This is a genomic window from Martinezella paranaensis (genome assembly GCF_014200235.1).
GTDB classification, from domain to species: Bacteria; Pseudomonadota; Alphaproteobacteria; order Rhizobiales; family Rhizobiaceae; genus Rhizobium; species Rhizobium paranaense.
On sequence record NZ_JACHBI010000019.1, the window covers coordinates 1 to 90,343 of the forward strand.

82 protein-coding genes and 4 pseudogenes are annotated in these 90,343 nt (G+C 58.6%); 31 read left to right on the plus strand and 55 right to left on the minus strand.

What is annotated here, in order from left to right; all coding sequences use genetic code 11:
• Window positions 1–114: 114 nt before the first annotated feature.
• The 6 genes from GGD50_RS28920 to mdeB all read right to left on the minus strand — a co-directional run bounded on the left by GGD50_RS28920 (window position 115) and on the right by mdeB (window position 8,566).
• Complete coding sequence (locus GGD50_RS28920) at window positions 115–1,209, minus strand: cupin domain-containing protein (protein ID WP_183940636.1); 1,095 nt, start codon at window positions 1,207–1,209, stop codon at window positions 115–117.
• A 110-nt stretch (window positions 1,210–1,319) separates the two neighbouring features.
• On the minus strand, window positions 1,320–1,970 hold the full coding sequence (maiA, locus tag GGD50_RS28925) for a maleylacetoacetate isomerase (protein ID WP_183940637.1): 651 nt from the start codon (window positions 1,968–1,970) through the stop codon (window positions 1,320–1,322).
• Window positions 1,967–2,665, minus strand: a complete 699-nt coding sequence (locus GGD50_RS28930) for a fumarylacetoacetate hydrolase family protein (RefSeq protein ID WP_183940770.1) — start codon at window positions 2,663–2,665, stop codon at window positions 1,967–1,969. The genes maiA and GGD50_RS28930 overlap by 4 nt, the downstream gene beginning before the upstream one ends.
• A 136-nt stretch (window positions 2,666–2,801) precedes the next feature.
• The gene (gene lpdA / locus GGD50_RS28935; protein ID WP_183940639.1) at window positions 2,802–4,559 is read right to left on the minus strand and encodes a dihydrolipoyl dehydrogenase; all 1,758 of its coding nucleotides are present in this window, start codon (window positions 4,557–4,559) and stop codon (window positions 2,802–2,804) included.
• A 9-nt stretch (window positions 4,560–4,568) separates the two neighbouring features.
• Window positions 4,569–5,855 carry a 2-oxo acid dehydrogenase subunit E2 gene (locus GGD50_RS28940; protein ID WP_183940641.1) on the minus strand — a complete coding sequence of 429 codons (1,287 nt, stop codon included), beginning with the start codon at window positions 5,853–5,855 and terminating at the stop codon, window positions 4,569–4,571.
• A 23-nt stretch (window positions 5,856–5,878) separates the two neighbouring features.
• Entirely contained in the window at window positions 5,879–8,566 is a 2,688-nt protein-coding gene (gene mdeB, locus GGD50_RS28945) for an alpha-ketoglutarate dehydrogenase (protein ID WP_183940772.1), read from the minus strand.
• Between the two features lie 146 nt (window positions 8,567–8,712).
• Here mdeB and GGD50_RS28950 point away from each other — a divergent pair, with 146 nt between their 5' ends.
• Complete coding sequence (locus GGD50_RS28950; protein ID WP_246451599.1) at window positions 8,713–9,234, plus strand: Lrp/AsnC family transcriptional regulator; 522 nt, start codon at window positions 8,713–8,715, stop codon at window positions 9,232–9,234.
• A 306-nt stretch (window positions 9,235–9,540) separates the two neighbouring features.
• Here the strand turns inward: GGD50_RS28950 and GGD50_RS28955 are convergent, their stop codons facing one another.
• From GGD50_RS28955 to GGD50_RS28970, 4 genes and pseudogenes are all read right to left on the minus strand, one after another.
• On the minus strand, window positions 9,541–10,071 hold the full coding sequence (locus GGD50_RS28955) for an OsmC family protein (protein WP_246451600.1): 531 nt from the start codon (window positions 10,069–10,071) through the stop codon (window positions 9,541–9,543).
• Between the two features lie 46 nt (window positions 10,072–10,117).
• Window positions 10,118–10,448, minus strand: a pseudogene (locus GGD50_RS28960) (PLP-dependent transferase); the annotation flags it as partial.
• Between the two features lie 118 nt (window positions 10,449–10,566).
• Window positions 10,567–11,439, minus strand: coding sequence for an SDR family oxidoreductase (locus GGD50_RS28965; protein WP_183940645.1), 873 nt, complete (start codon window positions 11,437–11,439; stop codon window positions 10,567–10,569).
• A 155-nt stretch (window positions 11,440–11,594) separates the two neighbouring features.
• Complete coding sequence (locus GGD50_RS28970) at window positions 11,595–12,320, minus strand: dienelactone hydrolase family protein (protein ID WP_331371108.1); 726 nt, start codon at window positions 12,318–12,320, stop codon at window positions 11,595–11,597.
• Window positions 12,321–12,523: 203 nt separating this feature from the next.
• Between GGD50_RS28970 and GGD50_RS28975 the strand changes: the two genes are divergently transcribed.
• From GGD50_RS28975 to GGD50_RS33290, 5 genes are all read left to right on the plus strand, one after another.
• Window positions 12,524–13,255, plus strand: coding sequence for a TetR/AcrR family transcriptional regulator (locus tag GGD50_RS28975; RefSeq protein ID WP_183940649.1), 732 nt, complete (start codon window positions 12,524–12,526; stop codon window positions 13,253–13,255).
• Window positions 13,256–13,496: 241 nt separating this feature from the next.
• Window positions 13,497–14,507: a flavin reductase gene (locus tag GGD50_RS28980; protein ID WP_246451609.1), complete on the plus strand. Its 1,011-nt coding sequence runs from the start codon at window positions 13,497–13,499 to the stop codon at window positions 14,505–14,507.
• A gap of 248 nt (window positions 14,508–14,755) precedes the next feature.
• Entirely contained in the window at window positions 14,756–15,688 is a 933-nt protein-coding gene (locus tag GGD50_RS28985; protein WP_183940653.1) for an XdhC family protein, read from the plus strand.
• Window positions 15,689–15,777: 89 nt separating this feature from the next.
• Complete coding sequence (locus tag GGD50_RS33285) at window positions 15,778–16,011, plus strand: glycosyltransferase family protein (RefSeq protein WP_281397276.1); 234 nt, start codon at window positions 15,778–15,780, stop codon at window positions 16,009–16,011.
• A gap of 7 nt (window positions 16,012–16,018) precedes the next feature.
• Window positions 16,019–16,324, plus strand: a complete 306-nt coding sequence (locus GGD50_RS33290) for an NTP transferase domain-containing protein (protein ID WP_281397268.1) — start codon at window positions 16,019–16,021, stop codon at window positions 16,322–16,324.
• Window positions 16,325–16,327: 3 nt separating this feature from the next.
• Here the strand turns inward: GGD50_RS33290 and GGD50_RS28995 are convergent, their stop codons facing one another.
• From GGD50_RS28995 to GGD50_RS29030, 8 genes are all read right to left on the minus strand, one after another.
• The gene (locus tag GGD50_RS28995; protein WP_183940655.1) at window positions 16,328–16,879 is read right to left on the minus strand and encodes a carboxymuconolactone decarboxylase family protein; all 552 of its coding nucleotides are present in this window, start codon (window positions 16,877–16,879) and stop codon (window positions 16,328–16,330) included.
• A 40-nt stretch (window positions 16,880–16,919) separates the two neighbouring features.
• Complete coding sequence (locus GGD50_RS29000; RefSeq protein WP_183940657.1) at window positions 16,920–18,239, minus strand: M24 family metallopeptidase; 1,320 nt, start codon at window positions 18,237–18,239, stop codon at window positions 16,920–16,922.
• A 65-nt stretch (window positions 18,240–18,304) separates the two neighbouring features.
• On the minus strand, window positions 18,305–20,578 hold the full coding sequence (locus GGD50_RS29005) for a xanthine dehydrogenase family protein molybdopterin-binding subunit (protein WP_183940659.1): 2,274 nt from the start codon (window positions 20,576–20,578) through the stop codon (window positions 18,305–18,307).
• Window positions 20,575–21,615 (minus strand): FAD binding domain-containing protein, encoded by a 1,041-nt coding sequence (locus tag GGD50_RS29010; RefSeq protein ID WP_183940661.1) that lies wholly within the window; start codon window positions 21,613–21,615, stop codon window positions 20,575–20,577. The genes GGD50_RS29005 and GGD50_RS29010 overlap by 4 nt, the downstream gene beginning before the upstream one ends.
• Window positions 21,612–22,109: a (2Fe-2S)-binding protein gene (locus GGD50_RS29015; RefSeq protein WP_183940663.1), complete on the minus strand. Its 498-nt coding sequence runs from the start codon at window positions 22,107–22,109 to the stop codon at window positions 21,612–21,614. Before GGD50_RS29015 ends, GGD50_RS29010 begins: the two co-directional genes overlap by 4 nt.
• Window positions 22,110–22,177: 68 nt before the next feature.
• The gene (locus tag GGD50_RS29020; protein ID WP_183940665.1) at window positions 22,178–23,929 is read right to left on the minus strand and encodes a GMC family oxidoreductase; all 1,752 of its coding nucleotides are present in this window, start codon (window positions 23,927–23,929) and stop codon (window positions 22,178–22,180) included.
• A gap of 116 nt (window positions 23,930–24,045) precedes the next feature.
• Window positions 24,046–24,360 (minus strand): YciI family protein, encoded by a 315-nt coding sequence (locus GGD50_RS29025; protein WP_210318997.1) that lies wholly within the window; start codon window positions 24,358–24,360, stop codon window positions 24,046–24,048.
• 99 nt (window positions 24,361–24,459) lie between these two features.
• A complete protein-coding gene (locus GGD50_RS29030; protein ID WP_183940667.1) occupies window positions 24,460–25,050 on the minus strand; it encodes a VOC family protein in 591 nt (196 codons plus the stop codon).
• A gap of 1,018 nt (window positions 25,051–26,068) precedes the next feature.
• Between GGD50_RS29030 and GGD50_RS29035 the strand changes: the two genes are divergently transcribed.
• From GGD50_RS29035 to rraA, 6 genes are all read left to right on the plus strand, one after another.
• Complete coding sequence (locus GGD50_RS29035; RefSeq protein ID WP_183940668.1) at window positions 26,069–27,256, plus strand: acyl-CoA dehydrogenase family protein; 1,188 nt, start codon at window positions 26,069–26,071, stop codon at window positions 27,254–27,256.
• 290 nt (window positions 27,257–27,546) lie between these two features.
• Complete coding sequence (locus GGD50_RS29040; RefSeq protein WP_246451601.1) at window positions 27,547–28,401, plus strand: ABC transporter ATP-binding protein; 855 nt, start codon at window positions 27,547–27,549, stop codon at window positions 28,399–28,401.
• Entirely contained in the window at window positions 28,398–29,141 is a 744-nt protein-coding gene (locus GGD50_RS29045) for an ABC transporter permease (RefSeq protein ID WP_183940670.1), read from the plus strand. The genes GGD50_RS29040 and GGD50_RS29045 overlap by 4 nt, the downstream gene beginning before the upstream one ends.
• The gene (locus GGD50_RS29050; protein ID WP_183940672.1) at window positions 29,129–29,968 is read left to right on the plus strand and encodes an ABC transporter permease; all 840 of its coding nucleotides are present in this window, start codon (window positions 29,129–29,131) and stop codon (window positions 29,966–29,968) included. The genes GGD50_RS29045 and GGD50_RS29050 overlap by 13 nt, the downstream gene beginning before the upstream one ends.
• 110 nt (window positions 29,969–30,078) lie before the next feature.
• Window positions 30,079–31,080: an ABC transporter substrate-binding protein gene (locus tag GGD50_RS29055; protein ID WP_183940674.1), complete on the plus strand. Its 1,002-nt coding sequence runs from the start codon at window positions 30,079–30,081 to the stop codon at window positions 31,078–31,080.
• Window positions 31,081–31,867: 787 nt separating this feature from the next.
• Window positions 31,868–32,371: a ribonuclease E activity regulator RraA gene (gene rraA, locus GGD50_RS29060; RefSeq protein ID WP_183940675.1), complete on the plus strand. Its 504-nt coding sequence runs from the start codon at window positions 31,868–31,870 to the stop codon at window positions 32,369–32,371.
• A gap of 325 nt (window positions 32,372–32,696) precedes the next feature.
• Here rraA and GGD50_RS29065 read toward each other — a convergent pair whose 3' ends face one another.
• Complete coding sequence (locus GGD50_RS29065; protein WP_246451602.1) at window positions 32,697–34,163, minus strand: methyl-accepting chemotaxis protein; 1,467 nt, start codon at window positions 34,161–34,163, stop codon at window positions 32,697–32,699.
• A 262-nt stretch (window positions 34,164–34,425) separates the two neighbouring features.
• On the opposite strand from GGD50_RS29065, the gene GGD50_RS29070 reads away from it, so the two are divergent.
• Both GGD50_RS29070 and GGD50_RS29075 read left to right on the plus strand, forming a co-directional pair.
• Complete coding sequence (locus GGD50_RS29070) at window positions 34,426–34,851, plus strand: DoxX family protein (protein WP_183940677.1); 426 nt, start codon at window positions 34,426–34,428, stop codon at window positions 34,849–34,851.
• A 31-nt stretch (window positions 34,852–34,882) separates the two neighbouring features.
• Window positions 34,883–35,455: an NADPH-dependent FMN reductase gene (locus GGD50_RS29075; RefSeq protein ID WP_246451603.1), complete on the plus strand. Its 573-nt coding sequence runs from the start codon at window positions 34,883–34,885 to the stop codon at window positions 35,453–35,455.
• Between the two features lie 1,045 nt (window positions 35,456–36,500).
• On the opposite strand, the gene mce is transcribed toward GGD50_RS29075, so the two are convergent.
• The 4 genes from mce to GGD50_RS29095 are packed head-to-tail and all read right to left on the minus strand — an operon-like array spanning window position 36,501 to window position 42,610.
• Window positions 36,501–36,911, minus strand: coding sequence for a methylmalonyl-CoA epimerase (mce, locus tag GGD50_RS29080; RefSeq protein WP_183940679.1), 411 nt, complete (start codon window positions 36,909–36,911; stop codon window positions 36,501–36,503).
• A 13-nt stretch (window positions 36,912–36,924) separates the two neighbouring features.
• Window positions 36,925–39,063, minus strand: a complete 2,139-nt coding sequence (gene scpA / locus GGD50_RS29085) for a methylmalonyl-CoA mutase (RefSeq protein ID WP_183940681.1) — start codon at window positions 39,061–39,063, stop codon at window positions 36,925–36,927.
• Window positions 39,063–41,066 carry an acetyl-CoA carboxylase biotin carboxylase subunit gene (locus tag GGD50_RS29090; RefSeq protein WP_183940683.1) on the minus strand — a complete coding sequence of 668 codons (2,004 nt, stop codon included), beginning with the start codon at window positions 41,064–41,066 and terminating at the stop codon, window positions 39,063–39,065. Before GGD50_RS29090 ends, scpA begins: the two co-directional genes overlap by 1 nt.
• Before the next feature lie 11 nt (window positions 41,067–41,077).
• Entirely contained in the window at window positions 41,078–42,610 is a 1,533-nt protein-coding gene (locus GGD50_RS29095; protein WP_183940685.1) for an acyl-CoA carboxylase subunit beta, read from the minus strand.
• A 118-nt stretch (window positions 42,611–42,728) separates the two neighbouring features.
• On the opposite strand from GGD50_RS29095, the gene GGD50_RS29100 reads away from it, so the two are divergent.
• The gene (locus tag GGD50_RS29100) at window positions 42,729–44,141 is read left to right on the plus strand and encodes a helix-turn-helix domain-containing protein (protein WP_183940687.1); all 1,413 of its coding nucleotides are present in this window, start codon (window positions 42,729–42,731) and stop codon (window positions 44,139–44,141) included.
• A 512-nt stretch (window positions 44,142–44,653) separates the two neighbouring features.
• Here the strand turns inward: GGD50_RS29100 and GGD50_RS29105 are convergent.
• A complete protein-coding gene (locus GGD50_RS29105; protein ID WP_183940689.1) occupies window positions 44,654–45,298 on the minus strand; it encodes a TetR/AcrR family transcriptional regulator in 645 nt (214 codons plus the stop codon).
• A 66-nt stretch (window positions 45,299–45,364) separates the two neighbouring features.
• On the opposite strand from GGD50_RS29105, the gene GGD50_RS29110 reads away from it, so the two are divergent.
• Window positions 45,365–46,528, plus strand: a complete 1,164-nt coding sequence (locus GGD50_RS29110; RefSeq protein WP_183940691.1) for a serine hydrolase domain-containing protein — start codon at window positions 45,365–45,367, stop codon at window positions 46,526–46,528.
• Window positions 46,529–46,570: 42 nt separating this feature from the next.
• Here GGD50_RS29110 and GGD50_RS29115 read toward each other — a convergent pair whose 3' ends face one another.
• The 6 genes and pseudogenes from GGD50_RS29115 to GGD50_RS29135 all read right to left on the minus strand — a co-directional run bounded on the left by GGD50_RS29115 (window position 46,571) and on the right by GGD50_RS29135 (window position 51,203).
• A complete protein-coding gene (locus tag GGD50_RS29115) occupies window positions 46,571–47,041 on the minus strand; it encodes an Lrp/AsnC family transcriptional regulator (protein ID WP_183940693.1) in 471 nt (156 codons plus the stop codon).
• Between the two features lie 661 nt (window positions 47,042–47,702).
• The gene (locus GGD50_RS29120; RefSeq protein WP_343070034.1) at window positions 47,703–48,185 is read right to left on the minus strand and encodes a MarR family winged helix-turn-helix transcriptional regulator; all 483 of its coding nucleotides are present in this window, start codon (window positions 48,183–48,185) and stop codon (window positions 47,703–47,705) included.
• Between the two features lie 59 nt (window positions 48,186–48,244).
• A complete protein-coding gene (locus GGD50_RS29125) occupies window positions 48,245–48,478 on the minus strand; it encodes a maleylacetoacetate isomerase family protein (protein ID WP_183940695.1) in 234 nt (77 codons plus the stop codon).
• 555 nt (window positions 48,479–49,033) lie between these two features.
• Window positions 49,034–49,495: a glutathione binding-like protein gene (locus GGD50_RS33000; RefSeq protein WP_246451605.1), complete on the minus strand. Its 462-nt coding sequence runs from the start codon at window positions 49,493–49,495 to the stop codon at window positions 49,034–49,036.
• A 76-nt stretch (window positions 49,496–49,571) separates the two neighbouring features.
• Window positions 49,572–49,760, minus strand: a pseudogene (locus GGD50_RS33005) (glutathione S-transferase N-terminal domain-containing protein); the annotation flags it as partial.
• Between the two features lie 441 nt (window positions 49,761–50,201).
• On the minus strand, window positions 50,202–51,203 hold the full coding sequence (locus GGD50_RS29135; protein ID WP_183940697.1) for a TAXI family TRAP transporter solute-binding subunit: 1,002 nt from the start codon (window positions 51,201–51,203) through the stop codon (window positions 50,202–50,204).
• 535 nt (window positions 51,204–51,738) lie between these two features.
• Here GGD50_RS29135 and GGD50_RS29140 point away from each other — a divergent pair.
• Window positions 51,739–52,053: a carboxymuconolactone decarboxylase family protein gene (locus GGD50_RS29140; protein ID WP_183940698.1), complete on the plus strand. Its 315-nt coding sequence runs from the start codon at window positions 51,739–51,741 to the stop codon at window positions 52,051–52,053.
• Window positions 52,054–52,308: 255 nt separating this feature from the next.
• On the opposite strand, the gene GGD50_RS29145 is transcribed toward GGD50_RS29140, so the two are convergent.
• Window positions 52,309–52,581 carry a hypothetical protein gene (locus tag GGD50_RS29145; protein WP_183940700.1) on the minus strand — a complete coding sequence of 91 codons (273 nt, stop codon included), beginning with the start codon at window positions 52,579–52,581 and terminating at the stop codon, window positions 52,309–52,311.
• A 480-nt stretch (window positions 52,582–53,061) separates the two neighbouring features.
• On the opposite strand from GGD50_RS29145, the gene GGD50_RS29150 reads away from it, so the two are divergent.
• The 4 genes and pseudogenes from GGD50_RS29150 to GGD50_RS33295 all read left to right on the plus strand — a co-directional run bounded on the left by GGD50_RS29150 (window position 53,062) and on the right by GGD50_RS33295 (window position 56,043).
• Window positions 53,062–54,285 (plus strand): CaiB/BaiF CoA transferase family protein, encoded by a 1,224-nt coding sequence (locus GGD50_RS29150; RefSeq protein ID WP_183940702.1) that lies wholly within the window; start codon window positions 53,062–53,064, stop codon window positions 54,283–54,285.
• A gap of 14 nt (window positions 54,286–54,299) precedes the next feature.
• Window positions 54,300–55,205, plus strand: a complete 906-nt coding sequence (locus GGD50_RS29155; protein ID WP_246451607.1) for a hydroxymethylglutaryl-CoA lyase — start codon at window positions 54,300–54,302, stop codon at window positions 55,203–55,205.
• Between the two features lie 72 nt (window positions 55,206–55,277).
• A pseudogene (locus tag GGD50_RS29160) lies at window positions 55,278–55,668 on the plus strand (aconitase family protein); the annotation flags it as partial.
• 108 nt (window positions 55,669–55,776) lie between these two features.
• Complete coding sequence (locus GGD50_RS33295) at window positions 55,777–56,043, plus strand: 3-isopropylmalate dehydratase small subunit (protein ID WP_281397271.1); 267 nt, start codon at window positions 55,777–55,779, stop codon at window positions 56,041–56,043.
• A 644-nt stretch (window positions 56,044–56,687) separates the two neighbouring features.
• Here GGD50_RS33295 and GGD50_RS29170 read toward each other — a convergent pair.
• The 7 genes from GGD50_RS29170 to GGD50_RS29200 all read right to left on the minus strand — a co-directional run bounded on the left by GGD50_RS29170 (window position 56,688) and on the right by GGD50_RS29200 (window position 62,882).
• The gene (locus GGD50_RS29170; protein WP_183940706.1) at window positions 56,688–57,032 is read right to left on the minus strand and encodes a DUF1330 domain-containing protein; all 345 of its coding nucleotides are present in this window, start codon (window positions 57,030–57,032) and stop codon (window positions 56,688–56,690) included.
• Between the two features lie 136 nt (window positions 57,033–57,168).
• Window positions 57,169–57,906 (minus strand): SDR family NAD(P)-dependent oxidoreductase, encoded by a 738-nt coding sequence (locus tag GGD50_RS29175; RefSeq protein WP_183940708.1) that lies wholly within the window; start codon window positions 57,904–57,906, stop codon window positions 57,169–57,171.
• Window positions 57,907–58,088: 182 nt separating this feature from the next.
• Window positions 58,089–58,295 carry a hypothetical protein gene (locus GGD50_RS29180; protein WP_183940710.1) on the minus strand — a complete coding sequence of 69 codons (207 nt, stop codon included), beginning with the start codon at window positions 58,293–58,295 and terminating at the stop codon, window positions 58,089–58,091.
• Between the two features lie 79 nt (window positions 58,296–58,374).
• Window positions 58,375–59,820, minus strand: coding sequence for an NAD(P)(+) transhydrogenase (Re/Si-specific) subunit beta (locus tag GGD50_RS29185; RefSeq protein ID WP_183940712.1), 1,446 nt, complete (start codon window positions 59,818–59,820; stop codon window positions 58,375–58,377).
• Window positions 59,821–59,841: 21 nt separating this feature from the next.
• On the minus strand, window positions 59,842–61,416 hold the full coding sequence (locus GGD50_RS29190; protein WP_183940714.1) for a Re/Si-specific NAD(P)(+) transhydrogenase subunit alpha: 1,575 nt from the start codon (window positions 61,414–61,416) through the stop codon (window positions 59,842–59,844).
• Window positions 61,417–61,536: 120 nt separating this feature from the next.
• On the minus strand, window positions 61,537–62,004 hold the full coding sequence (locus GGD50_RS29195) for a nuclear transport factor 2 family protein (protein ID WP_183940716.1): 468 nt from the start codon (window positions 62,002–62,004) through the stop codon (window positions 61,537–61,539).
• A 5-nt stretch (window positions 62,005–62,009) separates the two neighbouring features.
• Complete coding sequence (locus tag GGD50_RS29200) at window positions 62,010–62,882, minus strand: oxidoreductase (RefSeq protein WP_183940717.1); 873 nt, start codon at window positions 62,880–62,882, stop codon at window positions 62,010–62,012.
• 540 nt (window positions 62,883–63,422) lie between these two features.
• Here GGD50_RS29200 and GGD50_RS29205 point away from each other — a divergent pair.
• The 4 genes and pseudogenes from GGD50_RS29205 (at window position 63,423) to GGD50_RS33020 (ending at window position 67,273) form a co-directional block, all read left to right on the plus strand.
• A complete protein-coding gene (locus GGD50_RS29205; protein ID WP_183940719.1) occupies window positions 63,423–64,001 on the plus strand; it encodes a TetR/AcrR family transcriptional regulator in 579 nt (192 codons plus the stop codon).
• A gap of 651 nt (window positions 64,002–64,652) precedes the next feature.
• Window positions 64,653–65,129, plus strand: coding sequence for a hypothetical protein (locus GGD50_RS29210; protein WP_183940721.1), 477 nt, complete (start codon window positions 64,653–64,655; stop codon window positions 65,127–65,129).
• A 443-nt stretch (window positions 65,130–65,572) separates the two neighbouring features.
• A pseudogene (locus tag GGD50_RS33015) lies at window positions 65,573–65,857 on the plus strand (GAF domain-containing protein); the annotation flags it as partial.
• A gap of 144 nt (window positions 65,858–66,001) precedes the next feature.
• Window positions 66,002–67,273 (plus strand): sigma-54 interaction domain-containing protein, encoded by a 1,272-nt coding sequence (locus tag GGD50_RS33020; protein WP_246451611.1) that lies wholly within the window; start codon window positions 66,002–66,004, stop codon window positions 67,271–67,273.
• Between the two features lie 145 nt (window positions 67,274–67,418).
• Here GGD50_RS33020 and GGD50_RS29220 read toward each other — a convergent pair whose 3' ends face one another.
• The 9 genes from GGD50_RS29220 to GGD50_RS29260 form a co-directional block, all read right to left on the minus strand.
• Window positions 67,419–67,814 carry a VOC family protein gene (locus GGD50_RS29220; protein ID WP_183940723.1) on the minus strand — a complete coding sequence of 132 codons (396 nt, stop codon included), beginning with the start codon at window positions 67,812–67,814 and terminating at the stop codon, window positions 67,419–67,421.
• A gap of 156 nt (window positions 67,815–67,970) precedes the next feature.
• Complete coding sequence (gene katG, locus GGD50_RS29225; protein ID WP_183940725.1) at window positions 67,971–70,154, minus strand: catalase/peroxidase HPI; 2,184 nt, start codon at window positions 70,152–70,154, stop codon at window positions 67,971–67,973.
• A 76-nt stretch (window positions 70,155–70,230) separates the two neighbouring features.
• Complete coding sequence (gene groEL / locus GGD50_RS29230) at window positions 70,231–71,865, minus strand: molecular chaperone GroEL (RefSeq protein WP_183940727.1); 1,635 nt, start codon at window positions 71,863–71,865, stop codon at window positions 70,231–70,233.
• 63 nt (window positions 71,866–71,928) lie between these two features.
• The gene (locus tag GGD50_RS29235) at window positions 71,929–72,741 is read right to left on the minus strand and encodes an iron-sulfur cluster assembly protein (RefSeq protein WP_183940729.1); all 813 of its coding nucleotides are present in this window, start codon (window positions 72,739–72,741) and stop codon (window positions 71,929–71,931) included.
• Between the two features lie 5 nt (window positions 72,742–72,746).
• Window positions 72,747–73,769, minus strand: a complete 1,023-nt coding sequence (locus GGD50_RS29240) for an amidohydrolase family protein (RefSeq protein WP_183940731.1) — start codon at window positions 73,767–73,769, stop codon at window positions 72,747–72,749.
• A 68-nt stretch (window positions 73,770–73,837) separates the two neighbouring features.
• The gene (locus GGD50_RS29245) at window positions 73,838–74,206 is read right to left on the minus strand and encodes an MmoB/DmpM family protein (protein ID WP_183940733.1); all 369 of its coding nucleotides are present in this window, start codon (window positions 74,204–74,206) and stop codon (window positions 73,838–73,840) included.
• A gap of 16 nt (window positions 74,207–74,222) precedes the next feature.
• Complete coding sequence (locus GGD50_RS29250; RefSeq protein WP_183940735.1) at window positions 74,223–75,281, minus strand: aromatic/alkene monooxygenase hydroxylase subunit beta; 1,059 nt, start codon at window positions 75,279–75,281, stop codon at window positions 74,223–74,225.
• A gap of 54 nt (window positions 75,282–75,335) precedes the next feature.
• Window positions 75,336–76,418, minus strand: a complete 1,083-nt coding sequence (locus GGD50_RS29255; protein WP_183940737.1) for an NADH:ubiquinone reductase (Na(+)-transporting) subunit F — start codon at window positions 76,416–76,418, stop codon at window positions 75,336–75,338.
• A gap of 102 nt (window positions 76,419–76,520) precedes the next feature.
• The gene (locus tag GGD50_RS29260; RefSeq protein ID WP_210318999.1) at window positions 76,521–78,194 is read right to left on the minus strand and encodes an aromatic/alkene/methane monooxygenase hydroxylase/oxygenase subunit alpha; all 1,674 of its coding nucleotides are present in this window, start codon (window positions 78,192–78,194) and stop codon (window positions 76,521–76,523) included.
• Between the two features lie 483 nt (window positions 78,195–78,677).
• Between GGD50_RS29260 and GGD50_RS29265 the strand changes: the two genes are divergently transcribed.
• Genes GGD50_RS29265 through GGD50_RS29280 form a run of 4 tightly spaced genes read left to right on the plus strand, consistent with a single transcriptional unit; the run spans window position 78,678 to window position 80,755 of the window.
• Window positions 78,678–79,133, plus strand: a complete 456-nt coding sequence (locus GGD50_RS29265; RefSeq protein WP_183940741.1) for a hypothetical protein — start codon at window positions 78,678–78,680, stop codon at window positions 79,131–79,133.
• Complete coding sequence (locus GGD50_RS29270) at window positions 79,108–79,461, plus strand: hypothetical protein (protein ID WP_183940743.1); 354 nt, start codon at window positions 79,108–79,110, stop codon at window positions 79,459–79,461. Before GGD50_RS29265 ends, GGD50_RS29270 begins: the two co-directional genes overlap by 26 nt.
• A gap of 1 nt (window position 79,462) precedes the next feature.
• The gene (locus GGD50_RS29275; RefSeq protein ID WP_183940745.1) at window positions 79,463–80,563 is read left to right on the plus strand and encodes a WD40 repeat domain-containing protein; all 1,101 of its coding nucleotides are present in this window, start codon (window positions 79,463–79,465) and stop codon (window positions 80,561–80,563) included.
• Between the two features lie 12 nt (window positions 80,564–80,575).
• Window positions 80,576–80,755, plus strand: a complete 180-nt coding sequence (locus GGD50_RS29280) for a hypothetical protein (RefSeq protein ID WP_183940748.1) — start codon at window positions 80,576–80,578, stop codon at window positions 80,753–80,755.
• Window positions 80,756–80,829: 74 nt separating this feature from the next.
• Here the strand turns inward: GGD50_RS29280 and GGD50_RS29285 are convergent, their stop codons facing one another.
• Together GGD50_RS29285 and GGD50_RS29290 are read right to left on the minus strand one after the other, a co-directional pair.
• Window positions 80,830–81,081, minus strand: coding sequence for a ribbon-helix-helix domain-containing protein (locus GGD50_RS29285; protein ID WP_183940750.1), 252 nt, complete (start codon window positions 81,079–81,081; stop codon window positions 80,830–80,832).
• Between the two features lie 129 nt (window positions 81,082–81,210).
• Window positions 81,211–82,263, minus strand: a complete 1,053-nt coding sequence (locus GGD50_RS29290; RefSeq protein WP_183940752.1) for an NAD(P)-dependent alcohol dehydrogenase — start codon at window positions 82,261–82,263, stop codon at window positions 81,211–81,213.
• 226 nt (window positions 82,264–82,489) lie between these two features.
• Between GGD50_RS29290 and GGD50_RS29295 the strand changes: the two genes are divergently transcribed.
• Window positions 82,490–84,379 (plus strand): sigma-54-dependent Fis family transcriptional regulator, encoded by a 1,890-nt coding sequence (locus GGD50_RS29295; protein ID WP_183940754.1) that lies wholly within the window; start codon window positions 82,490–82,492, stop codon window positions 84,377–84,379.
• Window positions 84,380–84,922: 543 nt separating this feature from the next.
• Here the strand turns inward: GGD50_RS29295 and GGD50_RS33595 are convergent.
• From GGD50_RS33595 to GGD50_RS29325, 6 genes are all read right to left on the minus strand, one after another.
• Entirely contained in the window at window positions 84,923–85,183 is a 261-nt protein-coding gene (locus GGD50_RS33595; protein ID WP_183940755.1) for an NADPH-dependent FMN reductase, read from the minus strand.
• 89 nt (window positions 85,184–85,272) lie between these two features.
• Window positions 85,273–85,857: a YceI family protein gene (locus GGD50_RS29305; protein WP_183940758.1), complete on the minus strand. Its 585-nt coding sequence runs from the start codon at window positions 85,855–85,857 to the stop codon at window positions 85,273–85,275.
• Window positions 85,858–85,876: 19 nt separating this feature from the next.
• Window positions 85,877–86,728, minus strand: a complete 852-nt coding sequence (locus tag GGD50_RS29310; protein WP_183940760.1) for a hypothetical protein — start codon at window positions 86,726–86,728, stop codon at window positions 85,877–85,879.
• Between the two features lie 79 nt (window positions 86,729–86,807).
• On the minus strand, window positions 86,808–87,665 hold the full coding sequence (locus GGD50_RS29315) for an oxidoreductase (protein WP_183940762.1): 858 nt from the start codon (window positions 87,663–87,665) through the stop codon (window positions 86,808–86,810).
• 52 nt (window positions 87,666–87,717) lie between these two features.
• Complete coding sequence (locus GGD50_RS29320; RefSeq protein WP_183940764.1) at window positions 87,718–88,641, minus strand: NADP-dependent oxidoreductase; 924 nt, start codon at window positions 88,639–88,641, stop codon at window positions 87,718–87,720.
• A 530-nt stretch (window positions 88,642–89,171) separates the two neighbouring features.
• Window positions 89,172–89,789 carry a PadR family transcriptional regulator gene (locus GGD50_RS29325; RefSeq protein WP_281397275.1) on the minus strand — a complete coding sequence of 206 codons (618 nt, stop codon included), beginning with the start codon at window positions 89,787–89,789 and terminating at the stop codon, window positions 89,172–89,174.
• A gap of 220 nt (window positions 89,790–90,009) precedes the next feature.
• Between GGD50_RS29325 and GGD50_RS29330 the strand changes: the two genes are divergently transcribed.
• A complete protein-coding gene (locus GGD50_RS29330; protein ID WP_183940767.1) occupies window positions 90,010–90,147 on the plus strand; it encodes a hypothetical protein in 138 nt (45 codons plus the stop codon).
• Window positions 90,148–90,343: the final 196 nt, after the last annotated feature.

A 90,343-nucleotide genomic window follows, 5' to 3' on the forward strand; every position in this document is an offset into this window, starting at 1 on the left:
CCGGAGCCGTCGGCGCATCGTAACGCGCGCCCTGCCCCTGCCTGTCACGCAACCAGGCCTTAGCCGCTATCTCATTCTGATCAGTCATTCCGGACCCCTGCATCAGTCTCCTGGTTAGCGACCTACCCCTTCCACCTGGGTGCGGGCAAAGCCCAAACGCTCCATTATCGGCGCGTCCGAAAAGCGGAACAGATCGAATTGGGTTTCGGCATTGAGTGACCAGGCCACCCAGGACGGGACGACAAAGAGATCGCCCTTATTAAGCTTGCTTTCGATATTGTTCAGCACAACAGTGCCTGCTCCCTCGAAAACCTGAAACACGCTCGAGCCCACCTCCCGGCGGGGTGGGGTTATCGTTCCCACGCGTAGCCGGTGAAACTCGCACCGAATAGTGGGCATGACGTCCCCGCCGGTGGTGGGATTGACATAGCGAATTGCGGCATGGCCCTGTTCAACCGTTGCCGGCTGTCCTTCGTTCTCCAGAAGCAATTGTTCGGTCAGCGCCTTGTCCGTGTTTTCCCACCGATAAGCAGCCAGCGGCGAACTCACAGTATCCTTGAGTTCCGACAATGGCCGTAAGCCGGGATGTGCCCACAGGCGCTCGCCGCGCGAAAACCGGGGGGTGGCATAGTCGGTAACGCGGTCTGCCCCGAATTCAAAAAATCCAACGTCGTTTTGGTATGAAAATGGAATATCGAGACCGTCGATCCAGGCCATGGGATGGTCCGTGTCATTATGATGTCCGTGGAAGTGCCACCCTGGCGTCAGCAAGAGATCGCCTCGGCTCATCCGCACGGGATCGCCGTTCACAACGGTCCAGACCCCTTCACCTTCGACAACAAAGCGGAATGCGTTCTGGGCATGTCGATGCTCTGGTGCTGTCTCTCGTGGCCCGAGATATTGGATTGCGGCCCAAAGCGTGGGTGTGATGTACGCCTTGCCACCCAGACCAGGATTGGCCAGTCCGATTGCACGCCGTTCGCCACCGCGACCGACTGGAACGAGTGCACCTGAGCGCTCAGCCAGCGGGAAAAGGTGAGACCACTTCCAGACGTGCGGCACCGCTTTTGGTTTTGGGACGACGGGCATGATGTCATCGATCTGAGTCCAGAGAGGCATCAGGTGCCCCGCCTCAAAATCCGCATAGAGTTGACGAAGTTCAGGGGTATCCTCGGATTTCATGACATTGCTGTGGCTTGCCTCGTTCATCTTCTCCTCCTTGCGGTCTTTTCCCGATGAACCAATGAACCTTTGGCTGCCGCCGTGCCTGGTTGCGTTGGATTTAGCTGAAACTGTCATTGCCGGCGGCGTGGTTGATATCACTCCGCATCGGGTTGATTGTCCGGAGCTGCCTGTTGAAATTGGGGCAATTGCGCGCAAGCTTCAAAGATCCGGCTGATCGTTGGATAACCAGACATATCTACATTGAAGCGCTGGTTGTTGATCACCTGGGCGTAGAGGCAGACATCCGCGATACTCGGCGCGTCTCCATGGCAAAAGCGGCCTGTCTTGGCATCTTCGGCCAGCATTTTTTCAAGAGGCTTGAATGTTTCATTAACCCAGTGTCTGAACCACAGGGCGATGGCGTGTTCATCGGCGCCGAAAGCGGATCGTAGATACTCGAGAACACGAAGATTGTTCAGCGGGTGAACCTCGCAGGCGATTGAGTAGGCGATTGCACGGACGCGCGCCCGGTCGATTGACGTCTTGGGTAACAACGGCGGCTCGGGATGCTCCCTTTCCAGATATTCTATGATGGAAAGCGATTGGGTTAGGGTCGTGCCATCCTCCAATACAAGCGAAGGAACCAGACCCTGAGGGTTTATCGCGAGGTAGGATGCCTCGCGGTGCTCACCTCTGCGCAAATGGTGAGGGACGTATTCGTATGGCAAACCCTTCCAGTTGAGAACAGCGCGGACCCTGACCGACGTGGACGAGCGGAAATAGTTATGAAGGATGAAGGCGGTCATGATAGCGCCGCACCGATCGGCGTTGTAATGGAACGGAGTCCCTCGATCTCAACTTTGCAGACATCTCCGGGAACCAAGGCGCCGACACCTGCGGGAGTCCCCGTATACACAAGATCTCCGGGAAGCAATTGCACAGCGCTAGACAAAATCGACACGATTTCGGGTACGGACCAGATGAGGTCGGACAGGTCTGCCTCTTGCCTGACCGTCCCGTTTACTGAAAGTCGGATCGCACCCTTTTCCAGTCGTCCGGTCTCGTGCGCCCTGCGGATTGGTCCGCATACCGCCGAGTTATCGAAAGCCTTCCCCCAGTCCCACGGTCTTCCCTTGTCACGTGCGTCGAGCTGCAGATCGCGCCGAGTTAAGTCGTTGCCAACCGCATAGCCCCAGATGAGCTCCCAAGCATCGCCTTCCGTCACGTTGAAACCGGGGCGACCGATCGCAACCACCAATTCCGCCTCATGATGAAAGTTCTGCGTGAGGGGCGGGTAGGGCACCACAATACCATCGTCCACAACGGCATCGGCAGGCTTTGTAAAGAAGAACGGAGGATCGCGCGAAGGATCCTTCCCCATTTCGCGCGCATGAGCTTCATAGTTTCGGCCAACACAAAAGATGCGGCGAACTGGAAAACGGGCGGACTCGCCTTCTACCGCAACACTTGGTACCGGCTGGTGCTCAAATACAAAATTCATGGTGGTTGCCTTTGCCTCCCTGTGCCGGATCATGGCGATCAAGCTCTTCCTCAACGCAATTATGCATATAACTGTGATAAATCACAATACTGATATATGCATCAGTTTTTTATTGTCTGGCGTTATCAGGGGGCGCTCAACTGGCGCCCACCCTTCCTGACGAATGTCCGCTGGGCGGAAGATCTGTGCAGACGCCCTCAAAGAGCTCGGCAGCCATGCCGATCGTCTCGCCGAGGGTGGGATGCGGGTGAATTGTTTTGCCGATATCTACGGCATCCGCTCCCATCTCAATCCCGAGGCAGATTTCACCGATCATATCGCCAGCATTGGGTCCAACAATCACACCCCCGACAAGACGATGCGTATCAGGATCGAAGATCAGCTTCGTCATTCCATACGCCGCGCCGTTGGCAATCGCACGCCCAGACGCGGCCCAGGGAAACTTTGCTGTCTTCACTTTTCGGCCCGAGATCTTGGCTGCATCCTCAGTGACGCCGACCCAAGCAATCTCGGGATTGGTATAGGCGACGCTCGGGATGACTTTGGCATCGAAGTGACTTTTCATGCCGGCTGCGACTTCGGCGGCAACGTGACCTTCATGAGCGGCTTTATGCGCCAGCATAGGGTCGCCGGCAATGTCACCGATAGCGAAGATGTTTTTCGCACGTGTACGCATCTGATTGTCGACTGTGATGAAGCCGCTCGAGTCCACTGCAATGCCGGCCGCCTCGAGCCCGAGAGATGCGCCGTTGGGTCTGCGGCCGGCAGACTGAAGAACGAGGTCGTATGTCCGGTCCACCGGCGGCGAGCTGCCGATCGAAACCGTTATACCCTCTGGCCCGGCGGTCGCCTTCTCGACGCTTGCGCCAAGGAAAATATCGCCGAGACGCTTGGCGTTTTCCTTCCGCCAGATCGCTACGGCATCGCGGTCGATCCCCGCGAGGAGCCCATCGAGGCGCTCGACGACGTCGACCGTTGCCCCTAGCGCGCTGTAGACCGTCGCCATTTCGAGGCCGATAATCCCACCGCCGATCACCAGCATGCGCTTTGGAATGAGCGGCAACTCGAGCGCACCTGTAGAATCGATGATACGAGGGTCTTCAGGCAGGAACGGCAGCCGCACCGGCGAGGAGCCCGCCGCGATGATGCAATGGGCGAAACTGATCAAACCCGTGCCGTCGACGGTGAGACTACGGGACGAGGCGAATGTCGCCGTTCCCCGGACGACTTCGACGCTGCGCTTGCTTGCCATTTGCGCGAGCCCCGTTGTGAGACGTGACACTGTCGCATTCTTGAAGGACCGAAGCCTGCCGAGACCGATCGCCGGTTCGGAGAAGGCTAGCCCGTGTTCCGCGAGTCCCTCCATTTCAAGCTTGAGCGCTGCGACGTGCAGCAATGCCTTAGAGGGAATGCACCCCACATTGAGGCAGACGCCACCCAGGGTCTCATCCTTTTCGATCAAGACCACGCGAAGCCCAAGATCGGCCGCGCGGAACGCAGCTGAATAACCTCCAGGGCCGCCGCCGATGACCGCCACGTCGAAGTCAACCTCCGCCGCATCCTTTACCACCAGCATCGCTTGGGAGACCGGCGCTTCTTTCGTTACTCGGGACCGCTGGAGCTCTGCCGCAGCTTGTGGCACGGTCTCCGGCGCGGCTCCTGGCGCAGGCAAGATCGTCCCGATCAGCGAACCCATCGAAACGCGATCACCGACTGCGACGGCAACCGTTTCGATACGCCCAGCCTGCGGCGATGGCACCTCAAGTGTCGCCTTGTCGGATTCAAGCGTCAGGATTGGCTGGTCGAGAAGGACGTCATCTCCCGGTTTGATCAGCACCTCGATGACCGGAACATCTGTAAAGTCCCCAATGTCCGGAAGGCGTATATCGGTCATGTCATGTCCTCAGAGCGCTGCGCGACGGAAGTCGGCAAGGGTTGCGGCGATATGGCCGAGGAAATTTGCGGCTGCGACGCCATCCACCACGCGATGGTCCCAGGACAGGCTGATAGGGAGGATCAGACGTGGCCGGAAACCAGTCCCGTCCCAGACCGCCTCTGTGGCCGAACGACCGGCTCCCAGGATCGCCACTTCCGGCGCGTTGATGATGGGAGTGAACCCAGAACCGCCAACGCCTCCGAGCGAAGAGACCGAGAAGCACCCACCTTGCATGTCTGCACCCGCAAGCGTCCCTGTACGCGCCTTGTCCGCGAGTGCGCGCATTTCCGTCGCAATGTCTCGAAGACCCTTTGTATCACAGTCACGAATGACCGGGACCATGAGACCCTTTGGCGTGTCGGCTGCAAAACCGATATGGACATAGTTCTTCAGAATAAGTTCATCACCAACAAGCGAAGCGTTGAAACGGGGGAATGCCTTCAGTGCGCGAGCGGACGCCTTGATGAGAAACGCGACCATAGTGAGCTTGAAATCGGATGAACGCGATTCTGAGTTGATCGTCTGACGAAACGTCTCGATCTCGGTCACGTCAGCCTTATCGAAATTGGTGACATGCGGGATCGTCAGCCAATTGCGTGTAAGGTTGCCGCCAGAGATCTTTTGAATGCGCGACAAGGGCTCGCGGGTCACGGGGCCGAGCTTTTCGAAATCGACGGACGGCCAAGGTGGCAGATCCGCTCCGATGCCCATCCCGTTTGCCGTTGCTGGCGCTTCCAGTGCTTTCTTCACATGCGCGGTGACGTCTTCATGCAGGACACGGCCCTTGGTCCCGGTGGCCTTGACCTTGCCGAGATCCACCCCGAGTTCTCGCGCCAAGGCGCGCACCGAGGGGGTCGCGTGTGCGCCGTTGGGGACAGATCCAGCCGGTGCGGCTTTTTCTGTGGCCGGAACCGGTTCGGGCGCTGACGGTGCAGGATTATCTGCTATCGACGCCTGTCGAGCGGGTGTGTCGTTATCCGCCTTGCGTATTTCCAGCTCCGGGGCGGGACTGGCCGTCAGCTCCAGCACCATGAGCAGCGAGCCCTTCGACACCCTGCTGCCGACTTCGACCTTCAACTCATGCACCGTGCCGGCGTCGGTCGCCGGGACCTCCATCGTTGCTTTGTCGGACTCGACGCTGAGAAGCGGATCATCGCGGGAGATGCTGTCGCCGGGCTTTACGAGAATTTCAGTGACGGGAACGTCCTTGTAGTCGCCGATGTCCGGCAAGAAAATGTTTATGAGGTTGCTCATGATCAGCCTTGGAAGAATGGGGGTCAAACAGTCCAGGGTGCAGGCGCGTCAGCCGCGACCCCGTAGCGGTCGATTGCCTCGGCGACCGTTTCGCGCATGGTTGCACCTTCCCGTGCGAGCGCGGAAAGCGCCGTTATCACGATCTGATGGCGGTTAACCTCGAAGAAGGCACGCAGGGCTGCTCGGGTGTCACTGCGTCCAAAGCCATCCGTGCCAAGCACGGAAAAAGGTGCGTTCACATAGGACGCGATAAGCTGAGGCCACGCTCGGACATAGTCAGTTGCCGCTATGATCGGCGCACTGCCCCGCAAGCACGCCTCAACATGGCTCACTTGAGGTTCCGCAAGCGGGTTCAGCCTGTTATGGCGTTCGACATCGCGGGCGTCTCGAGCAAGCTCGGAAAAGCTGGTTGCCGAAAACACGTCTGTGCCAACACCCCAATCGTCCTTCAGAAGTTTTGCTGCCTCCACGACCTCCGGCAGGATTGCGCCGGAACCCAGTAGACGGACGGTTGGCTGGCCCTTCTGCGGTAAATGGGACGCGAGCTTATAGAGACCCTTAACGATGCCTGCCTCTGCGCCTTCAGGCATCGAGGGTTGGGCGTAGTTCTCGTTCATCGCAGTGATGTAATAGAATTCGTCCTTCTGCGCCTCCAGCATCGAGCGAGCTCCATGGTCGAGGAGAACTGCCATTTCATAGGCATAGGCGGGATCATAGGCGCGGCAGTTGGGGACGGCGGCGGCCATCACCAGGCTGGAACCGTCCTGATGCTGCAGGCCTTCCCCGCCGAGGGTCGTCCGTCCAGCGGTCGCGCCAATCAGGAAGCCTCGCGCCCGCTGATCGGCCGCCGCCCATATGAGATCGCCCACGCGCTGGAATCCAAACATCGAATAGTAGATGTAAAATGGCAGCATCGCCTTGCCGTGTGCACTGTAGGCGGTGGCGGCCGCCGTCCAGGAAGCAATTGCGCCGGCCTCCGTGATCCCCTCCTCCAACAGCTGTCCGTCCTTCGCCTCTTTGTAGTAGAGCATCGAGCCGGCATCCTCGGGCTCGTAGAGTTGTCCGACCGGAGAATAGATGCCAACCTGACGGAACATGTTGGCCATCCCGAAAGTGCGCGCCTCGTCGGCGACGATCGGCACGATGCGCGGACCAAGCTCGTTGTCTTTCAACAAATTGCTGAACAGACGCACGACTGCCATTGTGGTCGACATCTCCTTGCCGTCTGCCCTCAATGCAAACTCAGCGTAGCTGTCGATGGCCGGGACCGGGACGGCAGATGATTGGCGCTTACGGGCCGGCAGGTATCCGCCGAGCCCCTCTCGCCTTGCCCGCAAGTATGTCAGCTCAGGACTGTCTTCTGCAGGGCGGTAGAAGTCCAGGCGCTCCACCTGCTCATTGGTCAAAGCGAGGTCAAACCGGTCCCGGAATGCGAGAAGGGCCTCAATATCGAGCTTCTTTGCCTGATGCGCGGTCATCCTGGATTCGCCTGCGCCCCCCATGCCATAGCCCTTCTTGGTCTTGGCGAGAATGACGGTGGGCCTGCCTTTGGTCTGGCGCGCCGCCTCAAATGCAGCGTAGAGTTTCCGGAAATCGTGCCCGCCTCGACGCAGGGCATCAACATCGCGATCCGACATGTGAGCAACAAGCGCCCGAACTTCCGGGTCCTCATCGAAAAAGTGGGCGAGGTTATAGGCGCCGTCTTTTGCGCCGAGCGTCTGGTACTTTCCATCGACCGTTGCGGCAAAGCGACGAAGCAGCGCATGATTGACGTCGCGTGAGAAGATGCTGTCCCACTCGGAAGCCCAAAGTACCTTGACGACATTCCATCCGGCACCGCGGAACAGCATTTCCAATTCTTGAATTATCTGGCCGTTTCCACGGACAGGTCCATCCAGACGCTGAAGATTGCAATTGATGATGAAGGCCAGGTTGTCCAGCCCTTCCCGCGCGGCAAGCGACAGTCCAGCGATCGACTCGGGTTCGTCCATCTCGCCGTCGCCGAAGACGCCCCAGACGCGCCGTTCGTCTGTATTGGCCAGCCCCCGATCGCGAAGATATCGCATGAACCTTGCCTGATAGATTGCGCTCAATGGGCCGATACCCATTGATCCGGTTGGCAGCTGCCAAAAATCGGGCATCAGCCATGGGTGAGGGTAGGAACAAAGTCCGGGGCCGCCGATCTCCTGGCGATAACGTTCTAGCTGCTGCTGCGATAGCCGGCCTTCAAGGAAGGCGCGCGCATATACCCCGGGGGCGGAGTGTGGCTGGAAGAAAACGAGATCGCCACCCCCTTCGGCGTCTGGTCCCTGGAAGAAGTGATTGAAGCCAACCTCAAATATTTCGGCTGCCGAGGCATAGCTCGCAATATGCCCACCTAGTTCGCCATAAGCTTTGTTGGCCCGCATCACCATGACGAGCGCGTTCCACCGCAAGATCGCGGTAATCCGTTCTTCCATTTCAATGTCGCCCGGAAAGCGCGGCTGCTCGTCGATCGGTATGGTGTTTCGATACGGGGAGAATGGCAACAGGTCTGGCAGGACGCCCAACTCTGTCGCTCTTTCCTCAATTGCAGAAAGGATAAAGCGGGCGCGCTCCTTTCCACCGTTTCCGAGGAGTGACTCAAGCGAGGCCAGCCAATCGTGAGTCTCGGGCGGATCCGTGTCTCCCACCCTCGCTGCGACCGCGAGATTCTTAAGATTAGAATGCATAGTTGAGCCCTCCCTATTTTCGGACATATTATAAAAATAGCAGAGTTGCCACCGCAGGTCATGCTGAAGATGTTGATGTTTGCATCGTTTGAAGGTTATTATGCCGTATAGACCGCAAAATGCAGCACGAAGTGCCGAGGATCCGCATGGATACGATCGACGTGAAAATTTTGATCGAATTGCAGGAAGACGCCAGCCTGTCGAATGTCGAACTGGCTCAGCGCGTCGGACTATCTCCATCGCCGTGCCTCGTCCGCGTCCGTGCGCTTGAGACTTCCGGTGTAATAGCCCGGCGCGTCACCTTGCTTGATCCACATAGCGTTGGCGCCAACATCAGCGTTTTCATTCAGGTAACACTGGAGAGGCAGGCGGAAGCCCAACTGGAACGATTTGAAGCCGCGATCCAGACTTTTTCGGAGGTGATGGAGTGCTATCTGATGACCGGCGATTCAGACTATATGTTGCGTGTCGTGGTATCCGATGTCGGGGCGCTTCAGCATTTCATTGTCGAGAAACTCTCTAAAACACCGGGTGTTGCCAATATTCGTTCAAGCTTCGCTCTTAAACAGGTCAAGTACAAAACCGCGTTTCCCATTGGCGAGCTCCTTGACGCGCAACGGAATGTCGGGGTTCTGCCCAGGCGGCAACAACGGCCCGATCAAGGCTAAAGATCGCCGCCGTCGTAGCGTGGCAGCGCGACATACAGAAACACTCACGCCGCTGACACCCGCATTGCGTTGTTCTGTCGATCCGGGCATGGCATTAGGGTGCTGGCGAGGAGCCAAAACGCGTGTGATGGCAAGCACCGCCTGCGGCAGCGTTATGGCCTGGGAGTTCTACCGCTTCTTGAGGGCTGCTCTCTGACAGGAGGGCGGTTCGACATCGCCCCAGCTTCGCGACGAACGATTCCAGATGGGCTTGGGGCGAGGTCAATCCGAGGCCTGCGGCCCCCTGCCCTCCTGGTCGCAGGCGCGTTATTCGGCGGATATCGCTTCACGCAACGGCTCATGTTGCAGGCCCAGTGTCACAGGGACCGAGTTCCACAGGATATCGAGCACGGGGCAATGCTGATCAACGATCTGTTTCAGCCTTCGCAGCCGTTCTTCCGTGGCAGGGCTATCGATTGTCACAGTGCCGGTAATGTTTCGAAATCCTGGGCGGACTGAATTGTCCGCAGTGAAAAGAGCGCGCAGATCGATTTCGCCATCGAGCTTGACCGAAACGCCATTGACGGGACGCCGAGGGCGTCCGCGTAAGCCTGTCGGTAATCTCCTGACATGATCCAAGCGCGGCCAGAATATATTCAACGCGATTTGGGGGGGCGGGTCGTTGCCGCCAAGGGCTGCGGGCTCATCCACCTTGACCGTGAACTGCCACGCCTGGACGCTGCTGTCGACGCCGTCGCCCTGGCGCGATTGCGTCGAGAAGACGGCGACCGCTTTTGTCGGTGCGTTGCGTAGCGCTGATTGCGTGCCATTGAATATGTCTTTGAACCGGAATGTCATCGTGGTTCCTCCAATGGGATTGGTAGCCGCTGAATCCGCCGGCGGCTCAGATTGAAGCCACGGTCGTGAGGCTCTGTTCGATATCAAGAAGAATATCATCGAGTTCGAGGCCGATTGAGAGCTTCACATAACCGTCCGACACCCGCTCGCGATCTGTTCCTCCAGGGTCAGTTGCGAGTGGGCCGTTGTCGCAGGGTGGATAGCGAGACGGCGGGCATCGCCGATATTTGCCACGTGGTAAAGAAGTTTGAGATTGTTGATGAAGGCGCTGCCCGCCTCCTTGCCGCCCCTGAGTTCGAAGCCACAAGCCCACCATATCCGCCCTTCCGGTATTTGTCCGCCCGCTCGCGATTGATCCCCTCCTGTCGCGACCGATGCGAAGAGAGGGAGGGTTTGAAAGATACCCTCCCTATCAGATTGCGGCAATTCGTGTCAGTCCAATGTCTACCCGCCCGATCTGCGGCACAGGCTCTCATCGGCGAAACAGATGTCAGACTAGCCCATTCGATATGCCTCGAATTGACCGCGAATGAATTCCTCGAGGGACCTCGGTTTTCGCCCGAGAAGCCAGGTCAAAACGTTGGGGTTTCCGACAAAATCGTGATTTGAATAGTGGTCGCTAATGCTCTTCAGAACCCGGTCCTGATGAGCAAACCTGCTCCGGTCACCATCTCCGAACAGACCTTTGCGATAGTCTTCAGAGTTCACTTCCTCGACGCGGATCTCGCGCCCCACGACGTGGGAGATCACCGCACCGATCTCATGCGCCGTAAATCGCCCTTCGCCGCTCAGTTCGTAGGTTGCACCATAGTGGCGCTCGCCCTCGCCGAGCACGCGCGCCGCAACATCAACAATGTCGCGTAGATCGATCATCGACTGCCGCCGATCGAGCGACCAGAACAACCGGAACACGCCGTCTCTGAAGGCAGGCAGAAACCGCCACGGCACCATGTAGTTAGTCGGTTGGAGAACTGTGAATTCCAGTCCGGAAGACAACAGGTGTTCTTCTATGTCGCGCTTGATCTCATGCTGCACCAGGTCCGATATAATAGGGTGAAGAACCGAACTGAACACGAAATGTCGGACGCCAGCCTGGCGCGCGGCATCCACCATACGAAGCCCCATCTCGCGCTCGCGAGGATGAGCAGATGGCCCGATGTGATAGACCCGACTTACGCCTTCAACGGCTCGCTCCAGGATATCCGGTTCGGCAATGTCTCCGACGATCACCTCCTTGACACCCAGAGCGCGAATAGCGTCAGCGGAGCTTTCGGACCGGGTGCAGGCTCGCACATTGAAGCCATCCTTAAGGAGCCGCGGCAGCAGTAGTTTTCCTTGGTTGCCATTCGCGGCTGTTAACAACAACATCACTCTTCTCCTTGTCGATTGTGATGAAAGGTACTTGCTCAGGACCCGCTGAAGAACTGAACATTGTACGGGCGACCCGTACTTTTCTGCAGGTCGATGGGATCCGTCGAACGCGCTGTCTGGACAACGCGCGATGCTAGGTCGCAAAAAGAATCTCAAATCCGGTTTGCGAACACATTGCCGATGAAGTCGTCAATCATCTTGTAGGTCTGGCGTGCGGCGCCGGGGTCGTAAACGCCAATACCGGGAACGTTAATCCCCTCTTCGGCGAAAGCGTGGAGCAGCCCACCGAAGTTGAGCATTTGCCATTTGGCTTCCGCGGCGTCGAGCTCCGCCTCCAATGCATCGCGGTCAGCCTTGGGTGCCACCGGATCTTTCGTCCCGTGTAATATGAACAAGGCGGCTTTAATGTCGCCTTTGCGCGCTGGCAGCGCTCCTGCGAGATCCCCGTGGACGCAAACAACCGCGTCGATGTCGGCTCCGCTCCGCGCCAGTTCCAGTACATTGGCGCCACCAAAGCAAAAGCCAATCGCAGCCGTTTTCGAGGGATCTCCGATTCCACGCCTGGTACCCTCGGCGACCAATGTGTCGAGGGCTGCATTTACCCGCGTTCTGCGTTCTGCCGGATCTGAGGCAATCTCCTCCACCCACGCTTTCGACGTAGGCGGTCCATCGCAGGTCTTGCCCAGGCCATACATGCAACCCACGAAAGCGATATAATCGTCGCCGGCCATCCGTGCTGCCCGGGCGATCGCAGCCTCGGTCACTCCCAGCCAGTTTGGCATAACCAAAAGAAGCGGACGCGGCCGTTCGATCTTGTCATTCCACACGAGCGCGCCACGGCCGACGACGCTGCCCGCCGCATAGTCAATTCTCTCCACAACCAAAGCAACCGCCTCCCTCGATTCCACGGCCTCGGAAATTCTATAACGTGTACGATTTCATGACTTGTCAAGTTTTTGTTGGGCGCAGTACGAAAGATTGTGCTATAGTTGCCTTCACCACCGATGGCTCTAAAATGGCAGTCCGGATCGTACTTGATGGCGTGGTTCCGGGCCGCATAAGATGAAGGTTAGTAAAGTCCATGAAAGCTGTAAAACAGGTCCCTCGAGAGGAACCGGTAGACGACGACATCAACATTGAAGACAGCGATGGCCTCGATATTTATCGCCTTCGGGATTTGCTCGGGATCGATTCTGAACGGTTTGGCCTGCGAGAACAGAACAAGGTCGAAAAGCTGGAACGGATCTTTTTGGCGGCGCGCCGGCAGTTCGCGGACGTCGGCTACGATGCGACTACACTACGGGACGTCGCGAAAGAAGCACGGGTTGCGCTGGGGACACTCAGCTCATACGCGGAGACCAAGAGCGAACTGGTGCTGCTCGTGTTTAATGCAGGGATGCCATCGCTGATCGCCAAGTGCAGGGAGGAAGCAAAGAAGGAAGGCAATCTTCTCGATGCGCTGACCGGTTATTTCAGGCCAGCTTACACTGCCTATGCAAAGGAGCCCGGCCTGTTCCGCGTGCTCCTTCGCGAAAACGTATTCCACACCAACTCACTCCATGCGCGGGAATTCCACCGCGTCCGCGGCGAAACCCTGAACGACGTCAAGGTAATGATTGTGCAGGCACGTGAAAGGGGAGAGATCAGGCCGTACATGGACGCGACGTTGAGCGCGCGTACTATTTTTCTCCTCATGTTTGCCGCAGTGCGGATCTGGATATCAACCGACCAGCCGGATGTCGAAGCCGGGCTTAGCGAGCTGAAGAGCATGATCGCGCTGCTCCTGGACGGAATGAGGGGCGCAACAGCTTAACGCGAAGTTTGCGACCGGCGCTTCCGCCGGCGGCGGACGTGACTTGACTAATTAAAAAACGGACATATCATAGTTTTAGAACCGGTATTGGATATTGTCTCCAATCACTGGCTGTTTTGCGGCAAGCACTGCTGAAACTCGCGATTTCGCAGGTCTCAGCCCTCGTCCGCCTAACCTGGGAGGAGAAACTATGATCCATGAAAGAATCACGCCGATCGATGTCGGACTGTTCCGCACTTTAATGCGACACGTCGCTTCGAGCGTCGGTGTCATAACGACGTCACATGAGGGACAATTGCACGGCATGACGGCGACGGCCATCAGCAGCGTTTCGGCCAGCCCGCCGCGGATATTGATCGTGGTCAATCGCTCCACTCGCAGTCACTCATTGATTTCCGGTAGCAGGAATTTTGTTGTCAACATTCTGGCTGACCATCAGAAGGATCTCGGAGAGCGCTTCTCCAGCAAATCTGAAAACCGGTTTGAGGATGTCGCGCACCGTTTCGGATGGCGAGGAACGCCAATCCTTGACCAAGCTGCAGCGCATCTGGAATGCGAACTGGTGAGCGAAACGGATGCGGAAACACATACGATCTTCATTGGCGAGGTTGTGGGCGGCGGCGTCTCAGGAGCCAGTCCGCTTCTGTATCACGATGGCGCCTACAAGGGTCTGACGCCACGTGTCAGTTCCTATGAGGTTTCGCCGCTTTTCCTGGAGCGCTGGTCGCCCCGCGCTTTCTCTGAAGAGCCGATTGCGGAAAAGGAACTAATGACGATGTTCGAGGCGGCCCGATGGGCCCCCTCATCACACAACGCGCAACCATGGCGGTTCGTCTATTCAAGACGGGGCGGACCTGCCTGGGAAGATTTTCTCGGATGCCTCTTTGAGGTCAATCGCGACTGGGCATTTCGGGCAGCAGCGATGGTCGCTTTCATATCTAAGAAAACGCTGGAACGCGATGGCCAGACGATGGAATCTCGATCCCACGTCTTTGATACAGGCGCAGCGTGGATGTCATTTGCCCAACAGGCAAGTCTTCTTGGATGGCACACCCATTGTATCGGCGGCTTCGACCGAGGGAGATTGGCGGAAGCTCTGAAAGTTCCTGACGGCCACACGATCAATGCCGTCGCAGCAGTCGGCAAGCTGGGCGATCCTTCGATACTCGTCCCTCAGCTTCGAAGCCAGGAAATTCCCAGTGAGCGACAGCCAATTGAAGATCTGGTCTTCCACGCATCGATGGCAGGCTAGCGCGGGGCGAAAGTTAGTATCATGGCCCGGCACTTTTCGGCAGAGGTCGCTCGCATTAGACTAGGCGTGTAGAAGCCTGTCGAGGCCGCTCATCCTGGAGCCACTCGCGCTGGAACGGCAACAATGCGGCGTAGCGAAGTCAGCCATAAGGGCGGCGTTTCTGAAGATTTCTGGTTCGGGAAGCATCCAGCGTTCCGGCCTGGTTCTGCAGCCGAGCCATCGAAACCGACGATCCGACGGGAAACGAAATGGACGAGGACACAATTGACGTTTTGACGCCGGCACCTGTAAGGGCGTTGACCACCGACGATACAATCGAGATCCTTGGATTTGCCAGTGCCTGCTTGAAAGAGGGCAGCGACGTCGTTCTGGCGACGCTCGTCGAGATCCGCGGTGGGGCCGCGCGCGCGCTGGGGTCGCATATGGTCGTGGCAGCGGACGGGCGGTTCTGTGGCTATGTGTCGGGGGGCTGTGTCGAAGCGGCAGTCGCTCGCGAAGCGCTTCTCGCCCTGGTGAAGGGCTGCGACAGGATCGTGACGTTTGGCGACGGCTCGCCTTTCTTCGACATCGTACTTCCTTGCGGCGGCAGCATCACCATCGCCATCCATTTGCTGAAAGACGGCAGGCCGATCGAAGAAGTCCTCCGTCGTATCGATGAACGCCGGCCAGCGGGTCTGCGCTATTGCCGTGAGTGGCAGTCGCTTCAATTTGTGGAGCCTCCGGAGCGGGCAGGCTGGCAGGGCGGAGATTTCTTGACGAACTACCGTCCGCGCACACGCGTTGTTATCTCCGGACAGACGGTAGAGGCAAGTGCCGTTGCTCGCCTGGCCGCAGCCTCGCAGTTTGATGTTCTTGTATACGAGAATGGCGAGTCCGGGCGAGACACCGTCCGGCAGGTCGATGCCTATACAGCAATCCTGTTCCTGCACCATGATCTCGACCGCGAGGAGTCGCTCCTACGGAGGGTTCTGGGTTCGCCGGCTTTCTACGTCGGAGCGCTCGGAAGCACGCGCACGCACCGGAAACGTGTCGAGCGCCTGAAAGAACTCGGCTATGGCAATGATGATATTGCTCGCATCAAGGCGCCGATCGGGATATTCGGACCGACGCGCGATGCGTATTCATTGGCCTTGTCTGTCATGGCCGACGTCGTGGCCTGCCGATTGGCTATATACGGATGACCGAGGAAGATCACGGATCACATGGACATGGACGATCAGATCAGCTTTCCGTATCGATCGTTCTGCTTGCGGCAGGTCGTTCAAGCCGCATGGGGGCGAGTGGCGCGCATAAGCTGCTCTCCACGTTCCAGGGCATGCCGCTCATCCCTCGATCGACGCTGACATCGACCACGAGCGCGGCGCGGTCGGTGATCGTGGTCACTGGATACCGGCATTCCGACATTCAGCTGAGGATTGCGGATCTTCCCGTTAAGCTTGTCCACAACGCTTCATTCGCCTCGGGAATGGCTTGGTGTTTCGGCTGCAGAGGCCGAGGAGCCTGACGGTGTCATGATCGTTCTTACAGACATGCCGGCTCTGACCGTTCCGGACCTCGATTTACTGATTTCGATGTTTCGAGCAGATGGTGGAAGATCCATTGTTCGGGCCATGGGCCTGGGAGCGCCCGGTAACCCGGTCGTATTTCCGAAGGCGTTTTTTGGTGAACTGAAAGGCCTGACAGGTGACAAAGGCGCGCGTGCGCTGATCAGGGCTTTCGATCTGCCGGTTGTCGACGTGGAGATCCGCGACGGCGCGTTGATAGATGTCGACACGCCGGATGCCATCGAGGCCGCCGGCGGCGTGATCGTCTCATAGCCGCTATTCGAGCACGCCGGGTCCGTCCGGCACGATTTCGAGGGCGGTCGCAAAACGCGTATTTCCCACATACCAGGAAACCAGGGCCGCCAGATCGACGACGCCCCGCGCGCCAAAGATTTTCAGAGCCGTCTGGAACGTCTCTTCATTGACGCCGGTATTGGCGGACGTTTGATCCGCAAATCCGAGAGCCGCGCGCTCCTCGTCGGAATAGAGATCAGATTCGGTCCAGTTGCGGAGCGCTTCGATCTTGGCCATGGGTACGCCCATTTTCGTGGTCACGCCGACATGCACACTCCACTCATACGCGCCGCTATTCAATTGGCAGACGCGGAGCACCACCAACTGTCGGATCTGAGCGGCTATTGCCGACTCGCTTCGGAGTGCGGCAGCATAGGTTGCCATCGCGCGAAACATTCCTGGCGAATGGCAAAGGGTTTTGTGGATGTTCAGGATCTCGCCGCCACGGCCGTGTATCACCGTAAACGCCGCATCGACGCGCTCGTCGCTCCCTGCATAAAGCCCAAGCCTGGACGGGTGCGTGGTAGTGTTCATTGTTTCTCCTTATCTTTCGAAAACGTCTTGCAGTCGGAACTTATGCAATTTGCGCCAGCTCAAGCGGCGTGTTCACGAGAAGCTCCGCCTCCTTGTCGCGGACGACCATGAAGTCCGCCAGCATAACCCCGACGTCGACCTTCCAGTTGGCATCATGGAGGTTGATGTTGTTGCCAAACGCCATGCCCTCCTGAAGTTCCATCTCCGAGACGTGCGCACCGTTGACAGCGTTCACCCCAAATCCGCCAGGATAGACGACGCTGGGATGCTCTGGCGAGGCGGTTCCCATCGCGTGGAAGCCAAGCTCGACCCAGTCCAGCCCGGCCCGCTCGGCTGGCTTGCGTATCATCGCCACTGCCTCACCAATCGTGCGGCCCGTTGTCAGTGCGGCTTTGCTGGCATGCAAACATTCGACGGCAACATCCCAGATGCGGAGCAATTCCTTCGGAGCCTGCTTGCCGAGATAGACGGTGTATTCCGTATGGCAGCGGTATCCACCATACTTCGTGTGAAGCTCCGAAATGATGATATCTCCTGTTTCCAGCGGACGCATTGTGGGAGCGATGGGCTGGTCCGACCCATGCAGCAGATGCCAGAGCTCGTCTTCCGGGTGATCAACCGGTCCGGACGCCCAAAGATTGAAAATATTCGGTTCGGCCCCGTTGGCGATCTGCGCCTTTATCATCTCAGCGTATACCACTGCCTCGGGCACGCCTGGCCGCGCGGTTTCAATCAGCGCATCCACAGCTTTGCGCGCAATGCGTCCTGCCCCGCGAAGCATTTCGATCTCTTCTTCGCTTTTGACGACGCGCAACTCCTCGATCAGCCAGCTCGCTTCCACAAAGGTGGCGCCCGGCAGGAGCGTTTTCAGTCCCTCAACCTCTCTGTGAAGCAGGGTCGGTGTCCGCTGAATAGTGGAGGAAAATCCGACAATCCCAATACGCCCCTGCTCCAGTCCGCGAGCCCGGATTTCCTCGACAATCGCACCCAAGCCCGCCCGCCCACGAACATCTCCAACCCAATCCTGCATGGACGCGAAGGCGTTAAAGGGCCTGTTCATGTGAATGATGCCGGTCCAGACCACAGGATCGCTGGTTGCGGGAAACAGTGCGTCACCGCCAAGCTGGGCGTCCAGCTGAAACATGTACCGGAGATTGGCCATCCCCATGCCGAAATAGATGTCGTTGCCAAGGAACACCAAGGCGTCCAGTTCGGCAAACATCATTCGGCTTCTGGTCCTCGACCATCGTCGGTCGCGTTCGGCGATGGACAAGTGCGGAACGAATTTCTTGAGTTCACTTGTCGGCACCGCGTTCGATGGAATTGGACGCGCGGTGGGTTTGAAAGCTGGCATGGTCATGGACATTCTCATTCGTTCGGTTGGAGTGCCGGCTGCCGCAGCAGTTCGTACACGCTATGGAAATCTTAGGCCTCTGTGCCTGGCGGAAACATGATATCTTCGATCCGGATGGGGAACCGACGGACGCGGACACCCGTGGCGTGCCAGATGGCGTTGGCGATGGCACCCACCGTACCGGTGATGCCGATTTCGCCAACGCCTTTCGTGCCCAGAGCATTCACGTGCGGGTCGTGCTCTTCGACGATGATCGCCTCGAGTGAAGGCACGTCCGCGTTGACTGGAATTCGATACTCCGCGAGATCAGCGTTCACGACGAGGCCCGTCCGTCGATCAATGACAGCCTCCTCCTGCAAAGCGAAGGAAAGCCCCCAGATCATGCCACCGTAATACTGGCTGCGTACCATCCGGGGATTAATCACGCGTCCTGCAGCAAAGGCCCCAACAAGCCGCGTGACGCGAATTTGACCGAGGTCGGGGTCGACCTTAACCTCTGCGAATACGGCGCCATGCGAGTGCATTGAATAAGACTGCGCGGCCGGGTTCGGGCCGCATTTGCCGTTACCCTCAACGGCGCTGGTCCCTGCGCGAGCCAGTATTTCCGCGTAACTCTCACTTCGGCTTTCGTCGTCCCGGCGAAAGAGTCGGCCACCGCGCGCGATGAGGCCGGTGTTACCCGCACCGAAGAGAGGCGAGTTCTGATCCACCGTCGCCAGGGCCGCCAGTTTCGCGATGGCGTCCGCTCCAGCCGAGCTGATTGCTGAACCGGCAGTCGCAGTGTGAGCGGAGGCGCCCTCAATCCCCCCATCGGGAAGATCGGACGTGCCGGCGCGGAACTCGATCTGTTCGACATCAAGCCCAAGGCTGTCTGCGCCTATCTGGGCAAGCGCCGTCAGGGAACCCTGCCCCATATCCGCCGATCCAATTTCGATGATTCCTGTGCCGTCGCTTTGAAGTACAGCTCGGGCAGCCGCCTGGAACGTGATCGCGGGGAAGGTTGCGGTCCCCATCCCCCAGCCGACCAGGAAACCACGGTCGTCACGCATTTGTCTCGGTTCAAGCGGGCGCTTCGACCAGCCGAAGCGCTCCGCCCCTTGAGCGTAGCATTCTCGCAATTCCTTCGAGGAGAACGGCATGTGATGTAGCGGCTCGACCTCCGAATAATTGCGAAGCCGGAAATCCAGAGGATCGATGCGTCGCGACCAGGCCAGCTCGTCTATCGCAGATTCGAGCGCGGCCGAGCCGGGCGCCTCACCAGGAGCCCGCATGAAAATTGGTGTGCCCTGATCTTGTCGCACCGCCCTGTGGGTGACCGAAACCGCGGGGGACGCATACAGCACGTGTGAGGCATCCCCAGCAGGCTCTATGAATTCGTCAAACGAACTGGTTGCTGTAAGGGTGTCATGGCTCAGCGCAGTCAGTCTTCCGTCACCGTCCATGCTGAGGCGCAACCGCTGACGCGTTGCCGCCCGGTGACCCACGGGGCCATACATCTGATCGCGGCGCAGTACCAGTTTGACTGGCCTGTTGACGAGACGCGCGGCCAGGATTCCGAGGACGGTGGGGCCGGTCAACATCCCCTTGCCTCCAAAACCTCCGCCCACAAGCGGGCTGCGGATTGAGATGTTCTCGGCAGGAAGGCCAAACATATAGGCGAGTTGTGAACGGGTGAATGCCGGGTTCTGGGTCGGCATGTCGATCGACAGCCTGTCGCCTTCCCAGACCGCCACCACCGCGTGGGGCTCCATTGGATTGTGGTATTGGTCGGGGGTTTCGTACCTGACGTCGACATGAGTGGCGCCGGCGGCAAGCCCGGCCTCGATATCGCCCGTGCCTTGTTCGGGCGGGCTCGCCACCCGGATGACCTTCGGCACAAAACTCTCGGCATTGTCCAGATCAATCCGCGGGAGTTCGGCCTGGTAGCGCGGCGCAAGCAGCATCGCCCCTTCAGTCGCAGCCTCGAAAGTCTCGCCAATAACGACTGCGACGGGTTGCCTTGCGAAGCGAACGACGTTGTTTTGAAGCACATCGAGCCGCATCATGAAAGGATTCGGCCTGACATTGGGATCCGCCGCAAGCGGTGGCCGGTTCTCCGGCGTCATCACCTCCACGACGCCCGCATGTGCCTTCGCAGCCCCCAGCGAGAGCGAGGTTACGAGACCGCGCGCGATCGTGCTTTCCGCGATCACTGCATAGAGCATCCCCTCGGGATAACAATCCGCAGCATACCGCGCAGCGCCAGTGACCTTGAGTACGCCTTCCCGCCGTGTCAGCGGCTGGCCGGAGTTGGAGCCGTGGCGAATATGAGGAGTCGAGCCGACAAATCCGTATTCATGCGTCATTGGTGCACTCCCGGAGTGGTTGAGAACGGCGATGAGGGAAGTGGTGGAAGCCTTTCCGGGCTTCCGCTTGCGGCGGACAACAGGACGCGCAGGACGACGCGCCTCGAAAGTTCAATCTTGAACGCGTTGTCGCGACTGGGCCGCGCGTCAGCCAACGCGACCTCCGCGGCACGACGAAACGCAGCTTCGCTGGGCACCGCTCCTTTGAGAACGTCCTCGGCGGAACGCGCGCGCCACGGCTTGGGTGCGACCCCCCCAAGAGCGATGCGGGCTTCCGCAATCTTGCCATCTTCGATGTCGAGGCAGGCTACGGCAGACACCAATGCGAAAGCATAAGAGGTGCGTTCACGGAGCTTCAGATAAGAGGCGTTTGCTGAAAATGCCCCCGCTCGCGCAGGAAGGGTGACAGCGGTGATAAGGTCGCCCGGTTGAAGCACCGTTGCTATTTCTGGCGAGTCCTTTGGCAAATGATAGAAGCTCTCGAGCGACACTTCGCGTCTGCCAGTCTGCCCCTCAACTTCGACCAGTGCGTCCAGCGCGACAAGCGGAACACAGAAATCGGAGGGGTGAACTGCGCTGCAGGCCTTGCTCCAGCCCAGGATAGCACTGTATCTGCCGTCGTCCTCGGCGGCGTCGATAGCCGGGGCATCGGAGACGCTTGCAAGTGCCGCATGGAAGACATTCCGCGAGCGCTGCATGATGTTGCCGCCGACCGTCGCCGCATTGCGCAATTGCGCCGAGGCGCCGGACAGCAGCGCCTCAGCCACCGACGGATAGCTTCGAACGAAATCCTGGTCGTGCGCCAGCGTCGCATTCCGCACAAGCGCACCTATCCTCAACGTGCCGTCGTCGCGGCGTTCGATGTGGTCGAGGTCCGGAAGGCGCGTCACATCGACCACCCGTGTCGGCCGGTCAATTCCTGCCTTCATCAGATCAAGCAGGTTCGTTCCTCCGGCGAGATACGCGGAGCCGGGTTCAGATGCCGCGGCAACCGCCTCCGAAACAGAATTGGGGCGCAGATATTCAAACCGGTTCATGCCGCACTCCTGCGGTCTGTGCCGGAGAGGCTATTCTGAGCCTCCTGTATCGCTTGTGTGATGCCGAGATAGGCTCCGCATCTACAGAGATTTCCGCTCATACATTCGCGAATCCGTTCGGGGTCGTCGCCAGCCTGTCCCTCATTTATCAGGCCAATAGCACTCATGATCTGGCCAGGAGTGCAGAACCCGCATTGCAGACCGTCATTCGCAATGAAAGCTTCTTGAACGGGGTGAAGCCGGCCGTCGCCGGCAACGCCCTCGATCGTGAGAACTTCGGTGTTGTCCATAGCCACCCCCAGCGCCAGGCACGAGTTGATGCGGCGTCCGTTGACCAGAACCGTGCAGGCCCCGCATTGGCCGCGGTCACAACCCTTCTTTGCACCTGTCAGGTGCAGATGGTTGCGCAACAAATCGAGAAGCGTCACACGCGGATCCTCGATTTCAACTAGTCGCCGCTCACCATTCACAGTGAAATTGATGGAATATGCCATTCGTCTACTCCTTCGAATGAAGCTGAAGATTGTTCGCTGCGGGGCGCCCGGTCATGGCCTGTCCACGTCTAACCGGCTCTTTCGAGAAGCTCGGCGAGACGTTCGCCGATGAAGACGCATGTGGCCATCGTGGCGCATGCAGGGATTCGTGGCATGATCGAACTGTCGGCAATGCGAAGTTTGCCGACGCCGTTGACGCGCAACTCGGCATCGACAACCGCGCCGGGGTCGGCGCCCATTCGACAGGTCCCGCTCGGATGACTGTAGGTCGTTACCCCATCGCGCGCGAAATTTGCGAGCTCTTCGCCTTTGAGCTCCTTGCCCGGGGCGATCTCCCGCACGGCAAATGGCTTCATCGCTTCCGAATTGCCGATCTGACGGCACAACGCAATGCTTCGTTCAAGCGCTGCGAGGTCGTCGGGATGAGAGAGGTAATTTGCCTCGATAACGGGGCGATCTTTGGGATTGCTGGTCTTCAACAGGACGCGACCGCGGCTTTTCGGCACCATAAGGCCGGCGCATAGCGCCAAGCTTTTCGGTGTCGGGCCAAAGGCTTTGGCAATCGCTCCACTCGCATAGGGGAGTTCGACCTGGACAAGACTAATGTCAGGTCTGTCGAGTGTGGGGTCGCTTTTGAGATAGCCGAGAACCTCCGCACCGCTGTTTTGATGTTCCATCTGCTGCGGTGCGTCCCACAGGCAGGACCCGTGCAGAATATGGTCCTGGAGGTTCATCCCGACCTCAGGCAAGTGGACGGCCGGCTCAATTCCGACAGACTTCAGATAATCCTGATCGCCTATGCCGCTGAGCATGAGCAACTGCGGTGTACTGAAGGCGCCGCCGCACAATATGACCTCGCGGTCCGCCGCGACTGTCCGCCGCTGACCCTCATGCGTGAATTCGACCCCGGTGGCGATGCCTTTATCGAGGGCAATTCGATCCACATGAGCATTTGTTAGAAGCGTCACATTTGCCTGGGCAAGGACAGGGTAGAGATAGGATTTTGCCATGTTCTGGCGCTGGCCGTCCCGTATGATCTGCTCCGTCAGGGCAAAGCCTTCGCCGGTCTCCTCGCGCACGCCGTTCAAACTACTGTTGATCGGTAGCCCAAGGGCGCGACAGGCATCGAGCATCGCGAGTGCAAGCGGTGACGGATCGTGCGCGGTCTGGCACCAGACGGGGCCGCCCCGGCCGCGGTACCGCTCGCTCGGTACACCTTGCCAGTTTTCGATGCGGCGGAAGGTTGAAAGCGCGGACTCGTAGCTCCATCGCCTGTCTTGTGTCACCTCAGCCCAATAGTCGAAATCACTCTTGAAGGGGCGGGCCCAGATCGTTGCATTAATACTGCTGCCGCCGCCCAACAGCTTCCCCGTATGAATCACCACGCGTTGATTGTTGACATCAGCGGAAGGTTCGGAGGCGTCGCCCCAGTCGCGTTCGGTGCCCAGATTGGTGAACCACAGTCGCGGATCGAGAACTGATGGAGCGTCGTCCCAGCCTCCCGCTTCTATCAGGAGAACGCTTTTGCTTCCGTCGGCTGCCAGTTTGCCCACCAGGGCACAGGCCGCGCTACCCGCACCGCAGACAACGTAGTCGTAGTTGCCAGCAAGTGACCGGACTTGAGAGGCTTGATTGGTCTTGATTTCCTCCAGTGTCTGGGCGACGGACTTGACCCGAGACGCTGAGAGAAAGCCCAGAGCGAGAGAAGTCGCAATGAAGCGGCGACGACCAATCGTCCCCCGCAGAAACGCCGACTCTAGTTGATCCTGCCGCGCAGCGAGTTCATCTGTCGGAGTACAGTTCTGTCTATCCTGTTTCATGACACGCTCCCTCCCAAAGAACGCCGTAGACCTGTCTGCCTGTCATCATGGACGTCGGCCGTCCAACCGGCGTCCAACAGCGGCTCACGCCAAAGCGCAGCGCGAAGCTGTCCCTCCTATAGGGACGGAAACAATTGGCCGAGTTCGTCGCACGCGCGTGACGCGTGGAACTTGAGAATCTCGTAAGTGGCCATCGAATGCTGGTGGAATGGGTCTTCCTTCATCAATTGCTCCAGTTCTTGCCGGCTTACGCCCGAAGCGACCACCACACCGGGATCGCCATCCGCGCCACGTCCGGAAACAAGAAAAATACCGCGCGCGTACCCTGATGCGATGAATTCGCGATGGGCCTCCAAGTGTTTCATCACCGCTTCCACTGGCTGCGTATATCGCACGAGCACGACGAATATCGGCGCATCGATGGTCTTCATTGCTCAACTCGCTTTCTGTCTGGATGCCCTGTGCGGGAAGCGACGCTCGACGGGCCGACCTTGCTGGTTCGATCCCGCCGATGTCGCGCCGTCTCGTTACTATCGGTTGTTGGGCCAGTTGTGCATGAGCTCTTTCCAGCGAATGAAGCCGACACCCGGGGCGCCCATCATCTTTGTCTTTTCGACCGGATATTCGTCCCAGGTGCAGAACTCGAGCTTGTGGCCTTCCGGAGAGCGGAAGTAGACCGAGACGACATCGATATCGCGATGGGCCATCGGCCCGAAGAAGGGGATGCCCTCGTTCTTCAGTCGCTCGATGTTCGCATCGAGCCCTTCGACGCTTGTCCGGAAGGCCCAATGAGGAGCAATGTTCGGATCGTCGGCCTGTGGGGTGGATGGACCTGTTTCCGCCGTGATTTGCAGGAGAGTGCGGCCGATCCGGACAAAAAGGTGCGGCTTTCGGTTCGTTCCCTTGTCGTAGTCGTCAAAGCCAGCATAGTAATAAGGTTCACCTCCGAGGAACTCCCGGATAAACTGCTCCATCATAACGATGTCTGTCACCGGCAGCGCAATATGATCGACGCCCCAGAGCCCGAAGGCGTTGTCGCTCTTGTCTTCGCGGCCACCATGACGGGGGTTGATGTTCATCAGGTGGCCGGTATCGGGCCGCGCCTGTTCTGTCTTAAGCATTTGTTCTTTCTCCTATTGTGGTGCTGTACATCCCTTTGCATGGTGCGGGATCAGCACCGGACTTAGTATCGCCGCTCGCGGGAGTACCTCTCCGCACCTTGATGAAGCGGGACAAAGGTGTTTTTCCACATGACCGAGAAAGATCGACTGTTCCTGTAAGCCCTTACTCGGGGAGAAACAGCGACTTGATCTGAGTCTTCTGTCGATCGATGCCGCGGAGAGTGGAATAGACGAGGTCGTCTGGAAGATCCTGGCGGCAAAAAAGAACGTGCCCAGAAAAATCGATAACGGGAGCGTTTTCCTCCAGGCCGCGTAGCAAACGCCGAGGAATGACCGCACGGCGTATACGGTACCTGGTCTCCGTTCGAGCCAGGATATCCACCAAAACCAAGGATTCCTGGACCAGAGACAGCCATCTCCCGCAGCCAGGTCGGCGACGTCAACGCGATGTGATGCCCCTCGTCAACAAGTCGGGGAACAGCATGCAAGTTTCCGGATGCATATTGTTGGGAAGCCGCTGAACCGGCCCGCGAGAAACCAAAGTAGCCAAGGACGGCCGGATCGACCGTGCCGCCGTATTTCGAAAAGTTCGCTCCTGCACCCAACAACCTGATCGCGACGGGACCGTTGGTGAAATCCAGCATCATTCTTCCTCCCGGCGGACGGACAGGCATTCTGAACGCCTGCTCGGCCGAATCTGCTTTCTCAGCTCTCCCCCGCCTATTAAAATGATATATGACCGCTTTTCAATTTTGTCCACTTTTTTATGCGACCCACCAGATTCTCGTCAGCCCTCGACCACAGGTTCTCAGAGGTGGAAGATCACCTCATATGAATAACTATTCATATAAAACAGTCGTTTAGTGGAAACCTCTTTGTGGCGTCGAGTCTAGTTATCGTCCTACCGGAGGCGCACGGATTTCGCCAGCCGACGAAACAGAGCCGCCAAAAAGCGAAGAAATAAAAATGGACAAATAACAAAATTAATGAAATAGGAATGTGCAGGAGGATATTCATGATGCACTCAAACATTAAGAAGACCCAAGAGCTGGTGAATGCGGCCTCGGCTTTGGTCCCGTATCTCCGGGAGACCGCCCTTGATACGGAGAGGGCACGACGCGTTCCTGAGGAGACCATAGGTCGTCTGCGGGATGCCGGGCTCCTTGAAATTCTCGTGCCGCGCCAGTTTGGTGGTCATGAGGCCGACCTGACCACGGCGGCGCGGGTCATTACAGAACTCGGCCGCGGCTGCGGTTCCACCGCTTGGGTCTACGGGGTCGCAGCATCGCAGAACTGGATTGCTGCCACTTTCGATCTCGAGGCGCAGAAAGAAGTTTGGGCTCGGGGTGCGAGAACCGTGATTTCCGCCACCTATGGGATCAATCCCAAGGTACAATCGGCCACACGGGTCGATGCCGGGTTCCGGTTGTCTGGGCGCTGGGGATTTGCCAGCGGCTGTGACCACGCCGATTGGCATCTCGCGCAATTCCTTGCTCCTGCGGACGGAGAAAAACCTCCGGTCGCCCATTTCGCACTTGTGCCGCGCAGTGATTTTTCGATCGAAGACGACTGGTATGTCATGGGTCTCGTTGGGACCGGCAGCAAGACGGTCTCCCTCGACGACGTCTTCGTGCCGGCACACAGGACGCTTGCCTACCCATTGATGAATAGCGGCAAGACCCCCGGTTCGGCTGCCAACGCCAATCCAATGTACGCTTTGCCCTTGATGTCCGCGACGCCTGTCGGCATTGCAGCAACGCTGCCTGGCATCGCCCGTGGCGCGCTCGAGGTCCTGATCTCCACGGCCGCCGCCGGCGACCGGGACTCGGCGCGCGGCAAGTTCAGTGACCATGTTTTGGCTCACGCCTGGATCGGTGAAGCGCTGGCGGATATCGAGGCTGCAGAGCTTGCGATCTTTACAAGCATGGATGTGCTGACAGCAGCAGCGCATGCGGGCAGGCAGCCGACGGTCGAAGAGCGAATAAGGATCCGCCGAAATTTTGCCTTCTCAACTCGGATGTCGACTGAAGCTGCCGAACTTGTCCTGAAATGCACGGGTGCGGCGGCCACCTCGCTGAGCCATCAGACGCAGCGCGCATGGCGGGACATCAATGCTGCGGCCAGACATATCGGATTGAACTGGGAGACCTACGCGACCCAGTCCGGCCGGCACGCGCTTGGAATGGAGCCCTCTGGCCTATTCTGAAAATGATATCGTCCGATGAGGTTGAGGCGGAACCCGACGGTCGTGCTCATCAACCTTGGCAAGCCGCAAGTTTCAGTCTAAAATCGGACGAAATACAAATTTGTGCCACAGGACAAAACGCGGAGAGTTTTGTTCTATGAGCGCCCGTCGTCGGACCTGACCAGTCTTCGCATAGCGTGGCGCGGGAAAATGCAGCAGGCCCATTTGGCTGGCACAGGTCGTTCTGCCAGCAAAAGCGCCAAAAATCGGAGGATTTTTGGCTTACGCGTTGAACAGCAGCGGAGGAATGCATGCTTCACACACTCAACGAATCGCGTTCGGCGGGGCCACCGCAGCCGATGATTTCTTCCCCGCCCGCTCTTACCAGCGTCGATATCAGGGATCTGAAATATATCTACGCGCCGGCAAACAAACGGCCAGTCACCGCGCTGGAAAACGTCTCGCTGGAGGTAAAGGCCGGGGAATTTATCTCGTTGCTTGGCCCTTCGGGCTGCGGCAAGTCAACTCTTCTCTACCTTATCGGAGGTTTTCTTCCGATCGTCGAAGGCACCATCTCCGTCGACGGGAAGCAGATTGCCGGCCCGGGTCCGGACCGGGGCATCGTTTTTCAGAGTTTTGCATTGTTCCCCTGGCTAACCGTGTTGCAGAACGTCGCCTACGGCCTGCGCAAGCAGGGCATGTCAAAGGCCAATGCCGAAGACAACGCGCGTAGTTTCGTGAAGCTTGTCGGGCTTGAAGGTTTCGAAGACAGTTTCCCTTCGCATTTGTCTGGCGGCATGAAGCAGAGGGCTGCGATTGCACGGACCTTGGCAATCGATCCCAAGATCCTCCTGATGGATGAACCCTTCGGCGCGCTGGATGCACAAACTCGAAGTCTGATGCAGGACGAGTTGCTTGCGATATGGAGGCGCTCACCAAAGACCGTCATATTCGTCACCCACGACGTCCATGAGGCGGCCTATCTCTCCCAGCGGGTTGTTGTGATGTCGGCGCGGCCGGGCCGCATCAAGACAATCGTGTCGTGCGATTTCGATCGCTCCGACCCGGCATTTGTGCGCAGTACTCAGTTTGTTGAGAAGGTTGACGAGCTCCAGCGTCTGGTGCGTGCTGAAGCCAAGCGGGCTGAGGATGCCATCGGCCGATGAGACACGCGATAGTTCACTATTCTCCTCTGCTGATCGTCGCCCTGCTGTGGGAGATAACGCCACGTCTGGGTATCGTTTCGGCCAATATCCTTCCGCCACTCAGCGCGGTTGCCATCTCATGGGCGCAGTTGCTGGGCGAGGGAGAGCTCGTTTCCAACGGCCTGGCATCGCTCACCCGCGCAGGCGCTGGGCTGGCGTTTGCTATTCTGTTCGGTGGCACGCTCGGGATCCTTATGGCGTGGTGGCGCCCCCTTAATGCCACCGTCGGCCCTCTGGTGCATATCTTTTATCCGGTTCCAAAGTCGGCGCTCATTCCCGTGACCGCGATTTGGCTCGGATTCGGGGACGCCTCGAAGATCCTGCTCGTCTTCATGGGTTGCTTGCTGCCGGTCATGCTTGGTGCGTTCAACGGAGCCCGCTCGACCGAATCCGCGCTTGTCTGGTCCGCTCGCAGCATGGGCGCGTCAAAATTCGGTGTGCTTCGTGATGTGGTCGCGCAGAGCGCGCTTCCGGAACTCCTGAACGGCATCCGCACGGCGCTGGCTCTTTCGTTCGTCTTGCTCGTTGCCGGCGAACTGATCTCGGCCAGCAACGGGCTGGGTTATCTGATCGGTCTGTACGGGTCGGCCGGGGCCAATGATGCAATGTATGCGGTCATCGTGTCGGTCGCCGCCCTTGGATTCCTGTTCGACCGCCTCTTTCAGACATTTTCGAAGAGAGTACTGGCATGGCAACAATAGAGGACGTCAAAAACGATTCCCGACGAGGCCAGGGTGCCCGCAACGCGATGATATTGCGGGCGGCAGCCGTCGGTCAAAGCTGGATTGGCCTTGTGTCACTCGCCCTCGTCTGGGAACTCTTCGCGCGAAGCGGGCTGGTGACGCCCTTTCAGCTTCCGACTCTCACATCGGTTCTTGGAACGATCTACACCTCCGCGCTTTCAGGCGAATTGTGGCAGAGCGTCCAGCTGACGCTTTATCGCACAATGTCGGGGTTTCTGATAGCAAGCACGCTTGGCATCGCTCTCGGCGTCCTTATGGCTCGGAACCGAACCATCCGCTGGTTTTTTGATCCCCTCATCTCGATCATGTTTCCAGTGCCAAAGATCGTGTTCCTCCCTATCGTCATTCTGTGGCTGGGGTTCGGTGACACCACGAAAATTTTCATGATCGTCATCGACGCGTTTCTTCCGGTTCTAACCGCGACCATTGCTGCCACAAGCACCGTGCAGCGCGATCTCGTCTGGTCAGCAAAGAGCATGGGCGCAAGCCGGACCGAACTGGTTCGGGAAGTCTTGCTGCCGGCGTCGATGCCCCAAATCCTGACCGGCTTGCAGGTGGCCCTGCCCTTATCCCTCATCATCTGCATCGTGACGGAGATGCTAACCGCGGGGGGCGGTCTCGGTGCCGACATGATCAACGCCTCGCGCTTTTCCAATTCGAAGGCGCTATTCGCCGGAATCGTCGAGGTTGCTGTCGTTGGCTTTGTCCTGATCAAGCTTCTTGCCGTTGCCCGGAAACATTTGCTGCGCTGGCATCCAGAGACGGCGCCCCCGGCAACCGTCTAGCGAAACTCTGGTCCGACGGGTGGGGTAGGACACCGCCGGACCGCGGAACATAACGGTGGCGTACCGCCGATTTGGGGGCAGCGAGGCCTCAACAACCAGGGAGGAATGCAATGAAACTATTGTCGAAGATCGCGCTCATGGTCGGACTGACGACCATGTTGCACATGCCAGCAGCCGCAGAGCCTGTGACAATCAAGCTTTCCTGGGTCGTGCCAGTGACAAGCTGGGGCTCGATCGTGCTGGAAAAGAAGGACCTGATGCGAAATCTGGGCAAGACCTACAATCTTGAGGTCGCGCGCTTTCGTGGCACATCCGAGGCGCTTCAAGGGCTCGCCTCGGGCGACCTCGACATTGCAGACATTTCTGCCGGCGGGCTCGCGACCGCATATGAAAACGGAGTAACCGATATCAGTATTATAGCCGATGAGCTACAAGACGGCGTGAACGGCTATTATTCCACCGAGTTCCTGGTGCGGGACGACAGCAACATCCGTTCGGTGGCGGACCTCAAAGGCAAAATCATAGCAGTGAGTGCTATCGGGAGCGCGAACGACCTGATGTTGCGCGCCATGCTGCACAAGAACAAGATCAGCGATAAAGATGTAACGATTATTGAGGCGGCACCTGCAACCATGGGCGAGATGCTGAAGAGCGGAAAAGCCCATGCGTTCTCCGCGATACGGCCGTTCTCAGCCCAGGCTGCGTTCCGGGAGGGAAATCGCGTCCTTTTTACCGGGAAAGACGGGATGGGTGAAAGCGATCTCATCGTCTGGGTAGCCAAGAAAAGCTTCGTTGAAGAAAACCGGGCGGCGCTCGTCGATTTCATGGCCGACATGCAGCGCGTCGCATACTGGTTTTCCGACCCTGCCAATCACGCGGAAGTGGAGAAGATCGCCGCATCCGCGACGAAGCTCCCGGTCGAGTTCTGGAAAGGTTGGGTGTTCACGAAGCAGGATTACTACCGCAATCCTGATATGATGCCGAATGCTGCCGCGTTGCAGGCCAGCTTCGATCTGATGCAGCAGCTCGGATTTACCAAGGGCGCCATCAAGGTTTCGGACGTGCTCGACCCGACTATCGTCGAAGAAGCATCGAAACGACCGCGTAACTGACGAGGCGGAGGTAATGGCGCAATGTCTCTAATCGCTGTGCCATTACCAGCCGGCCGGGCCGTGCTCGGGCACGCCGGATCCATCCCATAACCAGATTTGGCCCAAGTCCCTTTGGCAGGTTATCTATGAGGTCTCCGCAAGATGAAAAAAACAAACAAGATCGAGCAGGCTGCTCGTGAGTTGGAAGATGTTATACGCCGGCAGACAAGGCCGGCCCCAGTAGGACCCGAGACGGCGAAGCGACCTGTGCAGAGGAACTTCCTGGGACTAATGCGACAAGGGATTGAGCTTACGGGAAGTCTCATCAGAGACGCACTCCGGGGCTCGGCAACCTTCTATGCAGGTTTTGATTGCGCCGCCGCAATACTTGGTGATTACCACGCGATGTCCGAGGATGGCGACAGAAAAATGCTCGATGACGAGCAGTGAAGCGAAGGCTTATCGTGCTTTTCCACTCGGGAAGCGGCAGTACGATGAGGCTTGCTCAAGCGCATGCCGATGGAGCGAGGCACACTTTGTCGAATCGACCTGCGACATGTGCCGGAATTGACGGCTGAAGCAGAGATCGCTGGCGCAACCTCTTACTGGCCAAGCTTCCACTCAATCCGGAAATACCACGTAGCTCAACCTGAAGAACCCGCCGGACACGATGTCGTCAGCATGGGGCGCCGACGCGCCTCGGTTCGATGTCGGCACAAATGAAATTCGTCATCGACCGGCTGGGTCCGAAGTGGGAGAGGAGCGACTTGCACAATAAGTCGACAGGGTGAACCCAAGGATAGCAGACATGTTCAATACGGCAGACATCTACGACAAGCACCATGAACGGCTGCAGGTGTGCAGCCTTCAGTTTCACAATTTCGGAAATCAAGTTTGCTTTTCTGGCAAAGCAGCGACTTTGCGTGTTTTCGAAGATCACACGCCCGTTCTCAAGGCCGTTTCCGAGGCCGGTGACCAGCGTGTGCTCGTCGTCGATGCCGCCGGGTCCACGCGCGTCGGTGTGATGGGGGACCGGCTTGCCGCAATCGCCGTTGCGAACGGATGGGCGGGTGTCATCATACACGGCGTTATTCGCGACAGCGCCGCGATAGGTTCATTGGCGATCGGTGTGAAAGCTCTTGGGGCAACAGCCCGAAGAAGCTTTCAGCCGACACCCGGTGAGTTCGGCGTCGCTCTCAGCTTCGGCGAAGTGACAATCGCCCCTGGCGATTGGATTTATGCAGACGTCGACGCGATCCTGATCGCAGCAGGACCGCTCGAGTTCTCTTCGGACGAGGAGAAAGCGGAGTAGGTACTGCCGAATTCCCCTTGGCACGGGTCCGGCTCTGACGGCGCCATCACTGCCGCCGAAACCGCTCAACGATCGATAGTTGGCTTTGGAACGGCAACTTTGCATCTCTACCAAGATGCCAGAAACCGGCACCGAGCGGCGGGACCGTGTGTGCGTGTGTGTGTCCAACGGCAAATCCCGTCAACGATCTCGGGGGTCTTGGGCTTGAACCGCGAGCTTTGCCAGCATTCCTGCCGCACAGTATAAGCTTGGTAGCGCTCTACCTCTTCCTCTGATTTGGCGCTGAGGACCGGGGCTGCGTCGGTAAAGGCGTAGCGGCCATGGCCTAAGCGACCCGGTAGAGATTTCCGGCCTGCCGGGGTGCTTCGTCGGCGAGATTGAACCGAGCTATCAGATCTCTCAGTCTCCTGGCCTCTTCCGACAGGGCAAAGGACGCCCGATTGGACTGCTCAACCATCGCCGCGTTTTCCTGTGTCGTCTGGTCCATCGAGTTCACAGCCTTGCTGACTTCGACAAGCCCTATTGACTGTTCCCGCGCCGATGTCGCGATCGACTCCATATGCCCGTTCATTTCAAGGATGAAGGAGCCAATAGCTTTCAGCGCTTCGGCAGTGCCGCGCACCAGTTTAACCCCGCTTTCGACTTCAGACGACGAATTCTGGATTAGGCCCTTGATTTCCTTGGCGGCCTGGGCCGCCCTTTGGGCCAGCTCGCGCACCTCCTGTGCAACCACTGCAAAGCCCTTACCCGCCTCGCCGGCACGGGCTGCCTCCACGCCGGCATTCAGTGCGAGAAGATTTGTCTGAAAGGCAATCTCGTCGATCACGCCGATAATGTTTGATATCTGCTGCGATGAACTCTCGATTTTTCTCATCGCGTCTTCGGCATGGGACACGACATCAGCTGATTTCGCCGCCGAATCGTTTGCCCGTCTGGCGACGGCTCTTGCTTCTTCCGTCCGTTTGGTCGAGTTCGCGACGTTCGACGCGATCTCTTCAACCGCCGCGGCGGTCTCTTCCAAAGATGCCGCCTGCTGCTCCGTTCGTCTGGAAAGATCCTGCGCGGCGGTCGCTATCTCCCTGGTGCCCACGTCGACATTGGCAGCCGCATCTCTAATAGAGCCGAGCGTCGCGCCCAGCTTGGACAGGGACTGATTGAAGTCACTTTTCAACAGTTCCGATCGCGGAGGGAAAGCCCTTGAGATGACATACGTTACATCGCCGGCCGCAAGTGCTGCTACCGCGTCACGTAGCGCCGCAATAACGCCTTGATCCTCTTCGGCGATCTTCCTGGCGCTTTGCTCGAGAAGGACCTGTTCATCAATCAGGGTAAGCGAGCCGCAAGCGCGCACGGTAGTACCGTCCGCCTGGTAGCGGCACCCCCCGGTCGCACGAAACCATCGATAGGAGCCGTCGCGGACCTTCAGCCGATACGCCACATTGTAGCGCGATTTCCCCGTCCTGTCTTGCAGGTGGCCACCGAATGCGGCGAAAGTGGGCCCGATGTCATCAGGGTGCAGGCGGTCAGACCACGATGCCATCTCATTGGGGAACTCCGCCTGCGTTTCATAGCCCAATAACCGCCGGAACTCCGCAGACCAAACCCATCTAGCATCTTTGTGAGTAGCATCCGCTTCTGGCAAGTATGCTTCCCATAATCCAATGCCACAGGCTTCATCCAGCAGAGCTGCCCGTTCATTCACAGCTGCGAGTTCCTCCCGGCTGCACTTCAGTTCCTTCTTCAAGCGACCGCCCAGCATCGATTTCCCCGAGATAAATGACACGACAAGCATAAATGTATCTTGTCTTATTTAATAAAATGCGAAGTTTCACCGTGCTGGTCATTAGACACGCACAGATAAGCGATCTGGCGCTGTCGAACTGACCCGGAATCCACGGCCACGACTGCAGAAACTGGGCCAGACACAGCTTGATAGACGTCCTAAAAATGATATACGTTACATTTTGTTACCGGCCGATGTTCTGCCACGAGCAGAGAGACGGACGATGGCGGTTGGCTCGCAGCTTTCCTAAAATCACACGCGGAGACTGAGAATGACAAAAAAGCTTTATTGGGTGAGTACGCCACTCCTCGCATTGATGTATCTCGGGGCGGGGATCTTCTACCTGACCAATATCTCTGGGGTCCAACAGATGTGGGAGCATCTTGGGTTCCCGGCTTATCTCGTGCCCATTATGGCAGTGGTCAAGATCACGGCCGCCGTCGTCATTCTGTGGAGGCCTCTGACCGGGCTAACAGATTTTACCTACGCGGGAATGTTCTTCCACCTGTGTCTGGCTGTTTCTGCACACATCAATGCGGGCGACGGCGGGTTTGCACCGGCATTGGTTGGAATCGCGCTCGTGATCCTGTCCTTCTTCACCCAGAACGCGGGCCGAAAAAAACCGTCGCCTTACGGGCGGTTGCCCGGGGTTGCTGACGTATCCCCAGAACCGGCCCGCCAGAATAATTCGATTTGATACGGCGTCTTGGAAATCCTCGAGCCACCATATGCAGGAGACCTTCATGACTACTCACGTAGCCGTCCTTGTCGGCAGCCTTCGCAAGGCATCCGTTACCCGCACGCTATCGCGTGCGCTCGCGGAGCTTGCTCCGGAAGGACTGCAACTGTCTGCTGTCGAAATCGGCGAAATGCAATTCTATAATCCGGATCTCGACGAGACATCCCCACCCGCCTCGTGGCAAGCCTTTCGGGATCGCATCAGAGGATCCGATGGCGTCTTGTTCGTAACGCCTGAGTACAACCGGTCTGTTCCCGCGGTGCTCAAAAATGCGCTTGATGTTGGGTCACGGCCAGGCGGCAAGAATGTATGGGCCGGAAAGCCCGCGGCGGTGATTTCTGCCTCACGGGGAGCATTGGGAGGTTTCGGCGCAAATCACCACCTGCGGCAGTCGTTGGTTTGCCTGGACGTCCCGGTACTGCAGCAACCGGAAGCCTATCTGGGCGATGCCTACAACCTCTTCGATGATGACGGAAAGCTCGCCAATGAGACGACGTCGGCGTTTCTCTCAACCTTTATGGAAAAGTTCGCCGCCTGGATTGCCACTAACCGCCGAACCTGAGGGGCTTGCCTTCGGTGACATTCGACTTGCAGTCGCCATCCGCCTTTCGGGGCTGGGCGCGCTAGAGGACTTACGACGGGCTGCGAATGCCGGTCCCGGTCGGTGCCGGTCGATACATGTCGGCGAGAACCGTCATGGGTGTTAGTGTTTAACAAAAAGCGAGTCCGGTTCCTGTTCTAATCGGGCGTCAGCAACCGACCCTTAGTCTTTCAGTAGGCCAGCCTCTGAAGACCAAGGGGCCCGCATGATTGCAGTTATGACTTGTCTGGCGTGCTGCCGCGCGAACGGAAACCTTCCCAAGATTGAGGGGCGGTTTCCGCGAACGTCATGACAACGGCTTCTGAGCTGGTTGATAGCTCCGGTCCAATTCTCGAGATGGTATGTGTGCGAAACTTACCCTTCGCGAAGAATGAGGATGTCGATCCCACCCGGTCGAAACCCCAGCCGGCGTGAGGAACGCCGAAAGGCTCCCCGGCCGGGGTATCGACCTGCTTATGGACAGCCTGATGTCAGGGTCCTTTCCTGGGATGGCCGCCAGTCATATTGTCTGCAACATTCGATACCCAGCCGCATCCCGCCTTGTCGGTCCAAGCCCGGAGGGCAGCAATATGATCCGTACCGGCCAGTTTAATTGTCGCCGCCAGATACGGATGGCCGCGTAGATTTCATCTCCTGCCGCCAGATGACAATCTTCGCGACGGTTACGTATCGTGAAGACGAAGCGACCAGCGACAGCTGTCGACTTCTTCTCCTGGAGCCCTCGACAAAAAGCTACGGTGGCTTCGACCGGGTGTCACCCTAAACTTTCGTGAGGAAGAGTTGTCTTCGCGGCCAGACAGCGGCGGTCCCGGAAGGCCGCGTCCGGCGCAAAAGGTCCCGCTCGACCGCTCCCGAGCCGCTAGAGCAAAGTTTTCGGGTTCCCGGCGGCGTCGATGCATTGGTGCCCGCTCCAAGCCGATCGGACGCGTTGCTCCATTGGACGGTCGCCCCTTCGCGGTATGAAGGCTTTCCACGACGAGGCGTTCTCCCGTTCCTGTATTCAGCCTTATGCCGGTGAAACCTGTTCAAGCTCGTAAAGCACACCGCCCATATCCTTCGGGTGCAGGAAAAGAACGGGGTTGCCATGCGCGCCGATCTTCGGCTCCCCATCACCCAGAATACGAACGCCCTTTTTGACGAGATCGTCGCGAACCACGAAAATATCCGGCACCTCAAAGCAGAGATGGTGTGTGCCGCCGCCCAGATTTCTGTCGAGAAAAGCGGCGATCGGCGAATTTTCGCCGAGCGGATAAAGAAGCTCGATCTTGGTATTTTCAGCCTGAACGAAAACCACCGTCACACCATGTTCTGGCAGTCGTTGCGGCGCTGAAACCTCTGCGCCCAATAGCCTGTAGCGGGCAATGGCGGCATCGAGATCGGGCACCGCGATGGCGACGTGATTCAGTCTTCCGAACATGAATGTCGCTCCCTTACATGTTCCGCCTGACGCCTTCGAGCAGGTCGATGACCTTGTTGGCCGCATCCATGACATTGGTGCCGGGCCCGAAAATCGCCGAGACACCGTGGTCGAGCAGGAACTGGTAATCCTGGCGCGGAATGACCCCGCCGACGACGACGATGATGTCCTCCGCACCCTTTTGTTTCAGCGCCTCGACAAGTTGCGGCGCGAGTGTCTTGTGGCCGGCGGCAAGCGACGACATGCCGACCACATGCACCTTGTTCTGCACGGCGAGATCGGCCGCCTCAACCGGAGTCTGAAACAAGGGGCCGGCCAGCACATCAAAGCCGAGATCCCCAAAGGCAGAGGCAATGACCTTGGCGCCTCGATCATGCCCGTCCTGCCCGAGCTTGGCGACCATGATACGCGGCTTGGTGCCGATCCTTCCAGCCACACCTGAAAGGCGGGCGGCAAGCGTGGCAAGTTCCGGCTCGTCCTTATAGGCTTCGCCATATATGTCGCTTACCACCTCCGGCACGGCGGCGTGGTCGCCGAAGGCGGCACGCAGCGCATCGGAAATCTCTCCGACCGTGGCGCGTGCGCGTGCGGCGGCAACGGCGGCTTCGAGAATATTGCCCTTGCCGCTGCGGGCCACCTGCGAAAGCTCCTCCAGAGCCGGGTCGACCTCCTTGCCATCGCGGCGGCGGCGCGTTTCTTCGATGCGGCGGATTTGCGCGGCGCGCACGGCGGCATTGTCGATATCGAGAACATCGATATCTTCCTCGTTTTCCAGACGGTAACGGTTGACGCCGACGATAATCTCCTCGCCCTTGTCCACCGCCGCCTGGCGGCGCGTTGCGGCCTCCTCGATCAGCCGTTTCGGCAGGCCTTCCGCCACGGCCTTGGTCATGCCGCCAAGCGCTTCCACCTCCTCGATCAGCGCCCAGGCCTTTTCAGCCAGTTCGCTCGTCAGGCTTTCGACATAATAGGAGCCGGCCAGGGGATCGACCACCTTGGTGACCCCGGTTTCATGCTGGAGGATGAGCTGAGTATTGCGAGCGATGCGGGCGGAAAATTCCGTCGGCAGCGCGATCGCCTCGTCGAAGGAATTGGTGTGCAGCGACTGCGTGCCGCCGAGCACCGCGGACATGGCCTCGAAGGCGGTGCGAACGATGTTGTTATAGGGGTCCTGCTCCTGCAGCGAGACGCCGGAGGTCTGGCAATGGGTGCGCAGCATCAGCGAGGATGCCTTCTTCGGCTCGAACTCCTCCATGATCTTCGTCCAGAGCAGCCGGGCGGCACGCAGCTTGGCCGCCTCCATGAAGAAATTCATGCCGATGGCGAAGAAGAACGACAGGCGGCCGGCGAAATCATCGACATTCAGCCCCTTCGCCAAAGCAGCCCGCACATATTCGCGACCGTCCGCAAGGGTAAAGGCAAGTTCCTGCACGAGCGTCGCGCCCGCTTCCTGCATGTGATAGCCGGAAATGGAAATGGAGTTGAATCTCGGCATCTCTTTTGCCGTATATTCGATGATGTCGGCAATGATCCGCATCGAGGGTTCAGGCGGATAGATATAGGTGTTGCGGACCATGAACTCCTTGAGGATATCGTTCTGAATGGTGCCGGAAAGCGCAGCGCGCGGAATGCCCTGCTCCTCCCCCGCAACGATGAAACTGGCGAGCACGGGAATGACCGCGCCATTCATGGTCATCGACACCGAGACTTTTTCGAGCGGAATGCAGTCGAACAGGATTTTCATGTCCTCGACGCTGTCAATCGCCACCCCCGCCTTGCCGACATCGCCCTCCACGCGCGGATGATCGCTGTCATAACCGCGATGGGTGGCGAGATCGAAGGCGACGGAAACGCCCTGCTGGCCGGCGGCGAGTGCCTTGCGGTAGAAGGCGTTGGAGGTTTCGGCGGTGGAGAAGCCCGCATATTGGCGGATGGTCCAGGGACGTCCGGCATACATGGTCGCGCGCGGGCCGCGCGTGAACGGCGCAAAACCCGGCAGGCTGTTCAGATGCGAAGTATCTTGCAGATCGTCAGCGGTGTAGAGCGGCTTAACCTCGATACCTTCGGGCGTATTCCAGACGAGTGTTTCCGGTGAACGCTTCAGCTCCTTTTCGGCAAGCGCCTGCCAATCGGCAATCTTGGCATCCGACATCACTCAAACTCCATGATCACTTCATCCACCGCCAGGCTTTGGCCCGCCTCAACCTTCACCGCCTTGACCACTGCCCTCTTCTCGGCTTTCAGCAGGTTCTCCATCTTCATAGCCTCGACCGTCGCCAGCGATTGTCCAACTTCGACCGTGTCGCCTTCCCTGACCAGCACCTGAGTGATGACGCCTGGCATCGGGCAGAGCAGCTTTTTCGACGTGTCGGCCGACTGCTTGATCGGCATGTACTGGGATAGATCGAACAGGCGCGGTGTCATCGCGCGGTAGATCATGTCGATGCCGCGGAAACGAAGGCGCCATCCGGTGGAGGCGCGCGAGATCTTAACGCTTGATGCTTCACCATTGATTGTGAACGAGGCGAGCGTTTTGCCCGGTTGCCAGTCGCTTGTGACTGTGTGATTGACGCCGTCGCCATAGCGGATGTCGGTGGTGCCGGTCCCGCATGTCACGGTCTGCGGCCAGGAGTGGTCGCCGCCGACGGCAACGAAGTCGATGCCCAGTTTACGCGTGTGGTTGGCGAGCGTGCCTGAAATCTGTGCGCGGCGTGCTTCCTGAACGAGGTGAACATAGGTCGCAATAGAGGCGAGCTGGCGGGCCTGATCGTTGTCTGGCGTGACACCGTGGAAACCTTCCGGCCACTCCTCGGCGATAAAGGCCGTGGTGATGTTGCCGGACTGGAACCGCGGATGTGCCATGACGGCTGAGAGAAAGGGCAGGTTGTGGCCGATGCCCTCGACCTCGAAGCAATCGAGCGCCTCGGCCATCGCCTCAATCGACCGCGTCCGGTCGGGGGCCCAGGTGCACAGTTTAGCGATCATCGGGTCGTAATACATCGAGATCTCGCCGCCTTCGTACACGCCGGTATCATTGCGGACCACGATGCCGTCATGCTGTGGGCCTTCTTTAGGGGGACGATAGCGGGTCAGCCGGCCAATCGATGGCAGGAAGCCGCGATAGGGGTCCTCTGCATAGAGGCGGCTTTCCATCGCCCAGCCATTGAGCTTGACGTCGGACTGGGCGATCGCGAGTTTCTCGCCATCGGCGACGCGGATCATCTGCTCCACGAGGTCGATACCGGTGATGAGCTCGGTCACGGGATGCTCGACCTGCAGGCGGGTGTTCATCTCGAGGAAATAGAAATTGCGCGTGCCGTCGACGATGAATTCGACCGTGCCGGCCGAGAAATAGCCGACGGCCTTGGCGAGCTGGACAGCCTGCTCACCCATCGCCTTGCGAGTGGCTTCGTCGAGGAAGGAGGACGGGGCCTCTTCAACGACCTTCTGGTTGCGACGCTGGATCGAGCATTCCCGTTCGCCGAGATAGATCATATTGCCATGCTGGTCGCCCAGCACCTGGATCTCAATATGGCGCGGCTGATCGACGAACTTTTCGATGAAGATGCGGTCGTCACCGAAGGAAGACCTCGCCTCGTTCTTCGACGCCTGGAAACCTTCACGGGCCTCCTGGTCGTTCCACGCGATGCGCATGCCCTTGCCGCCGCCGCCAGCCGAAGCCTTGATCATGACGGGATAGCCAATGCGGGCCGAGATCCTTACGGCCTCTTCGGCATCCGCGATCAGGCCCATATGACCCGGCACCGTGGAGACGCCGGCTTTGGCCGCAATCTTCTTGGACGTGATCTTGTCGCCCATGGCTTCGATGGCGCCGACCGGCGGGCCGATGAAGATCACGCCTTCTTGGCTCAAGCGCTCGGCAAACGCGCGGTTTTCCGACAGGAAGCCATAGCCGGGATGGACGGCGTCGGCGCAGGTCTGCCTGATGGCGTCGACGACGCGATCGATGACGAGATAGGACTGGGCCGAGGGGGCAGCGCCTATATGAACGGCCTCGTCGGCCATGCGGACATGCATCGCTTCGCGGTCGGCGTCGGAATAGACGGCCACCGTCTTGATGCCCATGGCGCGGGCGGTGCGGATGACGCGGACTGCGATCTCACCTCTGTTGGCGATGAGAATTTTTGTAATCATGTGATTTTGCCTTACAGGGGAATGGTGTCGTGTTTGCGCCAGTAGGTTTCCGACCGCTTGGTGCGAAGCATGGCAAACGCCCGCGCGATGCGTTTGCGCGATGAACGCGGCATGATCACCTCGTCGATGAAGCCGCGTTCCGCCGCGACGAAGGGATTGGCGAAGCGGTCTTCGTATTCCTTGGTTCGCGCCGCGATCTTTTCCGGATTCTTGAGCTCTGAGCGGTAGAGGATTTCTGCCGCGCCCTTGGCGCCCATCACCGCGATCTCGGCGGTGGGCCAGGCGTAGTTGACGTCGGCGCCGATATGCTTGGAGGCCATGACATCATAGGCGCCGCCATAGGCTTTCCGCGTGATCAGCGTGACCATGGGTACGGTCGCCTGGCTATAGGCGAAGAGCAGCTTGGCGCCATGCTTGATGATGCCGTTATATTCCTGGGCGGTGCCGGGCAGGAAGCCGGGGACGTCAACGAGCGTCAATATCGGGATGTTGAAGGCGTTGCAAAAGCGGACGAATTTTGCGCCCTTGCGTGATGAGTCGATGTCGAGGCAACCGGCGAGAACCATCGGTTGGTTGGCAACGACGCCGACGCTCTGGCCCTCCATGCGGATGAAGCCGGTCAGGATGTTACGGGCGAAACCTTCCGAGATCTCGTAGAATTCGCTCTCATCGGCCAGCGCCAGGATCAATTCGCGCATGTCGTAGGGCTTGTTGGCGCTGTCAGGGATCAGCGTGTCGAGCCGCTCCTCCAGTCGGTCGGGGTGGTCGAAGAAGGGGCGGACAGGCGGCTTGTCGCGGTTGTTGAGCGGTAGGTAGTCGAAGAGGTCGCGGATGCGCAGCAAGGCCTCGATGTCGTTGTCGAAGGCGCCGTCGGCGACGGAGGACTTGGTCGTGTGGGTCCTGGCGCCGCCCAAATCTTCGGCGGTGACGATCTCGTTGGTGACGGTCTTCACCACGTCGGGGCCGGTGACGAACATATACGAGCTGTCTCGCACCATGAAGGTGAAGTCGGTCATGGCGGGAGAATAGACCGCGCCCCCGGCGCAGGGGCCCATGATCACAGAGATCTGCGGGATGACGCCTGAGACTTCGGCGTTGCGGCGGAACACCTCGGCATAACCCGCGAGCGAGTCAACGCCTTCCTGGATACGGGCGCCGCCGGAATCGTTCAAACCGATCACGGGGGCGCCGTTACGGGCAGCCATATCCATGATCTTGCACATCTTTTGCGCATGGGTTTCGGAGAGGGAGCCGCCGAGGACGGTGAAATCCTGGGAGAAAACGTAAACGAGACGGCCGTTGATCGTGCCCCAGCCAGTCACAACGCCGTCGCCGGGCACCTTGTTCTCGGCCATGCCGAAATCGGTGGCCCGGTGGGTGACATACATGTCGTATTCCTCGAAGGACCCTTCGTCGAGAAGCACGTCGAGGCGTTCGCGCGCCGTCAGCTTTCCCTTGGAATGCTGGGCGGCGATGCGGGCTGCGCCACCGCCAAGCCGCGCGGCGTGGCGGCGAGCTTCGAGTTGATCGAGGATTTCTCGCATGTAGTCACTCCTTGGTATCGTCTTCGCAATACACGCCGTTGTTTGGTTGCAAAACGTTGGAAGATGTGCGCATGTACAAACTGCAAAAAATGACTTTGCTTTTTGTGAATTTGTGAAAATGGCGGTGGGAAAGCTCTATATCGGGCGCAAAGTGCGCGACTTGCGCCTTGCGAACCAGGCAACGCAGCAACAATTTGCTGAGCGCTTGGGTATATCGGTGAGCTACCTCAATCAGATCGAGAGCAACCAAAGGCCGGTGTCAGCCACCGTTCTGCTTGCCCTGGCGGACAAGTTCAAGATCGATCTATCCGATCTCAGCGGCGCTGAGGGCGACCGATTGCTTTCGGCACTGGCAGAGGCGCTTACGGATCCGTTGTTCAATTCTCAGGCAATAAGTCACCAGGAACTGAAAATGGTGGTGCATAACGCGCCCGGCATTGCGCATGCGCTGATTGCAGCGCACCAAGCCTACCGGCATAACTCTGAGCGCCTGGCAAGTATTGATGACACACTTGGTCGCGCCTCAGCCATTGTCGAGCACACCCCATACGAGGAAGTGCGAGATTTCTTTCATTTCATGGACAACTATATCCATGAGATCGACGTGTTGGCTGAAAGGATCGCAGACGAGATCGGCATCGGCGATCAGGACACGCATGCCGCCTTATGCGCTCATCTCGAAAACCGGTTTGATATTCGCATCAATCGGTCCACTGACGCTAGAGATCTCATCAGAGACTTCGACGAGGAGCGCCGGTTATTAACCCTCTCGCCATATCTTATTCCCGCTACGCGTGATTTCCAGATTGCGCTTCAGATTGCACAACTTGCGGGCGATGAAATCATCAATCAGCTTCTTGATAAAGCAGCCTTTCGCAGCAGCGAGGCGACCGAAATCTGCCGCATGGGTCTTCACAACTATTTCGCCGGTGCGCTCGTTCTGCCCTATGGTCGGTTCATGACAGCCGCGCGAGAAGTGCGCCACGATCTTGATCTTCTGTCAGCGAGGTTCGGAGCAAGTATTGAGCAAGTTTGCCATCGGCTATCGACCTTGCAACGACCCGGTCAAAAAGGCGTACCGATTTTCTTCGCGCGCATCGATCGCGCCGGCAACATCACCAAGCGGCACAGCGCAGCAAAACTGCAGTTCGCCCGCTTTGGCGCCGCCTGCCCGCTTTGGAACGCCCATAGGGCCTTCGAGGCACCCGGGCAGGTGATCCGCCAATTGGCCGAAACCGCTGACGGGGTGCGGTACCTTTGTATCGCGACACAGGTTACCAAGGGCGACCGAGGATTTCATACTCCCCGCCAACATTATGCGCTCGCGCTCGGCTGTGAAATTTCCTATGCAGATCAGTTTGTCTATGCAGACGATATGGACATCGGGAATCGCACAGCGTTTGATCCCATCGGCATCTCATGCCGAATTTGCGAGCGGGCGAACTGCGTGGGTCGTGCCGTTCCACCTTTGAAGAGCCGCTTGGTAATAGACCACCGCAAACGTGGCCGCTTGCCGTACCACATTGGCTGATACTCGTCGCTTTGACCGGAGGCGTTTGTGGCGGGGAGGCGCGGAAAATGGGTAAAGCACGTCTTTGAGTTGTCGGTCCAGGACCGGACTCCGCCTAACCTCTCGTAGGTTTGGTCCTCCGACGATGGGATGAGCGGCCGACAGCGAACGGCCGCAAAGCAGACGGTGCGCTCACCCGACAGATCGACCGTTGCGTTCTCCAGAAAGACCCTAATCGGCATATAAGGAAAGCATTTGGCGAAACTGAGAAGATCGGCGTCGGCGTCGCTTTCAGAATGTGATTCTTCCGCATTGGTCCGGAGGTCCGCCCCGAGTGAGCGGGAGACTACGTACTGCCCAGAGGATGACAACGTCGGCGTTTGCTGCGATCGTCACCGTCGGCATAGACGGTGAATTGGCACCATTCGACGGCCTGATACGAAAAGTTAAACTGCCGCCCTCCGCTACCACCGCGAGCGGATCTGTCTGGGAAGTCGGTGACGCCCAGCAGCAATTCATTCTTCACGGGCAGATCAATGTGGACGGTGACGATCGAGCTCGCTGACTGCGTGTTTGACCAAGTCCATCAGTTCCTCCGTTGTCGCCCCGTCGCGGGCCTGAACAGACATGCCCTGAACGATACTTCCGAGAAATCGGGCGAGCGAACCTGCATTCGTATCCGCGCGCAGATGTCCTGCGCGGATTCCGAGTTCGATGCGTGCCTTGAAGACCTCGAGCGTACGCTGGCGAAGCGTGGAGACGTAATAGACGATGTCCTCGTTCTCCGAGGCGCAGGTCAGGGCTGCGGTTGAGATCATGCAGCCCTTGGGATGGTCCGGCGATGTGAAGGATCTAGCCGAGTTCTGCAGGAAGCGTTCGAAGGCGGCGACCGTGTCGACCGGCTCCGGCAACGGATTTCCCGAATCCGGCCGTGGCATGCGCCGGTATTGATCGAGCGCTTCTCGATAGAGGTCTGCCTTGGACCGGAATGCCGCATAGAGGCTTTGCGGAGTTATGCCCATGGACGCTGTCAGATCGGCAATCGACGAGCCATCATAGCCATGCTCCCAGAATACATCCCGCGCCGCGGCAAGAACCGTCTCGCGATCGAAAGCCGGCGGTCGGCCGCGCTTGCGGGAGGCGCCTTCCGGTTCAGTCTTATTTTTCACAATGATCACTCTAGAAATAGAAGTTGTTTCGCGCTAATCAGGAACGGTCATTGTGATTATAGAAGGTCCGATCGAATGAGTCTTCCCCTTGGAGCCGAAACACCGGCCGGTACGCTTGCCCGCGCCATTGATGATGTCATTGACCATACCCTCGCGCAAAATCGGCTAGTAGGCACGGTCGTGCTCGTTTCTCACAAAGGCACTATCGCCTATAGACGTGCCGCTGGTCTCGCGGATCGGGAAACCGGCCATGCAATGACGGAGGACGCTATCTTCCGCCTCGCATCCGTCACGAAGCCGATCGTCGCCGTCGCCGCGATGCGGCTTTACGAGCAGGGCCGCATCGGACTGGACGACCACGTAACGAAATGGCTTCCGGATTTTCGTCCGCAGCTTGCAGATGGTTCCGAGCCCGTAATCCGCATCCGTGACCTCCTCACACATATGTCCGGCCTCAGCTATGGCTTCCTGGAGGAAAACGGACCTTATGTTCGCGCCGGCGTTTCCGATGGCCTTGCCGAGCCCGGCCTGTCGCTTGACGAAAACCTGGCCCGCCTCGCAGCCCAGAAGCTTGTCTTCGCGCCCGGCACGAACTGGCGGTATTCGCTGTCGATGGATGTTCTCGGCGGCGTCATCGAGAAGGAGACCGGTGTGCAGCTAGGCGAGGCCATCGACACGCTAGTCACAGGGCCGCTTGGGTTGCGGGATACCGCATTCAACGTCGTCGATCGTGAACGGCTGGCGGCAGCCTACGCGGATGGAAAGACCAAGCCACGGCGCATGGAAGCGGAAACCTTTGTCACCGCACTGACCGGCTCGGTCAAATTCGCCCCGGATCGCATTTTCGATCTCAACTCCTATCATTCCGGGGGCGCCGGCATGGCGGGAACCGCTCAGGACGTACTGGCCATTCTGGAGACGGTCCGCAAGGGTGGCTCGCCGCTTCTGTCCCGGCAAACGGTGGACCTGATGACGCGTGACCAGACCGGCGGGCTGCGCCAGTCCCTCGATCCCGGCATCGGCTTCGGTTTCGGATGGGCCGTGATCACAGATCCGGTCGCAGCACAGGCGCCGTGGTCAAAAGGGACCTATCGCTGGGGCGGCGTCTATGGCCATAACTGGTTCGTAGATCCGGTCAGGGAACTAACCGTCGTAGCGCTTACTAATACGGCAATGGAGGGCATGTGGGGTCGGTTCACCGTCGAGTTGCGCGATGCCATCTACGGCGCTCTGCGGTAGCGGCGGACACATTGCATGTTCCGGCTTCACGCCGGAACATGCCTAGCCGATCGGCAGGACCTCGGAGCGCTTGACCTGTCGAAGGGCAAGGCTGGTTTCTATCGACGCTATGCCCTCCAGACGGGCCAACTTCGTTGTCAGGAAGTGGTCATAGGCCTGCAGATCCCTTGGGACGATGCGCATCAGGTAGTCGCGCTGACCGGTCATAAGATAGCAGTCGACCACTTCTGGCCAGGCCGAAACCGCTGCAGCGAAGCGTTCCAGGTTCTGTTCGACCTGCCTCTCGAGCCTGATCGATACGAACGCACTGATCGGGAGTCCGACCGCATCCTGATCGATCACCGCGGTGTAGCCCTTGATGATGCCAGCGTCTTCCAGCAGGCGAACCCGGCGGGCCGTGGGAGAGGCCGACAAGCCTACTTTGTCGGCGAGATCGCCCATAAGGATCTTTCCGTCGGACTGGAGAACACGGATTATCTTCTTTCCAATGGCATCAAGATCAGTGGCTGACATTTGACAATACCCCCTCAAAATTCCTGTTGCAGCGCGCATCGAGTCGCGCAATGATCCGGTGGTTAGGCCGGCAAGATCGGCGTAGACCTGATCGCCATTCGCGAACGCCCCCGAAACCGTCGGAGGACTGCTCGTCTTACGTCGACTGCCAAGCGCTCATGCGGACACTCCGGGTGCCTCAGTCCAGGATCGAGCATGGAAATGCCTGACAGCCGCTGTCTCAACGTGCAGCCAGTTTTCCGGGCTCGAAACAGGCTTGGCGGCGCAACCTCCGGATGCGCAAAACCCGAAGTCCGTCAGAAGCGTTGTTGAAAATGTCGCCGGTGCATAATGTTGCCGTGTCAGTCATCCGGCGGCGCGCGAGACGCTCCGTCGGACAAGGCCCTCGAGACAGGGGCGAATGCCAGGACGTTCCTACCGTTGTTCAAGTCAGGCGCTCCCGTCCACATGACCTGGGCGCCAACGAAGGATGTGTTGGTGATCCGGATCACCTCATCCTCACACGCCTGCGCAATGTACCGAGACCAACTCGCCCGAAAGTCACGCGAGAGGATCAAGCGTTGTACATTTCCAAACGTGGGCGACTGCTTTGGATGCGGTGTGGTCGGCATGATGACGACCTGCTCTTCCTCCTCTTTGCTCAAGTCAGGCCACGCGGGTCTCAGGGCAGGCGGTGCGGTGCCCGGCTCAACCTGTTGTTGGCTTCGGCCAGCTTTCCCAGCAACGCTATCAGTTGCGCCTGCTCACGGACGTTCAACGGGCCGAGGAGGCGCCGTTGCGATTCCTCAACGTTGGGCATGACATCAGCCAGAATCTGTCTCCCGGTATCGGTGATGGACACGATTTTCGCCCGCTTGTCCTTGTCTGAAGGTTCCCGTGTGATCAGGCCGCGCTCTTCCAACTTGGTGAGAACGACGACAATGGTTGTGCGATCCAGTGCCGCGACGCCGCCGATTCTTGCCTGATCCATAGGCCCGAAGCCATCCAGGGCCGACAGAACGCTGAACTGTAAAGGTGTCAGGTCAGACGCCCGGCATTCGTCGAGAAAAATCGCGACACCGATTTGATGGCAGCGCCGCAAAAGATAACCGGCCATGGACAGAAAGCGGCTCTCTTCGGTTACCGCCTCGTGATTGGGAGTCACCTTACTTTTCCGCACATTCGTTCTCACATTCTGGTCCCTCAAATTCCATCCAACTAATCCTAGAGTTCAATCTGCACGAACGCAGGCAATTCGGCACACGAATCGAAGATGCGGCTGATCGTCGGACAGGGCAATATGTCTACATCAAAGCGACGATTGTTGAGACAAACATCGAGCAGACCCGGCCTGTCGCCATGCCAGAAGCTGCCTGTCCGATCATCTTTTACAAACGTCTTTTCCCGCACCGCGAACGTCTCGCTCACCCGGTCCCACACTGCCGCCACCCTCGTCATATGTGCTCAAGACCCGGACGACGTCGGCGACGAGTGCGCCAGCAGGCTTGGCAAAAAGGATTGGAGCACGCTGACACTCGGCGTCTCTTGAGGAGAGAAAACAAAAGTCAACTGGATCTCCTGACGGTCTCCCTATATACCCCGAAAGTCCGCGTGGTGCCGGGTCGAAGCCTGCCGCAGGGGCGGGTAAGTCGTTGGTGATATTGAGCAGTATTATGCATATAATACTGACAAATGCAACACTCAACCAAGGTAGCATCTGGGCGAGCGCAGGATGTTGGAGCTCGTCAGCCCACGGCGCGCTCGCCGACGAACTCTTCCGCGCAGCGGGCTCTCTAGAACGGCCGGTCCGTCGCGTTCTGTGCCCGTCCGACCCACGTCATCAGCCTGTGAAGATCACGCACATCATAGGGGCGTGCTCGTCTGGTTTCGACATGAAATGCTTTCCTTCGATTGGATTTGGTTGCGGCGACGAACACGCCGTGGTTCTGCGATAGCAACCTCGACCGGGATTCGTGAAGCGACAGCGCCGACACAGAAGCCGAGCGTTATCGCTCACCTGTTGCCCGGCACTGCTCTGTGCAGTTTCTCCCCAAACATGTTCGACCATTCCGCCGGGCTTAGTTGGGCGCGGCGCTGCATGTATTCGTCGGGGATTGCCTTCTCCGCAGTATGGCCGCGCTGCACGGCGGGACGCGCCGCGATCGTGTTGAGCAAGCGACTGGTGTTAAGAAAGGCCTCCTGAAGCTCGTAACCCAAGGTGCTTTGCGCCCACCGCAACGGCCACACCGCAATGTCCGCGATCGAAAATTCGTTGCCAGCGAGATATTCGACTTCGCCCAGCCGGTTTTCGAGCACGTGCATCAGCCGGTTGAGTTCCTTCGTATAGCGTTCGATCGCGTAGGGAATCCGTTCGGGCGCGTAACGAACAAAATGCCCAACCTGCCCGCTCATCGGTCCCAGTCCCGCGACTTGCCACGTCAGCCATTGCAACGCGACTGAGCGCGCGCGGGTCATCGGGCAGTAACTTTCCCGTCTTCTCCGCTAGATATTGCAGGATCGCGCCCGATTCAAACACGTTGTGCGGTCCGCCACCGAATGGCGGGTCGTCGTCGACGATGGCCGGCAATTTATGGTTCGGGTTTATCCGGCCAAAATCGGCCGTCAATTGATGCCCGTCGAATATGTCGTATTGGATCATTTTGTAGAGCAGATCGAGCTCCTCAAGCGCAATGCTGATCTTCTGCCCGTTCGGTGTTGCCACGAAATGCAAATCGATCATTGTTTCCTCTCATCTTCTTTCTGATGGACGAACCCGGTACTTGTTGGGACCTCAGCGTTTGCCTTGCAGCATCAACTTCCAGCATTCAGAAAGTCGGCTCCGCGTTGCAACATGGACCCTGTAAGTCTTGGCTGCTGTACGTCAGGAAAACGCCTTCCAAGCCACCGGACTGACCGACTGGCTCTGAAGCCCGCTCCACGCGCTCGAGCCGCGGGAAGCCGCGACAGCGCGACCGTTACATCAACGTTCCTGGCCGAGCCAATGCGGGAATCCCGCCATTCACATGGATGGTTTGGCCTGTGATATAACGGGGGTCCAAGCAGGAACAGGATCGGCGCTACTTTGTCGTCCGGTTCGGCAAAGCGGCCGAGCAGGATGCTGTTCAGCCGTTTGCGGCGGCATCCTCTCCGAACCACGCAGATGCCGACATGAGGCGTCTTTTTACATGTACCCGCAATCGCGATAGTATTTCTCCGCCCCCGGATGCAGCGGCACGTAGGTGTCCTTCCACATCTGTGACAGATCAACTGGGCCTGTCAGGCCCTGCTCGGGAAGAAATATCGACTCGATCTGGCGCTTCTGCTGATCGATACCGCGTATGGTGGCGTATGCAATTTCGTCGGGGAGATCCTCGCGGCAGAATAATATATGTCCGGAGAAGTCCACTGTTGGCACATCCGCATCGACGCCGCGCAGCGAGTTCTTCGGCATAATCGCCCGGCGGATCCCGTGTTTGCGCTCGATCCGGTCCAGTACGTCCTCGTCGATTGGCAGGAAGGTCAGGTCGACGGTGTCAGCGATGTCCTTCCAGGGCCTGGTCATCAGCGCTTCATCGAACACTGCATTCAAGGCTCCGCTGCGCATGCCCGAGACGCGATCGAGCCGGCCTTCGGGTACTTTCTCCATGAGATTGGGCTGCCGGTCACCGAATACCACCGAGCCGCCCCAGGATTCCATCTCCTCGATAGACATGCCGTACTCTGCCAGCACAATGTCCAGCACCCAGCCAGTCGGATGATGAAGATGCGTTGGCGCGGTCGAAATCCTGAGCGGAATTTTTTGCTCCTTGATCTGCCTGATTGAGCTTATGCCCAGATCCTTGCGCACGGCGAACGCGAACTGATCAAAATGCGGGAACACGCCGATGGCCATCAGGCGCAGAGGCCGCTCTCCGAAGCCATTCGCGCCACGACCCGCCCGGGCGGTTTCGACCAGCCAGGAAGGAGAGGTCAGAGCCATGTGATAGCGACCGCTGTCGACGAGTTCCGGCCCTATAATGCAGGCCTCGCCCGGATGCATGTTGTGCACCGATACCGTCGTGCCCTCAGGAAGGTCGCCAAAGTATCCGGTCAACCCCTGGCCGATCATACTCCCATATTTCGAAAAGTTTGCGCCGGCGGCCAGGATCTTGATCTCCGTGGCGGCCCCACTTTCGGTTGTCATGCTTCGCTCTCCTCCCAGGACGCACCTGCGTCCAAACCCGGCAGACTGCCTGCGCACGCCAAGTTTCATCCTCATCAATTACGCAGCATTATGCGCATAATGCTGACGTTTGCAAGAGGGTTCCGATATCGGCAATCGGTCGCAAGTGATCACAGCGAGGTTCCGCCACTGGGATCGAATGTCGCGGCGGCAATCGACGTAAAAACTCTTAAGCTGCAGAATGGAGACGGGAGCTGCGGTCTCTCCGTTCCCGATAACGCTCCTTCGTTTTCAAGGGGGACGAGTTCCAGGAGACTTTCGTGCTGGCGCCCTCTACTCTTGCTCGCTTGCAAAAAGATGAAGGGGCGTTTTTAGCGCCATTCATCAATATTTGGTTGAAGAAGCCAAAATCGTACGCGAAAAAGGCCCCCGCGCGCACCTTGATCGTTTTACGACGCATAGTTTGGCTGCGATCTCCGATCAGTGAGTGGTACATTCGCATGCCTATCCGTCGGAGGGCTCCGGCAATCTCGAAGAAGCACGAAGGAGTTCAGTCTTGAACGATGCCAATCCCAAACCAGGAACGGTCGCCTATGTCAGCAAGAACGGCGGCACCCCGGGCCAGATATTCGCACAGTTTGTCGGCTCGCTGGCCACGGATACCGTCCTGACCCCGCGGGAGCGGGAACTGGTTTACATAGGCATACACGCGGCGCTCAATCTGGAAAACTCGCTGCGCGCCCATATCCCTCGCGCGCTGCAGGCCGGCGCCACGAAGGAGGAACTGGCTGCCGCCATGATGATCGCCGTCGCCAATGGTGGCGTGAACGGCGCCTTGATCGGGCTGCCGATCCTGTTCGAGGAATATTGATCCGCGACGGCGCCGAACGGAGAATTTCGGTTCGGTGCGAGGATGGAGGCGCGAGACCGGTAGCGAATGGTGGGCACTGGCGCGGTCCACTGGACTATCCATGGCTTGATGGGGTTGTGCGGCGTGGACGGAAGATCCCGTTTCGCAAGGAGCTTTATATCCGTCCGATACGTTCGCTTGGTTCGATAGCGTTTCGGGCCATCCTTTACCATCATGCCAGCTTGTGGACCGGCAGGAGAGCCGATCCTGATTTGGTCAGATTGACTGTCGTTGCTGGTATCGCCGGCTCATAATTCCGGCGCGGGCGCGTTTTGTGTGGTTATCCCTCTGGCGTGCCAAGGAAACCCACGCTTCCGCTGGCGCAATCCCTCCCCCTTGAGCGATCAGATCCTGCTGGAAAGCCAAAACCTCCAGCCACCAGACATCGAGGTTGCTAAGCGAATGCCCCACCTGGTTCGGCGGCTCTTCGGCTCCGGGCAATTGTCCTGCCGGCGCGTTAGAGCGGTCACCGTCGTGACGCAGGATCATCAACGAGACTCTTCTCTCCGCCACTCACCCTTCCTGGATTCGGTCATCAGTCGACGGTGGCGCCAATGTAGCCGATAATAACAATCCGCGATCGTCAACCGGTGACCAGAGTCAAAACTCAAACAAAACTGTCGAATTCCAATGGTGATACGAGCCAAATTTCTGCGCTCCTGACCGCCACTTTGGCAACTTCCGTCGTGGTTTCCGTGATCACATCGTTCCTGTGCCAAAACAGTGGAGTGAGGACAGGAGAATCGATTTTCACTCGCTGTCACTATATTTGACATGCATTATATTTTCGGACATGTATCATTTTGGCTGGCTCGCCTCTGACAGTTCCACACAGAATGAATGCTGGCGCTGGAGCGTCGGGCAGACGCGGAACGGACACATCCGTTCTCGACAAACCCACCAAAGAATAAAGCGGACAGTAATCGATTCGGCGAGGAATCGGGTCCATCCGCTCAAAGGAGGAAAAAGATGGATGGCGACGGTTTCCCGCTCCGCGGTCTCAGGGTGCTTGAAATCGGACACTTTGTGGCGGCTCCGTTCGCCACGCGCCTTCTGGCCGATCTCGGCGCTGATGTTATCAAGATCGAGCCGCTCACCGGAGATCCTGTGCGTCAATGGGGCGAACAAGTCGACGGCAAGTCAATCTGGTGGTCTTTGCATGGCCGAAACAAGCGGAGTCTGGCCTGCAACCTCAAAGATCCGAAAGCGATCGAACTTATCCTCAGGCTGGTGCGTGAATGTGACGCCGTCGTCGAGAATTTCCGTCCTGGCCAGCTTGTCAGGCTTGGAATTGGGCCAGACGTTCTGCGCCGGGAAAGGCCGGACCTGATAATCGCGCACATCTCCGGCTTTGGCCAGACAGGACCTTATCGGGACCGTGCCGCGTTCGGCGTCATAGGTGAGGCGATCGGCGGCCTCAGGCATCTGACCAATCAAGCGCCGGGCCGTACCGACCTTCCGCCAGTGCGCGTGGGGGTCAGCATTGGCGATTCGCTTGCCGGCCTCTACGCCGCTTTCGGTCTTGTTTCGGCGCTGTGGCAGAGAGATCGCACCGCCGGCGACGCCAAACCGCGTACCATCGACGTCGCTCTCACGGAGAGCGTGCTGAGCCTTATGGAAGGAATGCTTCCGGAGTACGGGAGGCTTGGAAAGGTCCGCCAGCCGACGGGTGGAGGCATCCCGACGGCGGCACCGACCAATGCCTATCCCAGCGCCGACGGAGCGTACGTTCTGATCGCTGCGAACTCCGAACCGCTTTTCGCAAAGCTGATGGGTTTGATAGGGAGGCCGGACCTGATCGGTGTTGCGCGTTTCTCAGGCAATCAGCAACGTGTTCAAAATTCAGTCGAACTCGACGAATTGATTGGTCAATGGTCACGCCGACATGATTCAGAAACGCTCATCGAGTTGCTGACCGGCGAGGATATCCCAAACTCGCGCGTGTACACCGCCGCTGATATCGCTCATGACCCGCAATATCGGGAGCGCGGGATGATTTTGGACGTTCATGACGAGGCATTTGACGGCCCAATTCTGCATCCTGGCGTCGTACCGCGCTTTGGTGACGAACCAAATGCAATCCGGTGGCCGGGACCTGCTATTGGCGCCCACAACGAGGAGATCCTGCGCGGACTGCTCAGCATGGATGACCAGGAAATTTTCGTCCTGCGCGAAAAGGGAGTGATATCATGAGCCAGGACGTAACCTTGATCGAAGTCGGGCCGCGCGACGGTTTCCAGCCGATCACCATGTTCATTCCGACCAGCCACAAGATAGACTATATTCGCCGCCTCTACGAAACAGGCCTCAGGCGCGTGGAGGCTAGTGCGTTTGTGAGCCCCCGCGCTATGCCGCAAATGGCTGACGCGGCCGAAGTCCTGGCGGCGGCACAGGCAATGCCGGATCTTGGCGTGCAGGTCCTGGTTCCAAATCAGCGCTACTGTGAAGAGGCTGTCTCTGCCGGAGCGACTGCCATCGCATTTGTGCTTTCGGTGAGCCCGAAGCACAACATGAACAACGTGCGCAAAACCCCGCGGGAATCCGTGGAAGAATATGCCGGGATTGTGGGGCAACTTCCTCCGTCAATTTCACTTCGCCTGAACCTGGCGACGTCGTTCGACTGTCCGTTCGACGGACCGGTTGCGCCAGACGATGTCATCGGGTTGCTTGACCAACTCGTTCCCATCCGCCCACAGGTCGAGATCGCGCTTTGCGACACTACGGGTCGGACGACGCCCAACAAGGTCAAGGCCCTGTTCGTGCGCGCCATGGCACGTTTCCCGAACGGACCCGGCTGGGTATTCCATGGCCATGACACATATGGCCTCGGGGTCGCAAATGTCCTTGCGGCCTATTCGTCCGGCGTGCGGGCCTTTGACGCGTCGTTCGCCGGACTGGGCGGGTGCCCCTTCGCTCCCGGTGCGACCGGGAATGTCGCGACGGAAGACGTCGTGTGGACCTTCGATAACATGGGCATAGCCACCGGCATCGATCTTGGCCGCCTGCTTGATGTCGCGGAAGACGGCGCCAGGATTACGGGAGCCACCCCGGGCGGCCGTGTACGCGCAGCACTGCGTGGCAATCGATGCATTACGGAGGAGTCAACAAAATGACCAGACCCCGCACGCTCTATGAAAAATCTGGGACAGTCACGTTGTGGCAGCGCTCGAGAAGGATCCCTGGGCGGATTGCCGATTGACGTTGTCTTCATAGGCTCCTGCACAAACAGCCGCATCGAAGATCTGCGGGCGGCGGCAATCGCTCGTGGACGGACGGTTGCACCCGGCGTGAGGGCGCTCGTTGTTCCAGGGCCGGGTGACTAAAGGCCCGAGGTCAATCCGAGGGCTCGACCGCATCATCGCCGCGGGCTTCGAATGACGTGACGCCGGCTGTTCCATGTGCGTTGGTCTCAATCCGGACAAGCTGATATCGGGACAGCGTAGCGCATCGACTTCAGACCGGAATTTCGAGGGTCGGCAGGGGGGTGGCGGGCGAACCCATCTCGTTTCCCCGGCGATGGCCGCCGCAGCGGCGGTCACGGGTTGCCTCACGGACGTGCGGAGACTGGCTATATGATCCCCTTTGTTTCAATTACCGCAATCGCGGCTCCACTGGAGCTTGCCGACATTGACACGGACATGCTGTTTCCCGCAGCCTTCATGAAAAACCGTGTCGCGAGACGGTTTGTCCAAGGCCCTGTTGTACAACGCCCGGGTTGCCGATCCAGAATTTCCTCTGAACAAGGCGCCATGGGATCGAGCCGGCATCATTGTCGCGCTCGACAATTTCGGGTGCGGATCAGGTCGTGAGCACGCCCCGTGGGCTCTGCTGGATTTCGGGATCAGATGCATCATCGCGCCCAGTTTTGCGGAAATTTTTCGAGGAAACTGTTTCAAGAACGGCGCTTGCCCGTCGAACTTTGCCGGCAGGATGGGAGACGCTTCTTTCTGATGTGAGGAACCCCGAAACGGCGGTTCTGACGGTCGATCTGGAAACCGAGACGGTCACCCGCGCGGAAGGCGCACAAATTCATTTCTCGATAGAACCCCGAAAGCGTTAACGCCTGCTGCACGGTGTCGATGACATCGACGTGTCCCTCACCTACGCCCCGGATATCGCATCGTATGAACATTCCTCGGCCAGGGAGTATCCGTGGCTAAGGCCGATCCCGACAGAGCTCCCCTGAGCGACGGAAGACAATAACGCCAGCACCACGTTACGTCAGGCACGGTTCGAACGCAGCCTGATGCGGTTTTCACGAAAGACCGTTCTTCAGAGCGTTGAATGCGGAGGCGAGGCAACGAGAGCGTTGCCTTCGCATATGGCATTGAAAATGAGGGCGCGAACGACGTCCTGGATACGGACCGGTAGCGGTTGGCATCCAAGCAGGCGCTTCGCCGCTTCATGTCGGAGACCTTCGAGCGAGTTCGGCATCATCAAGCAGAGGCCTTTTGGGGTCGATCTTGTTATTCCATACAAGAGCGCCACGTGCTCTGATGCGACCATCTCATTCCGCCGGGGTTTTATCACGCGCAAACCGTCGAACGGAATGCGCAACGACTGGTGGCTGCGCACTCGTTCGTGGTCGACATTTATCAGGGATGCGCTTTCAGGTACGCCTCCTCCTCCTCATCGGTCATCCATGGCTTGTCCGTGATGAAGCTGATCGCTTTGGTAAAGCCGTCACGCAATTTTATGATCTCCTGATACTCGTCGCTCATCCAGAAGCCCCGGGCGGCTTTTTCGTCGGGGAATTCGAGAATGACGGGGCGAGCCCCCTTCCAGGTTTCGTCGCCCTCCACGAGTTGCGCGCCTTCACCAAACATTCGATAGGTTGCGCCATATTTCTTCGCCAGAGCTATCGAACGTCTGGGGTAGCCAGACTTTACCAAAGTATCAAAATTATCGATCTTGATGATCAACACGACATAAGCAGGCATGGACAGGACCCTCCAGTTCTCCACCTTGCATTAGCGGCGCAGCAGGATGCGCACGCTCTCGATTTGCCATAAATCGATTCTGATCTGGATTGCCGCCACAGGCCGGATATGGCGTCCGTTCCTGCAGCGGCAGCACTCAGGAAATCTTGTACATGCCACCATCGACGACGATTGCCTGTCCGGTGATGAACGAGGCATCTTCACTCGTCAGAAATGCAATCGGTCCGGCTATATCCTCCGGATCGGCGAACCGTTTGATCGCTTGCTGCATCCACACCTGCCGCTTGACCTCATCAGGCAAACTTGCCATGCCCGGTGTGTTGGTTATTGCCGGCAGAACGGCATTGACGGTGATACCGTCGGCGCCCAGGTCGTTTGCCAACCCGCGGACAAAGCCGATAACGCCCATTTTGCTCGCCATATAGTGGCTCAGGCCCTGTTGCGATACGCCGATAGAATTCGACGATATGTTCACAAATCTCCCCCAGTTGTTCTTACGCATGAGCGGCACGAAATGTTTCGCGCTGTGAAAATGCGAATCGAGATTCACCCGCAGCACGGCATCCCAATCCTGGGCATCCATTTCATCAATATGCTTCACCGGGAGAATCCCGGCGTTGTTAACAACAATGTCGGCTCGCCCAAAGTGACTGAACGTGACTTCGGCCAGTCTTGACCAGTCCGTTGCGAGTGAAACGTCAGCTACGGCACTGATGTGCTCCGTGCCGATCTTTTGCGCCGTTTCCAGGCACTCCGCTCGGTCCACGAGAACAAGTTTCGCACCGTGCTGGGCGAGTTTGATGGCGATCGCCCGACCTATACCTCTCGCCGCGCCGGTCACGACGGCAACTCTGTTTGAATGAGACATTGACATGATTGCTCCTTTCTATGAGCTCGGAAAAAATGAAGGCTGTATCGAGCCCCGCAGCGCCGGATGAGGCTGTAATCTGCCGGAACGATCAGTAATGAAGGCTGCTTCGTCGAAGACGAGGAAGGTGACATGATCAGCATCATCGTCCGGGCCTTGATGCCGCTTGATGTTTAGCTTTCGTATTTTCACACCTGCAGATATCGCGTCGTTGTTTGTGGCAAATCAAGTTCCCCGCCCTCAACTTCGACGAGCGCTTTCACCTCTTCGAGAGCACCGAAACCTGCTACGGCGACATCTACGCCGTCACCGACAAGGTTGCAGTTAGCCGAGCGACCGAAACAGGCGACGCCACCGGTCACAACCGCAATTCTGCCTACCAAACGACGGTTCATTGTGTGTCCTTACTGACGGTTCACCTGCTGGCGCCTGTGTTGGGGGTGGGCGCGCCTCCGGTCTTGTTTGCCCGTTCGATTACGTGAGGAGCGGCAGAAGATCGTTGATCGACTTCTTGGCATCGCCATAGAACATGCGAGTATTGTCCTTGTAGAACAGCGGGTTTTCGATGCCGGAATAGCCCGTGCCCTGTCCGCGCTTGGAGACGATCACGAGCTTCGACTTCCACACTTCCAGCACGGGCATGCCGGCGATAGGCGAGTTCGGGTCGTCCTGTGCCGCCGGGTTGACGATGTCGTTGGAACCTATGACGATCACGACGTCGGTATTGGGGAAGTCGTCGTTGATCTCGTCCATTTCAAGCACGATGTCGTAGGGCACCTTCGCTTCGGCGAGCAGCACGTTCATATGGCCGGGCAGACGTCCCGCCACCGGGTGGATGGCGAAGCGGACCGTCTTGCCGGCGGCTCTGAGCTTGCGGGTCAGTTCGGAGACGGTTTGCTGCGCTTGCGCCACCGCCATGCCATAGCCCGGGACAATGACGACGCCGTCTGCGTCGTTGATCGCCGATGCCACGCCTTCGGCGTCGATCGCCACCTGCTCGCCCTCGATTTCCATCGCCGGACCCGTCGCGCCGCCGAAGCCGCCGAGGATGACCGAGATGAAGGAGCGGTTCATCGCCTTGCACATGATGTAGGAGAGGATCGCACCTGAGGAACCGACGAGCGCCCCCGTCACGATCAGCAGATCGTTGCCGAGCGTGAAGCCAATGGCGGCGGCCGCCCAGCCGGAATAGCTGTTCAGCATCGAAACGACGACCGGCATGTCGGCGCCGCCGATGCCCATGATCAGGTGGTAGCCGATGAAGAAGGCGAGAGCAGTCATCAGAAGTAACGTCCAGTCGCCACCGCCGAGCAAATAGACGAGCAGAAGGATGAGTGAGTGGGCAGCGGCACCCGCGTTCAGCAGATGTCCGCCCGGCAGCTTCTTCGCCTTGCCATCCACCTTGCCGGCAAGCTTGCCGAAGGCAACGACGGAGCCTGTGAAGGTGACCGCGCCGATGAAGACGCCGAGGAAGACCTCGACCTTCATGATCGCCAGTTCCACCGCCGTCTTGTGGGCAAGAATGGCGGAAAAGCCCGTCAGCAACGAACGCGCCGTTTCATCGAGCGAGGCGACATGCGCTTCCTCGATATGGGCGTTGAAGCCGATAAAGACGGCGGCAAGGCCGACGAAGGAGTGAAGAGCCGCCACAAGCTGCGGCATCTCGGTCATCTGCACCCGGCTCGCCACGAAGTAGCCGAGCACGGAGCCGCCGGCCAGCATGAGGAGCACGACGAGCCATTGCCCGACACCCTTGCTGATCTCAGGGCCGAAGACGGTGGCGATGATGGCAAGGCCCATGCCAACGATGCCGTACCAGACGGCGCGCTTGGCGCTTTCCTGGCCGGAAAGACCGCCGAGCGAGAGGATGAACAGAACGGCTGCGGCAACATAGGCCGCGGAAACGATACCAATGGTCATTTAAACAGATCCCCGCTTGGCTTACGACTTCTGGAACATGGCGAGCATGCGCCGTGTCACGAGGAAACCGCCGACGATGTTGATCGTCGCGATCAGGACGGAAAGCGAGGCCAGGATCACCACCAGCCAGTTGCCGGAGCCGATCTGCAGCAGCGCGCCGATGATGACGATGCCGGAAATCGCATTGGTGACGGCCATCAGCGGCGTGTGCAGCGAGTGACTGACATTCCAGATGACCTGGAAACCGACGAAGCAGGCAAGCACGAAAACGATGAAGTGGCTCATGAAGCTTGCTGGCGCATAAAGGCCGACGAGCAGCAGGATGGCCGTGCCGACAACCAAAAGCCCGACCTGGTTCTTGGTCTGCGCCTTGAACTCGGCCTTTTCCTTGGCGTGCTTTTCCTCAGGCGTCAGCTCTTTTGCTTTTTCCTTCGGCTTCTGGGCGGCAATCGCCTGGATCTTCGGCGGAGGCGGCGGGAATGTTATCCCGCCCTGATAGGTGACGGTCGCGCCGCGGATGACGTCGTCTTCCATATTGTGAACCGGCTTGCCGTTCTTTCCGGGCGTCAGGTCGGTCATCATGTGGCGGATGTTGGTGGCGTAAAGCGTCGAAGACTGCGTCGCCATGCGGCTCGGAAAATCCGTGTAGCCGATGACGATGACGCCATTGTCGGACACGATGCGCTGATCGGGAACCGTCAGATCGCAATTGCCGCCGCGCTCGGCGGCGAGGTCGACGATGACCGAACCCGGCTTCATGGTCGCTACCATGTCGGCGAGCCAGAGTTTCGGGGCGTCGCGGCCGGGGATCAGCGCCGTGGTGACGACGACATCGATTTCAGGCGCGAGTTCGCGGAATTTTTCCAGCTGCTTCTCGCGGAATTCCGGCGAGGAGGGGGCGGCATAACCGCCGGTGGCTGCGCCATCCTGCTGCTGGTCGGCGAAATCGAGATAGACGAACTCAGCGCCCATGGATTCGATCTGTTCGGCTACTTCCGGGCGAACGTCGAAGGCATAGGTGACGGCTCCGAGCGAGGTGGCCGTGCCGATGGCGGCAAGACCGGCAACGCCGGCACCGATCACCAGAACCTTGGCGGGGGGCACCTTGCCGGCGGCGGTGACCTGACCCGTGAAGAAGCGGCCGAAATTATTGCCGGCCTCGATCACCGCGCGATAACCGGCGATATTGGCCATGGAAGACAGGGCGTCCATCTTCTGGGCGCGGGAGATACGCGGCACCATGTCCATGGCGATGACGTTGGCGCCCTTTTCCCTGGCCTGCTCCAGAAGGTCCTTGTTCTGGGCGGGATAGAAGAACGAGATCAGCGTCTTGTCCGAAGACAGGCGATCAGTCTCCGATGTTTCCGGCGGGCGAACCTTGGCGATGATGTCGGATCCGGCGTAAAGCGCATCGGCGCTGTCGACGATCGTCACACCGGCTGCGCGATAGGCGTCGTCGGAAAAACCGGCCGCCTTACCTGCACCGGTTTCAAGAATGCAATCATATCCGAGTTTCTGCAAACCTAGCGCGCTGTCGGGCGTCATGCCGACGCGCGCCTCGCCAGCGCGAATTTCTTTGGGGGAACCAATTTTCATAAGAAACCTTTGAATTGTGATACATCACGCCCAAACTGCAACATTCGGCGTCAATCCCCATAAGGGTCCCCGGACACGACAGCGTCGCGTCCGGTTATCAGGCGTGTCCCGATTTTTGCTTTATGACTGGCGCGGGATAGCGACGCCGGGAAAGGGGTCGGTGCTTAACCAGATGTACTCGTACCGTCGCTCCAGGAAACGCCATTTGCCATCGGTTTTAACAACGACATCATGGTATAGGCCGAGGTTGTTATAGAAATGATCAGCGGGCCCCGATGCCATTTCCCAGACAGGCGACCGGATCGTCGCCCGATCTCCTTTCACGTCGAGCACACCATGAGTGACAAGTTGGGTGAAAAAAATCAGCCCGTCACGCAGGAAATGCAGATGACTGAGGATGGAATCGATTCCTTCGCATTTTGCTTCGAAAGGCTGCCCGATAAGCCACCTCCCCTCCGCCATCCAGGTTTCTGTGAACTGTTCGATATCACCGCGGATGCACGCGTCGGAAAAGCGGGCAACCAGGTCCCTGATAGCGAGTTCGTCAGCAATATCGGCGGTCCCGTGGTTGTTGTGAGGCGCGCTCATTCAGTTCACGCTGCCTTTCCCTGGGATGCAATGTTGTCGAGGGTCGACAAATGCTCTGGCAACAAAACCAACGCTCCGGCAGCAAAATTCTCCCTGAGGTGCTGGACTGACGACGTACCTGCGATCACCAGAATATTGGGCGCGCGCTGCAGAAGCCATGCAAGAGCGACCTGTTTCTCTGTCGCGCCGAGTGACGACGCTACTTGGGAAAGTGATGCTGACTGAACCGGCGTAAACCCGCCCAGAGGGAAGAAGGGGACGTAAGCTACGCCCTGGCGGCTCAACTCATTGATAAAATCATCGTCATTTCTATGCACGAGATTGTACTGGTTCTGGACGCAGACGATGGATGTGACAGAACGTGCTTCTTCGAACTGGACCTGGGAGACGTTGCTGAGGCCAATGTGTTTGATCAGGCCTTTTGACTGCAGTCCAGCCAAAACCGACAATGGCTCGCTGATCGAACCTTCTGCGGGACCTGTAGCGCCTCCGACCCTCAGGTTTACCAGGTCCAGAACGTCCACGCCAAGGGTCTCCAGGTTCTGATAGACCGCTCCCTCGAGCGCATCTCTGCTCAGATCGGGGAACCACGAGCCATCATTACCTCTCTCGAACCCCACTTTTGTAGCGATGAAGAGATCTTCGGGATAGGGGAACAGGGCCTCCCGGATCAGTTCATTGGCCACTCGGGGGCCATAGAACTCGGCCGTATCGATGTGGTTGGCGCCGAGGTTCACCGCCTCCCGCAAAACGGCAAGTGCAGCGTCTCTGTCACGCGGCGGACCCCATACATGAGGACCGGGCAGTTGCATGGTGCCATAGCCAAGCCGCGACAGTTGGATAGAAGTGCCAGGCAGGTTAAATCTGGAATGTTGCATCAATTTTCCTTTCGTTTCGATTGTAACATGGCGGTCGCATCTTCAGCGTTCGAACCGAATGCGGTTATTCTGGTATTCAGGTTAGCCACCCGGTCACGGGGCACATGGTCTCTTTGTGGTGGAAGGTAGCGGCTGCGAATGGGAGCCGGTTGCGATGTGCAGCGCCGGCGCCGGCGCCGTCAGGCAAGATTCTCGAGACCAGGTCGCGGCGCGTCGGATATCTCATTGAAGGACGACAACGACCTGGGTGTGTGCGGAAGCCTGATGTCAAAGCAATTGCCGTCAAATCCTGTGGCTATAGGAACGTCCTGCGGGTTGAGTGAAGCCGCTTCCACATGGATCAGCACGTCGCCGCGACCAACGACCGGAAGAGGGACTTCGTCAAGTCGCGGCTCGTTTTTTAAGTCGTTGATCCTGATCGCTCTCACTGCAGCCCCCAAATATGCACCCGGTGCAATTAGGCATAGTGCACCCGGTGCAAATTTACAAGAGGATTCTTTCGTGCGATAAACTCCCTCAATCCAAGAGGTGAGATCAGACATGGGACTTCGCGAAACAAAACGCCGTGAAAGGCATGAAAAGATTATGGAAACCGGTCTTCGGCTTTTCACGGAGCGCGGATACGCCGCAACAACCCTTGATGCCATAGCCGACGAATCCGGAATCGCACGCAGGACGTTCTTTCATTATTTTCGATCCAAGGAAGAGATCATTCTGGCCTGGCAAGGTATGGTGCCGGATGAACTTGGGAACGAGATCAGGGGGCTCGGCACGGCCGTCTCCCCCTTTGAGACAGTTGAAACCGCGCTGTCCTCGCTCGCACGAAAGATGAAACCCGAAACGGCCATCATGATCGGTCGGATCGTGATGTCGGAGGAGCAACTGATCGCGGGCAATCAGGCCAAATTCATCGAAATGGAACGCGCAGCATTCGATGCTTTGTCTGCGCTTTGGCCGGACGCGGCCCGCGCCGTCGGGTTGAGGTACGTCGCTTTGACGGCAGTCGGCGCGATGCGCCTTTCCTTCGACGCGTGGGTTGACGAAGAATGTGAGAAACCCCTGAATTGGTACCTCGCCGAAAGATTTGCCGCTTTAAGATCTGAACTTCAGGTGAATTGAGTATGATGGCAATGCGGGCCGGCATCAGGGTAATAATCTCGCGGAGGCTCCAGACGGCGCATTCCGGTTATTGCCTGCGCCGGGACATGACCGGGGTTTGCCAAATCCATTGCGGTCTGCTGTCGAAAGTGAAAAGCCGACGTGTTGCTGCGTGTCGGGCACGAAAGGTTCGTTTCCCAGCGGAGATGAACGTTGAGAGCGGGTATCGGGCCACTGATCCCACCTCCCGGTTTTCATGCCGGTGAGTTTACCGAAACGTCGTCTCCGACACTAGGCTGTTTACATGGGCGCGTGCCCCTCTGCCGGCAGCGGCTCGTCTCGCCGAAGATGGGGGGGTCTGTCCGGATGCCCGATCTTAACTACTTTGCTAGCTGATGACGCAAAATCGGACTACAAAAGTCGTTGCCGATATTCTGTATCGTTCGCCGAAGCGAGTAGGCGATAAATCTCTCATCCAATCCAGCTCAGGACCGCTCGTAGGATTAACGATTTGCAGCAATGGACAGCTCGAATGCGGTTTTGCTGCAGCCGGATACCACCGATCGCATTTTGAATGCCTTATATTGCCTCTGGCGGCAACGTGAAAACGTGGTACCTTTATTTAGGACCGAGTGCAAAAATAGGCTTTGACTGAATCTGGGAGGGTTCACGATGGAGATATTTTCGAAGCGGGACGGGCCGCGTCGGGAGGACGCGGAGATCCGACGTTTGATAGAACGGAACCGCGGAGTCATTACAAAACTCGCGGATCAAATCAGCGGCGGCCGTTACTCGGAATCAAAAAAACCAACGACAGCCCCGCAACCGGAAGGTCTCATCATCCATATAGGGGGCGCGGCACCGGTTCACGCGGTGGAACCGAAGATCCGGGTCACGACCAACGGCCGCGTAATCGCCGTCGATGTCGGCACCGGGCGGCAGTTGCAACATTTCGGGGATATTCGCGACCGCAATGGTATGAAGGTTTTTGCTTTGGCGACAAAGGCCAATGGTTTTATTGCACCGCTCGACGACGCAATGACGGACGCGCTGTCGGATGTGAACGGTGTTCTGGTAGGACCCGCCTATGGCACCGCGGACTTGGCGGCTGACATCGGCCGGCGGCTCGACATTCCTCCCGAGACCTGAGGCGTGGCGCACGCCTTCGTCTTCTGCGCCATTTTGGCGTAAAGTTCCCCCGAATGTGGAATGTGAACAGCCGTATGAGCCGAGAGATGTACACGCCACGACCTTCAGCAAAATCCCGCCCTCAGGCGGCTGGCCGGTCTTTGGCTGGTGATGCGATGTTGGCGTCCTCCTATGACGAGCGTGTCACGATGCGCGCTTGGGAATCGCTTGTGGGGGGCAGCAGCCATCCGAGCCGGTCTTCGCTGCCGGTGCGCTCGACAATCAACGACTCCTGGCAGCGGTGTGCCAAGGGCGGTATCGACGCACAGCGCAACGAGGCGCCAATTGAGACTGACAAAGATGCGATAGAAGCCCTTGCAAGGAGCAGGCAGGAGCTGCTGGTCGCCGCAGCCCGCCCCTTCGGCGCGATCGGCAGGCTGCTGGGCGGCACGGGCGCCATGCTCATGCTTGCAGACAGCGACGGCGTCCTGATCGACGTCATTGGCGATGAGAAGACAATCTTCGACGGGATGGACATTCATCTCGGGGTTGGCGGCAAATGGACCGAAGACGTCGTCGGAACCAACGGTATCGGGACGGCCCTTTGGACTGGCGAGCCGGTGTTCGTCCACGCTGCCGAACATTTTTGCGCCGGCATAAAGGCCTGGACTTGCGCTGGCGCGCCGATCCACGATCCTTACGATGGTAAGGTCATCGGGGTTGTCGATTTGTCGGGTTCCCCCGATATTTTCCGGCCGCACAATATCGCACTGGTCACGGCCGCCGCGCGGGAAATCGAGCAGGCGCTCGCGGATTCGCAGAATGAAGAACGGACGCGGTTGCTCGAAGCCTTCATCGCATCGGCGAGCCGGTATCGTTCGAACGATGGCGTGATGATCATAGATCGCCATGGCCGCGCCATCTACAGCAGTAATGTGCCGGACGCGGAAAGAAAGCGGTTTGGGGAATTGGCTCGTAGAGGTTCAGGGCACTGTCAATTGCCGGAGCTGAGCAGCACCGGTTATCTCGACAGCCTTGCGAGCACGCTGCCCGATGACATGCAATCCTGCCATATTTGCCCGCTCGAATTGGATGGCGACGTCCGCGGCGCGGCATTTGTTTTTCCCAAGACCGACAGTGGGAGAACGGTGCAGATTGGAAACAAGCCTGCATCCCAGCGGTTGAAGGATGAACGTGCGCTGATCGTTGGGCAAAGTGAAGCCCTGCGCGCGGCCGTCGATATCGCCTGCAAGATCGGCGAAACGAACGATGTCACATCGGTCCTTATCGAAGGAGAAACGGGGGTCGGAAAGGAACTCTTTGCTCGGCTCATCCACACCGCCAGCCGCAAATCGGGAAACAGCCCCTTCATCGCGCTTAACTGCGGCGCGGTCACCAAGGAGCTGTTCGGCAGCGAGCTGTTCGGCCATGTCAGCGGCGCGTTCACGGGAGCCTCCCGGGAGGGCAAGCCCGGCTTGTTCGAACTCGCGAGCGGCGGCGTGCTTAGCCTCGATGAAATCGGCGAGATGCCTCTGGACATGCAGCCCTTCCTGCTGCGCGTGCTAGAAGAGCGGGCGGTCAACCGGCTGGGCGAAAGTCGGCTACGGCCTGTCGATGTAAGGCTAGTCGCCTCGACAAACCGCGATCTCAAGATCGAAGTCGCAAACGGCCGTTTCCGCAAGGATCTTTTCTATCGGATCAGCACGGTGTCCATCTGCGTTCCGCCGCTCCGGGAGCGAGGCAGCGACAGCCTGCTGCTGATCGAACACTTCAACCACAAACTGGCTGAGCGCAGGGGAAGTCTGCCGCTGCTATTCTCGAATCAAGCGCTGGACGCCCTCCTCGCCTATCCCTGGCCGGGAAATGTGCGCGAGCTGCGCAACCTTGTTGAACGGCTTCAACTGCTCTCAAACACGGGGCACATAGAGCTTGAAGATCTTCCTGCCGATATAACCTCATCCCCCAAGCTCTCTGCAGCCCCTGATATCGAAGGTGCAGTGGACACTGAGGTCTTGAGTTTTGAGGATGCGGAGCGCCAAGCTCTCCAAAGCGCCTTAAGGGCCGAACAGGGCAATCTCAGCAAGGTTGCTCAAAGGCTAGGTGTCTCGCGGCCGACGCTCTACCGGAAACTAGATCAATTCGGGATCAGAAGGAGGTTCATCTAACACTGCGGGGCTTTGAGGTGGGAAGTGATCGGTTCGCAAAGGAGGCCCCATCATTTTGTCTAATCCTCGTTGCGTTCGCGGGAGCCGCTTTATCTGCTCCAAAGCGTGATTCCACCTGCATTCTCTAACTGTGGATGACCACGAACTACCTGAAACGGCCATGCCGCTGCAAAACTTCAATGCGATAGCCGTCGGGATCGGTGACGAAGAAGAAGCGGGCCAACAGGTAACCGTCCCTGTTGAAATCGACAATCTTGCCGACTTCAATTTCGGCATCCCTAAGCCGACTGTGTTCCGCCTCAATGTCTGCGACCGACACCGCGATATGACCATATCCATCACCAAGGACATACGGGTCGGTTCTGCCCTTGTTGATCGTTAGTTCCAGTTCAAAGTTGTCCTCAGCATTGCTCAAATAGACGAGCGTGAACGTCTCAAAATCCAATCGATCCGCGACGTCGAAGCCGAAAACCTTTCCGTAGAAATCGACGGATCGGGCTTCGTCGAGCACGCGGATCATTGAATGAATCATTCTTGCCAATTCGGCCTCCGTTGGTTTCCATGAACAGGCGCCTAATGTCGGTGCCCTTACTGAAGCAATGAATGGGCGCGGTTCATCTGACTATTCAGCCATCTCCGCGAGCCTGCGGTTTCGCCCGCTTGCAGCCGAAGCTGCGGATGGGCGAAACCCAATCAGTCAAACGAGATCGAAGCGATCGACGTTCATGACCTTGTTCCAGGCGGCAACGAAGTCGTTGACGAACTTCTCCTCGGCGTCGGCCTGGCCGTAGACTTCGGCGAAGGCGCGCAGCTGCGAGTGCGAGCCGAAGACCAGGTCGACGCGGGTGCCGGTCCACTTAGGCGCACCCGTCTTGCGGTCGCGGCCTTCATAGACGCCGTCCTTGCCGGCGGTCGGAACCCACTGCGTGGCCATGTCGAGCAGGTTGACGAAGAAGTCGTTCGTCAGCGTCTCGGGACGGGCGGTGAAGACGCCGTGTTCCGGCTGGCCGGCCTTGAGGACACGCAGGCCGCCGACGAGGACGGTCATCTCAGGTCCGGTCAGGGTCAGCAGCTGGGCACGGTCGACGAGCGCTTCTTCCGGCTTCATGAACTGCAGGCGCTTGCCGTTTACATAATTGCGGAAGCCGTCGATGCGCGGTTCTAGCGCTGCGAAGGAATGCGCGTCCGTCTGGGCTTCGGAAGCATCCATGCGGCCCGGCGTGAAGGGCACGCTGACGGCATTGCCGCCGGCGGCCGCCGCCTTTTCAACGCCGGCTGCACCCGCGAGCACGATCAGGTCGGCGAGCGAGATCTTCTTCGCCCCGGTCTGGGCGGCGTTGAAGCCCTTCTGGATGCCTTCAAGAACGGCGAGGACTTTGGCGAGCTGGGCCGGCTGGTTGACCTCCCAATCCTTCTGCGGAGCAAGGCGAATGCGGGCGCCATTGGCGCCGCCGCGCTTGTCGGAGCCGCGGAAGGTCGATGCCGAAGCCCAGGCGGTCGAGACCAGTTCCTGCACGGAAAGGCCGCTGGCGAGAACCTTAGCCTTGAGGTCGGCAATGTCCTTGTCGTCGACGAGCGGATGGTCGACGGCCGGGATCACGTCCTGCCAGATCAGGTCTTCGGCCGGAACTTCCGGGCCGAGGTAGCGCACCTTCGGTCCCATGTCGCGGTGGGTCAGCTTGAACCAGGCGCGGGCGAAAGCGTCGGCGAACTCAGCCGGATTTTCGAGGAACCGGCGCGAGATCTTCTCGTAGATCGGATCGAAGCGCAGCGCGAGGTCGCTCGTCAGCATGGTCGGCAGGTGCTTCTTCGAAGCGTCATAGGCATCCGGAATGGAGGCTTCGGCGTTCTTGGCCTGCCACTGCTTGGCGCCGGCCGGGCTCGTCGTCAGCTCCCATTCGAAAGCGAAGAGGTTTTCGAAGAAGTAGTTGCTCCACTTGGTCGGCGTCTGCGACCAGGTGACTTCGAGGCCGGCGGTGATGGCGTCCTTGCCGACGCCGGTGCCGAACGAGCTCTTCCAGCCGAGGCCCTGGTCCTCGATCGCGCCGCCTTCCGGCTCGACGCCGACCAGGGACGGGTCGCCGGCGCCGTGCGTCTTGCCGAAAGTATGGCCGCCGGCGATCAGCGCCACGGTCTCTTCGTCGTTCATCGCCATGCGGGCGAAGGTTTCGCGGATATCGCGGGCCGAAGACAGCGGATCGGAATTGCCGTTCGGACCTTCCGGGTTGACGTAGATGAGGCCCATCTGCACGGCGCCGAGCGGCTCGGCGAGCTCACGTTCGCCGCTGTAGCGCTCGTCGCCGAGCCAGGTGCCTTCGGGACCCCAGTAGAGTTCTTCCGGCTCCCAGACGTCGGCGCGGCCGCCGGCGAAGCCGAAGGTCTTGAAGCCCATGGATTCCAGCGCGACGTTGCCGGTGAGGATCATAAGGTCGGCCCAGGAGATCCGGTTGCCGTATTTCTGCTTGATCGGCCAGAGCAGCCGGCGAGCCTTGTCGAGATTGGCATTGTCGGGCCAGCTGTTCAGCGGCGCGAAACGCTGCTGTCCCTGGCCGGCGCCACCGCGCCCGTCGGTGATGCGGTAGGTGCCGGCGCTGTGCCAGGCCATGCGGATGAAGAGACCGCCGTAATGGCCGAAGTCGGCCGGCCACCAATCCTGCGAATCCGTCATCAGCGCGGTAAGATCCTGCTTCAGCGCGTCGAGATCGAGCTTCTTGAACTCTTCGGCATAGTCGAAGTCCTTGCCCATTGGGTCGGAAAGACCGGAATGATGGTGAAGCATCTGCAAGTCGAGTTGATCCGGCCACCAGTCACGATTCCGTTGACCCGAATTTGCCGAATGATTGACGGGGCATTTGCCTGCTTTGTCTACCTTTGCGTCCATCTAAATGACCTTTAGTGTTTGCGGATTTCTCACTTGAAGCGCCTGATGCTTCGCCGGTGTCTTTTTGACGGCTCGACTAGGGGCGACCTAGTTTCTCCGCGCCGCCACCAAGCGCAGGACCCGCGGTTGGGTCGGCCTCGTCTTCGGCGAGATCGCCAATTAGCGTCTCGGTCGTCAGAATGAGCTTGGCCACCGACGCCGCATTGCGAAGCGCGGTATACGTTACCCGGACCGGATCGATGATGCCGGCGTCGATCATGTTCTGATAGGTACCAGTTGAGGCATTGTAGCCGTGCCCGCTATTCACACGAGTCACTTCTGCAATGATCGCTTCCGGGTCCGCGCCGGCATTAGTTGCAATGCGCCAAAGCGGCCGCGTGAGGATTGATTTGACGAGGCGCACACCCTCCGCAACATCGCCGCTCGTCTGCTTGAGCAGTTCATCCAGCGCTGGCGCGGTCTGCGCCAGTGCCGAGCCACCACCGGCGACGACGCCCTCCTCCGCCGCGGCACGCACCGCATGCAGCGAATCCTCGATGAGCTGGATCGTGCGCTTCTGTTCGACCGGTGTTACACCGCCAGCATAGAGCACCGCCGTGCCACCGGAGAGCTTCGCCAGCCGCTCCCGCAGCTTGTCTTGTTCGATATTGGGCGGGGCTGCCTCGAACTGGCGCTGGACCTGTGCCCGGCGCGCGATGATGGCAGCATGATCGCCGCCGCCGCGGACGATGGAGGTGTGGCCCGCGCTCGTGCGTACACGTTCCGCCGAACCGAGATCCTCGACGGTGACATCCTCGATGCGCCCGCCGAGATCACGCGCGATCACGTGACCGCCAGTCAGGATCGCGAGATCCTCCATCATCGCTTTGCGCCAATGACCATATTCCGGCGGATGCACGACGAGATATTTGCCGGGACCGCTCTTGCCGAGCAGTGTCACCACCACTTCCGGCGCCATCTCCTCGGCGATGATCAGCAGTGGTCGACCAGCCTTGTCGGCAATGTTACGGGCGGCGTCGAGCGAAGACGGTTCCTTGATCTTCAAATCGGTCATGAGAATAAGGGGCTGCTCGAGCACCGCTTCCATCCTCTCCTGATCAGTGACCATATGATGGGAAAGGTAACCTCGATCGAAGGACATGCCCTCCACAACGTCGAGCGTCGTCTCTGTGGTGACGCTGAAATCCGTGGTGATGACGCCTTCCGTTCCGACCCGCTCATAGGCCTCCGCGACCAATGCGCCGAGCTTGGGATCTGTCGCAGCAATATTGGCGACGGCCGCAAGGGCACCATTGCCCTTTGCTGGCTTCGACTTGGCTTTCAGCGCCTCTACGACCTTGTCGACCGCCAGGTCGATACCTCTGCAGAGATCGACGGACTTTGCGCCGCGCTCGTTGGCTTCAATCCCCTTTTGCACCAGCGCATTAGCCAGCACGATCGCGGTCGTCGTTCCATCGCCCGCGATTTCATTGGTCTGCATCGAAACCTCGCGGACCACCTGTGCACCCATGTTCTCAAAGCGATCTGACAGCTCGATCTCGGACGCGATGCTGACGCCGTCACGGGTCACCATGGGCGTACCGATGGGCCGGTCGATCATGGCATTCATGCCTCTCGGGCCAAGCGTCGGCTCGACGGCGGCTGCAAGGCGGCCGACGCCGCGCGCCAGCGCCCGGCGAGCATCAGAATTGTGTAGCATGAGTTTGGGCATGACTCCTCCTTCCGCCTGACGGGCGGCTTGTTGGTTGGGGCCTCTTTCGGGGAAGGCCGTTTTTCAGTTGCAAGACGTATGCGTGGTATCGGTGCGCGCCGGGACGCGACCGGCGATGAAGTCCACCAGCGTCGGCTCGCCATCGACGATGTTCATCTCCTTGTACCGCGTGTGCTTCAGTCCCCGGCAGAGCGCGCCGTTGAACTCCATGTTGATGCGCACGCTGCGCAGGTCGGCCAGATAGGCGTCGAGGGATTCCACCTCTATCCGGTCTCCCTCCCAGGTAAGAAAGACAGCATCGTCCTGTCGCTGGTCGGGCCACCGGTCGAGCAGCGCCTGACGATAGCGCGGCTTTTGCCGGGCCGCCTCGGCGTCGTCAAAGAAAAACGCGTCAAATGAAGAGAGGTCCATCCTGGCAATCTCTGTGTCCGTAAGTCCTTTCTGACGCAAACCCAGGAGCACCGCCTCCTGGCGCCGCTTGAAAGCCTTCGCCCGAAATATCGCGTGGAGGCTTTCAAGGTCCTCGTCACCGGCGAGTTCGCCGAAGATAGCACCAAACGACTTTCCCCCAGCGATGCCCTTGTTAACTTCTTCAGCAAACATATGATCGTGCAGTGTCACCTGGTAAGCGGGCGACCATGATAGGGAATCAAGTGCCTCCCGGACGCCGTCCAGCATCAGGAAAGCAAAGTTCGGTGAACACCAGTAGGTGGGCAGTCGGAAATCGACACGTACGCTGCCATCGTGTGCATGAACAACACGCTCCACAAAACCCATCGCAGTGATCGGCTCGTCCAGTTCCGGATCGTTCACCTGTTCGAGGCGCCGCCAGACCTCCTCAATCTGGCGGGCTGCGCTCGTGCGGTCTGGTATCATCGTTCCTACTCCGCCGCGACGCCGAAGGGAGCGTTGGCAAGCGCCACCTTCTTGGCCTCGATGTTGATGTCGTAGAGGCGCGCCGCGTTCAGGCCGAGGATTTTTTCCTTGATCTCCGGTGTAAGATCGACACCGCGCTCCTGCTTGATGTCATCGGGCAGTTCAAAGGCCCAGAATTTTTCGACCAGCCAGCGCGGCGTCCAGATCGCGTAATCCGATCCAAACAGGATCTTGTCGGAGCCGCACCAGAACAGCAGTTCGGAAATGACTTCGGCGAAGTAGCGCGGCCGCGAATGGATGAAAGGTAGAGCCACGGCAAGGCCGCCAAAGACGTTTGTCTCCTGAACCGCGATCCAGCAGAAATCATCAAGGCGCGGAAGACCGCAATGCTCGATGATCCAGTTGAGGTTCTGGAAATCCGTTGCCGCATAATCGACGTCGTGAACATCGAATGCGTCCTTGTTGAGCGGTATAATAGTCGGTCCTTTGTGGACATGGATGTTTTTGATTCCGAGTTTCTCGCACAGCTCGAAACACTTGTAGGCGTTTGGATCGTTAAGCTTCCATCCCTTCGAGGCGCCGTTCCACTCGGCCGTGTACATTTTCACGCCCTTGATGTCGTAGGTCTCCTTCATGAAGTGGATGTATTCAAGCGCCTTCTCGCCGTCGCGCGGATCGAAGGAGCCGTTGACGATGAAGCGCTCCGGATAGCGCTTGGCCATCTCGGCATTCTTCTCCACTGTGTTGAAGCCGTTTTTGTAAAAGTCCTTCAGATAAGTCGATTGCACGATGGCCACGTCATCAGGGCCGTCGATGAACAGGTCGCGATAGAGATCGTCGGCGCTGTATTTCTCGAACTTGCTCTTCTCCCAGAGTTGCTCCTTGGGACTGAGCGCAGTGTGATAGGCGTAAAAACACTCGACAAATTGCTTGCCGTGAATGTTGCGCTGGTTCTCCGGGCTGCCATCCCAGAAATGGGTGTGGCCGTCGACGACGAAAATCTCTTTACCTTCGGGTGTAATGTACATGTTATCCTCCTCTCGAATGATGCAGCCTAGACGGCGCGCCCTCAGCAGACGCGCCGTTGCCTCCTCTCTCAGATGTACTCGAAGACCTCATCCATATTGCCGAAGAGGATCACTTCATTGTCGTCGATCCGGACCATGCGGCCATAGTGGGTAGAGGTATTAACCTCGAAGATCTCGGCGGTCATTTCCCGTCCGAGATAGTCGCTGATTTCATCCATCTTGAAGATCAGCTTGCCGTCGCCGTCGATTCGGATCATGGCCGGCGCATAGGTGACGACGACACCTGGCTTCTTGCTCATGAACTCGGCGATGGCGCGCGCCTCGACGGAGTCGTTCATAGTGACCCCACACTGGTGCGAGATCGTCTGCTCGAAGGTGATGTCCTTCATCGACTTGAAGATGTTGTTATTGGAATTGTCGCGTGCGACTACTGACATGATGTTGCTCCTTGGATTAGCGCTTTAGGCCGAGTTCGCCGAGAATGCTGGCGAGCCGTTCCGCGGACTGTGCGCGGACGTCAGTGAAAGCGACGGGCTTCGAGTGCGGCATCGACCAGATCGGCTGCAGGTCGAGTGCGGCTTTCTCGGCCAGCGCCGCATGCTTGGAGACCCAGCTTTGGAAGAGCTGCCTGTTGTGGTCGCCATACTGCGGGTCGTTGACCAGCAGGTAGGCGAGGTCGATGGTGTTGGCGAGGTTGCGCTCGTAATCGGCCTCGGCTGCGGAAATCACCGGCGGCGTGATGAAATCGTGATTGGCGGCAGAAGCCTGCATCAGGAAGCCGGAACGAAACAGTTCACCGACCAACGGCTCGAACACGATATTGATCGCGAAATACTGCTCGAGATAGTCGGTCGCGCCCATGATCGTTTCGATCGCCTCGCGGGTGCCTTGCCAGACGCCATCCTCGAGCCAGTGCTTCTTGCCGAGCTCGTCGTCCCAACCCGCAATGTCCATGCCGACCTCGGCGAGATAGAGCGTGATGTCCTGGGCGAGGCGCAGCTTGTAGGATGAGTTGGTTAGCGTGGCGTTGTTGATCATCTGGGTGTAGCCGTAACGCTGGGCCTGCATCAGCGACGTGCCCATGCCGAACTCGGCATGCTTCCACGCTCCCAGATGCGCCTGCAGGATCTTGATCCAGACCTTGTCGAAGGTCTTCGGCGCACCGGCCCGGCGGGCGTTGGAGATCACCGACTGCACCATCGTCTCGATTTTGGACTGGCGCTGGTAGTGGGTGCGCTCCCATTCCTGGTCGGGCGCTCGGAAGGCGTGCCAGTTTGAGCTGCGCGCGGCCGTCGCGTCCTTCACATAGGCACCCTTGCCGTTGGCGAAGGAGATAATCCAGTTCTGTTTGAGATAGCGCTCCGGATCGGGCTGGACGTCGACGGTGACGTCCTCATAGTGCGTGGCCCGCTGGCCTCGGGGTTCGAAATAGCGATATTTACGGCTGTCGGAATCGGCGAAGATCGCCGCACCAGCGGCTCCAGAGCCGACTGAACTCGATACTGCAGGCATGTTCTCACTCCCTTGTTGAAGTTCCAAGATGGATGTCGGTTCTTCGCCCCAGCCCTAGTGACCCGGAGCTCCTCCGGACGAAGTTGTGAATTTGTCGAAGAAGATACGCTCGCTCTCGAAGCCATTCATGAACAGGATCGGCTGAAGGGCGTCGATCATGGGCGGGGGACCGCAGGCATAGACATCACCCTCGCCGTCGATGTTGAGTTCCTTGAGCTTGGCATCGACGCTCTGGTGGACGAAGCCGCGCTCCCCTGTCCAGCCGCTGTCCTCAGGAGCATGCGACAAGACCGGGATAAAGGTGACGTCGCGGTGACGCGAGACAAGGTCCCCGATGCGGTCGAGATGAAAGAGGTCATCCTCTGTGCGCGCGCCGTAGAAGAAATATACCGGGCGCGGTTCACCGCTTGCGAGATGGTCGTTGAGAATTGACCAGACCGGCGACATGCCCGACCCGGCTCCGACCAGGACTAGCGGTCCATCCCGTCCTTCCCGTCGGAAGCAGGTTCCGTAGGGTCCGACCACGCTGACGGAAGCTCCGGTCCTGATGCCGCCTGCGTCGAGTTCGCCGGAGAATTTTCCTTCGGGGTATTTCTTGATGATGAAAGAGAGTTTCTGGGTTTCGCTCGGCGTATTTGCCATGGAGAACGAGCGTGTAATCGTCTCCCCTTTTTGCGTGGTGACCGTGATGTCGACATATTGCCCCGCCCAGAATTTCATCGGGGATGCGAGTTCGATTTCAATGCCTCTGATATCGTGGGTGAGCTTCTCGATATGCGAGATGCGGCCCTGGAAGGTCTTGACCGCGATCGATTTCGACAGCACCTCCTCGTCGTAGTTTAGAAGCTCGACCTCCATGTCGGAATAGGCAATCGACCGGCAGAGCAGGATGTGCCCTGATTCCTTTTCCATGTCGTTGAGTGCGAAGGTCGAATATTTCAGCATGTCGACCTCGCCGTCGAGCAGCACGCATTTGCAGGCGGAACATTGTCCTTCTTTGCAGCCATGCGGCAGAGCGATACCTTGGCGGAACGCGGCGTTGAGCACGGTTTCGCCATTCTCGACCTCAAATTCGACGCCGACCGGCTCGAGCCTTACCTTATGCGCAGCGACGGGCACTTTCTGAGCGTCAGCCATTTCGTTTGAACCTCCCAATTCCCACACGCGTCCTCCAATCAGACGCGGCCTCTTCCAGGGTGATGCAGAGGCCGGAATACCGGCCTCTGCACTCGCATAGCTTCAGTTGCAGGCATTGATGGTGAAGCCCGCACGATATTCGGCGAGGTGCTTTTCACGATCGGCAGGGGACATTTCCCGCAGCAGCGTTAGTGGCGACAGCAGCGTGTGGCCGCGAACGTCGTCTAGCGTCCACATATCCTTGTTGTCGAAGCGCAGATGCGGCTGTGGCATTAGCGTCTTGCCGTCGGAGCGTACGAAGTTGAGATCCTTGATGGCATCCGCCAGATCCCAACCATGATAGAGCGTCTCCCACTCGCGCTTGCCGCTGAAGCGGCCCATGGCCGGCGTCGCACGGCCCTGGTACTCGTCGGCGAAGGCCTCGACTGCGGTCCAGCGGTCGAGTTCGTGAGCAAAGGTGTGCAGCTGACCGTCGATCTCGTCGACCACGATGTCCTCGCGGATCAGGCAGGGAACGAGGCAACTCCAGCAGCGATGCGGATAGACGTAACCGACATCCTGATTGAAGGTGATGACGGTCTCGCCGGGACGGCTGAGCTTGTCATACCATTTCCAGAATTCACCGAATTGCGCATACCAGCCCGGATACTTCTGCTCGAACCATTCGAAATCGGCCTCCCCTTGTGCCTCGATGCGCCAGAAGTTGACCGGCCAGCCGACCGCGAAGAACTGGGCGACCTTGTGGACGTAGTGCTTCTTGGTGATGCGGTTCCAGGCTTCGTGCACGTCGTCGTGATGGATCTTGATGCCGTATTTTTCGAGCGGCAACATGTAGGTCCGATAATAGTCCTCGAAGATCCAGCGATGCCACATCTCCGCGTAGGACTCCTTGTTCTTGTCGCGGTTCGTGGTGCCATATTCGATGAAGGTGCCGATGGCGGCATCGACGATCGCATGGTTCTGCCAGAAGGCATAACGCAGATCGCGTTCCAGGAGCAGGTGGTTCTCGGGCTCCTTAAGCGCCGCCATCAGCAAGGAGTGGCCGTTCCCGATATGTCGGCTTTCGTCGGACTGGACCGACAGAAACACCGTTGGCAGCGCATAGTCGCCATTGCGGGCTGCCTCCGACGGCATGGCGACGAACAGCGTGTTGGTGAACGCGGTCTCGGCGACCACAGTGAGATAGAGGCATGCCGACGTCATCACATCACCGGTGATGAATCCCTCGCCGAACTGGCGGCCGATCGTCGTGGCATAGCATTTGCCGAAGGCCTCTTCCGTGATGTCGAAGCCGGCCGGATCGATATAGTTCTCCATATACCACTTCTTCAGGTTCATCTGAATTGTGGAGTGCCGGAACTCGTCGACCATCTGCATGGTGAAGCCGGTGCGGAGGTCTTCACCCGGCGCGATGCGGGCAACCATCGCCATGGAGCGGGCGGCGGAGATTTCCGGGAACGGAATGATCGCCAGGAATAGCTTCATCCACTCGACCCAGCGCGGCTCCACGTTGCGGAACATGTCGCCGCGCAGCGCCGCGTCGAGCGCGCCGTAGACACGGTTGTCCTTTTCCTCCTGCATCGGGAAATAGGAGCGCAGCACCTGCTTCATCGGGTCGCGCGGCGCCTTGGTGATCTTGTAGTCCGTCGGAAACGTCATGGCTTCCTGGACATAGGTCGGGTTCCAACCGAGGTCGGAAATCTTCTTCGTCGCTTCGCCGACGGATATGCCGCGCTGCGAAGTAATCTTGTTAAGCGTCAAAGACGACATCGTCATTAGCCTCCACTGTGTTTGAACCGGGAGCCTCCCGGCGCCGGCTGGAAACGGCGCCATAAGCACCGCGAGCGAAAGTCGAAACGGTTCGGCGAAAGCCAGCGCCGTGGCGCGGCCGGGGACCGACCATTCAAGTAGATGATGGCAAAGGTTTCAGGGAGAATGGCCCAGTCCTCCAAGCAAGGACTGTTGCAAGCGTTCCCGGTACTCCTTCGTTCTTCTGGCGTCGCTTCAAGCGCGATGGCTTCTTGTGAAATAGAACCTGCAAGGCCCGTGCCAGTTTCGAAATGCCTGAAAATCAATATCTCGGAGCCGCCTAAGAATAAAAGTTGTAACGATATTTTACATTTGTAAAATACAAGGTGTAACATCATTTTTACTTAGCACTCGCAGCAAAGTCTGATTTAAACGCAATAAAAACAATGTTGGACACAGTTTTAATATTTACCTATATAAGTGACGTCATTTCAATTCCGGAAGACAGATATGGCAGACGACGATCATCCGACAGAAGGATTGAGTACCGAAGAGGATGTCAGCACGACGCTCGCGCGGCTCATGCAGCGAGACCTTATTTTCGCGATGCGCTTTGTCGGCGAGAGCCAGCATCTGATGCAAAGCCACTTCCAGCGGTTCATTCTCCGGGAATTGGCCATGGTCGGCGTGACACCCGAAACCCATCCGATGATTCATGCCTTTGCTGAAAAGCACGCGCTCATGCTGCGGGAATTTGTCTTCTCCGGTGTCTCGCTTTCCCGGCAATTCCGCGTCGAGGAGATGGAGCAGTTGACCGGTGACACTTTGATCCGCGTCGATGTCTGGGATCATTTGCGCGGCCATGTTTCGATGGCGGAACAGCAATTCAGAACACAGCTTCCGGACCTTCCAACTGTTCTGGAGGCCTGGAAGGCACCCGATGCCGGCAATGGCGATCGCCGCTGAACACGTCGCCATACTCAGGAGGTTTTCGATGTCCGCTCTCGATTTCATGCGCCGCCGGGTCGACCTCGTCGGCACTGTCTCAGTGCTGACCGCAAAGGCTTTGCAGCTCACCCAGGCGGTCTCCGGAGCTGAAATGGAGATGCAACGCTTGTCACTCGAAATCGACCGCGATCCGGCGAACGAGCAACTGGTGCAGGAATTGCATGACCAGGAGCAGAGCGCTGCGGCGATCCGCAGGGAACAGGCCGATTGCGCGGAAGACATCGCGGCGGCGGAAAGGGACGTTGCCGCCCTGGATGTGTTGATTGCGGCCGCTAAGGGAGAATGAAATGAACCAGCAGACTATCCCCAACGTCACTCTCTTCAGTCTCCTGGCGCGCAATTGGGGGCGCCCGGCGCCGATTCGCCAACTCTGTTTCAACGGAGACGACACAGCCTTGGCGATCTGTTCCGCTGACGGTGCGGTCGCCCTTGCCCGCCTCGGCGACAACGAACCGCCGGAATCGCGCATCACGATTGACAACGGCCAAACGACGATCTCGCCCCGCCAAGGCAATCCCTCGCCGTTGATCAGCACGCGCATCCAGGAGGGCGATGGCCTATCTGCCTATCGGGGCGACAGCTTCCTCGTTTCGACTGCCAGCGGCGAACTTCTCCACCTCGCGCGCTCCGGCGAGATCGAGAGCAAGGTTCTGTCCGACCGGACGCCGATTGACGCCTTCGCCCACAACCCTGCGACTGACCTGACAGCGGTGGTCGTGAGAAGGCGGCTGCGGCTGCAATCGGGCGAACCACCCCCGTCCCGTGACGTCGAACTCGGCGACTTGGCTCCGCGGCTCGTGTCGATATCGGACGATGGCGCGTTAATCGCCCTTTCCGGCCGGGATCGATTGAGCGTCCGGCGCACCGCCGATGCTTCCAAGCCGCTGTGCGAGATTAGTCTTTCGTCAAAGCCGCAGTCGCTGAAATGGAGTCCGGACGGTCGCTGGCTCGGCATCGGACAACAAACCGGGGGCCTCTGCCTGCTGGATGTAGACGGTGGAGAGAGCATCGCGTTCAGCGAATTTCCTGGTCCGATCAGATCCATCGACTGGAGTCCGACGGTGAACACGGTCATTGCTTCCGGAGCCTATCGCATTGCTGGCTGGTCTATGGGGACGACGCTCGCCAAGGCACTCGCCACGGGACGCGCAGGCTTCGTCATGGTGGAGACCGTCGCGGCGCATCCGGTTAAGACACTGGTGGCCGCAGGCTACGCAAACGGCAGAATTGCGATCGCCGGGATAGGATCGCCTGATGAGCTGACCATTCGGGATAGCGGCGGCGCCGTTACTGCGCTGCGATGGTCGGCAAGTGGCCGCTATCTGGCGGCAGGCGACGCATTGGGCAACGCCGCCATCATCACCTTTCCGAACGAAATCTTCAAATAGCAGGAGGATCACATGCAAGAAGAGCAACGCAGGACTGAAGACGCGAGCAAGGACGCCTTTTTCGAGAGAATTGCCAAACTATCGGAAGAGATGGTTGCCGCCCACGGGAAGGATTTCAGCATGGGCGCGCTGGTGCTTGGTGCACGCTGGATCGCCGAGGGCCGGGGCGATCCCGGCCACAAGGCCAATTGAGCATCCCGCGACGCGGTGGCACGATCCGGCAAGACCGGGGCCGAGCGATGCTTTCCATTCCCCGGACCCGGCCTTCACGCCTGCTGTGCCGTCACGATTGCGCCTCGGCGCTCCTCGTAATAGAGCAGACAAACAGTTCGCAGGATGGAAGCCAGGCTCGACATGCCGACCGACCGCTCCAGGGCTTCGGCATAAAGCTGCGCAATCAGCTTGGAGATAGAAAGGCCTTCGCTCTTCGCCATGCCTTCCAGAACCTGCCAGAACGCCATCTCGAGCCGGATACTGGTCGAATGCCCGGAAATCCGGACCGATCGGCTAACCTTCACGAATCTTTGCGAGCTTTGGTCTGTCAATACTCTGCACATCCTTTTTCCTTCCTTCGGCCCCTCTCGGCCATAAGCGCTCCCCGCCGTGCGTCCCGGCGGGGAGCAGAAGCTGCGCGACCGAACGGCATATTAAGGAATGAGCACCGCGCGTCCGTGGATCTTGCCGTCACGAAGGTCCTTAAGCGCTTGGTTGGCATCTGCGAGACGGTATTCCACAGTCGTCAGATCGACGAGCCCACGATCGGCGAGCGCCATCAGTTCAGTCAATTCCGCCCAGGTGCCGACGAGATTGCCGATGATGTTTTTTTCGGTGATGACCATGTCGACGGTCGGAACACGAATGTCTTCCCCGTAACCGACGACATAGTAGCTACCCATCGGCCGGGTCATCTTCAGGCCCTTCAGCGTTGTACCTTTCTCGCCGACGAAGTCGATAACGGCTTCAGCCCCCTGACCTCCCGTGAGCTCGAGAACGGCCTCGACTTCATTACCATCGGCCTTGACCAGCTTATCGGCCCCGATGTTGCCGGCAAGCGTGAGCGAAGCGTCCGAGATATCGACGACGATCACGTCGGCGGCACACATGGCCTTCAGGCACTGGATGCCGATATGACCGAGGCCGCCGGCGCCGATAACGACAACAGATTCACCGGGCAACAGGTGGCGGGTCGCCTTCTTGACGGCGCGGTAGGCTGTGAGGCCGGCATCGGCATAGGGAGCCACATCCTTGGGCGCCAGCGTCTTCGGCAGCGGCACGATGTTGCGTTCCGAGGTGCAGAGATATTCGGAATAGCCACCGTCGCAGTCGAGCCCTGGAAACTTTCCTGGGCCATGCATGTCGAAGCCGCGGCGGCATGCAAGGCAAGTGCCACCAGAGATTTTTGGATGCACGATCACCGGATCGCCGACCTTGATGCCTTCGACCTCTTTGCCGACAGCTTCAACCCAGCCGGCATTCTCATGCCCCATGATCAGCGGCAGAAGCGTGTTGCCGTTCGGATCCATGTGCGGCCGCCAGATGCCTTCGATAATATGCAGATCTGTGCGGCACACCCCGGCACCGCCGATCCGTACGATCACGTCAGTGGATTTCTTGATCGTTGGGTCGGGAACATCCTGAAGCGAGACCCATCGTCCCGTTTCCAGCTTTTCGTCATAATGCGTCAGAACTTGCGCTTTCATGCTGATGTCTCCTGCTTCGCTGGGCCAATGGCCGTTACAGGGAATCATGCGCAAGTATCATGCCGTTTGGGGAACACAGGCAATTTCAATAAGATAATTGAACAAAGCTGAAGAAAGGCCGTTCATCTTCTGAACGGAGTGAACAGAGGATCTGTCCAGTTTCTGTTCATTGCGCAGGTGCAATGGAAGCAGTTATCTTGTTCGAAGTTATGCATGGAGGAGGCGCATGCAACATCTATCAGGAATGGACCGCGCGCGCAAAGCGTTGGAGAAGGGCGAGCGTTTTCCCATTGGAATGCTGAATCCCGTCGTAGCAGAAAGCTGGCAGCGATGCCGGGATTTGAATCTCGATCCACGCGGCATGCCGCGGCACAACGTTGTTGCCTTCGTGAATGTGAAGCGGCGGCGCGAGGAGAACGCCGCAATGCGCCTGCTGGCGCTCGCCGAGATGCAACTCCTGCATTCTCAGATCGCCGGTTCGAATTTCATGATCGCGCTCGGCGATGCCAACGGCATCGTTTTAGATACGATCAGTGACCAGCATTTCGCAGAAAGCGAAGCCGGCCGCGCGATCATTCCGGGCAGCATCTGGAACGAAAGTGAGCGTGGGACCAATGCGCTAGGGCTGGCCGCCCTCGTCGAGAAGCCGGTGGCGATCTACGGGCGGGAACATTATTTTGCCTGCCATGGGCATCTCAGTTGCATGGCCTCGCCTATCTTCGGTTCCGACGGAAAGGTTCTTGGCCTGCTCGATGCCTCCTGCGCCCATGAAGCTCGGCAGGAACATACGCATGCCTTGGTCCGTATGGCTGCGGCCCAGATCGAAAACGGCCTCCTTTACCAGAGCCATTCCAAAAGCTTTGTCTTCGCATTCCATCCGCGCGTGGAATATCTCGACACGCTCTCCGCAGGTCTGGTTTCTGTCACGCTCGATGGCGAGATCGTTTCGATCAATCGTCCGGCCAAGACCTTGCTGGACGGTCTGCCTGCAAAGATTGGCAACCACTTCGACACGCTGTTCGAAGCCGGTTTCGGTCAAGCGGTCGACGGCCTGTTGAAGGGTGGTGCCATCCGGATCCGAGATAGGGCAGGCAGTGGCGTCTTCATGGTCTGCCGGCAGATCGGCCAGCACCACGCTCCGATGCGAAAGCAAACGTCACAAGCCATGCCGGCTCTGATCCGCAAGGAGAGAGCGCCGGACTTCGTGGCGCACGATCCGGCCATTAAACGATCGCTCGACGATATTGCCGAGGCGGCGACGCTCTGCATGCCGGTGCACATTACCGGTGAAACCGGCACCGGCAAGGAGCTGATGGCGCAGCATGTCCACAAGGTCAGCGCACGCAAGGGTGAGTTCGTCGCGCTCAATTGCGGCGCCGTGCCGGAAGAGCTGTTCATTGCGGAAATCTTTGGCCACGAGCGCGGCGCCTTCACCAATGCGCGCGCCGAAGGCTCTATCGGGTTGGCGCGCATGGCTGACCGCGGCACCCTTTTCCTCGACGAGGTCGCCGATATTCCGCTCGCAGCACAGACCTCGTTGCTTAGGTTTCTCGACAGCATGGAGATTCGCGCTGTCGGCGCGCAAAAGACGCAGAAGGTGGATATTCAGATCGTCTCGGCAACCAATCGGGACTTGGAAAACATGGTGGCGCAAAGGCAGTTCCGGGCGGACCTTTATTTCCGTCTGAACGCTTTCTCCATCCGCTTACCGCCACTGCGCGGCCGGACCGACTTTGCAAGCATCGTGCGCCACCTCATGGAGAAGATCGCGCCCGGAACACCTGTGACTGATGCGGCCATCGCCGCCCTCTCACAGCGAAGATGGCCCGGCAATATCCGGGAGCTCAGGTCCGTCCTGCAGCGCGCCTTGGTGCGACGGTGTGCGGACTACGTCGATGAAAGCTGTTTCGACGAGGCCAAACTCAACCCCGACCCTGCTCGAGATTGCTGCGACGAATGTCGGGACAGGCCGCTCAGCCGCGCCAAGTGTGAGGAAATCCGGTCGGTCTACGAAAAGACCGGGCAGAACATATCCCGCACTGCTCGGGAACTCGGACTTTCAAGGACCACTGTCTACAAACACTTGGCCAATCGTTTCGAAAATCCCGGCTTATGAGCATCTTCCGCAAAGCCTGAGAAATATCGACGGTACGGCTGTGGCCTGTCGTAAGGTCGCGATTCCGCTCCTTCGTCGCGACATGACGCTCCTCGGTGGGGACAACGGACGCGGTGATTGAGACTCGCCGCCGCCCTATTGATCATTGCTCTTGCAGGAGTATTTCTGTATGGGTATATTATAGCGTCGGATTCGGTTGTCTGAGCAAGACCTTCCGACCACATCTTGCGAGCCAGGCTCGCCATGACCGACGATACGTTTTGCCGTTTGCTTTTCTTGCCATTGGACGCAAGTAGGCCACAGCCGCTTTCGAAGTGGATGCATCACCTCGGATGACGGTATGACGCTTTTGGCGGCGGCCGAGCGGCGCCCTCATCTGACTGAGAAGCGGCACCATCGAAAGCCCGACCGTGATTATGCGCTGATGATCGATAGCGCGAGCGCCACCAATCCCGCCACAATCCGTGAATGCAATCGGCTCCCGAGGCCACTCGGTGGGAGCGAAATCTAAAGCGTTCTTCAGGGCTGCGGTTGGCCGGAATTCTATTCTGCAACTGTGGCAATGAAGCCGTCGAACTCGCCTAGTTTCCTCCGCCAAGCGTCGGCAGCGGCGTTCGAAAACACCCCTCCTGCGTACGCTGGCGGCACAGCATCTTGAAAAAATAAGAGATCGGCCTCTCTTAGATCAAGGGTAGTGAGCCTAAAGTCGCTACGATCCTCGGCACCTTCCATAAGCCCTCTAGCGGGTCTATCTGCAAAGCGATTGAGGCGAGTGCTACCGACGATCAGTCCAAGCTTCAGCATTTTTCTTTACCTTCTGTTTGAGGTCTTAACTATTGTCCACATCCGGAGCTCTGCACCGGATGTGGAAGCTGACTTGCCGGTTTTTCTATTCAGCCCTGATGCTCGCTCGCCTCGACTTGGATGACTAGATCGACATCGTCACCGATCATACCGAGCGCCGCCTTCATACCGAAATCACTGCGCTTGACCTTCGTCGTTGCGCTGAAGCCGATATCGTGGCTTTTGCTCCAAGGGTTCTGCCCCTCTTTGTTGAACGTGACGTCCAACGTGGTGGACTTCGTGACGCCTGCGATCGTCAGATCGCCGATGATCTGTCCGGTGGTGTCGGTCACCTTCTTGAATTCCTTGCCGACGAAGGTGATGTCAGGGAATTCCGTGGCGTTGAACCAGTCGGCGCCCTGGATGTCGCCGTCGCGCTGCTTGTTATTCGTCGAGATCGACGCGACGGTCACCTTGACGTCGAGACTACTGGCTTCCGGCTTCTTTGCGTCGAAATCGAACGCGCCGGAGAATTCCTCCGCCACGCCGATCACCTTCGCAAAGCCGAGGTGGTCGATGTAGAATGCGATCCCCGAATGGACCGGATCGATATCGAACTTCGTGGCCCATGCCGGCGACACCGCCCCGGCAAATGCCGCCATCGAAAGCGACACTGCTGCAAGTCTGGCTTTCATTTTTCATTCTCCTCTCAGGTTAAACGGGAAAGCTCGAACCGTAATCCAGGAACGCTACGACGACCGCCAAGGCGGCGGGTAAGGCAGCGAGAAGTACGTGGACGAACAGAAGCGGAAATGGCTTCGATAGGCCGGTTGCCCGGCAAATTCGGTCCGAGAACATAGGTAGGACGACCGATAGGATAAGGACCGAGACGGCAATGAGATCGGTTTTGCGCGTGATCAGGACTACAGTAAAAGCTATCGCGATCAGGCCGCCCAAGGCACCTATCGACGATACTCCACCGAAGCGAAAAGCCGGACGGACACCGTGCACGACCAGAATCCCGAATGAGCTCGCCGCGAACATCAGGCAAAGCTGGAACGAGGAGGACGACGCGCCCAAAAGCGCGATCGGCGCAAAACCGAGCGCGAGGGCAGAGCCGACACCACCCCGCTTCACGTCGTCCTCCCGACCCGCTGCGCCGGGCAACAGACACCACATCAGGAAAATGCCGACGGTGGCCGCCACCAGAACTTCCCAGGTGGCCACGCCCAGTCGGGGCTGGCCAATGTAGAATGCCGCGGCCACCGGCTGAACAAGGGCGAGAATGCGAACCGAGCGCGGGGCGACGATTTCAGCAGTGAGACCCACCAGCGCGCCGACCGCGATCACGTAGAACAGCTTGTTGACCGCGCCGACCGGAGGCCAGGCCGGCACCTTATTGTAGACGAGCCAATAGGCGGCCAGCAACGAAACGGGCATCAGGAAATCGGTGGCGAGCACGACGCCGCGCCAACGCATCAATCCTGACATCAGAAAGGCGGCCAGTGTCATGGCGAGCAGGGGCGCGGCTAGCGTCTCCTGAGGGGAGTTGCCAAATCCAAACATGCGGGGATTTTCCGAATTGCGAAATCTATTTTTGACGTGGAACGGCACGCCATTGCCATCCGCAGCGCTTCATCTCAGATTAGGCGAGTGCGTCCAGTTCCCCAAGAATGTTGGCCGAAAGTTCGATTGCGGCCGCTTCAAGGTTCTCGTGAAGATGCCTGACGCTCGAGGTGCCGGGGATGAGCAGTACGTTCGGGGCACGCGCCAGCAACCAGGCCAATGCGAGTTGGCGAGAGGTTGCGCCAAGCCGTTCGGCTGCCGCTCCAAGACCTTTGGACTGTAACGGGGAGAACCCACCAAGAGGGAAAAAGGGGACATAGGCGATTTTCTCCTCCGAAAGCTTGTCGATAAGCGCGTCGTCGGTACGATTGACGATATTGAATTCGTTCTGAACGCAGACAACAGGCGCAATCTTCTGAGCCTCGGCGACCTGTACGGCCGTGGCATTGCTCAAGCCCAGGTGGCGGATCAAACCCTGATCGCGCAGTTCCGCGAGTGCACTAAAGCTTTCTTCGATGGAGCCCCCCCATCGGCCTCCACCCATAATACGGAAATTGACGACGTCCAGAGCATCAAGGCCTAGATTGCGCAGATTGTCGTGAACAGCCTGCTTCAGTTCGTGCGGTGTCTGTGCAGGCATCCACGACGCGTCGTTCCCTCGCCTTGCACCAACTTTGGTAACGATGGCCAGATCTGCAGGATACGGATGCAGCGCCTCACGGATTAGCTCATTGGTGACGTGGGGGCCATAAAAGTCGCTGGTATCGATATGGTTCACGCCAGCTTCGACCGCAGCACGCAGAACCGCCAGCGCCGCGCCGCGGTCCTTCGGCGGTCCAAAGACGTGCGGACCGGCAAGTTGCATTGCGCCATAGCCCATCCTATTTACCTGCCGGTGGCCGAGGGCGTACACGCCAGCTTTCGAAATATCACTCATCTCATCGTCCTTCCGGAATTAAAATATGCCAACTATCGCCCTGGTCGTTAGTTCAGGATTGGGTAATGATGATCTTTCCGCGTGCGCGACCAGATCTCTGACGCTCGATTGCGTCGTTGAATGCCTCGAAGGGTACCGAGGTATCGAGAACTACTTTGAACCCGTCCTGAGCAACGGCCCTTACCACTTCATCAAGGCGGGAAGCGTACGGTTTGACATACATCATGGTTGCCGACACGCCATGCGCACTTGCCACCGCAACATCCGGCGGACTTGTGGTTGATACGAGTCGCCCGCCGCGCTTTAAAACCGGATAGCTGCGCGACTGCGTCTCACCTCCGACGAGGTCTAAAACCAGATCGACGTCGCGAAACACCTGTGCAAAGTCCTGCTTTTTGTAGTCGACGACTTCATCTGCTCCAAGCGAGCGCACCAGGTCGATACCAGCGCCAGATGTGGTCGCTAAAACTCGCGCTCCAGCTTTCTTCGCGAACTGCACCGCGAAGATCCCAACTCCGCCGGATGCCGCGTGGACCAGGACGGTTTCACCGGGTTTGATATGGCCTTCCGAGAACAGCCCGTGCCAAGCCGTACTTCCAGCAGTTGGAATAGCCGCACCCTCTATCGGCGTTAGCGACGATGGTAGTAGAACGCAGCTTTTGGCTGGCACGGCAGAATATTCCGAAAGACCGCCCCCTGTCAGTGGATCCGCCCACGCAACGACGGCGTTCCCTGGCTTGAACGTAGTGACGGCGTCGCCAACCCGTTCGACCACGCCCGCAAAGTCGCATCCGATCGCGTACGGGAATTCGATCGGGAAGAATCGCGCGGCCCAGCCTGCCATCAGACCGATATCCAATGGGTTGAGAGCCGAGGCCATGACGCGGACAAGAACTTGATCCGCCTCGATTGATGGAACCGAAACTTCGTTGATGACAGCCGGCGTATTGAAGCCATGGATGCGGATGGATTTCACAGAAGACCTCTTGAGATTGCCTTGATTGTTTAAGGAAATATACTCATGCCAAATTACTCTTACAAGAGCAACTATACAAAAATTGCGTCGGCGAGTCCCTATTCCGCCGTCGGTCATTCAGCGAAGGTGTCGTTGAGAGAATAATGACTTTTGCAAGTAAGCGAGATGATGGTGTCCCGCCGATCTTGGAATGTCGTGAGTATTTCTCGAACGTCGCTTCGGCCGCGGCGACGACCGCTATTGAGGAGCATGCGGACAAAAGGGGGAAACAATGAACAGCAATCGAGGAACTACATCCCGTCGGGATGGGGCAGGCCGACATCAGATCGCGGCCGGATTGCAGCAACAGCAGCATTGCCTGCCGATGCGCCGCTGGACGTCAGTGAGTTACCGGCGGGAGCAGCTTTGGCCAGTCGCGAAACACATCAGTAAATGCGGAATTTGCCAGGCCCTTTATCGGATTGCTTGCGCTATCGAACCACTGCGCTCAGGCAAGTCGACAATACCTCGTCAAGGTCGGCAGAGTATGCCTATTTCTGCTTCATATAACGCTGTCCGCCTTTGGTTTTGGTCAGCACCTTCTCCTTCCGAGCGCGTGGATTGTGCTGGTCGTCGGATATGGCGGGCGCGAAAGCTATGAGCTCGGTTAGATAATCGACCTCCGCGGCGAGACGGCGCTCCGTATGACGAAGTGCCCACTCTTCGATCAGCCCTATGTAGGGAATGGCGCCCTCAATCATTTCGCGCCGCTCGGCCAGCAATGCCTTCATGCGCTCAAGCCTGTCGGCCAAGACAGCGGTGAAATCCTCGAGATCTTTGGCGTTTGCTTTCGTCAACGCTAGATCGAATGGATCGTATTTGAACCAGATGTCGGTCAGCCCTAAGATGCGCAGTTCCTCAAGCGTCGTCTTACCTGCGTCGGTGATTTCATACAGTTGACGCGTCGGACGGTTACCCTGCTTTTCTTGGCCAGCTTCCCGCAGCAGGCCCTCAGCAGCGAGACGTTTCATTGCCCCGTAGACTGCGCCAACAGGGATATCCGTCCAAAATGGCACTCGCTTTCTGTCCGCCTCCAGTCTCAAGCGATGGCCGTGCATTGGTCCAATCTCCGCGAATGAGGACAAGATGAAAAGACGTATGGATGACATAAGAACCGATTGCTCTCGCGTGATTAACTACTAGATAGTTATATACATACATAGCTCATAGTTGAAGCTGTATTTTCCACGATTCTTCCGCTTCAACGCTTGCCGCTCGGCATTTTTTGCATGACCTATGCGGCCCCTACTCATAACAGGTGTTCGATGCGAATTGGGATGCTACGCCGGCGCAATGGCGTATCGCAGTCGTCGTCCGATGCGGCGGATAATGAACGCCACGCTGCTGCAGCGCCTTGTGAAAGGCGGCGAACAGCCGCAGCGGGTTTGCGTGACCGTCGAGCGGCTGAAGATCGCACCTGCCACTGTCTCGCCGACGAGGGGCAAGCGGCGGCGCGTCTCCGCCTGATCGAGTATCTCATACTCGAGCAGCGGCGTTCCTTCCGCCTCCATTCCTGGTTGGGCGGCGAGCTTCGCCATAGATGCGATCCCGCCTTCCAGCTCCGTTGGTGTCGGGCGAAATGAAAAACTGACCCCCTAACGAACCGAAGAACTGACCCCTCGTGTCAAAACGAGGAGTGATGGATGACGAGCACGATTTTATC

Bases quoted from the DNA above. Each gene is read 5' to 3' on its own strand.
- GGD50_RS28920 (WP_183940636.1), bottom strand. From the start codon at position 1,209: ATGAACGAGGCAAGCCACAGCAATGTCATGAAATCCGAGGATACCCCT.
- maiA (WP_183940637.1), bottom strand. From the start codon at position 1,970: ATGACCGCCTTCATCCTTCATAACTATTTCCGCTCGTCCACGTCGGTC.
- GGD50_RS28930 (WP_183940770.1), bottom strand. From the start codon at position 2,665: ATGAATTTTGTATTTGAGCACCAGCCGGTACCAAGTGTTGCGGTAGAA.
- lpdA (WP_183940639.1), bottom strand. From the start codon at position 4,559: ATGACCGATATACGCCTTCCGGACATTGGGGACTTTACAGATGTTCCG.
- GGD50_RS28940 (WP_183940641.1), bottom strand. From the start codon at position 5,855: ATGAGCAACCTCATAAACATTTTCTTGCCGGACATCGGCGACTACAAG.
- mdeB (WP_183940772.1), bottom strand. From the start codon at position 8,566: ATGCATTCTAATCTTAAGAATCTCGCGGTCGCAGCGAGGGTGGGAGAC.
- GGD50_RS28950 (WP_246451599.1), top strand. From the start codon at position 8,713: ATGGATACGATCGACGTGAAAATTTTGATCGAATTGCAGGAAGACGCC.
- GGD50_RS28955 (WP_246451600.1), bottom strand. From the start codon at position 10,071: ATGACATTCCGGTTCAAAGACATATTCAATGGCACGCAATCAGCGCTA.
- GGD50_RS28965 (WP_183940645.1), bottom strand. From the start codon at position 11,439: ATGTTGTTGTTAACAGCCGCGAATGGCAACCAAGGAAAACTACTGCTG.
- GGD50_RS28975 (WP_183940649.1), top strand. From the start codon at position 12,524: ATGAAAGCTGTAAAACAGGTCCCTCGAGAGGAACCGGTAGACGACGAC.
- GGD50_RS28980 (WP_246451609.1), top strand. From the start codon at position 13,497: ATGCGACACGTCGCTTCGAGCGTCGGTGTCATAACGACGTCACATGAG.
- GGD50_RS28985 (WP_183940653.1), top strand. From the start codon at position 14,756: ATGGACGAGGACACAATTGACGTTTTGACGCCGGCACCTGTAAGGGCG.
- GGD50_RS33285 (WP_281397276.1), top strand. From the start codon at position 15,778: ATGGGGGCGAGTGGCGCGCATAAGCTGCTCTCCACGTTCCAGGGCATG.
- GGD50_RS33290 (WP_281397268.1), top strand. From the start codon at position 16,019: ATGATCGTTCTTACAGACATGCCGGCTCTGACCGTTCCGGACCTCGAT.
- GGD50_RS28995 (WP_183940655.1), bottom strand. From the start codon at position 16,879: ATGAACACTACCACGCACCCGTCCAGGCTTGGGCTTTATGCAGGGAGC.
- GGD50_RS29000 (WP_183940657.1), bottom strand. From the start codon at position 18,239: ATGACCATGCCAGCTTTCAAACCCACCGCGCGTCCAATTCCATCGAAC.
- GGD50_RS29005 (WP_183940659.1), bottom strand. From the start codon at position 20,578: ATGACGCATGAATACGGATTTGTCGGCTCGACTCCTCATATTCGCCAC.
- GGD50_RS29010 (WP_183940661.1), bottom strand. From the start codon at position 21,615: ATGAACCGGTTTGAATATCTGCGCCCCAATTCTGTTTCGGAGGCGGTT.
- GGD50_RS29015 (WP_183940663.1), bottom strand. From the start codon at position 22,109: ATGGCATATTCCATCAATTTCACTGTGAATGGTGAGCGGCGACTAGTT.
- GGD50_RS29020 (WP_183940665.1), bottom strand. From the start codon at position 23,929: ATGAAACAGGATAGACAGAACTGTACTCCGACAGATGAACTCGCTGCG.
- GGD50_RS29025 (WP_210318997.1), bottom strand. From the start codon at position 24,360: ATGAAGACCATCGATGCGCCGATATTCGTCGTGCTCGTGCGATATACG.
- GGD50_RS29030 (WP_183940667.1), bottom strand. From the start codon at position 25,050: ATGCTTAAGACAGAACAGGCGCGGCCCGATACCGGCCACCTGATGAAC.
- GGD50_RS29035 (WP_183940668.1), top strand. From the start codon at position 26,069: ATGCACTCAAACATTAAGAAGACCCAAGAGCTGGTGAATGCGGCCTCG.
- GGD50_RS29040 (WP_246451601.1), top strand. From the start codon at position 27,547: ATGCTTCACACACTCAACGAATCGCGTTCGGCGGGGCCACCGCAGCCG.
- GGD50_RS29045 (WP_183940670.1), top strand. From the start codon at position 28,398: ATGAGACACGCGATAGTTCACTATTCTCCTCTGCTGATCGTCGCCCTG.
- GGD50_RS29050 (WP_183940672.1), top strand. From the start codon at position 29,129: ATGGCAACAATAGAGGACGTCAAAAACGATTCCCGACGAGGCCAGGGT.
- GGD50_RS29055 (WP_183940674.1), top strand. From the start codon at position 30,079: ATGAAACTATTGTCGAAGATCGCGCTCATGGTCGGACTGACGACCATG.
- rraA (WP_183940675.1), top strand. From the start codon at position 31,868: ATGTTCAATACGGCAGACATCTACGACAAGCACCATGAACGGCTGCAG.
- GGD50_RS29065 (WP_246451602.1), bottom strand. From the start codon at position 34,163: ATGCTTGTCGTGTCATTTATCTCGGGGAAATCGATGCTGGGCGGTCGC.
- GGD50_RS29070 (WP_183940677.1), top strand. From the start codon at position 34,426: ATGACAAAAAAGCTTTATTGGGTGAGTACGCCACTCCTCGCATTGATG.
- GGD50_RS29075 (WP_246451603.1), top strand. From the start codon at position 34,883: ATGCAGGAGACCTTCATGACTACTCACGTAGCCGTCCTTGTCGGCAGC.
- mce (WP_183940679.1), bottom strand. From the start codon at position 36,911: ATGTTCGGAAGACTGAATCACGTCGCCATCGCGGTGCCCGATCTCGAT.
- scpA (WP_183940681.1), bottom strand. From the start codon at position 39,063: ATGTCGGATGCCAAGATTGCCGATTGGCAGGCGCTTGCCGAAAAGGAG.
- GGD50_RS29090 (WP_183940683.1), bottom strand. From the start codon at position 41,066: ATGATTACAAAAATTCTCATCGCCAACAGAGGTGAGATCGCAGTCCGC.
- GGD50_RS29095 (WP_183940685.1), bottom strand. From the start codon at position 42,610: ATGCGAGAAATCCTCGATCAACTCGAAGCTCGCCGCCACGCCGCGCGG.
- GGD50_RS29100 (WP_183940687.1), top strand. From the start codon at position 42,729: ATGGCGGTGGGAAAGCTCTATATCGGGCGCAAAGTGCGCGACTTGCGC.
- GGD50_RS29110 (WP_183940691.1), top strand. From the start codon at position 45,365: ATGAGTCTTCCCCTTGGAGCCGAAACACCGGCCGGTACGCTTGCCCGC.
- GGD50_RS29115 (WP_183940693.1), bottom strand. From the start codon at position 47,041: ATGTCAGCCACTGATCTTGATGCCATTGGAAAGAAGATAATCCGTGTT.
- GGD50_RS29125 (WP_183940695.1), bottom strand. From the start codon at position 48,478: ATGACGAGGGTGGCGGCAGTGTGGGACCGGGTGAGCGAGACGTTCGCG.
- GGD50_RS33000 (WP_246451605.1), bottom strand. From the start codon at position 49,495: ATGACCCGCGCGCGCTCAGTCGCGTTGCAATGGCTGACGTGGCAAGTC.
- GGD50_RS29135 (WP_183940697.1), bottom strand. From the start codon at position 51,203: ATGACAACCGAAAGTGGGGCCGCCACGGAGATCAAGATCCTGGCCGCC.
- GGD50_RS29145 (WP_183940700.1), bottom strand. From the start codon at position 52,581: ATGATCCTGCGTCACGACGGTGACCGCTCTAACGCGCCGGCAGGACAA.
- GGD50_RS29150 (WP_183940702.1), top strand. From the start codon at position 53,062: ATGGATGGCGACGGTTTCCCGCTCCGCGGTCTCAGGGTGCTTGAAATC.
- GGD50_RS29170 (WP_183940706.1), bottom strand. From the start codon at position 57,032: ATGCCTGCTTATGTCGTGTTGATCATCAAGATCGATAATTTTGATACT.
- GGD50_RS29175 (WP_183940708.1), bottom strand. From the start codon at position 57,906: ATGTCAATGTCTCATTCAAACAGAGTTGCCGTCGTGACCGGCGCGGCG.
- GGD50_RS29180 (WP_183940710.1), bottom strand. From the start codon at position 58,295: ATGAACCGTCGTTTGGTAGGCAGAATTGCGGTTGTGACCGGTGGCGTC.
- GGD50_RS29185 (WP_183940712.1), bottom strand. From the start codon at position 59,820: ATGACCATTGGTATCGTTTCCGCGGCCTATGTTGCCGCAGCCGTTCTG.
- GGD50_RS29190 (WP_183940714.1), bottom strand. From the start codon at position 61,416: ATGAAAATTGGTTCCCCCAAAGAAATTCGCGCTGGCGAGGCGCGCGTC.
- GGD50_RS29195 (WP_183940716.1), bottom strand. From the start codon at position 62,004: ATGAGCGCGCCTCACAACAACCACGGGACCGCCGATATTGCTGACGAA.
- GGD50_RS29200 (WP_183940717.1), bottom strand. From the start codon at position 62,882: ATGCAACATTCCAGATTTAACCTGCCTGGCACTTCTATCCAACTGTCG.
- GGD50_RS29205 (WP_183940719.1), top strand. From the start codon at position 63,423: ATGGGACTTCGCGAAACAAAACGCCGTGAAAGGCATGAAAAGATTATG.
- GGD50_RS29210 (WP_183940721.1), top strand. From the start codon at position 64,653: ATGGAGATATTTTCGAAGCGGGACGGGCCGCGTCGGGAGGACGCGGAG.
- GGD50_RS33020 (WP_246451611.1), top strand. From the start codon at position 66,002: ATGATCATAGATCGCCATGGCCGCGCCATCTACAGCAGTAATGTGCCG.
- katG (WP_183940725.1), bottom strand. From the start codon at position 70,154: ATGGACGCAAAGGTAGACAAAGCAGGCAAATGCCCCGTCAATCATTCG.
- groEL (WP_183940727.1), bottom strand. From the start codon at position 71,865: ATGCCCAAACTCATGCTACACAATTCTGATGCTCGCCGGGCGCTGGCG.
- GGD50_RS29235 (WP_183940729.1), bottom strand. From the start codon at position 72,741: ATGATACCAGACCGCACGAGCGCAGCCCGCCAGATTGAGGAGGTCTGG.
- GGD50_RS29240 (WP_183940731.1), bottom strand. From the start codon at position 73,769: ATGTACATTACACCCGAAGGTAAAGAGATTTTCGTCGTCGACGGCCAC.
- GGD50_RS29245 (WP_183940733.1), bottom strand. From the start codon at position 74,206: ATGTCAGTAGTCGCACGCGACAATTCCAATAACAACATCTTCAAGTCG.
- GGD50_RS29250 (WP_183940735.1), bottom strand. From the start codon at position 75,281: ATGCCTGCAGTATCGAGTTCAGTCGGCTCTGGAGCCGCTGGTGCGGCG.
- GGD50_RS29255 (WP_183940737.1), bottom strand. From the start codon at position 76,418: ATGGCTGACGCTCAGAAAGTGCCCGTCGCTGCGCATAAGGTAAGGCTC.
- GGD50_RS29260 (WP_210318999.1), bottom strand. From the start codon at position 78,194: ATGACGATGTCGTCTTTGACGCTTAACAAGATTACTTCGCAGCGCGGC.
- GGD50_RS29265 (WP_183940741.1), top strand. From the start codon at position 78,678: ATGGCAGACGACGATCATCCGACAGAAGGATTGAGTACCGAAGAGGAT.
- GGD50_RS29270 (WP_183940743.1), top strand. From the start codon at position 79,108: ATGCCGGCAATGGCGATCGCCGCTGAACACGTCGCCATACTCAGGAGG.
- GGD50_RS29275 (WP_183940745.1), top strand. From the start codon at position 79,463: ATGAACCAGCAGACTATCCCCAACGTCACTCTCTTCAGTCTCCTGGCG.
- GGD50_RS29280 (WP_183940748.1), top strand. From the start codon at position 80,576: ATGCAAGAAGAGCAACGCAGGACTGAAGACGCGAGCAAGGACGCCTTT.
- GGD50_RS29290 (WP_183940752.1), bottom strand. From the start codon at position 82,263: ATGAAAGCGCAAGTTCTGACGCATTATGACGAAAAGCTGGAAACGGGA.
- GGD50_RS29295 (WP_183940754.1), top strand. From the start codon at position 82,490: ATGCAACATCTATCAGGAATGGACCGCGCGCGCAAAGCGTTGGAGAAG.
- GGD50_RS33595 (WP_183940755.1), bottom strand. From the start codon at position 85,183: ATGCTGAAGCTTGGACTGATCGTCGGTAGCACTCGCCTCAATCGCTTT.
- GGD50_RS29305 (WP_183940758.1), bottom strand. From the start codon at position 85,857: ATGAAAGCCAGACTTGCAGCAGTGTCGCTTTCGATGGCGGCATTTGCC.
- GGD50_RS29310 (WP_183940760.1), bottom strand. From the start codon at position 86,728: ATGTTTGGATTTGGCAACTCCCCTCAGGAGACGCTAGCCGCGCCCCTG.
- GGD50_RS29315 (WP_183940762.1), bottom strand. From the start codon at position 87,665: ATGAGTGATATTTCGAAAGCTGGCGTGTACGCCCTCGGCCACCGGCAG.
- GGD50_RS29325 (WP_281397275.1), bottom strand. From the start codon at position 89,789: ATGTCATCCATACGTCTTTTCATCTTGTCCTCATTCGCGGAGATTGGA.
- GGD50_RS29330 (WP_183940767.1), top strand. From the start codon at position 90,010: ATGAACGCCACGCTGCTGCAGCGCCTTGTGAAAGGCGGCGAACAGCCG.